Annotated in this window: 102 protein-coding genes, 1 tRNA gene, 1 pseudogene and 1 riboswitch (2 of these 105 only partly in view); of the genes and pseudogenes, 45 read left to right on the top strand and 59 right to left on the bottom strand. The window is 60.3% G+C overall.

From position 1 onward, the window contains the following. The 3 genes from ABX298_RS14280 to ABX298_RS14290 form a co-directional block, all read right to left on the bottom strand. On the bottom strand, positions 1-311 hold the 5' end (the start) of the coding sequence (locus ABX298_RS14280; RefSeq protein ID WP_367393249.1) for a TonB-dependent siderophore receptor. The gene continues 2158 nt to the left of window position 1, outside the view; the window shows 311 of its 2469 coding nt (coding positions 1-311); the start codon lies at positions 309-311; the stop codon falls past the left edge of the window. Positions 312-407: 96 nt separating this feature from the next. Then, entirely contained in the window at positions 408-1364 is a 957-nt protein-coding gene (locus ABX298_RS14285; RefSeq protein ID WP_367393250.1) for a FecR domain-containing protein, read from the bottom strand. Beyond that, positions 1351-1866 carry a sigma-70 family RNA polymerase sigma factor gene (locus ABX298_RS14290; protein ID WP_367393251.1) on the bottom strand — a complete coding sequence of 172 codons (516 nt, stop codon included), beginning with the start codon at positions 1864-1866 and terminating at the stop codon, positions 1351-1353. The genes ABX298_RS14285 and ABX298_RS14290 overlap by 14 nt, the downstream gene beginning before the upstream one ends. Before the next feature lie 172 nt (positions 1867-2038). Between ABX298_RS14290 and ABX298_RS14295 the strand changes: the two genes are divergently transcribed. From ABX298_RS14295 to ABX298_RS14305, 3 genes are all read left to right on the top strand, one after another. Further along, complete coding sequence (locus ABX298_RS14295; RefSeq protein ID WP_075043728.1) at positions 2039-2665, top strand: DNA-3-methyladenine glycosylase; 627 nt, start codon at positions 2039-2041, stop codon at positions 2663-2665. Between the two features lie 148 nt (positions 2666-2813). Further along, positions 2814-3878, top strand: a complete 1065-nt coding sequence (ada, locus tag ABX298_RS14300; RefSeq protein WP_075043729.1) for a bifunctional DNA-binding transcriptional regulator/O6-methylguanine-DNA methyltransferase Ada — start codon at positions 2814-2816, stop codon at positions 3876-3878. Between the two features lie 56 nt (positions 3879-3934). Next, positions 3935-6346, top strand: coding sequence for a DUF3772 domain-containing protein (locus ABX298_RS14305; RefSeq protein WP_367393252.1), 2412 nt, complete (start codon positions 3935-3937; stop codon positions 6344-6346). Between the two features lie 112 nt (positions 6347-6458). On the opposite strand, the gene ABX298_RS14310 is transcribed toward ABX298_RS14305, so the two are convergent. The 6 genes from ABX298_RS14310 to ABX298_RS14335 form a co-directional block, all read right to left on the bottom strand. Further along, positions 6459-7676, bottom strand: coding sequence for a DUF3422 domain-containing protein (locus ABX298_RS14310; RefSeq protein ID WP_137162964.1), 1218 nt, complete (start codon positions 7674-7676; stop codon positions 6459-6461). Between the two features lie 373 nt (positions 7677-8049). Further along, positions 8050-8286 (bottom strand): DUF6429 family protein, encoded by a 237-nt coding sequence (locus ABX298_RS14315; RefSeq protein WP_075043732.1) that lies wholly within the window; start codon positions 8284-8286, stop codon positions 8050-8052. A 346-nt stretch (positions 8287-8632) separates the two neighbouring features. After that, complete coding sequence (locus ABX298_RS14320) at positions 8633-8878, bottom strand: hypothetical protein (RefSeq protein WP_075043733.1); 246 nt, start codon at positions 8876-8878, stop codon at positions 8633-8635. Positions 8879-9298: 420 nt separating this feature from the next. Then, positions 9299-10729 carry an aldehyde dehydrogenase family protein gene (locus ABX298_RS14325; protein WP_367393253.1) on the bottom strand — a complete coding sequence of 477 codons (1431 nt, stop codon included), beginning with the start codon at positions 10727-10729 and terminating at the stop codon, positions 9299-9301. A gap of 13 nt (positions 10730-10742) precedes the next feature. Continuing rightward, positions 10743-12242, bottom strand: coding sequence for a cytosine permease (locus tag ABX298_RS14330; RefSeq protein WP_046616768.1), 1500 nt, complete (start codon positions 12240-12242; stop codon positions 10743-10745). A 94-nt stretch (positions 12243-12336) separates the two neighbouring features. Then, a complete protein-coding gene (locus tag ABX298_RS14335) occupies positions 12337-12726 on the bottom strand; it encodes a nuclear transport factor 2 family protein (RefSeq protein ID WP_286101016.1) in 390 nt (129 codons plus the stop codon). Between the two features lie 179 nt (positions 12727-12905). Here ABX298_RS14335 and ABX298_RS14340 point away from each other — a divergent pair, with 179 nt between their 5' ends. Together ABX298_RS14340 and ABX298_RS14345 are read left to right on the top strand one after the other, a co-directional pair. Beyond that, on the top strand, positions 12906-13907 hold the full coding sequence (locus ABX298_RS14340; RefSeq protein ID WP_286101017.1) for a Fic family protein: 1002 nt from the start codon (positions 12906-12908) through the stop codon (positions 13905-13907). Between the two features lie 306 nt (positions 13908-14213). Further along, positions 14214-15233: a transporter gene (locus tag ABX298_RS14345; protein ID WP_024086247.1), complete on the top strand. Its 1020-nt coding sequence runs from the start codon at positions 14214-14216 to the stop codon at positions 15231-15233. Positions 15234-15248: 15 nt separating this feature from the next. Here ABX298_RS14345 and ehuA read toward each other — a convergent pair whose 3' ends face one another. From ehuA to ehuB, 4 genes are all read right to left on the bottom strand, one after another. Further along, the gene (gene ehuA, locus ABX298_RS14350; protein ID WP_367393254.1) at positions 15249-16103 is read right to left on the bottom strand and encodes an ectoine/hydroxyectoine ABC transporter ATP-binding protein EhuA; all 855 of its coding nucleotides are present in this window, start codon (positions 16101-16103) and stop codon (positions 15249-15251) included. Continuing rightward, the gene (ehuD, locus tag ABX298_RS14355; RefSeq protein WP_003256382.1) at positions 16103-16759 is read right to left on the bottom strand and encodes an ectoine/hydroxyectoine ABC transporter permease subunit EhuD; all 657 of its coding nucleotides are present in this window, start codon (positions 16757-16759) and stop codon (positions 16103-16105) included. The genes ehuA and ehuD overlap by 1 nt, the downstream gene beginning before the upstream one ends. Then, on the bottom strand, positions 16756-17415 hold the full coding sequence (gene ehuC, locus ABX298_RS14360; RefSeq protein ID WP_015268921.1) for an ectoine/hydroxyectoine ABC transporter permease subunit EhuC: 660 nt from the start codon (positions 17413-17415) through the stop codon (positions 16756-16758). Before ehuC ends, ehuD begins: the two co-directional genes overlap by 4 nt. Positions 17416-17477: 62 nt before the next feature. Further along, positions 17478-18332 carry an ectoine/hydroxyectoine ABC transporter substrate-binding protein EhuB gene (ehuB, locus tag ABX298_RS14365; protein WP_367393255.1) on the bottom strand — a complete coding sequence of 285 codons (855 nt, stop codon included), beginning with the start codon at positions 18330-18332 and terminating at the stop codon, positions 17478-17480. A gap of 239 nt (positions 18333-18571) precedes the next feature. On the opposite strand from ehuB, the gene ABX298_RS14370 reads away from it, so the two are divergent. From ABX298_RS14370 to ABX298_RS14435, 14 genes are all read left to right on the top strand, one after another. Further along, complete coding sequence (locus ABX298_RS14370) at positions 18572-19966, top strand: PLP-dependent aminotransferase family protein (RefSeq protein ID WP_025337665.1); 1395 nt, start codon at positions 18572-18574, stop codon at positions 19964-19966. A gap of 214 nt (positions 19967-20180) precedes the next feature. Then, a complete protein-coding gene (gene eutB / locus ABX298_RS14375; protein WP_085593268.1) occupies positions 20181-21152 on the top strand; it encodes a hydroxyectoine utilization dehydratase EutB in 972 nt (323 codons plus the stop codon). Between the two features lie 31 nt (positions 21153-21183). Continuing rightward, entirely contained in the window at positions 21184-22176 is a 993-nt protein-coding gene (gene eutC, locus ABX298_RS14380) for an ectoine utilization protein EutC (protein ID WP_367393256.1), read from the top strand. A 36-nt stretch (positions 22177-22212) separates the two neighbouring features. Then, complete coding sequence (doeA, locus tag ABX298_RS14385; RefSeq protein ID WP_367393257.1) at positions 22213-23403, top strand: ectoine hydrolase DoeA; 1191 nt, start codon at positions 22213-22215, stop codon at positions 23401-23403. A gap of 3 nt (positions 23404-23406) precedes the next feature. Continuing rightward, positions 23407-24426 (top strand): N(2)-acetyl-L-2,4-diaminobutanoate deacetylase DoeB, encoded by a 1020-nt coding sequence (gene doeB, locus ABX298_RS14390; RefSeq protein WP_025337669.1) that lies wholly within the window; start codon positions 23407-23409, stop codon positions 24424-24426. 36 nt (positions 24427-24462) lie between these two features. Beyond that, entirely contained in the window at positions 24463-25929 is a 1467-nt protein-coding gene (locus ABX298_RS14395; protein WP_025337670.1) for an NAD-dependent succinate-semialdehyde dehydrogenase, read from the top strand. 12 nt (positions 25930-25941) lie between these two features. Continuing rightward, entirely contained in the window at positions 25942-27327 is a 1386-nt protein-coding gene (locus tag ABX298_RS14400; RefSeq protein WP_025337671.1) for an aspartate aminotransferase family protein, read from the top strand. Positions 27328-27451: 124 nt separating this feature from the next. Further along, entirely contained in the window at positions 27452-28072 is a 621-nt protein-coding gene (ycaC, locus tag ABX298_RS14405; RefSeq protein ID WP_010951959.1) for an isochorismate family cysteine hydrolase YcaC, read from the top strand. 230 nt (positions 28073-28302) lie between these two features. Beyond that, a complete protein-coding gene (gene ppk2, locus ABX298_RS14410) occupies positions 28303-29121 on the top strand; it encodes a polyphosphate kinase 2 (protein WP_367393258.1) in 819 nt (272 codons plus the stop codon). Between the two features lie 35 nt (positions 29122-29156). Then, positions 29157-30353, top strand: coding sequence for a monovalent cation:proton antiporter-2 (CPA2) family protein (locus ABX298_RS14415; protein ID WP_025337673.1), 1197 nt, complete (start codon positions 29157-29159; stop codon positions 30351-30353). A gap of 39 nt (positions 30354-30392) precedes the next feature. Then, the gene (locus ABX298_RS14420) at positions 30393-31490 is read left to right on the top strand and encodes an AI-2E family transporter (RefSeq protein ID WP_367393259.1); all 1098 of its coding nucleotides are present in this window, start codon (positions 30393-30395) and stop codon (positions 31488-31490) included. Between the two features lie 13 nt (positions 31491-31503). Beyond that, a complete protein-coding gene (locus tag ABX298_RS14425; RefSeq protein WP_367393260.1) occupies positions 31504-33024 on the top strand; it encodes an efflux transporter outer membrane subunit in 1521 nt (506 codons plus the stop codon). Then, positions 33021-34118, top strand: a complete 1098-nt coding sequence (locus tag ABX298_RS14430) for an HlyD family secretion protein (protein ID WP_085617347.1) — start codon at positions 33021-33023, stop codon at positions 34116-34118. Before ABX298_RS14425 ends, ABX298_RS14430 begins: the two co-directional genes overlap by 4 nt. After that, positions 34108-35118 (top strand): DUF2955 domain-containing protein, encoded by a 1011-nt coding sequence (locus ABX298_RS14435; RefSeq protein WP_367393261.1) that lies wholly within the window; start codon positions 34108-34110, stop codon positions 35116-35118. The genes ABX298_RS14430 and ABX298_RS14435 overlap by 11 nt, the downstream gene beginning before the upstream one ends. A gap of 57 nt (positions 35119-35175) precedes the next feature. Here ABX298_RS14435 and ABX298_RS14440 read toward each other — a convergent pair whose 3' ends face one another. Further along, positions 35176-36888, bottom strand: a complete 1713-nt coding sequence (locus tag ABX298_RS14440) for a SulP family inorganic anion transporter (RefSeq protein WP_075043751.1) — start codon at positions 36886-36888, stop codon at positions 35176-35178. A 990-nt stretch (positions 36889-37878) separates the two neighbouring features. Between ABX298_RS14440 and ABX298_RS14445 the strand changes: the two genes are divergently transcribed. Continuing rightward, positions 37879-40353 (top strand): DEAD/DEAH box helicase family protein, encoded by a 2475-nt coding sequence (locus tag ABX298_RS14445; protein WP_367393262.1) that lies wholly within the window; start codon positions 37879-37881, stop codon positions 40351-40353. A 240-nt stretch (positions 40354-40593) separates the two neighbouring features. Here ABX298_RS14445 and ABX298_RS14450 read toward each other — a convergent pair whose 3' ends face one another. Next, positions 40594-41052, bottom strand: coding sequence for a lipocalin-like domain-containing protein (locus ABX298_RS14450; protein ID WP_367393263.1), 459 nt, complete (start codon positions 41050-41052; stop codon positions 40594-40596). A gap of 9 nt (positions 41053-41061) precedes the next feature. Further along, on the bottom strand, positions 41062-41826 hold the full coding sequence (locus ABX298_RS14455) for an SDR family oxidoreductase (RefSeq protein WP_367393264.1): 765 nt from the start codon (positions 41824-41826) through the stop codon (positions 41062-41064). 102 nt (positions 41827-41928) lie between these two features. Here ABX298_RS14455 and ABX298_RS14460 point away from each other — a divergent pair, with 102 nt between their 5' ends. The 3 genes from ABX298_RS14460 to ABX298_RS14470 all read left to right on the top strand — a co-directional run bounded on the left by ABX298_RS14460 (position 41929) and on the right by ABX298_RS14470 (position 45233). Then, on the top strand, positions 41929-42864 hold the full coding sequence (locus ABX298_RS14460; RefSeq protein ID WP_367393265.1) for a LysR family transcriptional regulator: 936 nt from the start codon (positions 41929-41931) through the stop codon (positions 42862-42864). A gap of 148 nt (positions 42865-43012) precedes the next feature. After that, positions 43013-44122: an alcohol dehydrogenase catalytic domain-containing protein gene (locus ABX298_RS14465; protein WP_367393266.1), complete on the top strand. Its 1110-nt coding sequence runs from the start codon at positions 43013-43015 to the stop codon at positions 44120-44122. Positions 44123-44228: 106 nt separating this feature from the next. Then, positions 44229-45233 carry an AraC family transcriptional regulator gene (locus ABX298_RS14470; RefSeq protein WP_367393267.1) on the top strand — a complete coding sequence of 335 codons (1005 nt, stop codon included), beginning with the start codon at positions 44229-44231 and terminating at the stop codon, positions 45231-45233. Between the two features lie 67 nt (positions 45234-45300). Here ABX298_RS14470 and ABX298_RS14475 read toward each other — a convergent pair whose 3' ends face one another. The 10 genes from ABX298_RS14475 to mhpB all read right to left on the bottom strand — a co-directional run bounded on the left by ABX298_RS14475 (position 45301) and on the right by mhpB (position 58954). After that, positions 45301-47412: a methyl-accepting chemotaxis protein gene (locus ABX298_RS14475; protein WP_367393268.1), complete on the bottom strand. Its 2112-nt coding sequence runs from the start codon at positions 47410-47412 to the stop codon at positions 45301-45303. A 139-nt stretch (positions 47413-47551) separates the two neighbouring features. Beyond that, positions 47552-49195 carry an acetolactate synthase large subunit gene (locus ABX298_RS14480; RefSeq protein WP_367393269.1) on the bottom strand — a complete coding sequence of 548 codons (1644 nt, stop codon included), beginning with the start codon at positions 49193-49195 and terminating at the stop codon, positions 47552-47554. A 197-nt stretch (positions 49196-49392) separates the two neighbouring features. After that, entirely contained in the window at positions 49393-51141 is a 1749-nt protein-coding gene (locus ABX298_RS14485) for an FAD-dependent monooxygenase (RefSeq protein ID WP_367393270.1), read from the bottom strand. Positions 51142-51553: 412 nt separating this feature from the next. Then, the gene (locus ABX298_RS14490; RefSeq protein WP_367393271.1) at positions 51554-52822 is read right to left on the bottom strand and encodes an OprD family porin; all 1269 of its coding nucleotides are present in this window, start codon (positions 52820-52822) and stop codon (positions 51554-51556) included. A gap of 41 nt (positions 52823-52863) precedes the next feature. After that, the gene (gene mhpT / locus ABX298_RS14495; RefSeq protein ID WP_367393272.1) at positions 52864-54081 is read right to left on the bottom strand and encodes a 3-(3-hydroxy-phenyl)propionate transporter MhpT; all 1218 of its coding nucleotides are present in this window, start codon (positions 54079-54081) and stop codon (positions 52864-52866) included. Positions 54082-54348: 267 nt separating this feature from the next. Beyond that, positions 54349-55359 (bottom strand): 4-hydroxy-2-oxovalerate aldolase, encoded by a 1011-nt coding sequence (gene mhpE, locus ABX298_RS14500; protein WP_367393273.1) that lies wholly within the window; start codon positions 55357-55359, stop codon positions 54349-54351. An 11-nt stretch (positions 55360-55370) separates the two neighbouring features. Continuing rightward, entirely contained in the window at positions 55371-56309 is a 939-nt protein-coding gene (locus ABX298_RS14505) for an acetaldehyde dehydrogenase (acetylating) (protein WP_367393274.1), read from the bottom strand. A gap of 13 nt (positions 56310-56322) precedes the next feature. Further along, complete coding sequence (mhpD, locus tag ABX298_RS14510) at positions 56323-57117, bottom strand: 2-keto-4-pentenoate hydratase (protein WP_367393275.1); 795 nt, start codon at positions 57115-57117, stop codon at positions 56323-56325. Positions 57118-57128: 11 nt separating this feature from the next. Then, the gene (locus ABX298_RS14515) at positions 57129-57986 is read right to left on the bottom strand and encodes an alpha/beta fold hydrolase (RefSeq protein WP_367393276.1); all 858 of its coding nucleotides are present in this window, start codon (positions 57984-57986) and stop codon (positions 57129-57131) included. Positions 57987-58009: 23 nt separating this feature from the next. Next, positions 58010-58954 (bottom strand): 3-carboxyethylcatechol 2,3-dioxygenase, encoded by a 945-nt coding sequence (gene mhpB, locus ABX298_RS14520; protein ID WP_367393277.1) that lies wholly within the window; start codon positions 58952-58954, stop codon positions 58010-58012. A gap of 322 nt (positions 58955-59276) precedes the next feature. Here mhpB and ABX298_RS14525 point away from each other — a divergent pair, with 322 nt between their 5' ends. Further along, entirely contained in the window at positions 59277-59942 is a 666-nt protein-coding gene (locus tag ABX298_RS14525; protein ID WP_367393278.1) for a GntR family transcriptional regulator, read from the top strand. Here the strand turns inward: ABX298_RS14525 and ABX298_RS14530 are convergent. The 8 genes from ABX298_RS14530 to ABX298_RS14565 all read right to left on the bottom strand — a co-directional run bounded on the left by ABX298_RS14530 (position 59937) and on the right by ABX298_RS14565 (position 70803). After that, positions 59937-60854 carry a transporter gene (locus tag ABX298_RS14530; protein WP_367393279.1) on the bottom strand — a complete coding sequence of 306 codons (918 nt, stop codon included), beginning with the start codon at positions 60852-60854 and terminating at the stop codon, positions 59937-59939. The genes ABX298_RS14525 and ABX298_RS14530 overlap by 6 nt on opposite strands. Positions 60855-60874: 20 nt before the next feature. Next, positions 60875-61414: a cupin domain-containing protein gene (locus ABX298_RS14535; protein ID WP_367393280.1), complete on the bottom strand. Its 540-nt coding sequence runs from the start codon at positions 61412-61414 to the stop codon at positions 60875-60877. 45 nt (positions 61415-61459) lie between these two features. Further along, positions 61460-62575 carry an alcohol dehydrogenase catalytic domain-containing protein gene (locus ABX298_RS14540; protein WP_367393281.1) on the bottom strand — a complete coding sequence of 372 codons (1116 nt, stop codon included), beginning with the start codon at positions 62573-62575 and terminating at the stop codon, positions 61460-61462. 726 nt (positions 62576-63301) lie between these two features. Continuing rightward, complete coding sequence (locus tag ABX298_RS14545; protein WP_367393282.1) at positions 63302-64180, bottom strand: S8 family serine peptidase; 879 nt, start codon at positions 64178-64180, stop codon at positions 63302-63304. A 355-nt stretch (positions 64181-64535) separates the two neighbouring features. Beyond that, entirely contained in the window at positions 64536-66746 is a 2211-nt protein-coding gene (locus tag ABX298_RS14550) for a S8 family peptidase (RefSeq protein ID WP_367393283.1), read from the bottom strand. Beyond that, on the bottom strand, positions 66743-67915 hold the full coding sequence (locus tag ABX298_RS14555) for an AAA family ATPase (RefSeq protein WP_367393284.1): 1173 nt from the start codon (positions 67913-67915) through the stop codon (positions 66743-66745). Before ABX298_RS14555 ends, ABX298_RS14550 begins: the two co-directional genes overlap by 4 nt. A 936-nt stretch (positions 67916-68851) precedes the next feature. Next, positions 68852-70237 carry a DEAD/DEAH box helicase gene (locus ABX298_RS14560; protein ID WP_367393285.1) on the bottom strand — a complete coding sequence of 462 codons (1386 nt, stop codon included), beginning with the start codon at positions 70235-70237 and terminating at the stop codon, positions 68852-68854. Further along, a complete protein-coding gene (locus ABX298_RS14565; protein ID WP_367393286.1) occupies positions 70234-70803 on the bottom strand; it encodes a hypothetical protein in 570 nt (189 codons plus the stop codon). Before ABX298_RS14565 ends, ABX298_RS14560 begins: the two co-directional genes overlap by 4 nt. 103 nt (positions 70804-70906) lie before the next feature. Here ABX298_RS14565 and ABX298_RS14570 point away from each other — a divergent pair, with 103 nt between their 5' ends. Then, on the top strand, positions 70907-71125 hold the full coding sequence (locus ABX298_RS14570) for a helix-turn-helix domain-containing protein (protein WP_367393287.1): 219 nt from the start codon (positions 70907-70909) through the stop codon (positions 71123-71125). A gap of 596 nt (positions 71126-71721) precedes the next feature. Here the strand turns inward: ABX298_RS14570 and ABX298_RS14575 are convergent. The 11 genes from ABX298_RS14575 to ABX298_RS14625 form a co-directional block, all read right to left on the bottom strand. Beyond that, complete coding sequence (locus tag ABX298_RS14575; RefSeq protein ID WP_367393288.1) at positions 71722-73578, bottom strand: hypothetical protein; 1857 nt, start codon at positions 73576-73578, stop codon at positions 71722-71724. 179 nt (positions 73579-73757) lie between these two features. Continuing rightward, entirely contained in the window at positions 73758-75530 is a 1773-nt protein-coding gene (locus tag ABX298_RS14580) for a site-specific integrase (RefSeq protein WP_367393289.1), read from the bottom strand. Continuing rightward, a complete protein-coding gene (locus tag ABX298_RS14585; RefSeq protein WP_367393290.1) occupies positions 75478-76368 on the bottom strand; it encodes a tyrosine-type recombinase/integrase in 891 nt (296 codons plus the stop codon). Before ABX298_RS14585 ends, ABX298_RS14580 begins: the two co-directional genes overlap by 53 nt. Before the next feature lie 493 nt (positions 76369-76861). Further along, positions 76862-77962: a redox-regulated ATPase YchF gene (gene ychF / locus ABX298_RS14590; protein ID WP_013970895.1), complete on the bottom strand. Its 1101-nt coding sequence runs from the start codon at positions 77960-77962 to the stop codon at positions 76862-76864. 24 nt (positions 77963-77986) lie between these two features. Beyond that, positions 77987-78571, bottom strand: coding sequence for an aminoacyl-tRNA hydrolase (gene pth / locus ABX298_RS14595; RefSeq protein ID WP_008099045.1), 585 nt, complete (start codon positions 78569-78571; stop codon positions 77987-77989). A 79-nt stretch (positions 78572-78650) separates the two neighbouring features. Continuing rightward, positions 78651-79244 (bottom strand): 50S ribosomal protein L25/general stress protein Ctc, encoded by a 594-nt coding sequence (locus tag ABX298_RS14600; RefSeq protein ID WP_013970896.1) that lies wholly within the window; start codon positions 79242-79244, stop codon positions 78651-78653. A gap of 121 nt (positions 79245-79365) precedes the next feature. Beyond that, positions 79366-80307, bottom strand: a complete 942-nt coding sequence (locus ABX298_RS14605) for a ribose-phosphate pyrophosphokinase (protein WP_003247410.1) — start codon at positions 80305-80307, stop codon at positions 79366-79368. Positions 80308-80354: 47 nt separating this feature from the next. Further along, positions 80355-80429, bottom strand: a tRNA-Gln gene (locus ABX298_RS14610). A gap of 20 nt (positions 80430-80449) precedes the next feature. Then, a complete protein-coding gene (gene ispE, locus ABX298_RS14615; protein WP_075043753.1) occupies positions 80450-81310 on the bottom strand; it encodes a 4-(cytidine 5'-diphospho)-2-C-methyl-D-erythritol kinase in 861 nt (286 codons plus the stop codon). A 3-nt stretch (positions 81311-81313) separates the two neighbouring features. After that, complete coding sequence (gene lolB / locus ABX298_RS14620; RefSeq protein ID WP_075043754.1) at positions 81314-81931, bottom strand: lipoprotein insertase outer membrane protein LolB; 618 nt, start codon at positions 81929-81931, stop codon at positions 81314-81316. Between the two features lie 4 nt (positions 81932-81935). Continuing rightward, positions 81936-83657 carry a tetratricopeptide repeat protein gene (locus ABX298_RS14625; RefSeq protein ID WP_085617357.1) on the bottom strand — a complete coding sequence of 574 codons (1722 nt, stop codon included), beginning with the start codon at positions 83655-83657 and terminating at the stop codon, positions 81936-81938. Positions 83658-84381: 724 nt separating this feature from the next. Here ABX298_RS14625 and ABX298_RS14630 point away from each other — a divergent pair. The 7 genes and pseudogenes from ABX298_RS14630 (at position 84382) to ABX298_RS14660 (ending at position 91294) form a co-directional block, all read left to right on the top strand. Beyond that, positions 84382-85557, top strand: a pseudogene (locus ABX298_RS14630) (integrase core domain-containing protein). Positions 85558-85948: 391 nt separating this feature from the next. Next, positions 85949-87226: a glutamyl-tRNA reductase gene (gene hemA / locus ABX298_RS14635; protein ID WP_025337683.1), complete on the top strand. Its 1278-nt coding sequence runs from the start codon at positions 85949-85951 to the stop codon at positions 87224-87226. Then, entirely contained in the window at positions 87223-88305 is a 1083-nt protein-coding gene (prfA, locus tag ABX298_RS14640) for a peptide chain release factor 1 (protein ID WP_013970909.1), read from the top strand. Before hemA ends, prfA begins: the two co-directional genes overlap by 4 nt. Beyond that, positions 88305-89135 (top strand): peptide chain release factor N(5)-glutamine methyltransferase, encoded by an 831-nt coding sequence (gene prmC, locus ABX298_RS14645; RefSeq protein WP_137162982.1) that lies wholly within the window; start codon positions 88305-88307, stop codon positions 89133-89135. The genes prfA and prmC overlap by 1 nt, the downstream gene beginning before the upstream one ends. Further along, positions 89129-89884 carry a molybdopterin-synthase adenylyltransferase MoeB gene (locus tag ABX298_RS14650; protein ID WP_025337684.1) on the top strand — a complete coding sequence of 252 codons (756 nt, stop codon included), beginning with the start codon at positions 89129-89131 and terminating at the stop codon, positions 89882-89884. Before prmC ends, ABX298_RS14650 begins: the two co-directional genes overlap by 7 nt. After that, on the top strand, positions 89877-90674 hold the full coding sequence (murI, locus tag ABX298_RS14655) for a glutamate racemase (RefSeq protein ID WP_025337685.1): 798 nt from the start codon (positions 89877-89879) through the stop codon (positions 90672-90674). Before ABX298_RS14650 ends, murI begins: the two co-directional genes overlap by 8 nt. Positions 90675-90775: 101 nt before the next feature. Further along, entirely contained in the window at positions 90776-91294 is a 519-nt protein-coding gene (locus ABX298_RS14660; RefSeq protein WP_025337686.1) for an acyloxyacyl hydrolase, read from the top strand. Between the two features lie 302 nt (positions 91295-91596). On the opposite strand, the gene ABX298_RS14665 is transcribed toward ABX298_RS14660, so the two are convergent. From ABX298_RS14665 to ABX298_RS14685, 5 genes are all read right to left on the bottom strand, one after another. Continuing rightward, positions 91597-92298: an SDR family oxidoreductase gene (locus ABX298_RS14665; RefSeq protein ID WP_286101032.1), complete on the bottom strand. Its 702-nt coding sequence runs from the start codon at positions 92296-92298 to the stop codon at positions 91597-91599. Beyond that, positions 92295-93737, bottom strand: a complete 1443-nt coding sequence (gene phrB, locus ABX298_RS14670; RefSeq protein ID WP_367393291.1) for a deoxyribodipyrimidine photo-lyase — start codon at positions 93735-93737, stop codon at positions 92295-92297. The genes ABX298_RS14665 and phrB overlap by 4 nt, the downstream gene beginning before the upstream one ends. Then, positions 93728-94627 (bottom strand): MerR family transcriptional regulator, encoded by a 900-nt coding sequence (locus ABX298_RS14675; protein ID WP_317408957.1) that lies wholly within the window; start codon positions 94625-94627, stop codon positions 93728-93730. The genes phrB and ABX298_RS14675 overlap by 10 nt, the downstream gene beginning before the upstream one ends. Beyond that, complete coding sequence (locus ABX298_RS14680; RefSeq protein WP_025337690.1) at positions 94617-95585, bottom strand: DUF523 and DUF1722 domain-containing protein; 969 nt, start codon at positions 95583-95585, stop codon at positions 94617-94619. Before ABX298_RS14680 ends, ABX298_RS14675 begins: the two co-directional genes overlap by 11 nt. A gap of 100 nt (positions 95586-95685) precedes the next feature. Further along, positions 95686-96672, bottom strand: coding sequence for an NAD(P)/FAD-dependent oxidoreductase (locus tag ABX298_RS14685; protein WP_075043761.1), 987 nt, complete (start codon positions 96670-96672; stop codon positions 95686-95688). Positions 96673-96859: 187 nt separating this feature from the next. Here ABX298_RS14685 and ABX298_RS14690 point away from each other — a divergent pair, with 187 nt between their 5' ends. Together ABX298_RS14690 and hemH are read left to right on the top strand one after the other, a co-directional pair. Then, entirely contained in the window at positions 96860-97765 is a 906-nt protein-coding gene (locus ABX298_RS14690; protein WP_317408958.1) for a TIGR01777 family oxidoreductase, read from the top strand. A 13-nt stretch (positions 97766-97778) separates the two neighbouring features. Next, entirely contained in the window at positions 97779-98792 is a 1014-nt protein-coding gene (hemH, locus tag ABX298_RS14695; protein WP_075043762.1) for a ferrochelatase, read from the top strand. Positions 98793-98924: 132 nt separating this feature from the next. Here hemH and ABX298_RS14700 read toward each other — a convergent pair whose 3' ends face one another. Next, complete coding sequence (locus ABX298_RS14700) at positions 98925-100199, bottom strand: uracil-xanthine permease family protein (RefSeq protein ID WP_025337694.1); 1275 nt, start codon at positions 100197-100199, stop codon at positions 98925-98927. Positions 100200-100201: 2 nt separating this feature from the next. Further along, positions 100202-100840 carry a uracil phosphoribosyltransferase gene (gene upp, locus ABX298_RS14705; RefSeq protein ID WP_011532223.1) on the bottom strand — a complete coding sequence of 213 codons (639 nt, stop codon included), beginning with the start codon at positions 100838-100840 and terminating at the stop codon, positions 100202-100204. Between the two features lie 162 nt (positions 100841-101002). On the opposite strand from upp, the gene ABX298_RS14710 reads away from it, so the two are divergent. The 4 genes from ABX298_RS14710 to ABX298_RS14725 all read left to right on the top strand — a co-directional run bounded on the left by ABX298_RS14710 (position 101003) and on the right by ABX298_RS14725 (position 103008). Beyond that, complete coding sequence (locus ABX298_RS14710; RefSeq protein WP_003256346.1) at positions 101003-101560, top strand: hypoxanthine-guanine phosphoribosyltransferase; 558 nt, start codon at positions 101003-101005, stop codon at positions 101558-101560. Between the two features lie 2 nt (positions 101561-101562). Continuing rightward, on the top strand, positions 101563-102036 hold the full coding sequence (locus ABX298_RS14715) for a WbuC family cupin fold metalloprotein (RefSeq protein WP_367393292.1): 474 nt from the start codon (positions 101563-101565) through the stop codon (positions 102034-102036). 142 nt (positions 102037-102178) lie between these two features. Then, positions 102179-102649, top strand: a complete 471-nt coding sequence (locus ABX298_RS14720) for a hypothetical protein (RefSeq protein ID WP_013970925.1) — start codon at positions 102179-102181, stop codon at positions 102647-102649. Positions 102650-102717: 68 nt separating this feature from the next. Then, complete coding sequence (locus ABX298_RS14725) at positions 102718-103008, top strand: PA4642 family protein (protein ID WP_084785037.1); 291 nt, start codon at positions 102718-102720, stop codon at positions 103006-103008. Between the two features lie 234 nt (positions 103009-103242). Here the strand turns inward: ABX298_RS14725 and ABX298_RS14730 are convergent, their stop codons facing one another. The 3 genes from ABX298_RS14730 to ABX298_RS14740 form a co-directional block, all read right to left on the bottom strand. Continuing rightward, entirely contained in the window at positions 103243-104193 is a 951-nt protein-coding gene (locus ABX298_RS14730) for a transposase (RefSeq protein WP_075043887.1), read from the bottom strand. A gap of 304 nt (positions 104194-104497) precedes the next feature. Next, on the bottom strand, positions 104498-106006 hold the full coding sequence (gene mqo / locus ABX298_RS14735; protein ID WP_025337698.1) for a malate dehydrogenase (quinone): 1509 nt from the start codon (positions 106004-106006) through the stop codon (positions 104498-104500). Positions 106007-106606: 600 nt separating this feature from the next. Continuing rightward, positions 106607-106840 carry a hypothetical protein gene (locus tag ABX298_RS14740; protein ID WP_025337699.1) on the bottom strand — a complete coding sequence of 78 codons (234 nt, stop codon included), beginning with the start codon at positions 106838-106840 and terminating at the stop codon, positions 106607-106609. Positions 106841-106985: 145 nt separating this feature from the next. Between ABX298_RS14740 and ABX298_RS14745 the strand changes: the two genes are divergently transcribed. Both ABX298_RS14745 and ABX298_RS14750 read left to right on the top strand, forming a co-directional pair. Continuing rightward, positions 106986-107570, top strand: coding sequence for a YajG family lipoprotein (locus ABX298_RS14745; RefSeq protein ID WP_013970929.1), 585 nt, complete (start codon positions 106986-106988; stop codon positions 107568-107570). Positions 107571-107767: 197 nt separating this feature from the next. Further along, positions 107768-108028: a hypothetical protein gene (locus ABX298_RS14750; RefSeq protein ID WP_046616028.1), complete on the top strand. Its 261-nt coding sequence runs from the start codon at positions 107768-107770 to the stop codon at positions 108026-108028. A 130-nt stretch (positions 108029-108158) separates the two neighbouring features. Here the strand turns inward: ABX298_RS14750 and ABX298_RS14755 are convergent, their stop codons facing one another. After that, complete coding sequence (locus tag ABX298_RS14755; protein WP_025337700.1) at positions 108159-109325, bottom strand: 1-acyl-sn-glycerol-3-phosphate acyltransferase; 1167 nt, start codon at positions 109323-109325, stop codon at positions 108159-108161. Positions 109326-109450: 125 nt separating this feature from the next. Between ABX298_RS14755 and ABX298_RS14760 the strand changes: the two genes are divergently transcribed. The 4 genes from ABX298_RS14760 (at position 109451) to ABX298_RS14775 (ending at position 111524) form a co-directional block, all read left to right on the top strand. Beyond that, positions 109451-109633, top strand: coding sequence for a CPXCG motif-containing cysteine-rich protein (locus tag ABX298_RS14760; protein WP_012270508.1), 183 nt, complete (start codon positions 109451-109453; stop codon positions 109631-109633). Then, positions 109633-109893: a DUF2007 domain-containing protein gene (locus ABX298_RS14765; protein ID WP_025337701.1), complete on the top strand. Its 261-nt coding sequence runs from the start codon at positions 109633-109635 to the stop codon at positions 109891-109893. Before ABX298_RS14760 ends, ABX298_RS14765 begins: the two co-directional genes overlap by 1 nt. A gap of 15 nt (positions 109894-109908) precedes the next feature. After that, positions 109909-110529: an SOS response-associated peptidase gene (locus ABX298_RS14770; RefSeq protein WP_286101036.1), complete on the top strand. Its 621-nt coding sequence runs from the start codon at positions 109909-109911 to the stop codon at positions 110527-110529. A 179-nt stretch (positions 110530-110708) separates the two neighbouring features. Further along, complete coding sequence (locus ABX298_RS14775; RefSeq protein WP_025337703.1) at positions 110709-111524, top strand: M48 family metallopeptidase; 816 nt, start codon at positions 110709-110711, stop codon at positions 111522-111524. Between the two features lie 138 nt (positions 111525-111662). Here ABX298_RS14775 and ABX298_RS14780 read toward each other — a convergent pair whose 3' ends face one another. From ABX298_RS14780 to ABX298_RS14790, 3 genes are all read right to left on the bottom strand, one after another. Then, positions 111663-112247: a TMEM165/GDT1 family protein gene (locus tag ABX298_RS14780; protein ID WP_013970934.1), complete on the bottom strand. Its 585-nt coding sequence runs from the start codon at positions 112245-112247 to the stop codon at positions 111663-111665. 88 nt (positions 112248-112335) lie between these two features. Then, positions 112336-112475, bottom strand: a riboswitch (yybP-ykoY riboswitch). Positions 112476-112514: 39 nt separating this feature from the next. Then, positions 112515-113513: a class I SAM-dependent methyltransferase gene (locus ABX298_RS14785; protein WP_286101037.1), complete on the bottom strand. Its 999-nt coding sequence runs from the start codon at positions 113511-113513 to the stop codon at positions 112515-112517. Between the two features lie 54 nt (positions 113514-113567). Further along, entirely contained in the window at positions 113568-114533 is a 966-nt protein-coding gene (locus ABX298_RS14790; protein ID WP_317408960.1) for a 2-hydroxyacid dehydrogenase, read from the bottom strand. Positions 114534-114845: 312 nt separating this feature from the next. Here ABX298_RS14790 and ABX298_RS14795 point away from each other — a divergent pair, with 312 nt between their 5' ends. Next, positions 114846-115343, top strand: the start of a protein-coding gene (locus tag ABX298_RS14795; protein ID WP_075043772.1) for a fatty acid--CoA ligase. Its footprint extends 1185 nt past the window's final position; only the first 498 of its 1683 coding nucleotides appear in the window; it begins with the start codon at positions 114846-114848; its stop codon lies off the right edge, out of view.

A 115343-nucleotide genomic window follows, 5' to 3' on the forward strand; every position in this document is an offset into this window, starting at 1 on the left:
ACGTTGCTGCCCTGCAACAGGATCGACAGCGCCCCCGCACTGTCATGCCGGCCCTGCACGCCGCGGGTGGTCTTGCCCTGCAGGCTGTTCGCGTCGAACGACAGGCTCAGGCCGCCCTGGCGGGCCAACTGGTCCAGCGCCGGGGCCAGCGGGCCGGCCGGGATGTTCCAGTCGGTCTGCTGGCTCTGGCTGGCCGCTGCAGCCTGGGCCATGGCCGGGAAGGCACCGCCAGTTGCCAGGCCAAGGCCGAACACGGCCGCGCGCACGGCACGGCGCAGCCTGTCGTTGCGAGGGGAACACGGGGCAATCATGAAGCGCTCCTGAAGGTTGTGAAGACCACTTTTCGGGTTTTGTTCCTTCAGGCCGGACGAGAATGAGATTCCACCTCATTTATTTTCAGAAATTTTTCAGGCCGCACCGATGCTTACCCAATAACGCGTGCGGTAGTCGACCCGCACCGGCAGGCTGCGGGTGAGCAGCTGCAGGATCTGCGCGGTGTCAGCCAGCTGGTAGGTACCGGACACCTTCAGGTCTGCCACTTCCGGGGCACAGCGCAGCAGGCCCGGGCGGTAACGCGCCAGCTCGGCGATGAACTCGCCCAGCGGCATCTGCTGCACGCTGAGCACGCCGTCGGTCCAGCCCCAGGGGTCGCTGTGCAGCGTCACCGCCTGGAAGCTGCCGCTGGCCCACACCTGCAAGGTTTCGCCTGGCAGCACCCGACGAGGCGAGGCAGAGGTGGGGAACAGCGTGACCTCGCCCCGGCGTACCGCCAGCAACAGGCCTTGGTCGTTCTCGCGCAGCAGCAGTTGGCCGTCGAGGGTGGCCAGTTGGCCAACGCGGGTGTCGATGCGGAACGGGCGGTTATCGTTGGGGTTGCTGTCCAGGCTCACCTCGCCACGCACCAGTTGCAGCCGGCGCTGCTCGGCGCTGTAACGCAGGTCGATGGCGCTGGCGGTGTTGAGCTGGATGCGGCTGCCATCGCTGCCTTGCAGCTGGCGGCGTTCGCCGGTGGCAGTGCTGCTGTCGGCCAGCAGCTGGGGTATGCCCAGCGGTTCGCGCGCGGCCCAGCCCAGGCTGCCGCCCACGGCCAGCACGGTCAGCAGCTTGAGGTGGTCGCGGCGGCTGATGCGCTCGCGCTGGCTGCCATCCAGAGTGCGGCGGCTCAGGCCCTTGGGCAGCCCGGCCAGTTCGTCACTGAGGTGGCTGACCCGCTGCCAGGCCAAGGGGTTGTGCGGATGGCTGGCCAGCCAGTGCTGGAACTGCTGCTCGGTACGCGGGCAGGGGCTGTCGAAGCGCAGCTTCACCAGCCAGTCGATGGCCTGGTCGACCTGCGCCTGCGCGGGCGCGTTGTCAGGCGTCGGCATAGCGCAACCGGTAGCAGACGCCCAGGGCCTTGGCCAGGTCCCGCTCGACGGTGGCCCGCGACACACCCAGGCGCAGGGCGATCTGCATGATGCTCAAACCATCGAGCTGAGCCAGCAGGAAAGCCTGGCGGGCACGCGGTTTCAGCTGGTGCAGGGCACGGTCGAGGCGCGCCAGGGTATCCAGGATGACCAGTCGATCTTCTTCGCTGGGCACTTCGGCTTCGGGCAGGTGAGCCAGACTTTCCTGGTAGGCCCTCTCCAGCGCGCGGCGGCGGAACTGGTCGATCATCAGGCCACGGGCGATGCTGCTGAGGTAGGCGCGTGGCTCCTTCAGCGGCGAAAGCTGGCGGGCCCGCAACAGCCGCACGAAGGTATCCTGGGCCAGGTCGGCGGCGTGCTCGCTGCAACCTACCCGGCTGCGCAGCCAGCCGCTGAGCCAACGGTGGTGGGCCTGGTAGAGCAGAGCGACCTCGGTCGGCTTGAGCGTGTCGTTGATCTGCATCTTGGCGAAGGCCCGGTCCTGTGGATATATGCGATTGTGAATAGTTCTCAATTCTATGCGGGGACGATGGCGCGGAGCAATGGCACGCCAGGAATTAGCCGCGCAAGAACCGGCGTTTGCCCGATGAACGGCTGCACTAAGCTGGACCTGCAATCGACTTGATGGAGGTGCCATGATCCGGGCCGACCTTTCGCCTGACGCGTACCGCGAGGCCACCGAATACCTGGCGGCGCTCGACCCGGACTGGTCGCGGCATATCGCGGCGACCGGGCCTTGCCTGCACCAGGCTACGCCGGGGCGTGAGCCTTACGAAGTGCTGGTACGGGCGATTGCCTACCAGCAACTGCATGCCCGTGCTGCCGAGGCAATTCTTGGGCGCTTGCTGGCGTTGTTCCCGGAGGCTGCGTTCCCGGGGCCGGAGCAGTTGTTGGCGGTTACACCAGAAACCATGCGCGCCTGTGGTTTTTCCGCGAGCAAGATGGCGACGATCCAGGTTATTGCCCAGGGCCGGCTGGATGGCCTGGTGCCGAGCCGGGACGAGGCACTGGCCATGGCTGACGACGCGTTGATCGAACGGCTGGTGGCATTGCGCGGGGTAGGGCGGTGGACGGTGGAGATGTTGCTGATCTACAGCCTGGCGCGTTCGGACGTTCTGCCGGTCGACGATTTTGGCGTGCGCGAGGGGTATCGGCGGCTGAAGGGGCTGGACAAGGCGCCGACGCCGGCGCAAATGCGTTCGCTGGGTGGCGGCTGGCGGCCATACCGTACCGTGGCGGCCTGGTACCTGTGGCGGGCCTGAGGTCTTGCACCGCCTGTGCCGGCCTCTTCGCGGGTAAACCCGCTCCCACAGGTACTGCATAGACTTACAAAGCTGTGGAAGTGCCTGTGGGAGCGGGTTTACCCGCGAAGAGGCCGGCACAGGCAACAACCTATCTGGACATTTACCAATGAACCCCTACACCACCCCCGACCAACGCTGGCAAGCCGTAGAATCCCGCGAAACCGCCGCCACCGGCCACTTCGTCTACGCCGTGCGCACCACTGGCATCTACTGCCACCCCGGTTGCAAATCGCGCCTCGCCAAGCGAACCAACGTCGAGTTCTACGACACCCCAGCCGCCGCCGAAGCCGCCGGCTACCGCGCCTGTAAACGTTGCACTGCCACCACCAGCGCCAGCGCCTGCGCCACCCGCCACAGCCAGCTGGTCACCCGCGCCTGCCGGCTGATCGAAGCCAGCGACCCCGCGCCCAGCCTCGATCAACTCAGCGCCCAACTGGCCGTCAGCCCTTTCCACCTGCACCGCCTGTTCAAGGCCGAAACCGGCCTCACCCCCAAGGCCTACGCCACCGCTTTCCGTGCCCGGCGCCTGCGCGCGCACCTGGAAGATGGCCAGCGCTCTGTCACCGATGCCATCTATGACGCCGGCTACAACTCCAACAGCCGTTTCTACGAAAGCGCCGACCAGCGCCTGGGCATGCGCCCGCGGCAATACCGCGCCGGCGGCGCCGGGGCAACCATCCACTTCGCCCTCGGCCAGTGCTCTCTAGGCGCGATCCTGGTGGCCCAGAGCGAGAAGGGCATTTGCGCGATCCTGCTGGGCGACGACCCCGAGGCCCTGCTGCGCGACCTGCAGGACCAGTTCCCCAAGGCCCACCTGGTCGGTGGCGACAGTGCCTACGAACGGTTGGTCGCCGAGGTGGTGGGCTTCGTCGAAGCCCCGGCGCTGGGCCTGGCCTTGCCCCTGGATGTGCAAGGCACTGCGTTCCAGGAGCGGGTGTGGCAGGCCCTGCGCGAGGTGCCGGCCGGCAGCCGGGTCAGCTACACCGACATCGCCGAGCGCATCGGCGCGCCCAAGGCGGTGCGTGCGGTGGCCATGGCCTGCGCGGCCAACCACATCGCCGTGGCCATCCCTTGTCATCGGGTGGTGCGCCGCGACGGCGACATCAGCGGCTACCGCTGGGGCGTCGAGCGCAAACAGCAACTGCTCAAACGAGAAACGGCACTCTCCTGATTGCCTGAAGCCGCGTAGAATCCCCCGCCAAATCGAATTGTAAAGAGGAATATTCGATGAGGCGTGTCAGCCTTGCCCGTTTTTGCCCAGGCCTGATGGTTTTCATGGCCCTGATGCTGGCCATTGCCAGCCCGGCCTGGTCGGCCCCGGCCACGCCGTTGTCCAATCTGGCGGTTGCCGAAGCGAACGTGCTGGATGAAAACGCCAGCATCGAGCAGTTGAGCGATCGACTGGACCAGATCCGCCAGGGTGTCACCAGCGAGGCCAACGACGATCTGCTGTCGCAACTGCGCCTGGGCGCCATGCAGGTCCAGCGCCAGGCCGATGCGTTAAGTGCTTTGCGCACCACGGATGTGGAAAAAGTCGACGACAAACTCAAGGTCATCGGCCCGGTCCAGCCGGACGAGGCCGCCACCCTGACCCAGCAGCGCAAGGAGCTGGAGGCCGAGAAGAAGGCCTTGGTAGCCCAACGGGACCAGGCGACCAAGCTGACCCAGTCGGCCCGCGACCTGTCCACGCAAATCGTCAACCTGCGCCGCAGCCAGTTCAACTCGCAGATCACCAGCCGCGCGGCCTCACCGCTGAGCCCGGCGTTCTGGCAGAGCATCATTCGCCCCACCCAGGACGATGTGGCACGCCTGCGCGACCTGCGTGGCGAGACGGCCGATGCCATCGGTAGTGCCTTCAGCGCCGAAAATCGCTGGCTGTTCATTACCAGCCTGGTGGCGGCAATCCTGGTCTGGACCTTGGTGCGCCGCGTGCTCGAGCGCCTGCTGGCCGACGCCATGGTCAGCTGGCTACCCGAAGGCCGCCTGCGCCGCAGTGCGTTGGCGCTGGGCGTGAGCCTGGCAACCCTGGGTACCATCGCCGGTTCGGTCTCGCTGCTGCGATGGGGGCTGGAGAGTAGCGCCGAGCTGGGCGCCGATATTGCCAGCCTGGCCAACCATGTACTTGCCCTGGTGGTGTTCAGCGCCTTCATCACCGGCCTGGGCCGCGCCATGCTGATGCTGCAACGCCCGTCCTGGCGCCTGCCGCCGATTCACGACGAAGTGGCCAGCGCCCTGCGCTGGTTCCCCAAGGTGCTGGCGTTGGCGCTGATGGTCATGATGACCATGGAACGCATCAACAGCGTGATCGGTGCCAGCCTGGCGCTGACCGTGGCGGTCAACGGCCTGACCGCGCTGGTAGTGGCGGTCACCTTCGCCGGTGCGCTGCTGCGTTACCGCCGCACCCTGCGCAAGCATGACCTGGAGCGCCCAACGGGCCTGGCCGGGCTGATCCCGTTCGTGATGGTGATCTGGCTGACGCTGATCCTGCTGGCCCTGCTCGCCGGTTACCTGACACTCGCCTACTTCCTCACCGCCAAGCTGCTGTGGGTCAGCCTGGTGATCACCTGTGCCTACCTGCTGACCACGTTCTTTGGCGACCTCTGCGAAACCCTGCTGTCGCCCCGCCAACCCGGCGGCCTGGCGTTGGCCTCGACCCTTGGCCTGGCGCCACGTCACCAGGCCCAGGCCAGCACTATCCTGGCCGGCATCGGCCGCACCGTGGTGCTGTTCCTGGCGTTGTTGCTGGCACTGATGCCATCGGGCACCAGCCCCAGCGAGCTGCTGCTGAGCCTGGGTGATTGGGACGAGACCGGCGGCAAGCTGCTGGGCAACATGAACATTGTCCCCCAGGACATCCTGTTGGCAGTGGTGATGTTCCTCGGCGGCCTGTTCGCCATCCGCGTGGTCAAGCGCTGGCTGAGCGATCGCCTGCTGCCGGAAACCGACATGGACGCCGGCATGCGTGCCTCGCTGGTGACCCTGGTGGGTTACCTGGGCTTCATCTTCCTGGCCATGCTGGTGATGTCGACCCTGCGCATCAACCTCACCAGCCTGACTTGGGTGGTCAGTGCCCTGTCGGTGGGTATCGGTTTCGGCTTGCAGCAGATCGTGCAGAACTTCATTTCCGGCCTGATCCTGCTGACCGAGCGCCCGGTCAAGGTGGGCGACTGGGTCAGCCTGGCGGGCGTCGAGGGCGACATTCGCCGTATCAACGTGCGCGCCACCGAGATCCAGATGTCTGACCGCTCGACGGTTATCGTGCCCAACTCGCAGTTCATCTCGCAGAACGTGCGCAACGTGACCATGGGCAATGCCCTTGGCGTGGTCGGCATTACCCTGACCATGCCGCTGGAGACCGATGCCAACCGCGTGCGTGAACTGCTGCTGGCGGCTTACCAGGAGCACGAGGCGATTCTGGATGCGCCGGCCACCTCGGTCACCTTCAAGGACCTGACCAGCAGCGGCATGGTGATAGGTGTGAGTGGTTACGTGGCGGGGCCGCGGCAGGTGTCCGGTACGCGCAGCGACCTGTTGTTCACCATTCTTGGGCGCCTGCGTGATGAAGGTATTGCCCTGTCGTCGCCGCAGAGCATGGTGTTGGTGCAGGAGGGCGCTCGCTCGGCTGACGAGTCGGTGTGAAGCCAATCGCCGGCAAGCCGGCTCCCACAGGTACTGCGTATGGCTTGAAGTCGACGCGGTCCTTGTGGGAGCTGGCTTGCCGGCGATTGGGCTGCAAAGCAGCCCCCAACCTTCAATGCTGCTTGGCCTGCCTGATCCTCAGCAAAATCACCAGCAACACCAACAGCACCGGCGGCGCCATGGCCAACAGCCCATCCCGCGCCGTCAGCCCCAACCCCAGCACATTCAGCCCGCCATACAGCAGCTTGAACAGGTTCAGCAGGTAGTAGGTGATGGCAATGATCGACAGCCCCTCCACCGCCCGCTGGATCTTCACCTGGGCATCGGCCCGGGCATTGAGGCTGCGCAGGATCTCGGCGTTCTGTTCTTCCATCTCCACCTGTACCCGTGCCTGCAACAGGTCGCCCAGGTTGGCCACATTCTTCGCCAACTGCTCCAGGCGCTGCTCGGTGGCCGCGCAGTAGCGCACGGTCGGTTTGAACCGGCGTTCGATGAACACCCCCAGGCGCTGGCAGTCGCCCACATGACTTTCCCGCAGCTCGCCCAGGCGCTCGAACACCAGTTGCGCATAGGCTTGTGTGGCGCCGAAGCGGTGGCGGGTTTTCACCGTGCGGCTGACCACCTGGCGTGACAGGTGGGCAATGGCCTCCAGCAACCCTTTGGAATCATGGCCATCGACCCCGGCACTGCGCTCCGAGAGGCTGACCAGGGTCTTGTCGAAGGCATCCAGTTCCTGGCTCAGGTCCTTGGCCGTGGTCAAGGTCAGCGAGGCCATCATGCGGTAGGTCTCGATCTCCAGCAGACGGCGGATCATGCGGCCCTGGCGGTAGGCATTGAGGCGACGGTTGATGAACAGGAAGCGGTTGGTGCCGTCTTCGGTCAGGCGAAAATCGCTCCACACCACCGCATCGCCACCGCCGACGCAGGAGCCGCACGGGTCCTTGAAACCGTAGTGGGGCAGGTCCAGTTCCTGTTCGTCACGGACCAGCACCTGCACCGCGTTGATCACCTGCGCCGCTTGCGGGGCGATAGCCTCGGCCAGCACCGGCGGCAGCGTTTGCCACTCGGTGTCGGCGGCAGTGCAGGGCACCACCAGGGTCAGGGTGAAGAACTCGGTGTGCCGTTCCCACTTGAACGGATGGCCATCCAGGCGGGTGATGCCTTGGGCGGCTGCGGTGTCCAGGGCATCCGGGCAGCAGCGTTGCAGTAGTGCCGCACACGCAGCATCGCCGCCGAGCAAGGCCAGGTGGAAGACATGCGCCGGGCCGTCGAAATACAGCGACGGGCGGGCGTGCAGTTCGTTGTGCAAGGCGGTGCGTTGAGGGTGCATGGGTGGTCCGGCCTGGTGTTGTGATTGTGGGGGTACCAGGAAGTGGGACTTTGCAGGGGGCGGGGAAAGTCACGCGGGCGCAGAGTTTTGTGTCGCCTGTACCGGCCTCTTCGCGGGCTTGCCCGCTCCCACAGGTACGGTGCTGCCCTTCAGGCTGCGCTATCCCTGTGGGAGCGGGAGCGCCCGCGAACACCGGCGGAGCCGGTGCCAGGCACCGCGTCGGATTCTTCGCGGGCACGCCCGCTCCCACACGGTACGCGGACCGCTTGCGCACTGAGTTCTCTGCGCGACAGCGCAGCCCAAAGGGCTGGGCAATCTCCCACAGGTAGCGCGCTGCCCTTCAGGCCTGCGCCGCAAAGAAGTCCCGCTATCATTACTGTTCGGGTTTTTCAGCGAACAGCTGATCTGCGATTTGCTTCCCTCGCTCCATGCCTTCAGGTGTCAACCGAACTGATTTCGCCTTGCCCCGCGGTTGAGTAATAAAGCCTTGCTCATGCAGATTGTTCATTACCTCGAAGTCAAAACCTTTCCAGGCACTGCCTCCGTTGAAGCTGAAGGTGGCTAACAGGGCAAGTACAGCTTCTTCGATCAACTTGTCGTCATAGGTCATGATCTCGGCCTCGTTCAGTGCTGCATCTATGTGTCGCTGGCAGCGACATGTTTACTAAACGTGTTCTCGAAATGGCTTTTTTGCGACATATCCTGTGAAGCCTGTGCCGGCCTCTTCGCGGACAAGCCCGCTCCCACAGGTACGGTGCTGCCCTTCAGGCTGCGCTATCCCTGTGGGAGCGGGCGCGCCCGCGAACACCGGCGGAGCCGGTGCCAGGCACCGCGTCGGATTCTTCGCGGGCACGCCCGCTCCCACAGGTACGGTGATGCCCTTCAGGCCTGCGCTATCCCTGTGGGAGCGGGTTTACCCGCGAAGGGGCCGGTGAGCCCGGCATCAATTCCAGGCCTTACTCGCGGTTCAACAGCAACTGGCTGAGCGCCCGGGTCATTTGCACGTTATGCACGGTATTGACCAACAACCCGATGCCCGGTTCGCCAGCGTTGGCGCAGATGTATTCGTCGAGGGTGTCCTCGATGCCAAGCAGCAACTGCGAGACGTATCGCAGTGCCTCGGGTGAGGGCAAGTCGTTGTTGATGGTGTAGAACGGGCGGGAGCCAGGTTTTACAGGTGGATCGGGCACAAGTTTATTCATTGCGTTTCCCTAGGTCGGTCAGGAGCTACCACCCCATTCCCTCTCACAGGATCGGGTGGCAGCCGTACGCGGGGTGAGAGACCGGAGACCTAGGAACCCGGCCAGGACCAAGCCTGCCCGCGCACAGCTACCGTTGAGGTTGCAACCAGATCAGCACGGGCTCTCACACCCGGTCGCCATTTTTGACGACCCGGGGAAATTAGCCCTGATGCTCCTGTTCAACAACAGAGAAACGGCTGCGGCGCGGGTAGGATAATTCCCAAGCTACTTCCAGCTGAAGCATTTGGTTTCAGGTTGAGAAAAGTCTTACATCTGAGGGGGCCAAGGCGAGGGCTTCGCCCTCGATCGCCGGCAAGCCAGCTCCCACAGGGATGGCACATGGCTTGCCGGCGAAAGGGCCGCAAAGCGGCCCCGGAAATCTCAACCCAGACAACGCGTCACATGCTTGACCGATTGGTAGGCCGACAACCCCCAAGGCCCCAGCTCACGCCCGATCCCGCTACCCTTGGTGCCACCCCACGAGGTCTCGACGAACACCGCCTGCACCGAGTTGATCCACACATGGCCAACCTCCAGCGCATCGGCCACCCGCTCGGCGCGCTCCAGGTCGGCGGAGCACACCGTAGCCACCAGCCCGAAGCGGCTATCGTTGGCCTCGGCAATCGCCTGTTCCTCGGTCGCAAAGCGACGCGCGCACAGCACTGGGCCAAAGATTTCCTCGGTCCACAGGCGGCTGTCTTTCGGCACATCGGCATACAGCGTCGGGCTGACGAACCAGCCATCACGGTCCAGCGCCTTGCCACCGGCCAGGCACTGCAGGCCTTCTTCCCGCGCCGTGGCAAAGTAGCCGGCCACCTTCAGCCACTGCGCCTGGCTGGTCAGCGGCCCCATTTCGACCTCTTCGGTCAATGGATTACCGACCCGTAGCTGTTCCAGTGCGGCCTGCAAACGCGGCAGCAATGCATCGGCAATGCCGTCCTGCACCAGCAGCCGCGAAGTGGCCGAGCACATCTGCCCGGCGTTCCAGGTGATGCCGGCGACGATCCATTCCACCGCCTGGCCCACGTCGCAATCATCGAACACCACGATCGCCGACTTGCCGCCCAGCTCCAGCGTCACCGGCCGGCACTGCGCCGAAGCGCTGCGCATTACCTGGCTGCCGACACTATTGCTGCCGGTGAACGACAGCTTGTCCAGGCCATTGTGGTTGCTCAGTGCAGCGCCGGTCTCGGCCTTGCCGTTGACGATGTTCAACACCCCGGCCGGCAGCCCCAGGGCATCGGCGATCTGGCCGTAGGCCTGTTCGATCAGCGGGGTGACTTCCGACGGCTTGAGCACCACGGTGCAACCGGCGGCCAGGGCCGGGGCGAGCTTCCAGGCGCTGGTCACCAGCGGGAAGTTCCACGGCACGATCAGGCCGACCACGCCCACCGGTTCCAGGCGGGTGCGAGCGCTGAAACCCGGCGCAGCCAACGGCACATCACGGTTCTTCGATGGCAGTTGCTCGGCCAGTTCGGCGTAGTAGCCGAAGGTGGCGATGGCGTCGTCCAGGTCGATTTCCGCCTCGTGACGTGGCTTGCCGTTGTTGCGCATCTGCAAGGCGATCAACGCTTCGCGGCGCTGCCCGAGCTGTTCGGCAAAGCCGCGCAGGTAGGCGGCGCGTTCGCTGGCGCTGGTGTTTTTCCAGGCGGGCAGGGCGCCACGGGCAGCGGTCACGGCCTGGTCTACCTGGGCGACGCTGGCAGCCATCAGTTCGGCAAACGGTTGCCCAAGGGCCGGGTCATTGACGCTGATGCAGTCGCTGCCCTGGCCTTCGACCCAGCGGCCGGCAATGTAGTGGGAAGTGGTCATGGTCGGTTTCCAGTCAGGCCATTTCGGCGGTGGTTACCGGCGTGTGCGCGGTGCTTTTGCAACGCACCCAACGCGGGCCCTGGGGGCCATACACGCCGGCAGGTTCGGGGAACAGATTGAGCAGCAGCAGGTACAGCACGCCGGCCAGCCCCAGGGTGACCGGCAGGCTCAGGTCGATGCCGCCGGCCAGGTCGCCCAGCGGGCCGACGAACTGCCCTGGCAGGTTGACGAAGCACAGGCCCACCGCCGCGCTGGGGATCCACGCCCCCATGCCGCGCCAGTTCCAGCCATGCAGGAACCAGTAGTGGCCGCCACGCTGGCCGCGGGTGAACACCTGCAGGTCGTCGGCATGGTAGAAGCCGCGACGGGTGATCAGGCCGAGGATCATGATCACCATCCACGGGCTGGTGCAGGTGATGATCAGCACGGCGAAGGTCGACACGCTCTGCACCAGGTTGAAGGTGAAGCGGCCGACGAAGATGAAGCCGATCGCCAGCACGCCGATCAGCAGTGTGGCGCCGGCACGGCTGAGCAGGCGTGGGAACACGCTGGACATGTCCAGGCCGGTGCCGTACAGCGCCGTGGTGCCGGTGGACATGCCGCCGATCACCGCAATCAGGCACACCGGCAGGAAGAACCAGCTTGGCGCCACCGCCAGCAGGCCACCGACGTAGTTGTTGGCGGCGATGTAGTCCGGCGCCTGGGTGGCCACCAGGGTGGCGGTGCACAGGCCGAACAGGAACGGGATCAGTGTCGCGCCCTGGGCCGCGATCACCGCCAGCATGATGCGCGCCTTGGGCGTTTCACGCGGGATGTAGCGCGACCAGTCGCCGAGGAACGCACCGAACGACACCGGGTTGCTCATGGCCAGGATCGCCGCACCGACGAATGCCGCCCAGAAGCCCGCCTGGCCGAGGTTTACGCTGCCCGCGTAACCGGCATCGAACGGCCCGGCAAAGGCAACGATGCCCAGCAGGAACAGCAGGCTCGAGGCCCACACGGCGATCTTGTTGACCCACAGCATGAAGCGGAAGCCGAAGATGCACACCACCAGCACCAGCACCGCGAACAGGCCATAGGCCAGGCCCAGGGTCAGGTCGGTTTCCGGCAGGCCGGCCAGGCGCTTGGCGCCGCCGACCAGGGCGTCGCCCGAGCTCCACACCGACAGCGAAAAGAACGCCACCGCGGTGAGCAGCGACAGGAACGAACCGACGATGCGCCCGTGCACGCCAAAGTGCGCCCCAGACGACACCGCGTTGTTGGTGCCGTTGAGCGCGCCGAACAGGCCCATGGGCGCGAGGATCAGCGCGCCCACGCCGACGCCGAGCAGGATCGCCCACACACCAGCCTGGAACGACAGCCCGAACAGCACCGGGAAGCTGCCCAGCACGGCCGTGGCGAAGGTATTGGCGCCGCCGAAGATCAGGCGGAACAGGTCCAGCGGGGAGGCGTCGCGTTGATCGTCGGGGATCTGTTCGACGCCGTTGGTCTCGATACCGGTCGAGTGGCTCATGGTGATGCTCCAGCGCGGTTGTTGTGGGCCGGCGCAATACGCGGGCCTTATTGTGGGTGCGATGGCAGGGCGGCAGGGCCGCGTAAATGGATGATCAGGCCGGCGATACGACCGACAGGTGCTCGTGGCAGGCCAGCCACCGTTCGCCGTGGCGGCGGAAGACGATGGTCTCGCGCTCGCTCAACTGGTGTTCTTCGCCGGCGATGTGGATGTGCGTGGCCACATCATGCATGAAGATCGCCACATCACCTTGCAGGCTCACCTGGGCATTGCCCGATTCGCAGGCGAGCACCGCAAACCCGTCGGCCTGCCACTGGGCCCAGAGTTGCTCGTAGGCATGGCGCGACAGCAGCGGTTGCGGCAGGGTGTGGAAAAGGAAGGTGGCGTCTTCGCTGAAGCAGGCGAAATAGCGAGCGGTGTCGTTGCTGGCGAACGCCGCAACGAGGTCGGCGGCGGCTTGCCGTACCTGGAGTGTCTGGTCCACGGGAGTGGCCTCACGGTTCTTGTGATTGTGGTGAAGCGATTCTGGTAGCGGTTGGCGAGGGGAAAAATCGCTGCGGGCAAATAATCAGTTCAGGAATTTGTGAAGTGATGGCTGCGCTTTCTTTACCCCCGCGTGATCTGTGGATTAAGGTGGCAGCTGATCCCCATGGGCTGTAGGCAATGAGCAATTACCAACCACCACTGACGGTGACCCCCCGCATTCTGGCTCTGGTTGCCGAAATCAGCGAGCAAGTGGGATTGTTGACTGCCTACCGTGATGGCGCGCTGACGCCACAGCTGCGCCGAGGCAACCGGATCCGCACCATCCAGGCATCGCTCGCCATCGAAAACAACACCCTGAGCGTGGAGCAGGTAACCGCTTTGCTGGATGGCAAGCGGGTTCTGGGCTTGCCACGTGAAATCCAGGAAGTCCGTAACGCGTTCGCGACCTACGATGCGATGCCTGGTTGGCGCGCTGAGTCCCAGGACGATCTGCTCACTGCGCACGGCATGCTGATGCATGGGCTTATAGATGACGCTGGCCGCTACCGGCGTGGAGGGGTGGGCATCTATCGCGGCACTCGCCTTCTGCATATGGCGCCACCGGCCAGTCGGGTGGCGACGCTGGTGCAGGATTTGTTGCACTGGCTCGCGAACAACGATTGGCATCCGCTGATTACCAGTTGTGTATTCCACTACGAGTTTGAATTCATCCACCCATTTGCTGACGGTAATGGGCGGATGGGACGGTTATGGCAGACCCTTCTCCTCAGCCAGTGGCGGCCGGTGTTGGCATACCTGCCGGTGGAAACCGTTATTCGTGAGCAGCAGGACGCTTACTACGCTGCCCTGGCCGCCGCCGACCAAGCTGCTGAAGCAACCCCATTTGTCGAGTTCATGCTCGAAGCCTTGTTGCGGGCGCTTATCGAAGCAGAAGACAGTGACCAAGTAACCGACCAAGTAACCGACCAAGTAACCGACCAAGTAGCGAGCCTCTTGAATGTGCTGCCTGCAGGCGTTGCTTTGAAGAGCAGCGAATTGATGCACCAGCTGGGCCTCTCGCACCGTGCCACATTCCGCAAGAGTTACTTGTACCCGGCACTCGCTGCCGGGTTGATCGAAATGACCGATCCCGAATCACCACGGAGCCCCAAACAGCAGTATCGGCGGGTTGCAAGGTAGGTTTCGCGCCGCGCACCTTGTGGGAGCGGGCGTGCCCGTACTCATAAGGCTGCACATAACTCATTGAATTAGCAGGGACCCTGTGGGAGCGGCTTTAGCCGCGAACACCGGCGCAGCCGGTGCCAGGCACCGCGTTGGATTCTTCGCGGCTAAAGCCGCTCCCACAGGGTATGCGGACCGCTTGCAAATTCGGCTCTCTACGCGACAGCGCAGCCCAAAGGGCTTTCCGCTATCCAGCTGTCATCTGACTGCAACGAATGTTCAGCAACCTTTCTGCCATCTCCCCGTGCCTCATTGCGAGTTCGAATGGGCCATCCCGCGCTGCATCTGCCACAGGACCACGACCTGTTCGGCCTGCTCTACGCCTTCGCCTTCCGTCCTGGCCAGCCGGGGCGCGAAATCGATTCGGCGCAGTTGTTGCGCACGCTTGGCCAGCCGCTGGAGCCTGGCGAGTTTCTGTGGGTACACCTGAACCTGGCCCATGCTGCCTGCGAGCGCTGGTTGCGCACCCACCTGCAGTTGCCCGAAGCCTTCTTCGAAACCCTGCGCGAAGGTTCGCGCTCGACCCGTATCGAACACGCCGACTCGGCGCTGCTGGCAGTGGTCAACGATGTGGTGTTCAACTTCGGCCTGGTGTCCTCGGACATCTCCACGCTGTGGGCCTGCGCCAGCAGCCAGTTGCTGGTGAGCGCTCGATTGCAGCCGTTGCATTCGGTGGACAAGCTGCGCTCGTCGGTCAAGCATGGCGAGCGCTTTCATTCGTCCATCGAGTTGCTGGTCCATCTGTTGCGCGACCAGGGTGATGTGCTGACCCAGATCGTGCGTGAAACCACCACCAGCGTCGACCGCATCGAAGACCAGTTGCTGTCTCAGCGCCTGAGCGACAACCGCGCCGAACTGGGCAGCATGCGCCGGGTGCTGGTGCGTCTGCAGCGCCTGCTGGCGCTGGAGCCGGGGGCGCTGCTGCGCCTGCTCAACCGGCCGCCCGACTGGCTGCAGGAACAGGACATACGCCAGCTGCGGGCGGCCACAGAAGAGTTCACCCTGGTGATCAGTGACCTCACCGCCCTGGGTGAGCGGATCAAGCTGCTGCAGGAAGAAATCGCCGCCAAGCTCAACGAACAGACCAACCGCACCCTGTTCACCCTGACCGTGGTGACCGTGCTGGCGCTGCCCATCAACATCATCGCCGGTTTCTTCGGCATGAACGTCGGGGGTGTGCCGCTGGCGGAAAACCCCCATGGTTTCTGGGTGCTGGTGGCCCTGGTGGCGACCTTCACCGTGCTGGTGGGGCGCTGGGCGTTTCGCAAGCGGCGCGAGTACTGAAGCGACAATCGTCGGTCAGTTCGCCTCCCGCACTGCACTGAGGAACGCCCGGGTCCGCTCCTGTTGCGGGTTTTCGTAGATCTGCGCCGGCGTCCCCTGTTCGTGGATCTGCCCCTTGTAGAAGAAGCACACCCGATCCGCGAACTCCCTGGCAAAGCCCATCTGATGCGTCACCATCAGCATGGTCAGGTTGTGCTCGCTGCCCAACCGGCGGATCACGTTCAGCACCTCGCCACACAGTTCCGGGTCCAGCGCCGAGGTCACTTCGTCGAACAGCATCACCTTGGGCCGCATCGCCAGCGCCCGGGCAATCGCCACGCGCTGTTGCTGGCCACCGGACAACTGCGACGGGTAATGCTCGAACTTGTTGCCCAGGCCAACCATCTCCAGCAGCTCGGCAGCCCGTTCGCGCGCCTCGGCCGGCTTCACGCCCAACACCTGGACCGGGGCCTCGATCACGTTCTGCAAGGCACTCATGTGCGGGAACAGGTTGAAGCTCTGGAACACCATGCCGATCTTCGCCCGCACTTTGCGCACATGGCGCTCGTTGGCGATGAGCTGCGCGCCGTTGCGCCCGGGCATGTGGGTGAGCGATTCGCCATCGACTTCGATCATGCCCTGGTCGATGCCCTCAAGCGTCATCAGTACCCGCAGCAACGTCGACTTGCCCGAGCCGCTGGGGCCGATGATCGCCACCTTTTCGCCGGGGGCGACATCGAGGTTGAGGCCGTCGAGCACGGTGAAGCTGCCGTAGCGTTTGGTCACGTCCTTGAAGCTGACGATCGGTTGGGCAATGGCCGGTGTGGGAATGTGGGTGTCCAGCGGCTGGGTGGCGGTAGCAGTGGCGAAGTGGGTCACAGGGGCGATCATCAGCGGAGCTCCAGGCGCACTTCAAGGCGCCGAACGAGGTAGGCCAGAGCGACGCTCAAGGCCAGGAAGAACAGACCGACCAGGGTGATCGGCTCGAGGTAGCGGAAGCTTTCGGAGCCGACGTTCTTGGCCTGCTGCATGATTTCCACCACGGTGATGGCCGACAGCACCGGGGTGTCCTTGAGCATGGCGATCAGGTAGTTGCCCAACGGCGGCAGGATCGGCCGAATCGCCTGGGGCAGGATGACTGCCCGGTAGGCGGTCCACGGCGCGAAGTTGAGGGCGACCACCGCTTCCCACTGGCTGCGCGCCACCGAGTCGAGGCCGCCGCGGTAAACCTCGGCCAGGTAACAGGCGTAGTGCACGCCGATACCGATGATGCCGGCCTGCATGGCCGTCATGTTGACCCCGTAGTTGGGCAGCACGTAGTAGAGGAAATACACCTGGATCAGCAGCGGCGTACTGCGGATGAACTCGATCAGCAATGCCACCGGCCACGACAGCCAGGCCTGGCGGCTGCGTCGGGCGATGGCCAGGAACAGGCCCAGCACCACTGCGATCAGGAAGCCAACCAAGGTGATGCCCAGGGTTTTCAGCGACGCCTGCAGCAAGTCGGGCAGGATTTGCGCGACGTAGTTCCAGTCCCAGAAATTCATGACAGGCTCCCCCGCAGGCGACCGCGGCTCAGGCGGCGTTCGACCCGACGCATGAGGAAGTTGATGACCTGCGCCAGGACGAAGTAGAGCAGCAGGGTGAGGCTGAAGATTTCCAGGGTCTGGAAGGTCGCCTGGTCCAGTTGACGGGCGCGGAAGCTAAGGTCCGACAGGGTGATCAGCGACACCAGCGAGGTGTTCTTCAGCAGTTCGATCAGCAGGTTGGTGCCAGGTGCGATGGCCGCCAGCAATGCCTGCGGCAGGATGATCCGCCGGAAGCGGGTGGTGGCGGGCATGTTCAGCGCGGTGCAGGCTTCGTACTGCCCCTTGGCCACCGAGCTGATCGCCCCGCGCATCACTTCGGCACCGTAGGCACCGATATGCAGCCCGAGGCCGACGATGGCCACGGTGTAGGCGCTGAGTTCGAGGTTGAACGGTGGCAGCGGCAATACGAAGAACAGCCAGAACAACTGCACCAGCAACGAGGTGCCGCGGAACAGTTCGATGTAGGCCACGCACAGCCAGCTCAATGGCCGCCATGACGAACGCCGGCCAAGGGCGGCGAGGATCGCGGCGACGATGGCTAGCAGCGAGCCGAAGAAGGTGACCTGGATGGTGATCCAGGCGCCTTGCAGTAACAACGGTATCAATTCACCCATGGTTCGACCTGAATAATCGGATTACACAGGGAATGGCACGGCAAGCGCCATGCCACCTCGATTCACTGCTGGGCACAGAGCTCGGCGGCGGTCTTGTCAGTCACGTTGCTGCGGTCGAAGCCGAACGGCGCGACGGTCTTCAGATGCTCCTCGCTGCCCAGCCACTTCTTCATCTCGGCGTTGACCGCGTCGCGCAGGGCTTTGTCCTCGGGGCGGAAGGCCAGGGCACCGTAGCCGGTGTGGGCCGGGTCATCGGTGAAGTCGCTGATCGCCTCGACCTTGTCGCCACCCTTTTTTGCCAGGCCCTTCATGGTCAGCTGGGTGCCCACGGCAGCATCGGCGCGGCCGGCGCGCACGGCCTGCAACTGGGCTGTGGTGTCCGGCACCTGAAGGATCTGCGCATCCGTGATGCCGGAGTCGCGGGCATAGGCGAGGTTGACCGTGCCGGCCATGATCGCCAGCTTCACGTCCGGGTTCCTGGCGATGTCGGCGTAGCTGTGCAGGTTCTTCGGATTGCCCTGTGCCACCAGCAGGGTGTCGGGCAGGGCGTACTGCGGGTCGGTGAAGATCACCTGCTTGCAGCGTGCCGGGGTGATGTACATGCCGGCGGCAATCACATCGAAGCGCCCGGCGCGCAAGCCCGGGATCAACGAACCCCACTCGGTGAGCACGCCATCGACCTGTTTGATGCCCATCTTTTCGAAGATGATCTTGGCGATTTCCGGTGACTCCCCGGTTACCCGGCCATCGGTCTCGGTGAAGGCGAACGGGGTTTCGTTGGCGTAGCCGATGCGGATGTGGCTGCTTTCCTTGATTTCGTCCAGGCTGGCGGCCTGGGCGCTGGCAAGCACACCGAAGGTGGCACAGGCCATCAGCATGCGCTGGAAGGGGCGTGGAACGTTGAAAGGCTGGCTCATCAATGAAGCTCCTGTTTGTTATAAAAACCGTCGTCGACGGCTCTGTGTTAGGAGGCAGTGGAGCAAAACAGCGAAAGCAGGTCGGTCTTTTGTTCGAAGCTGCCGGGCAGCGGGAGTTCGACCTTGGGCCGAGCATACAAAAGCTGAAACGGCCATTGCATTGCACTAGGACAATTGCCCGAAGCACTTGTACGGGGGATGCTGTGACCCTGGCCCCGGCAAGTGAAGCGAACATCATGATGCACAGTTGGAAGGCAGCCCTGGACGCCGCCCGCATCGGCGAGTCCAAATACAAGATCCTGGTCCAGGCCGTCACCGGCGAGATCGAGCGCGGCGTATTGGTACATGACCAGCGCCTGCCACCGCAGCGGCAGGTAGCCGATGCCCTGGGCATCAGCGTGCAGACCGTGACCAATGCCTACAAGGAACTGGAGCGCCAAGGCCTGGTGCGTTGCGAGATCGGCCGTGGCAGTTTCGTCAGCCGGCGCATGAGCGACCGTGTGTCGGATGACATCATCGACCTGCCCGAGCGAACCCTGGTCGACTTCTCCATCACCCGCATCCTGCACACCCAGGTGCATGAGCGCATCTGGCGCGACACCTGCGCCGAGCTGGCCGTGGAAGAGGAGCAGCCGTGGATCCATGCCTACCGCCCCATCGCCGGTTTCGAGAGCCACCGCGAGGCCGCGGTGCGCTGGCTTGCCGGCCTGGGCATGCAGGTCGAGCGTGACGATGTACTGGTCACCAACGGCGCCGCCCACGCCATCTTCCTGGCCCTGGCCTCGCTGGCCGGGCCGGATGATGTGGTGCTGTGCGAGGGGTTGACCGACCATGGCGTGATCGGCAATTCACAGGTGCTCGGTTTCACCCTCAAAGGCCTGGAGATGGACCGTGAGGGCATCAACCCGGAGCATTTCGAGGACATCTGCAGCAACGAGCGGGTGACCGCGCTGGTGTGCACACCCAACCTCAACAACCCGACCGTCAGCCTGATGCCCGACAGCCGGCGCCAGGAGATTGCCGAAATTGCCCGGCGCTTTGGTGTGCATATCATCGAAGATGACGTTTACGGGCCGCTACTGGGTGGCAGCCATGCCAGGCCGCTCAGTTCCTATGCGCCGGAGCTGTCGTTCTACTGCACCAGCATGACCAAGTCGGTGCTTACCGGCCTGCGCGTGGGCTACCTGGCCATGCCCAAGCGCCTGGCGCTGCGCACCGAGAGCATCTTGCGGGTCAACAGCTGGATGGCCACGCCCTTGGTGGCGGAAATTGCATCGCGCTGGATCAACGATGGGCGCGCGGCGCAGCTGGTGGCGCTGCAGCGCACCTTGCTGGGCGAGCGTCAGGCGTTGTTGCGTGAGTACCTGGGGGATTATGTGCGTGGTCAGCACGCGCATGCCCTGGGGGCGTGGCTGAACATTCCCGAACGCTGGGAAGTGGACAGCCTGGTGCGTGCCTTGCGCCGCCGGCAGATTGCGGTGACGCCGCCGGAGCCGTTCCTGGTGCGCGGTACACCGCGGCCACGGGCCGTGCGCTTGTGCGTGGGCGCCGAGTGTTCCGAGGCAAAGCTGCGCCAGGCCTTTGGCGATATGCGGGAGTTGTTCGGGCAGTATCCGCAGATCCACGAGCTTTGAGCGGCCTGTACCGGCCTCTTCGCGGGTAAACCCGCTCCCACAGGTTCCGTGCGAGGTTCAGGAAATGCGCGATTCCTGTGGGAGCGGGTTTACCCGCGAAGAGGACGCTGCAGGCAAAAACAAATTCCCCGGCAAATTGCCCTAGTACATTCATCACGACAATTTTCGCCTCATACACTCCGCCCAACATCAGCTCACTTGTTGGGTCCCGGTCATGTCAGCGCTCTCGCTTCACGATCTCTACCTCGCCCGCCAGCGTATCCACGGCCTGGTGCGCAGCACGCCGCTGGAGCTTTCCCCCAGCCTGTCGCGGCACCTGGGCACGCCGGTCTACCTGAAGCTCGAAGCCCTGCAGACCACCGGCAGCTTCAAGCTGCGCGGCGCCAGCAATGCCATCGCCGCACTCAGCGCTGAACAACGCGCTTGCGGCGTGGTTACGGCCTCCACCGGTAATCACGGACGGGCGGTGGCCCACGCTGCTGCGCAACTGGGCGTGAAGGCAACCGTGTTTCTTTCGCAACTGGTGCCAGCCAACAAGGTCCAGGCCATCCGCGACCTGGGCGCCGAAGTGTGCATCGTCGGCCACTCCCAGGACGATGCCCAGCAGGCCGCGCAACAACATGCCGAGCAACAGGGTGCAACGCTGATTCCACCTTTCGATCACCCTCAGGTCATCGCCGGCCAGGGCACGCTGGGCCTGGAAATCATCGAGCAGTTGCCCGAGGTGGAGCAGGTGCTGATTCCGCTCTCCGGTGGTGGCCTGTTCGCGGGTGTGGCGTTGGCCATGAAAAGCATCAAGCCGGCGATCACCACCCACGGCATCAGCATGCAGCGCGGTGCGGCGATGTACGCCAGCCTGCAGGCCGGCAGGCCAGTCGAGGTAGAGGAGCTGCCGACACTCGCCGACTCGCTTGGCGGCGGCATCGGCCTGGGCAACCAGCACACCTTGAGCATGACCCAGCGTCTGCTCGACCAACTCCACCTGCTGCCGGAAGCGTCGATCGCCAATGGCATGCGCCACGCCTACCAGCACGAACGGTTGGTACTCGAAGGTGCCGGCGCAGTCGGCATCGCCGCGCTGCTCGACGGCCTGGTGACGGCTCGCGGCCCGGTCGTGGTGGTGGTCAGCGGGCGCAACGTCGACAGCGCACAGCATCAGCGCGTCCTCAACGGCGGCGACGCCTGAAATTCACGTTTCCTTCACTGGAGGTATTCGAATGCCGGCCATCACCTTGCTCAGCGAAGCCGACCTGCGTAGCTGCATCACCCTCGACCGCAACGCGATCGATGCCATCGAACAGGCCTTTGCCCTGCTTGCCGCGGCCAAGGTGGCGATGCCGCCGATCCTGCGCCTGGATGTGCCCGAGCACAACGGCGAGGTGGACGTGAAAACCGCCTACCTGCCAGGGCTGGAGCGTTTCGCGATCAAGGTCAGCCCGGGCTTTTTCGACAACCCCAAGCTTGGCCTGCCCAGCCTCAACGGCATGATGATGCTGCTGTCGGCCCGCACTGGCCTGCTCGATGCCTTGCTCCTCGACAACGGCTACCTCACCGCCGTGCGCACCGCTGCAGCCGGTGCGGTAGCTGCACGCTGGCTGTCGCGGCAGGACAGCCGCAGCGTGGCCTTGATCGGCAGTGGCGAACAGGCACGCCTGCAGCTGCAGGCACTGCGCCTGGTGCGGCCGATCGAGCAGGTCAAGGTGTGGGGGCGCGATGCGCAGAGAACCGCAGCGTTATGTGATGACCTGGGGCGTGATGGGCAACTGCAGGTACAGGCCTGCGACAGTGTCGACCAGGCCATGCAGGCGGTCGATATCGCCATCACCTGCACCCCCAGCCGCGAGCCGCTGATCCAGCCGCATCACCTGCAACCGGGGCTGCACATCACTGCCATGGGCTCGGATGCCGAGCACAAGAACGAGATCGCGCCCACGGCCCTGGCCCGGCTCGACCGTTATGTCGCCGACCGCCTGAGCCAGACCCGCGTGCTGGGCGAACTGCACCACGCATTGCGCGCTGGCGCGGTCAGCGAGCAGGCCGTTCATTCCGAGCTGGGCCAGATCATCGCCGGCCTGCACCCGGGTCGTGTGCAGGCCGAAGAGGTCACCCTGTGCGACCTGACCGGCACCGGGGCCCAGGACACCGCCATCGCCAACCTTGCCTTCGAACGCGCAATCGCCGCCCACAAAGGCCTGGCGTTTCACAGCTGACAGTTTTCACAACCCACTCACAAGAAGGGCATCCGTATGTCACAGACAGTGGTCAACCTGCCGTTCGGTCGGCAGGAGTACGCCCAGCGCCTGGCCAAGACCCGAGCTGCCATGCAGGCACAGGGCCTGGAGCTTTTGCTGGTTACCGATCCATCGAACATGGCCTGGCTCACCGGCTATGACGGCTGGTCGTTCTACGTGCACCAGTGCGTGCTGCTGGCGCTCGATGGCGAGCCGATCTGGTTTGGCCGCGGCCAGGACGCCAATGGCGCAAGGCGCACGGTGTTCATGCAGCACGACAACATCGTCGGCTACCCGGACATCTATGTGCAGTCACGCGAGCGCCACCCGATGGACTACCTGTGCCAGGAGGTGATTCTGGCCAAGGGCTGGGGCGGCCTGAGCATCGGCGTGGAGATGGACAACTACTACTTCAGCGCGGCGGCCTACCAGGCGCTGTGCAAGCACCTGCCACAGGCGCGTTTCAGCGATGCCGCCGGGCTGGTCAACTGGCAGCGGGCGGTCAAGTCGCCGCAGGAAATCGAATACATGCGTATCGCTGCGCGCATCGTCGAACAGATGCACGGGTGCATCCTCGAACGCATCGAGCCCGGCATGCGCAAGAACGAGCTGGTGGCCGAGATCTACCGCAGCGGCATCCTCGGTGTCGATGGCCATGGCGGCGACTACCCGGCCATCGTGCCATTGTTGCCGACCGGCGCAGATGCCAGCGCGCCGCACCTTACCTGGGACGATTCACCGTTCACCCGCGGCGCCGGCACGTTCTTCGAGATTGCCGGCTGCTACAAGCGCTACCACTGCCCGCTGTCGCGCACCGTGTACCTGGGCAAGCCGCCGCAACACTTTCTCGATGGCGAAAAGGCGGTGGTCGAAGGTATCGCGGCCGGCCTCGATGCCGCGCGGCCAGGCAATACCACCGGTGACATCGCCAGGGCGTTTTTCCGCGTGCTGGAGAAGTTCGGCATATACAAGGACAGCCGCTGTGGTTACCCGATCGGTATCAGCTACCCGCCAGATTGGGGCGAGCGCACCATGAGCCTGCGCCCGAGCGACACCAGCGTGCTGCAACCGGGCATGACCTTCCACTTCATGCCGGGGCTGTGGATGGATGACTGGGGCCTGGAGATCACCGAAAGCATCCTCATCACCGAGACCGGGGTCGAGACCCTGTGCAACGTGCCGCGCCAGCTGTTCGTGAAGGACTGACCCATGAATGCGATCGCACAGGCCGCCGCCACGGTGGCCAACCCCATCACCTGTACCTTGGATTTCGAGCAGGACGGCGTGCAGCACGGCTTCCTCAAGCTGCCGTACTCGCGTGACGACTCGGCCTGGGGTGCGGTGATGATTCCGCTGACGGTGGTCAGGAACGGCAATGGCCCGACAGCCTTGCTCACGGGCGGCAATCACGGTGACGAATACGAAGGCCCGGTGGCGCTGAGCAAGCTGGCCCAGCAGCTGCAGGCCGGGCAGGTAAGCGGGCGGGTGATCATCGTGCCGTTCATGAACACACCGGCGTTCCAGGCGGGCACCCGCACCTCGCCGATCGACCGGGGCAACCTCAACCGCAGCTTCCCTGGCCGGCCTGATGGCAGCGTGACGGAAAAGATCGCCGACTATTTCCGCCGCACCTTGCTGCCGTTGGCCGATATCGTCCTGGACATCCACTCCGGTGGTCGCACCCTCGATTTCCTGCCGTTCGCTGCATGCCATGTGCTGCCCGACAAGGCCCAGCAGGCCCGTTGTGAAGCCGGCATGCAGGCCTTCGCCGCGCCCTACAGCATGCGCATGCTCGAACTGGATGCGCAGGCGATGTACGACACCGCGGCAGAAGAGCAGGGCAAGGTGTTCATCACCACCGAACTGGGCGGTGGTGGCACCTCTACGGCGAAAAGCGTGGCCCTGGCGGAGCGCGGCGTGCGCAATGTGCTGATCCACGCCGGCATCCTCGCCGGCGAAGTGGAGCAGGGCGAGACAACCCTGCTGGACATGCCCGATGGCGATTGCTTCATCGCCAGCGAGCACGACGGATTGCTGGAGATGTGCCGCGACCTGGGAGAAACGGTCAGCCAGGGTGAGGTGATCGCCCGTATCCATGACATCCGCCGCACCGGCAGCGCCCCGGTCGAGTACCGCGCTCGACGCAATGGCTTGCTCGCAGCCCGGCACTTTCCCGGCCTGGTGCAGTGCGGCGACACCCTGGCGGTGATCGCCGACGTACTGGCCTGAACCTGGCGCCACGACAACGAGGTATGGAGAACAGTCATGTCACACCACTACCCATTCAACAGCCTGTGCCACGTCGATGGCCAATGGCTGCACAGCCACAGTGGCAACAGCGTCGCCGTGCATGACCCGGCCAACCGCCAGGTCATCGGCCATGTGCCGCTGCTCGACCATGAGCAGATCGTCGCCGCGGTGGATGCCGCCCAGCGGGCTTTCCCGGCCTGGCGCCAGCAGAGCCTGGACAGCCGCGCTGCGCTGTTGCGGCGCTGGGCCGAATTGATGCTCGAGCACCAGGAGGCTCTGGCGCGCATTCTCAGCGAGGAGCAGGGCAAGCCGCTGGCCGAAGCACGCGGTGAAATCGCCTATGCGGCAAGCTTCATCCCCTGGTTTGCCGAGGAGGCCCGGCGCCTCAACGGGCAGACCATCCCCAGCCATATTCCGGGTGCCCAGCTGAGTACGCTGAAGGAGCCCGTCGGGGTCTGCGCGCTGCTCACCCCGTGGAACTTCCCCAGCGCCATGATCACCCGCAAGGCGGCTGCGGCGTTGGCGGCCGGCTGCACGGTGGTGGTCAAACCAGCCCACGAAACACCGTTCTCGGCGCTGGCCCTGGCCCAGCTGGCAGAGGACGCCGGCTTCCCGCCGGGGGTGTTCAACGTGGTGATCGGCGAGCCGCAGATGGCCATGGAAACCCTGGTGCGCGACAGCCGCGTGCGGGCGGTCAGCTTCACCGGCTCGACCCGGGTCGGCAAGCTGGTGCTGCAAGCCGCGGCTCAGGATGTGAAGAAAGTGGCGCTGGAGCTGGGCGGGAACGCGCCGTTCATCGTCTGCGCCGATGCCGACCTGGAGTTGGCCGTGCGGGTGGCCGTGGCCGCCAAGTTCCAGACGTCTGGCCAGGACTGCTGCGCGGCCAACCGGATCATGGTGCAGCGGCCGTTGTACGAAGCATTCCTGGCGCGCTTCGCCGAAGCGGTGCGGGCGCTGAAGGTTGGCCCGGCGATGGTCGATGGCGAGGAGACGGCGGCAGAGGTCGGCCCGCTGATGCACCAGGCCGCGTTCGATGCCACCCAGGCCCGGGTCGAGGACGCCCTGCAGCGTGGCGCCCGGCGCCTGGTCGGTGGCGAGGGCCATGCGCTGGGTGGCTGGTTCTTCCAGCCGACGGTGCTCGCCGATGTCACGCCGGCGATGCGCATCTACCAGGAAGAAAACTTCGCGCCGATTGCCGGGGTCATGCCGTTCGACACGCTGGAGCAGGCCATCACCATGGCCAATGACACCGAGTACGGCCTGGCTGCCTACATCGTCGGCAACCGCCTCGATGTCGTGCACCCGCTGGTGCGCCGGCTCGACCATGCGATGGTGGCGATCAACGGCGTCAAGTTCACCGGCCACCCCATCCCGTTCGGCGGCATGAAGGCCTCGGGCCTGGGCCGCGAAGGCGGCAGCGAGGGCTTCGAACCCTTCGTCGAAACCAAATACGTTTGCTTGCACCACCACGGTCAGTTCTAAGGAGTGTTTGCCATGAGCCAAGATTTCAGCCAGCTGTTCGAACAGGACCGCGCCCACTTCATGCACCCCTCGACCCACGCCCATGACCACGCCAGCGGCGCGCTCAAGGGCCGGATCATCACCGGTGCCGAGGGCATCCGCCTGCGTGACCATGAAGGCCGCGAACTGATCGATGCCTTCGCCGGCCTGTACTGCGTGAACATCGGTTACGGGCGTACCGAGGTCGCTGACGCCATCCATCGCCAGGCCAAGGAGCTGGCGTATTACCACACCTACGTCGGCCACTCGACCGAGGCGATCATCGAGCTTTCCAGCCGCATCATCGACTGGGCGCCGGCCGGGATGAAAAAGGTCTATTACGGCCTGTCGGGGTCCGATGCCAACGAGACCCAGGTCAAGCTGGTGCGCTACTACAACAACATCCTCGGTCGCCCACTCAAGAAGAAGATCATCTCTCGCGACCGCGGCTATCATGGCTCGGGCATCATGACCGGCAGCCTTACCGGCCTGCCCAGCTTCCACCAGCATTTCGACCTGCCGGTGGAAGGCGTCAAGCATACGGTCTGCCCGCACTGGTACCGCAAGGCACCGGCCGGCATGGATGAGCAGGCCTTCGTGCGCTATTGCGCCGACGAGCTGGAGCAACTGATCCTGGCCGAAGGGCCCGACACCGTCGCCGCGTTCATTGGCGAGCCGCTGATGGGCACCGGTGGCATCATCGTGCCGCCGAAGGGCTACTGGAAGGCGATCCAGGCTGTGCTCGACCGCTACGACGTGCTGTTGATCGCCGACGAAGTGGTGTGCGCCTTCGGCCGCCTGGGCTCGAAGATGGGCAGCCAGCGCTACGACATCCGCCCGGACCTGATCACCACGGCCAAGGGCCTGACCAGCGCCTATGCGCCGCTGTCGGCAGTGATCGTTGGTGAGAAGGTGTGGAACGTGATCGAAGAGGGCTCGCAGAAGGCCGGCCCGATGGGCCACGGCTGGACCTACTCCGGGCACCCGATCTGCGCGGCGGCGGCGCTGGCCAACCTGGATATTCTCGAGCGCGAGAACCTGACCGAGAATGCCGAAGTGGTGGGGGCATACCTGAACCGGCGCATGCGCGAAACCTTCGAAGGCCACCCGCTGGTAGGTGAAGTACGGGGTGACGGCATGCTTTGCGCGGTCGAGTTCATGGCCGATCGCGAGGCGCGCACGGCGTTCGACCCGGCGTTGAAAGTCGGGCCACAGGTGTCGGCAGCGTGCCTTGAGCGCGGGATGATCGCCCGGGCCATGCCGCATGGTGACATTCTCGGTTTTGCACCGCCGTTGGTGCTGAACCAGGAGGATGCTGAAAAGATCGTCGCCATCACCAAGGCGGCGGTCGATGAGGTGGCTGGCAAGGTGCTCGGCTGAGCATTGCAGGGGCCGTCATGCGGCCCCATCGCCGGCCTCGGCAGGCGAACCGACTGACGGTCCCACCCACCCCGCATCCTTGCCTACGCTGATATTCCAACCCGCTGAAGCAAGGAGAACCGTCATGGCCTTCCAATACAAGCGTCTGGACAAGAACAACGCCGCCGTGCTGCTGGTCGACCACCAGACCGGCCTGCTCTCGCTGGTAAGGGACATCGACCCCGACCGCTTCAAGAACAACGTCCTGGCCCTGTCGGACCTGGCCAAGTACTTCAAGCTGCCGACCATTCTCACCACCAGTTTCGAGACCGGCCCCAACGGCCCGCTGGTGCCCGAACTGAAAGAGCAGTTCCCCGACGCCCCGTACATCGCCCGGCCTGGCAACATCAACGCCTGGGACAACGAGGACTTCGTCAAGGCCGTCAAGGCCACCGGCAAGAAGCAGTTGCTGATTGCCGGCGTGGTGACCGAAGTGTGCGTGGCCTTCCCGGCACTGTCGGCGCTGGAGGAGGGCTTCGAGGTATTCGTCGTCACCGATGCCTCCGGCACCTTCAACGAACTGACCCGTGACTCGGCCTGGCGGCGCATGGAGGCCGCCGGGGCGCAACTGATGACCTGGTTCGGCGTGGCCTGCGAACTGCACCGTGACTGGCGCAACGACATCGAAGGGCTGGGGACCCTGTTCTCCAACCATATTCCGGACTACCGCAACCTGATGACCAGCTACAACAAACTGGCCAAGTAATCCGGCCTCGAAGGCACCCCCGTACCCTGTGGGAGCGGGTTCACCCGCGAATGCGTCGGTAGCTTCAATGACGCATTCGCGGGTAAACCCGCTCCCACACCCTCCCCGGAACACTCACCAGCATTTGCAGAATCAATGAGATAGAAGCAAGCCTGCGAAATCCACAAGCGAAGCGGCAAACTGCCATGGATCGACCATACTGACTCTTCATTCGCCCTCAGGAGAGTGCCATGTCGAAGTCGTCCAGGAAAAAAGACCTCAAGGACCAGCCGGAGAAACTGGGCGGCAAGGCGTACGAGAAGGCACTCAAGCAGCTGCATGTGGAGCTGGTGAAGCTGCAGGAATGGGTGGTGGCCAAGGGCCTGAAGGTGTGCATTGTCTTCGAGGGCCGCGATGGCGCCGGCAAGGGCGGTACCATCAAGGCCATTACCGAGCGCGTCAGCCCGCGAGTATTCCGCGTGGTGGCGCTGCCGGCACCGACCGAGCGGGAAAAGACCCAGATGTATGTGCAACGCTACCTGGGCCACCTGCCTGCCGCGGGCGAGGTAGTGATCTTCGACCGCAGCTGGTACAACCGCGCCGGTGTCGAGCGGGTGATGGGCTTCTGCAGCGAAGAACAGAGCAGCAAGTTTCTCACCGTGGTGCCGCTGTTCGAAAAGATGATGGTCGAGTCGGGGATCATCCTCATCAAGTACTGGCTGGAGGTCAGCGCCGAAGAGCAGACCCGCCGCCTGCAGGACCGCATCAACGATGGCCGCAAGCTGTGGAAGCTATCGCCGATGGACCTCAAGTCGTACACCCGCTGGGATGAATACACCCGGGCCCGCGACGACATGTTCGCCGCCTCCGATTCGTCCTGGGCACCATGGTTCATGGCCCATTCCAACGACAAGCGCCGTGCCCGGCTGAACATCATCAGCCATCTGCTGACGCGCATCCCCTACAAGGACATTGCCCGCGACGGGCTGGTGAAGTTGCCCAAGCGCGGCAAGATCGGCAAATACAAGGCCGTCAACTACCCGTTCAAAGTCGTCGAAGAGCGTTTCTGATCTCTCCCCACGGGGAGCAGCGAGGGTGCGAGCCTATGCCACATGATGGCAGCCTGTTGCAGGCGACGGTGGTGTTCCTGCTGGCGGTGGTGCTTCTGGTACCGCTGGCGCAGCGTTTGAAAATGGGGGCGGTGCCCGGCTATCTGCTGGCGGGCATCCTGATAGGGCCATCGGTATTTGGCTTGCTGAACAACCCGGATAACGTGGCACGCCTGTCGGAGATGGGTGTGGTGATGCTGCTGTTCGTCATCGGCCTGGAGCTGTCGCCGCGGCGTTTGTGGAGCATGCGCCGGGCGCTGTTTGGTGTCGGCTCGCTACAAGTGGGCCTGAGTGCTGTGGTGCTTGGCCTGCTGGCGTACTGGCTGTTCGGCCAGTCGAAGCCGGCTGCCATCGTGCTGGGCCTGGGCCTTGCGCTGTCGTCCACCGCGTTTGGCCTGCAGGTACTGGCCGAGCGCAAGGACCTGGGCAAGCCGCACGGCCGCCTGGCCGTGGCGATCCTGCTGTTCCAGGACATTGCCGCGATCCCGCTGATTGCCGTGGTACCGCTGCTCGGTGGTGATGTCAGCACCGCCGACGAAGGTGCCTGGCCGGTGCTGGCGGTGGTGGTTGGCATAGGTGTGCTGATCATCTTTGGCCGCTACCTGTTGACCCCTGTCTTCAAATGGACAGTCGGTTCGGGCCTGCCCGAGCTGTCGACCGCTACCGCCTTGCTGGTGGTGCTGGGCACCGCCTGGGTGATGGAGCACGTGGGCGTGTCCATGGCGCTGGGGGCATTTCTGGCGGGCGTGTTGATGGCCGAGTCGCCTTTCCGCCACGAACTGGAAACCCAGATCGAGCCCATCAAGGGTTTGCTGCTGGGGCTGTTCTTCGTTGGCGTGGGGATGAGCGCCGACCTGCGCCTGCTGTTCGGCATGCCGTTAATGGTGCTGGGGCTGACCCTGCTGCTGGTGGTCATCAAGCTGCCGCTGCTGTATGGCCTGGGCCGCACGGCGGGTGGGCTGAACCAGGCCCAGGCGCTGTGCCTGGGCGTGGTGCTGGCCTCTGGCGGCGAGTTTGCCTTCGTGGTGTTCAAGCTGGCGCTGGACCATCAGGTGCTGGCGCAGCAGGTGCATGACCTGCTGGTGCTGGCCATCACCTTGTCGATGGCGGTAGTGCCGTTGGTAATGATGGCCCTGGCGCGCCAGTTGCGTGACGACAGCCCGTCACAAGCAACCCCTGAAGCGGGCCACTGAATCGCGCCACACGGCGCACCTGGAATTCGGAGGTGAAGCATGCAACCGGGTCTCAAGCTGGACAGCCGCCTGTCGCGGGGCTTGCTCGATGTGCTCATCAAGGCCGGCCTGGTGGCTGCGCTGGTGATATTCGCCTTCCAGACGTTCCAGCCGTTCCTGGAGCTGATGCTGTGGTCGGTGATCCTGGCGGTGACCTTGTACCCGTTGTATTGCCGCATCCAGCGCCGCACAGGGCTCAAGGACGGGCTTTCGGCGACGCTGGTGGTTCTGCTGGTACTGGTCGTGCTGCTGGTGCCGATCTACCTGGTGGTGATGTCCATCGGCGAGTCGGTGGACAGCCTGGTGACGCTGCTGAAAAGCGGGGCCTGGAGCGTGCCGGCGCCTCCCGATTCGGTGGCGGCCTGGCCGCTGATCGGGCCGAAGGTGCATGCCCTGTGGCTGGCAGCCTCGGAAAACATGGCTGGTGTGCTGAACCAATGGATGCCCCAGCTCAAGGATGCCGGGCGCACGGTGCTGGGGGCTGCAGCCAGCGCGGGCGGCGCGTTCCTGTTGTTCATCGCGGCGATCATCGTCTCGGGCATCATCATGGCGTTCGGTGACCGCGGCGAAATCGCGGCGCAGCGCATAGCCATGCGGGTGTCGGGCGAGGAGCGCGGCAAGCCACTGGCCAAGCTGTGCACCGCCACCATTCGCGCGGTGGCCCAGGGCGTGATCGGCATTGCCTTCATCCAGATGCTGCTGATCGGTGTCGGCTTCGTCATCAAAGGGGTACCGGGGGCCGGGATGCTGGCCATCGTCATCCTCATGCTGGGGATTGCCCAGGCACCGGCCACGTTGATCACGGTGCCGGTGATCATCTACATCTTCAACGTCGAAGGCTTTACCGTGGCGACCATCATCTTCGCCATCTACAGCTTCGTCGCCGGGCTTGCCGACAACGTGCTCAAGCCGCTGCTGCTGGGGCGCGGGGTGGACGTACCGATGCCGGTGGTGCTGATCGGGGCATTGGGCGGCATGGTGGTCAAAGGCATCATCGGCCTGTTCATCGGCCCGGTGATCCTGGGCGTCACTTATGTACTGTTCTGGCAATGGGTGGCGCTGCAGGTGCCGGAAAACCCCGTCGAGCCGTCGGCGTGAGCCAAGGCCTGCCATGCCCGGACGCCTCTGTGGTTGTGCACTGAGCCTGGCTGCCACGTTGGTGGGCTGTACCCAGGTCGGCCCGGATTTCCAGCCGCCGCAGGACCCGTGGCTGAGCACCTGGAACACCCCGCTGCTGGAGCAAGCTGGGCAGCAGGCCGCGGCGCCCGACCTGCGCCAGTGGTGGGACGTGTTCGCCGACCCGGCCCTGGATGCCTTGATCGCCGAGGCCGATGCCAACAACAGCAACCTGCGCGTGGCCGGCTTGCGCATTGCCGAAGCCCGCGCCCAGTTGGCCATCGTGCAGACCGGGCGTTATCCACAGCTGCAGCAGCTGCGCGCCCAGAGCCTGTACCTGAAGCAGGACCAGTCCGGCACCGCCACCGCCCGCGATTCGGTGTTCTGGCAATCCAGCGCGGGCTTCGACATCGGCTGGGAAATCGACTTCTGGGGGCGCTTCAGCCGCGCCATTGAAAGCGCCGACGCCGTCTACTTCGCCTCCCAGGCTAATTACGCCGATGCCATGCTGCTGTTGCGTGCGCAGGTGGCCGACACCTACTTTGCCCTGCGCACCACCGAGGCGCGGCTGGATATCGCCGAAGAAAACGCCCGCCGCCAGGCGCGCAGCCTGGAGATAACCGAGCGGCTGTTCCGTCATGGCGAAAACGACGAACTCGACTGGCAACAGGCGCGCACCCAGTACCTGGCTACCCAGGCCACCATCCCCGAGTTTCAGAACCAGCTCAATGCCCTGCGCAACGTGCTGTGCTCGCTGCTGGGTCGGCCGCCCGGGCCGCTGCCACAGCTGGATGCCGGCCACGGCCAGTTGCCGTTGCCGGACCGTGCCGTGCTGCAGGGCGTGCCCGCCAGCCTGCTGCAGCGCCGCCCGGACATCCGCGCCGCCGAGCAGGCGGTGGCGGCGCAGTCGGCGCTGGTCGGGGTGGCCGAGGCCGACCTTTATCCACAGCTGAGCCTGCTGGGCAGCATCGGCTGGAGCTTCGTCACGGCCAATCACCTGCCCGATACCTTCGACATCGCCGCCGGGCCCAGCCTGATCTGGAACCCGTTCGACTACGGCCGGCGCAAGAACGCCGTGCGCGTGGAAGATGCCCGCTTGCAGCAGCTGATCGAGCTGTATAACCAGGGCGTGCGCGAAGCCGCCCGCGAGGCCGACGATGCCGCCAGCGGGCTGGTGCGCTCGCTGCAGAGCGCAAGCATCCGCGACCAGGCCTCCCAGGCCGCGCAGCGCTCGCTGAGCCTGGCCAGCTCGCAGTACCGCGAAGGCTTTGCCGACTTCCAGCGCGTGCTGGACGCCCAGCAACTGCTGCTGCAGCAACAGGACGGCTACCTGGTCAGCCGCGGCAATGCCGTCAGCAGCCTGGTGACGTTGTACAAGGCCCTGGGCGGCGGCTGGGACGCCAGCCGCGCACCGATCGACCCGGCCACCCGCCAGCAGATGCAGCAACGCACAGATTGGGGCGAACTGCTCGACGAGCCAGCCCCCAGCGCACATGCACAAGGTGAAACGAAATGAGCGACGCTACGCCGACGCCACCCCCGCCAGCCCCCGATCGCGGCATGCGCTGGGTGCTGCTGCTGATTGCCGTGAGCTTGCTGTGGTACCTGCTGGCCGACCGTTTCACGCCCTATACCCAGCAGGCCCGCCTGCAGGCCTACGTGGTGCCGGTGAGTGCCGAGGTGGCCGGGCAGGTGAAGCGTGTGGCGGTGGGCAACAACCAGGAAGTACGCAAGGGCGATGTGCTGTTCGAACTGGACCAGGAACAGTACCGCATCGCCTTGGCCCGCGCCGAAGCCGACCTGGACACGGTACGCCGGCAGATCGGTGCCCACACCGCTGGCATCGACTCGGCCCAGGCGGCGCTGGTGGCGGCCCAGGCCAACGAGCGCAAGGCGCGGCAGGACGCCGAGCGGCTCAAGCGCCTGATCGATGAAGACCCGGGCACGGTATCGGTGCGCCGCCTGGAGGGCGCCCAGGCCAACCGCGACCAGGCCATCAGCCAGGTCGCGGCAGCCCGTGCCGAAGTGGAGCGGGCCCGTGAGCAGCAGGGCGGGGCGCAGGACGACAACGCCCAACTGCGCAGCGCGGCGGCCAATGTGGAAAAAGCCCGGCTGGACCTGGCGCGTACCGTGGTACGCGCCGATGCAAACGGGCTGATCACCGACCTGCGCACCGACGTTGGCCACTATGTAGGCGCCGGCAGCCCGATGATGACCCTGATCGCCATCCATGACGTGTGGATAAGTGCCGACATGACCGAGAACAACCTCGGTCGGCTGCGCCCAGAAACTCCGGTGCTGGTAGTGCTCGATGCGCTGCCCGGCACGGTGTTGAAGGGGCGCATTCGCAGCATCGGCTACGGCGTGAGCGTGGGCCAGAGTACCCCGCCGGGCACGTTGCCGACCGTGCAGAACAGCCGCGAGTGGCTGCGCTCGGCGCAACGCTTCCCGGTGATCGTCGAACTGGAGCGTGACCAGTTGCAGGACAAGAGCGGTTTGCGGGTCGGCGGCCAGGCCGAAGTCATGGCCCTGCCAACCGAGGGCAACCCTTTGAACCTGCTGGGCCGGCTGTTCATGTGGCTGATGAGCTGGCTGTCGTATGCCTATTGAGCTGCGCCGCCTGCGCGCCCTGCGCCTGGCTTGGGGCGTGGCGCTGTGCCTGGCGGTGAGTTTCGGCATCGGCTTGCCGGTGCCGATCCTGGCGCCGGTGTTCGCGGTGCTGTTGCTGGCCATGCGCAGCCAGCCCTTGCCCCTGCGTGCGGCACCGGCCCTGGCGGTGCTGGTGCTGCTTGCCTGCGGCAGCGGGCTGCTGCTGATTCCGCTGCTGCGCCATGCCCCGATGAGTGGGGTGTTGCTGGTGGGGGTGGGGGTATTCCTGACCTTGTGTTATGCGCTGAAGGGCGGCAACGGCCTGCTGGCCAATTTGCTGGTGATCGGCCTGACCATGATCGCTGCTGCCGGCACCAGCGACTTCAGCTTGGCGCTGTCGGTGGTCGAAGCGCTGGCCAAAGGCATGCTGCTGGCGGTGCTGGGTACTGCGGCAGCGCATGTGCTGTTTCCAGAGCCGGCCGATGCGCCGGCGCAACCGGCACCGCCTCTGCTCGACAGTGACCAGGTGAGCTGGGTCGCCTTGCGTGCCACGCTGATCGTCATGCCGGCCTTCTTGCTGGCGCTGATCGCCCCGGACCAGTACATGCCGCTGATCATGAAGGCAGTGAGCCTGGGGCAGCAGGCCGGCGAAACCCGCGCGCGGCATGCCAGCCGCGAGCTGATCGGCTCGACCTTGCTTGCCGGGTTGCTGGCGATACTGACGTGGGGCGCGTTGAGCCTGTTCGTGCACCTGTGGATGTTTTTCCTGTGGGTGCTGCTGTTCGTCCTTTGGCAGGGGCGCAGGCTCTACCGTGCAGTGGATACCAGGCAAAGCCCGGCGTACTGGGTGAGTTGCCTGACGACCATGCTGATCTTGCTGGGGCAGTCGGTGCAGGACAGCGCGGGCGGGCAGGATGTGTACCGCGCCTTTGCCGTGCGCATGGCGCTGTTTCTGGCGGTGTCGGTGTATGCCAGTGCCATGCTCATATGGATTGATCGGCGGCGGGTTCGGACTGCTTAGTTCTTTTGTACTGGCCTTTTCGCGGGCACGCCCGCGAAGAGGCCAACCCAGGAAAACCTAGGGTTTCCAGTCAACCCCACTCTCTTCCAGGTAGGCATCCACCGCTGCCCCAACAGTGGGATGAAACGCCGACTCCCCCATATGCTCGAACAACTCGAACTGTCGCATCTTGTCCTTTACCGGGTCCTTCATCTCGGCAAACTGCAACTCCACCCCCCGCGCCTCCAGCGCCCGGTCCAGCTCGGCCAGCATGTCCGCCGAGGTGATATCGATGCTGGTCACCGGCTCTGCCGCAATCACCAGCCGTTGAACCGGGGTAGGCGATGCATCCACCGCCGCCATCACCGTGCTCTGGAACTGTTCGGCATTGGCAAAGAACAGCGGCGCATCCCAACGCAGCAGCACCAGCCCCGGAATGCGTCGGGCCTGTGGATAACGCTGCACATCATGGTAACCGCGGGTGCCATCCACCCGTCCCAGCACCGCATGATGCGGCCGCCAGCCGTCCCACAGGAACTCGATCACCGATATCGCCACGGCAATGCAGATGCCAGGAATGGCCCCGAATACCGCTACGCCGACGAAGCAGGTGAACGACAGCCAGAACTCCCATTGCTGCATGCGGAAGATGCGCTTGAGGTCGGCAAACTCGAACAGGCCCAACGCTGCGGCAATCACCACCGCCGCCAGGGCGCTGTTGGGCAGGTGTTGCATCAGGTTGGGCGCCACCAGCAGCAACAGCGTCACCGCCAGCGCGCCGATGATGCCGGTGAGCTGGGTCTGCGAGCCGGCCGCTTCGGCCACGGGGGTGCGTGACGAGCTGCTGCTGATAGGGATGCCCTGGAACAGCCCCGAGGCCAGGTTGGCCACGCCCAGGCCGAACATTTCCTGGTTGGGGTTGACCGGGGTCTTCATGCGCGCGGCATAGGAGCGTGACAGCACGCTGGTATCGGCGAACGACACCAGTGCCACCGCGATGCCGCCGAGCAGTACCTCCACCAGGTCGATATCGCTGACCCAGGGGAACACGAAGCTGGGTAGCCCCTGGGGCAGTTCGCCGAGCACTTTCACGCCTTGCTGGTCGAGCCCCAGCAGGCTCACCGCAAGCGTGGCCAGCACCACCGCAATGAGAATGCCCGGCAGGCGCTTGAACGGCTTGAGCAGCAGGATCAGCGCCAGGCTACCGCCACCGACCACGAAACTTGGCCAATGGCCCTGGCCGGCGAGCAAGGCCTGGATCAGGTTCCAGGTATCCCGCAGCGGGCCCTGGCTGTCGACCGACAGGCCGAACAGTTTGGGCAACTGGCTGATCAGCACCGTGAGGGCGATGCCGTTCATGTAGCCATAGCGGATCGGCTTGGACAGCAACTCTGTGATGAAGCCCAGGCGCAGCAGACCGGCGATCACGCAGAACGCCCCGGCCACAAGGGCCATCATGCTGGCGATGGCGATTGCCCGTTGCGGGTCGCTGGCGGCGTACTGCACCACCACCGCCAGAATCGGCGCGGCCAGTGCCGAGTCCGGGCCCAGCACCAGGATGCGGCTGGGGCCGAACACGGCATAGGCCAGCAGCGGGATGATGGTGGCGTACAGCCCGTAGATGCCGGGCACGCCAGACGCTTCGGCATAGGCGATGCCCACCGGCACCAGCATGGTGGTGAGCACCAGGCCGGCGGCGATGTCTTTGGGCAGCCAGGCGGGTTGGTAGTGGAGCAGGGTGACCAGGCCGGGTAACCAGCGTTGCCAGTCGAGGCGGGGTTTTTCAGGCATGGGGCGTGCGTCCAGGGGAGGGTGCTGAATCACAGCTTAGATGCTGAATTCCGGGGCCGCTCTGCGGCCCTTTCGCTTTGATGCGAGGTCCGGAAAATGCGCGGTACCTGTGGGAGCGGGCATGCCCGCGAACACCGGCGCAGCCGGTGCCATGCACCGCGTTGGATTCTTCGCGGCTAAAGCCGCTCCCACAATGGGCGCGTGCTGCTTGCCAGATGCCAGAAAAAACAAAACCCCTTGAGGCGTTGGCCTCAAGGGGTTCGTGGGTACTGCAGTCTGGCGCTTAGACGTTGTGGCTATACCCACCATTGGTCAGCTATGGACACTTTTGTAAATTCTTGTTTTGCATAGAAATTTTGTAATTGTTGTGAGTCCATGGAAATTTGTTTTTTCGAGTATGTGGAAAGCGTGAAGTCCATGCTTTGGGTTTCTTAGACATCTGTGACAGGCCGTGTCATCCACACCCGCCGATAGTCCTGCGTCAATGTACGTAAGCGAAATCGTGACTATATGGGTGCCGATTCAGGCAGTGAAATCTCCCCGCATACGCACGCAAAGCAGGCGATCTTTTGTGTCGTTTTTTAATTCTGGCACTCCGCTGCTCATAGGATGCTTGCTGGTTCGTGTCCTGAATCAACCGCCGAAGATGGGAAGCTGTTGGCGTTGCTGTCGGCTACGATGATCATCTTTAAACCGCTGATCGTACTCGTCATGTGAGCACCGTGAGGACACCGCCAAACCCTCTAATTAGGCTACACCACCATTTGTACGACTGCCCGGTGGACAGAAATTTTCATGGATTCGTGCTCGGAAGTCTTCATGCTGTGAGGCAGTGAACTCGGAAAAGACGTGTTCGGTTCGTGTTCACTAGCATTGACATTCCCCAAGCGCAAAGCCTGTGACCAGCGATGCTGGTTGCTCATCCACCTTGACTAGCAGAAGGCCATCATTAAAGATTCCGCCTTGGACTAAACACAAGCGAGGGATCAAATGTTCGACTTCACCAGTCTTACGTTAAAAACTAAATCGGAATGCCCACCGACTCTATTAGATCTGTTCGGTCAACTCGATAGGAAAGCAACCCATATCAGCTTGCGACCAGCGCAGGCAGCAGCGTTGCGAAAGTTAGACGAGCTATCAGCAGAAAGAGATATAGTCCTAAAACTTAGTACTGGTTCAGGTAAGACTGTAGTTGGATTGGTCTATGCTGAAATGATGCGCTGCCGTTACAAAGGCGATCCAATCATATATGTCTGCCCGACAAACCAACTGGTGGAGCAAGTCTTGCAATCTGCCCAGGCAATTGGGGTTCCCGCTTGTACATTCCCATCGTCGGGTCTACCGTACGATGCACTATCTGGAGATTCCATCCTTGTTTGCTCATACGATCGTATTTTCAATGCTATCAGTAGGCTCGAGTCAAATGGAGTGCGTCCGGCAGCGTTAGTCCTTGATGATGTACACGCAGGGGTGGAGCGCGTTAAAGCTTGCTATACGGTCAAGGTACCAGATGCCTGCTTTGAAAAGTTTAAGGCTATGATTCTTCCGCTTTGCGAAGCATCTGATCCGGCTACATGGAGAGGAATCAAAGCGTCTGCCTTCGATTCTCGATATGAAGTGCCTTATTGGGTGTGGAGCAATATTCATAATGAAGTGGTCGCGCTTTTAGAGGAATATAAGGATACAGATGAATTGCGTTTTCAATGGGGTAACGTAGCACGCTATTTTGACCAAGCTAGAGTGTGTATCTCAGGTTCGGCTGCAGAAATCTCGCTTTCTGTACCACCGGTGGAAGAGCGTGCTGTATATGCTAGTGCTAAGCACCGTCTGTTTATGTCAGCAAGCATCAAGGATGGTTCATCTTTTATAGGTGATCTCGACTGTGATCCTGATGCATTTAAGCGAGTCATTGAGCCTATTGAAGATGAAGGTGCCGGAGAAAGGATGATGTTGGCAACATCATTGATTTCTCCTGATGCTTCTAAGAAGGATATCGCTGCGGTTTGCTCAAATTTAGCGAAGCAAACCAACGTGGTTGTCCTGACTAGTTCTGAGGCTCAAGCCAAAATTTGGGTGGAGGCCGGCGCGCAGCTTTCGCAAGGAAAAGATTTTGAACCCGCCATTGATAAATTAAAATCTAGTAATCGAAACTTTATCGTATTTACGCAAAGGTTTGATGGGGTAGATCTTCCCGACGATGCGTGCCGGGTATTGGTAATTGACGGAGTTCCGTCCGGGGACCGTCTCAGTGATAAAGTAGATGCGCAGAGACAGAAAGATTCTCCTGCATTCGAGGTTCGAACAGTAAACAGGTTTGAGCAAGCACTCGGTCGAGCCGTTCGGTCCAGTGCCGACTACGCGGCAATTCTGTTAGTCGGGACGGATATCGCTACTTTCATTGGTAAACGAAGCGTAAGGGATTTACTTGAACCTCGTACTCTAGCTCAAGTCGATCTAGGGAAGGACTTGGTGAAGCTTGGCGGCGGGGCTACTTTGGTTACCGCGATCCAAGGAATGGTTCAAGCAGTGCTTTCTCGTAATGATCAATGGAAGGATGCACACCGCGCTAGAGTTAAACAGCCTGAAAGGTCCGTACGTCAGCAAAATCAGTTAACTCTTCACGAGACCATTGCTTTCACGGCGCGTACAAGTTGGAAGTTGGCTAAAGGAAACAACTACCAAGGTGCCGTTACAAATCTTAGGGAGGCGCGTAATATCCAGGGGCTTCACCCGATACAGCAAGCAGAGCTACTGTATAAAATGGGGGCGTATCTACATCATTTCGATCCTGCTACGGCTGCAGAGGTCTATCGAGCCGCTTTTGAAGCTAACTCTAACTTTCCGAGGCCAAATAAAGTAGCCGACAAGAAGTTCGCCCGGATGACAGATCAGAGCATTGCGGCGCGGGACTATCTGGGGCAGTTCGCACAAGTTAATGCTGCCATTGCAAGGCTTGACGAGATAGCTGCCAAACTCAGTTTTGCTATGCCGGCCGAGGTCGTTGAGCAAGGAATTATGGAGTTGGGTATTGTGCTGGGTGCTTCATCAAGTCGCCCGGAGAAAGAAACCGGCAGAGGGCCAGATAATCTGTGGCTGTTTGACGATGTTGCGCTTTGCATAGAGGCGAAGACGGAAAAACATGCTGACCTTTTTAAGGTCGAGGCGGCACAATTAGTTCTTAGCCTGGAATGGTGTAAAGAGCATATCGAAGCCCCGGACAGAGGCTTTACACCTGTATTTGTAACGAACTCGGCAAAAGCCGATAGAATTGAGGACGTGAGTTTCGGTCCGAAGCTTATGACCCAGGATCTCGTCTTCAGTTTGCTGAATGACCTCAGGCAGGCGGTGCTAAGTATTACTTTCGATGGTCCTTTATTTACAGATCCTTCATCGCTTGCTAAGGCGTATGCCGCTAATAACTTATCGGGAAAACAGATCTTGGCCAGGCTTGAGAAAATTCAATAATAAATTTAATCGACCTGCTTTAGGTGGCCGAATAGCGAGCAACCCCGTCGGCAGGAAAGCGATGCAGTTGGCCCAGCCGGCAAATGCCGGCTGGGCGTAATCTCCAATGGCTTGGCAATTAATAAGCTCTCGAGCGGCCAAGCAGCCAGACCTACCTATCTGCGTACATTAGTGGGAGCTGATCGGTCGATGGTAACCTTGTCGCCATTTTGACGGTGAGTCATCCCGCTCCATCAGTGGTCATTGGGCAGTTTGCGATTTCGCTCTACGCCAGCGAATTCGCGCGTTTACAGCCCTTCCGCTTGAGCGATATTGACTGGTATTGCCCAGCTCCAAGATATCATCTGCAAAATTCGCCGTTCGGGGCTGCGCCTGGCCTATCCAATTTGGGAACATCGAGACTGCGATGGTGTGGGTGAGCTCTCCCGAGTCCTCGTCCACATTGAAGGGGCCGCTGTAGGCGATGTACGACAGGCCTTGAGCGCGGTATTCCGCATCAGCGCCCCCAAACCAGTCACCTGAGGAAAACGATGCCCGATTTGCCGCGCTCAGCTGAGCCGACATATAGCCATCTGCCGTGTAGATTATGAAGCCTTCAGGATGTTCACCGAAGGGATGTGCAGGGGCAGATCCATCCACTGGGTATTCTGTGTAGGATTCGAGCACCCAAGTGCCAATCAATTTTTCACGAATGCTCATGGTCGTACCTCACATCGTCTGCTGCATGTCGTTGTCGATTGGCAAAAGCTGTCCAGAGATGGACTTGCCTGCGTCCGATGCTAGGAAGACTGCTAGTTCAGCAATGTCCTTCGGATCCACCAGGCGTCGGAGGGATTGAACCGAAAACGCCTTGCCACGTTCCTCCTCGACGGAGTTGCCGGAGAGTTTGGCCCTACCTTCGAGCACGTTCTCAAAGCGCTCCCCTTCGACAGCTCCGGGCAGAATGGCGTTAACACGAATGCCATACGCGCCGAGCTCACGTGAAAGGCTCTTGGTGAAGCCGATCAGTCCCCATTTACTGGTTGAGTAGGGGGAGCGATCTGGGTAGCCCAATCGTCCCGCAACAGAAGACATGTTAATGATTGAGGGGTGTGATGAGCGCTTAAGCGTAGGGACGGCCAAGCGCGTAACGTTGAAGGTCCCATTCAAATTTATCTGCATGACCTTGTCCCACTCATCGGGATCAAGTTGCTCAACGGGAGCGGTGGGGCCGGATATCCCGGCGTTGTTGACGAGCACATCTAAACCACCCATGGCTTCGATGATGACTGGAATACCGAGTTCAAGGGTGCGGCGATCAGATACATTGCATACTGCAGTGCGGATACCAGGATGCTCTAACTGAAGGCGGTTTAAGCCCTCGGTGTCGATGTCCAATACCGTGACGTCAGCGCCGCGGCCGCTGAAGGCCAGAGCTATCGCATACCCGATACCAGATGCTCCCGCCGTTATCAGTACTTTCTGCTTTGTCATGGTCATTCCTAATACCGTAGGTCTGCCAGAACATTAGAATTTCGCGAAGCTATCCATGAAATTGTTTATCGTTATGCGACCTATCACTGGGGTGGATTGGTTATGGACCTGTCGCGTATTGATCTCAACCTTTTGGTTTCGCTGGACACGCTTCTGGCTGAGTTGAACGTGACCAAGGCAGCTTCACGCCTTCACATCAGCCAGCCCGCGATGTCTGCACAGCTTTCACGCTTGCGCGAGCTGATGGGCGATCCGCTGTTGGTCCCGATTCAAAAAGGCCGGAGCATGACCCCCACCGCCCGGGCCTTAGCGCTGCGGGGGCCTCTACGCTCGGCATTGATGACTCTCGGTTCAGTCATTCAAAGTGAGTTGGGATTCGATCCTTGGAGCGACAAGAGAGTCTTCCGGATAGCCGCCTGTGATACCGCCTTAAGCACCGTCTGTGAGCCGTTGATTGCCTCGATCGCCAAGCACGCTGGTACTCAAATTCAGGTCTCTCTCAATGCCGTTGAGCCTGGGCTTATAGGAAGGCAAATGGAGGAAGGTGTTTTCGATTTGCTGATCGACTCTAGCCGCAGCGTTCCTCTGGGGATGAAATGCACAGCACTGGGGACCGATGAGTTCGTCATGGCGCAGCGCAAAGGGCACCCTCGTGGCGGCAAGCCTCTTACACTGGATGGGTACTGTGAACTGAATCATCTTGTCGTATCGCCGGAGCGGGAGAGCTTTAAGGGTTATATGGATGATTATTTACGCTCCGCGGGCATGAGCCGAAGGATTTACCTCACCGTGCCGACCGCCGGGATGGTTCCAGGGATTCTGATGTCGACGGACTTGGTCTGTACGATGCCTCGCATGCTTATTCAGTCCCAAAACGATGCCATCCAGACATTTGAGTTGCCATTTGAAAGCGAGCCTTTCCAACTCATGCTGGCTTGGCATCCGAGGGATGATGCTGATGCGGCTATTCTCTGGCTGCGTCAGTTGGCCCAAAATCTGGCCGCACCACCTCAAGCCTCACCGGGCAGCGCCAAATAATTTCGTAATTTGGATAGCGGCTACCGGACCTGGATAGCGATGTTCGAAGTCGAGCGGATAATTGAAGCAGTGGTCGATGTGTCGGCCACACTCTAATGGCTTCCAAGAGCCCCACAGCCCTGAGAACGAAAAAAAGAGGGTTTGCTTCATGCCAGGTACGATGTTGGCTGCTCGCCTCCACGAAGTTGGTGGCAATTTTACCGTGGACGAAATTCCGCTTCCTGAGGTTGGCGAGCATGACGTCCTGATCAAAACTGCCGCCTGTGGCGTTATTCCAAACCTACGTAACGTCGTTACAAATTTCCCTGAGTGGTACCCGTTTCTACCCTTGCCTGAGCTGCCTGCTGTGTTCGGGTTGGACGCCGCAGGTACCGTGGTATCGGTTGGCCGCTCTGTAAAGGAGTTCAAGGAAGGTGATCGGGTCTATGCCAATCCAGGACTGAGTTGCGGGGGCTGCAAACAGTGCCTGGCCGGCCTTCCGACGCGTTGCGCGAGCTACACATTCATGGGCTATTTCGGATTTAGCCCGTCTTCGAAAGAAGTATTCCGAAAATATCGCCATGCTGGGTACGCCCAATATCTCCGAGCGCCTGCGCGTAACCTGATCAATTTGGCCGATGATTTGCCGTTCGCAGTAGCCACGCGCCTTGGATACCTAGGTACTGCTTACTCTGCGTTGAAAAAGCTCGAGCTCACGCCAGGTAAGAGCTTGCTGGTACTGGGGGCTTCTGGAACCTTGGGTGTCGGTGCGACGCTTGCGGCAGTAGCGATGGGCGTGACAGATATCATTGTGGCTGCACGAGATGGAGCTGTACTCGAACGGCTTCGCCAATTGGCCCCAAAGCGCATTCGTACCCTGCAGATCACGAGTACCGATTTGCTCTCAAGTATTCGTGAAATGGCTCCGTTCGGAGTTGATGCAGTCGTTGATACGCTTGGTGCGAAGGCTCCTGCGGAGCTTTCCGTTTCGTCCATGAACGCCGTCACGTCGGGAGGAAAAATCGTACAGATCGGCGGTGTGAGCGGCCCTATTCCGATCGATCCACACCCATTCATGTGCACCCAACTTCAGTACATCGGCTCTCTATGGTTCACCACCGCAGAAGCGCAGGAACTGATGGCGTTAATCAGAGCGGGGTTGCTCGACACCAATCAGTGGGCACCTCGGCCTTACACATTGGACCAGCTCAACCAAGCCCTGGAAGACATCCAAACCGATGCCAGCGGCTTCTTGAACTACCACATCGTGCACGACTAATGGCGGACCATGGCGACGACACAGATCGTCGCCATGGCGTTGTTCTCAACTCCCTTTTGTTGCTAGGTTGCTCGTATAACTTATTGCCGTTTTTGAGGGCTTTCCCATGGCCTGGCCTAACGTCGCCCCGTTCATACCTTCTGATCAGGTCCTAGCGGATTTCAGCGTGTGCGAGTCGTCCGACTTGGAGGAGGCTGTGCTATGCGGTGAGCGGATGTTCTGCAAGAACCGGCTTGAGAAAAAGGGAGCCGACTTCAAGGCTCGATTTTTTCATCGATCGGCCGGGGAGGCTGGGGTTGCCAGAATGTCCTTTGGGGGAGAGGTCGCGATCAATCCAGGGAAGCTGGATGACATCGTGCTGGTCCAGTCGGTCCTCACTGGACATGAGCACGTAATCAGTGATCAGTTGAGCCTCAGCTGCAACCCGGGACATGCCTCTGTTTTCAACTATCATCGATACTCCTTCTTCAATCATTTCCCTGGCACTGACAAGCTGCTTGTCCGTATTGATCGAACGTTGCTGGAAACCATGCTTCAACGTCAGCTGGGGAGGAGTATCAAACAAGACATTTATTTTCAGCCTCACCTGCCCACGGATACGTCCGCTGGCCAGAACTGGCTACAGACACTGGGGTGGGCTTACAGCCAGCTATCGTCCAGTTCGTTACTTTCTTCGCATTTACAAATCCAAATTGGTGAGGTGCTGGCCTCTTCTTTGCTAGAATTCCATGAAAGTAACCACAGCCCGGCGCTGCGAGAGTCGGCCGAAAAGAAGGTAGTCCCTGCGGTTGTTCGCATGACTGAGGAGTTTATGGAAGAGCACGCTCAAGAGCCCCTTACGATCTCGCAGATTGCAAGGCACGCTGGCGTGACCGCTCGAACAGTTCAACTGAGCTTTCAACGTTTCCGTGGGCTATCACCGATGCAGTTCTTAAAGGAGATTCGCCTGCAGCGTGTTCGTGTAGACCTTGAAACTCAGCAGCATGCTGACGGTCAGGTCTCCTCAACGGCATTGAAATGGGGCTTTACGCATCTCGGTCGATTTTCTTCTGACTACAAACAGCGGTTTGGTGAGTCGCCCTCTACGACACTCAAGCGGCGACTCGGCTGAAGACACCTAATCACCACCAATGGGGCCACTCAAATAAGTGGTGCCCATTGATTATTGTCTTCTAGGCTTATCCGACCTTAAATAAATTGACCAATGCTTGTTGATTCTCGACTTGAGTTATAAGCTCATGACTGGCAGAAAATGACTCATCCGCCAAATTAGCGATATCACTGGCCGCGTTATCAATCTTCGTCATGCTGTATTGGACTTCACTTGCCACGATGGCTTGTTCTTCAGCAGCACTTGCAATCTGCGCACTCATGTCGTTAATTTTGATAACTGAGCTGGCAATATTGTTCAGCGCTTCGCTGACTCGCTCAGACTGAGTTACGCTGTCAGCAGCTTTGCCTTGACTTAATTCTATTGAGTCAACTGCCTCTTGAGTACCTATCTGGAGAAGTGTAATTAGGTTCTCGATTTCGGAAGTGGCTCGCTGAGTTTTCTGCGCGAGCGCTCTAACTTCGTCAGCGACAACAGCAAAGCCGCGGCCTTGCTCACCTGCTCTTGCTGCTTCAATGGCTGCGTTTAGCGCTAGCAGATTAGTTTGCTCAGCAATGCCGCGGATAACTTTTAAGATCTGGCTGATACTATTACTTTCGGACGCTAGTTTTCTAATTACTTCTGCAGCTCTGGAAATTTCAGTGGCTAACGATCTGACTGCATTGGCGCTCACGGCGACCACTTCAGCGCCTAAACCGGCCTGATCATTAGCGTAGCTCGCAGACTCGGATGCGTCACTCGCGCTACGGGCGATTTCTTGTGTGGTTGCAGCCATTTCATTAATAGCGGTAACCACAAGAGAAATTTCTCCTTTCTGGGAGTTAAGTCCATTTTTGGTTTGTTCAGCGTTTCCGGCCGATGCAATGGAAGAAAGCCTAACCTGGCGGACTGATATAATGATTTGCTTAACCATGGCCTGCAACTTTTCAAGAAACCCGTTAAGGTTGCTAGCTACTCCTCCTACTTCGTCATTTCTCTTTATTCTCAACCTTCCAGTCAAATCGCCCTCGCCAGCAGTTACTTCATAAAGCATTTGTCGAAGATCGAGTATTGGCGTAACGATCCTTAGGCTGAGCCATAACATAGTGGTTATCCCGAGCGCGCCTAAAAGCAGCCCAAAGATACCTAGTACAAAAATCGATTGATTACTGTTTTCTCGAAGGTCATTCTGAAGCTGCAATAATTCTGACTCTACGGCTTTCAGCGGAAGCCTGATCATGATTGTCCATTTGGTTTCGCTGCCAGCAACCGCGAACGGCATAAAAAGCTCAACAACCCCAAGAGCTCTATCCAGTTTGTAAGCGGGCTTTCGTTCTGATCGGCTGTATAACTCGGCTTCATTGCTGTTAATGATCTCGTTTATATTGCGAGTTATGAGATTGTTGTCTTTGCTGTAGGCGATGATTTTTCCATTTTTCCCAATGATCGCCACTTCTCCGGCGCCTGATAGGATTTTCTGGTTAGACAGTTCGACCAGACTTTGTATAAAGGAAATCGAAGGTGCATTGGTTGCGATGCCGACAAACTTGCCGGCGACAATTATTGGGCTAGAGAAGACTGGCAGTAAAAGCGGACCCTTATCGGTAGGATAGCTTCTGGGGTCAAGAACGCATAGCGCTCTCCTTTCTTTTGGGCACAGATAATACTCGCCCTTGCGGAAGCCTTCAGCAGCCAATTCAGGATTGCCCATGTCAGTCATTGATATCAGCATAGGTCCTGATGCTGTTCTTAACCAAGCAGGCAGAAAACGGCCTTGCTCGTCATGGCCAGGCTGTCCATGATAATTTGCATCGTTGGAATCAAGCCCCCCCGGCTCTAAGCCAATGCCGATGGTTAAAAGGTCTGGATTACTATCTATAAATCTTTTGAGCATATCTATCAGGGCTATTCGGCTTACACCTGTTAGCGAATTCTGCTCGGCTTGAGAGGACACGACATCTGCAAGAGACTTTGCTACCAATGCAGCGTTTGCTAGGCTTGCCGAAATTTTCTCGGCTTGTTGGCCTGCGGTTGCAAATAAATATTTTTCAATGCTTTTCTCTTGCAGCCTTTGAACGCTATGGCTTACTAGTTCAAAGGTTTCAGAATTGCTTTTGTAGACGGCAGTCAGAAAAGATAGCACTGCAACTAATAGAATGGTGCCGGAATATATGGCAATTGACGATCGTATAGACTTCATTTTTATTATGCCTTCGCGAAAACTGCGACGATAGTCACTGGAGTTAACTTTCAGCTATAGACGTCCGCTTTGCTGAGGCGAAAGAAAGGTAATCATCTACTTTCGCCTCACTCGAACGGTCTAATAGTAAGGGGATTTATTAAATTGCCAGTGCTCGCTCACGCAGCTCACTGTTAAGGATACGGTCGTTCTCGCTATAATCGACTGGGCAATCGATTACATGCACGCCGGGGTTGGCGATGCAGTGATCCAGCAGTGGCAGTAGTGCATCCGCGCTTTCCACTCGGTAACCATTGGCCCCGTAGGCTTCGGCGTATTTGACGAAGTCGGGGTTCCCGTAGTCCAGGCCGAAATCGGTGAAGCCCATGTTGGCTTGTTTCCAGCGAATCATACCGTAGCCATCGTCACGCAGGATTACCACGGTGATGTGCATGTTTAGACGGACTGCAGTTTCCAGTTCCTGACTGTTCATCATGAAGCCACCGTCACCGCATACCGAGATCACTGGACGGTCGGGGTGCACCAAGTGCGCCGCCATGGCCGACGGTAGGCCGGCACCCATGGTCGCCAGGGCATTGTCCAGCAGCACGGTATTGGGCTTGTGCGCCTTGTAATTGCGGGCAAACCAGATCTTGTAGATGCCGTTGTCCAGAGCAACGATGCCTTCGGACGGCAGTACCCGACGGATATCGGCGACCAGTCGCTGCGGATAGACCGGGAAACGGTCATCGTCGGTGCCTTCGGCGATTTGCGCTTCGTTGGCTTCACGAATGGCCATCAGGCGGGTGAAGTCCCAGTGCGCGGTATCTTTCAGCGCTTCGCTGATCTGCCACACAGCGTTGGCGATGTCGCCGATCACTTCCACTTGCGGGAAGTACACGGCATCGACTTCGGCGGAACGGAAACTGATGTGGATGACTTCGGTGCCGCCACGGACCATGAAGAATGGCGGCTTCTCGATCACGTCGTGACCGATGTTGATGATGAGGTCCGCTGCCTCAATGGCGCGGTGGACGAAATCACCCGACGATAGCGCAGCGTTGCCAAGGAAGCGCGGGTGACGCTCGTCGACCACACCTTTACCCATCTGAGTGGTAATGAATGGAATACCGGTCTTGTCGATCAGCTGCTTGAGGACTTTGGCGGTCATCTTGCGGTTGGCGCCGGCGCCGATCACCAGGATAGGGCTGCGTGCAGCTTGCAGCTTTTCGATAGCGGCTTCGATAGCCTTGTGCTCAGCCAGCGGACGCCGGTGCAGGCTTGGCGGGATCGGCAGAGCGTCGGTTTGCTCGGCAGCGATGTCTTCCGGCAGTTCCAGGTGCACGGCACCCGGCTTTTCTTCTTCAGCCAGGCGGAACGCTTCGCGCATGCGGGCCGGGATGTTGTCGGCCGAGGCGAACTGGTGGGTGTACTTGGTGATGGGGTCCATCATGCCGCACACGTCAATGATCTGGAAGCGGCCCTGCTTGGACTTCTTGATCGGCTTCTGGCCGGTGATCATCATCATCGGCATGCCGCCCAGGTAGGCGTAGGCACTGGCGGTTACCAGGTTGGTCGCGCCAGGGCCCAGGGTCGACAGGCTGACGCCGGTCTTGCCGGTCAGGCGGCCATAGGTGGCGGCCATGAAGCCCGCGGATTGCTCGTGGCGGGTCAGTACCAGCTTGATCTTCGACTTGCGCAGGGATTCCAGCAAGTCGAGGTTTTCCTCACCAGGAATGCCGAACACATACTCGACACCTTCGTTTTCCAGGCATTGCACAACGACATCAGCGGCCTTAGCCATATTTCACCCTCATCGCACTCAAGGCAGTTTGGGCCCATAGAGTGAGGCGTAGGAGCAGGTGCGCCACTCTACCCACGGACCTTTATCGGTTGGTTTTCTGTTTCTAGCGTTTGCAGCGCAAGGGCCGAGTGGGCTCCTACGCTGTTGAGGCAAATAAAAAGAAGGCCCGGTCTAGACCCGGGCCTTTGAGGAAATACTTAACCGAGGACGCTTTGGAGCGCCTGCTGCAGTTCTGCGGTGGCTTCGTCGGCAGACCAAACAGCATTGCTGTGCCGCCACGCGATATAGCCATCAGGCCGAACCAAAATGGCACCTGCCTCGTGAATTTCACGAATCGATTGCCAATCGCAGTAAAGGTCCGCAGTACCTTTTGCGCCTGTAACAACGGTTTTCAGGAATGGCTGATTCAAGCCTTCTGCAGCAGCCACCCAAGCCTGTCCGGCAAGGCCTGTGATAAGGGTCATTTGCCCTTTACCCACGACATCGAGTGTAGAAATTCGGTGCCCGTTCTCGTTAACCAGCCAGGCGTGAGGAAGCTTGGCACCTGGGCGAGTGGTGGCCTGTAGGTAAAGTTCTTTGTCCCGGGCCCAGAGTTCCACACCGTCTCTTGGGTCCGGCTTAACGGCAGAAGACACGTAACGCTGGTTCAGCTCGACGCCTTGAGCGTTAAACTCGCGACTCTTGATTTCCAGCGCTTTCTGCAGGTTCATGCGAACTTCTACACCCGTCGGGCTCGGGTCGCGCATGCGATCAAGCAGTTTGGCAATGGTGTCCACGCCATTGCCGAAGTTGAAGCACTCTTTCAGCAGGGCATAGTCCTTACGAGACTGGTTGGCACGAGCCACGATCTGCTTGCCCACAGGAGCGCGCTCAGCAGTGTAGCTTTCCAGTAGATTCGGGTCGGCGAATCCTTTGAGGACGTAAGCCAGTTTCCAGGCGAGGTTGAAACCGTCCTGCATGCAGGTGTTGGAGCCCAGGCCGCTGGATGGCGGGTGACGGTGCACAGCGTCGCCGGCACAGAACACGCGACCACGGGAGTATTCTGTGGCATGCGCCTGGTTTACATACCAGGTCGACATTCGCTCAACCTGGACTTCCAGCTTAGGATCGCCGACCAAGAGTCGGATCTTCTCCAAAACTGCTTCTGGGGACAGATCGGGGGCGCCTTTGGCCATGTCGAAGCCCCAGCCGGCAATCCACTGATCCCACGGGCGAATGGCGCGCAGCAAGCCCATCCCGATTTCGCCAAAACCAGCTTCTGGAGTTGCGATCCACTGCAGGATGCTCGGGCGGTGTTCGACGTACTTGCTCAGGTCTGCGTTGAAGATTACGTATGCGGTTCCGGCCCTGGCCATCTCGCCGACGATCGGCAGATCGATTTCTTTGGCTACTTTGGAGTTTGCTCCATCGGCGCCCACCAGGTACTTCGCTCGGACTTCGTACTCGACGCCGGTCAAAACGTCTTTCATGCGAGCAGTCACACCTTCGCTATCTTGCACATGGCTCAGATATTCAGTGTTGAAGCTCAATTGAGCACCGCGGATGGCGGCGTGCTTGAGAAGAATTGATTCCATCTCCGGCTGGATGAGATCCAGCATGGTGCATGGGCTCCCTTGGACATAGTCGCCCTTGCGCTTGTCGCCTGTACCCCAGGTGCGCATACGTGCGATTTCCTCACCTGCCAGGCTGGTGGTGAAAAGTGTATCGCCCATCTGATCCCAAGGTGTGGCCGCTCTCACAACCTCCTCTTCCAACCCAAGATCCCGCACGACCTCCATGGCACGCTGGTTCGTGATATGGGCTCGCGGCGAGTTCGCCAGCCAATTGAACATGGTGACCATTTTGACCCGCACACCGTAGGTGGCTAGCGCCAAGGCAGTAGTTGCACCGGCTGGGCCAGTGCCGATTACCAGTACGTCGGTATCGAAGCTAGTGGAGGTAGTCATTTCTTATTCTCCAGGCATTACATGTTGATGCTCTGAACTTGCACGCAAGCCCGGAACACGTCCGACAGATCCCAAAGCCAGCCAGCACGAAGCAGCACCGACCTGGCGTTCGAGACATTAAAAAATTAGGGGAGTGGCGGGCTCTACTTGGACCCGCGGCTCGGGCGAGCGATGCGAATGAAGGGGAAGAGATTCATGGTACCTCCTGATTTTGTATTTTTTTTCAGGCCATCAGAGTGTCTGATCCAGCGGTATTCGCAGGCAGGTGAGATCACTCAATTCGTACTTGCATGCTAGCATGCAAGAGTGGCGGTCGCAATCGTCTGGAAATGCCTTTCGTCACGCCAAAAAAAGCCACGAGGTGAGTTCGTGGCTAAGGGTGCAGCGCGTAGTGAGTGGAGCTACGTCGGCTTCACCAAAGGGCAAAGGTGTAATCAATGTTCACGCGAAGCTCATTGTCATCCCGGTGTGTAGCTCCAGGCCCGAAATCATTTCGGTACCAAGCGTGTCTGACCCGAAATGCCACGTCCTTGAACGTGCCGCTTTGGATCACATAGGAGAGCTCGACGTCTTTTTCCGACTCTTTGAGCTTGTTGCCGCCGAGGTTCGGAAGGTCAATGTTGTCGCCGCTGACGTAACGCAACATCCCCTTCAGGCCAGGAACACCAACGCCGACGAAGTCATAGTCGTATTTGACCTGCCAGCTTCTCTCCTTGGGGTTTAAAAACTCCGAGCTCAATGTGCCTTCCGTGATCACCAGCGGTTCGGTACCAAAGAGATAGGGCATTGCGGTATCGCCGGTCAGCTGCATGTAGCCAGCACCGAGACGATGGACGCCGAGCTGGTAGGTCAACATCAAGGCGGTATTGCGGTTATCAACCTTCCCTGCTTTTGCGGATCCATTGTCTTTGGAATCATAGAAGCGGAAGTCGGAAGTGAGCCGCCCTGGGCCCAGCTCACGGTTGTCCACGAAACCGAGGTAATTCTTGTCGTAGATGTCTTCAAGCTCAGCGTAGTAATACTTGAGCGTGAGGTTCTTCGACCAGGCGTAATCACCGCCAAGGAAATAAAACGCATCAGACTCGGCTGCGCCGTTGAAGCGTCCGTTTGGCGCTGAAACTCGCATTTTTTGGTAGTCAGTAGAATCCCGCAGGTTGATTCGGTCGAGCCACCCCGCGTGCAGAGATAGATCTGTGATGTCTTGCGAGCGCAGGTAGGTGCCGCGGAAGGTTTGTGGCAGCAGCCGTGTTGGACTTGCGAACGCGATTGGCAAGAACGTGCTCACGGTTCCGTACTGAAGCTCAGTTTTGGAAACCTTGACCTTCGCTGTCAGCCCTAACTCGGAGTAGTCCTTGGCTGGCTCCCTGGTGGAGGTAGAGAACGGCAATAGACCGGTGCCGACACGATCTGGCGAGGAGTCAAGGCGCAACCCCATCATGGCTTGAGCATCCAGCCCAAAGCCGACTACACCCTCGGTGAAGCCCGAATTGAAGTTGACGATGAAACCCTGGGCCCACTCTCTCGCTGCAGCTTGCGGAGTCTGGTTGATGTAGTTGCGATCGAAGTAGTAGTTGCGCAGTGTTACCTTGGCTTTCGAATCTTCCACGAAGCCGGCCGCTTGGAGTGAAGCAGCATGTGCAGCCAGCAGCCCTGCGAATGTAATTTTTGTTGATTTGCTCATGTCGTGTCTTCTTTCTTGTTTTTGTGATGACGCAAGGCTGGTCAAACCACTGAGGCACTCAGCTCAGGGCGTTTTTTTAGCGACGAGAGATAAAGCAGCGAGATAGCCGCCAGAACGATGCCCGGCGCCGACGCCAACATCACACCACCCGCACCGGCTCCCAGGACCATCATTTTTCCTACGACGAGTGGACCGGTCATGGCACCCACACGACCGACTGCGAGTGCTGCACCGGTCCCGGTAGCCCGGCCATTGGCGGGATAAAACTGAGGAGCAAGGGCGTAAAGCACGCACTGGCCACCCGTTGTGAAGATGCCGGCCAAGAATCCTGCACCGATCATGGTAGGGAGTGAGGCCGCCACGGTGAGGCAGGCCAAGGAAATCAGAATGCCCCCATAAACCAGCGCCGACATGGCCCAGATAGGAAGGCGATCCATGGCAACGCCAAGCATCAACGTACCCACGGCCGCGCCGAGCTGCATGGCCAACACGACGACGCTTGCCTCGCTCGGTTTGAATCCCTGTCCAATCAAGATGCTTGGCAGCCAGTTGATCAGGATGTAGGTGACCATTAGTGTGAAGAAGAAGCTGATCCACAGGAGCAGAGTTTTCTTCAGTGCGCCGCCTTCAACCAAAATGGCTTTGGTGGAGGGAACTTCGATCGTTGCGGTGGCTGCAATCGCTTGCTTGTACACGTCGGGCAGGAAGATAACCAGCAAGGGAACGATGACCAAAGGGACAACGCCGCCGACGTAGAAGACGAGCTTCCAACCCGCCCCGAAATCCAGCAGACCAATGGCGGCTGCCAACGCGGCCCCCAGCGGTACACCGCAATACATCAAGCTTACTGCCGTGCCTCGCATGCGCTCACCAGCGGCTTCAGAGGCAAGTGCGATCAGGTTGGGCAGCGATGCGCCCAGTCCCACGCCTGTCAGGAGTCGAGCGAACAGCAACGCGCTGAAGCTCCATGCAACCGTAGTGACGAGGGAGAAGATGCCGAATAGGGCAACGGAGACGATGAGTACTTTCTTCCGGCCATAGCGATCAGCAAGGCGGCCGCCAACGAAAGCGCCTGGGAGCATACCAAGGACGCCGACACTGAAGACCCATCCCATTTCCAGCTTATCCAAGCTGTAGTCGGCAGACATGCCGTGAGCAGCGATTCCTGGGGCTTGGAGATCCAAGCCTTCCATCAATGCAACAAGGAAACAAAGCGCGATTGTGATGAAAAGTTTGGTCTTATCAGTTTTTTCAGTCATAGCGACCCCCTCCAAAGACCTTTGAACGGTCTTCAGAAAACTCGTGATTGTGGTTTTAGTAACGCCAGTGATGTAGAGCTACGTCAGCACAGCCAATCACTCAAGAAAGAGTGAGTAGGTGGGCTGATCACTACGTGTTCGGAGGTGCTGCGAGTTGGGAATCTGCGAGGCATTCATGGTGGTGATCTCTCTTATTGTTGTGTCATAGACCCCCTCCCTTACGGGAGGGGATTGCTGCAGACAGCTTGCGTGGAGCTGTCTGCGAACTCAGCGCTTCAGTAAATCCAATGCGACGTCGACGATCATGTCTTCCTGGCCGCCAACCATGCGGCGTTTGCCCAGCTCGACCAAGATGTCTACTGCTTTGATGCCGTAGCGAGTAGCTGCAACTTCTGCATGGCGAAGGAAGCTCGAATAAACGCCGGCGTAACCGAGCGCGAGAGTCTCTCGGTCAACACGTACCGGGCGATCCTGGAGTGGGCGAACCAGGTCATCTGCTGCGTCCATCAGGGCGTACAGGTCAGTGCCGTGGTTCCAGCCCAGCTTGTCTGCAGCTGCAATGAAAACTTCCAGTGGTGCATTACCAGCACCGGCGCCCATGCCCGACAGACTCGCGTCGATGCGGTCACAGCCTTCCTCAACGGCGACGATCGAGTTGGCTACGCCGAGGCTCAGATTGTGGTGCGCGTGGATACCGGTATGAGTGGCTGGATCGAGCACCGCTTTCACTGCGCGGAAGCGCGCACGAATGTCATCCATATTCATTGCGCCGCCGGAGTCGACGACGTAAATGCAGGTGGCGCCGTAGCTTTCCATCAGTTTTGCCTGCTGCGCGAGCCCTTCGGGGGTCTGCATGTGGCTCATCATCAGGAAACCAACCGTGTCCATGCCGAGTTCACGGGCGTACTCGATGTGCTGCTTGGAAACGTCTGCCTCGGTGCAGTGGGTGGCGATACGGACGACGCGAGCGCCTGCGGTATAAGCCGCTTTGAGGTCGTGCAGAGTACCAATGCCGGGGAGCAGCAGCGTTGCAATCTTGGCGTGCTTCACCGCGTCAGCGGCAGCTTCGATCCACTCGATATCGGTATGCGCACCAAAACCGTAGTTGAAACTGGAGCCCTGGAGACCGTCCCCATGGGCGACCTCGATCGAATCTACCTTGGCGGCATCCAGGGCACGAGCGATCGCTTGGACCTGATCGAGTGAGTACTGGTGACGAATTGCGTGCATACCATCACGCAGGGTCACGTCGGAGATGTAGAGCTTTTTACCGTTCATATCTGCGCTCCTCAGGCCTGGCTCATCGACTGAGCCATGCGCTCGGCGGTAGCCAGCGCAGCGGAAGTCATGATGTCGAGATTGCCTGCGTACGCCGGCAAGTAATGGGCAGCCCCCTCGACCTCGAGGAAAACAGAGGTCTTCAGGCCACTGAATTTGCCTTGGCCAGGAATGTTCAGTGGGGCAGATTCAGGAATCACTTCAAACTGAACTTGTTGTTTGAGGCGGTAGCCAGGGACATATGCGTTCACTGCGGAGACCATTTCCTCAATGGAAGCCTCAACGTGCTCCTGGTCAACTGCTTCAGACAGCACATAGACGGTGTCCCGCATCATCAGAGGAGGCTCAGCCGGGTTCATGATGATGATGGCTTTACCTTTGGCTGCGCCGCCGACCACTTCGATGGCTTTCGAAGTGGTTTCGGTGAATTCGTCAATGTTCGCCCGCGTGCCAGGCCCCGCCGATTTGGATGCAATCGATGCGACGATCTCTGCGTAATGCACTTTGGCAACACGCGATACTGCAGCGACCATCGGAATAGTTGCCTGGCCACCGCACGTGACCATGTTCAGGTTCTGTGCATTAATGTGCTCTTCGAGGTTCACCACCGGCACACAATAAGGGCCGATAGCTGCCGGGGTGAGGTCGATTACTCGGATTCCCGGCTTGCACTCACGCAGCATGGCGTCGTTTTTGACGTGAGCACCAGCACTGGTTGCATCGAAGACGAAATCGATGTCGGCGAACTCTGGCATTTTGACCAAGCCGGCGACACCTTCGTGGGTGGTAGCCACGCCCATCCGGCCTGCGCGGGCCAGACCATCGGAGGCTGGGTCGATACCAACCATCACGGCCATTTCCAGGTGCTTGGAATTGCGCAGGATTTTGATCATCAAGTCGGTGCCGATGTTCCCGGAGCCGACGATGGCGACTTTGCGTTTTGTAGTCATTTCTAGATCTCCATCACTCGACACTGAACGACACGCCGACGCGGCCAAGGCCTTCGATTTCGGCTTCAAAGTGATCACCTGGGCTAACGCCAACCATCGGTCCTAGGGCGCCTGTGAGGATGATGTCGCCTGCTTTGAGAGGTTCACCAAACTCAGCCATGGTGCGAGCGAGCCAAACGGCTGCATTCAGCGGGTTCCCTAGGCATTCGGCACCACTACCGGAGCTCACGACCTCACCGTTTTTGGAGAGCCGCATCGTTGCGCCGCGCAGGTCTAGCCCATCAATTCGCTGTGCAGGTCCGCCGAGGACAAAGCACCCGCTTGATGCGTTGTCAGCCACGGTGTCGGCGAACTTAATGTTCCAGCCCTCAATGCGGCTGCCGACAATTTCAAGCGCCGGGAGAACCCAGCCGGTTGCAGCGATGACATCTGCAAAAGTTGTAGAAGCGCTAGGTAGGTCGCGTTCCAGAACCAGTGCAATTTCTGCCTCGATCTTGGGTTGCAGGACACGTTCGAAAGGAACCACTTCGTTGTCGCCGTACGCCATGTCGGCAAACAGGCAACCAAAGTCCGGCTGGTCTACGCCCAACTGGGCCTGGACCTTGGGATTGGTCAAACCGATCTTGCGGCCAACCAGGCGCTGTCCATTGGCGATGGCATAGGCTTGGTTCAAGCGTTGAATCGCGTATGCACTTTCCACGTTCGTGGCGCCGATCACGTCACGCAATGGTCCAACAGGCTCGCCCTTTCCTTCAGCTCTGCGCAGATCAGCCGCCAAGCGCTCAAGGGTCTCTTGTGTAATGTTCATCGTGACCTCGATCAGTGGGTGAGGAAGTCGAGAACCATGCGGTTGAACGTGTCCGCGTGTTCCCATTGGGCCCAGTGGCCGCATTTGTTGAAGACATGCAGTTGAGAGTTGGGAATGCCAGCAACCAGGCGCAAGCCTGTGTCCATCGGGACAAAGCGGTCATTACGACCCCAGACTACGAGGGTCTCGGCTTGAATCTCACCGAGGCGATGGCTGAAGTCAGGGAACTGCTTGAGGTTCGCAGCGAGACTCGCGGTGAAGTTCTCGAGGTGGTCTTTCCGAGCCAGCATGTTGTCCAGCCGTGCTTGGAACAGCTCTTCGGTGAGGTCGCTGGTGTCGTAGACGAAGATGTTCATCATCTTCTTGAGGTTTTCGATCGTCGGCTCGCGGTACAGCCCGTTGAGTAATTTGATGCCTTCAGTTGGCATGGATACGAATGGACTGACCCCACCGGTGCCACCGCCCATAAGTACGAGCTTACCTACGCGCTCAGGCCAGGTGAGAGTGAAAGCTACGGCGGTATGGCCACCCATGGAGTTGCCGAGCAGGTGCACTTTGTCCAAGTCCAGCTTGTCGACCAACCCTTTCAGAACACGGGCGTTGAGATCGGACCGAGAGCCGGTGCTGATGATCGAATCACTTTTGCTCCAGCCTGGGCAGTCCATGAGGATGACCCGGAAACCAGCTGCTACCAGTGGCTCGATGTTGCGATTGAAGTTGGCCCAGCCGCTAGCACCAGGGCCAGAACCGTGCAGCATGACAACCGTTTCTTTGCCTTCACCGCAGTCGTTGTAATGAATATTCAGATCCAGCTCACCGTCTTGGATGCGAACGAATTTGCTGGTGTCTTTTTCAGTAATTGCAGTCACGATTGATTCTCCGTGAAAGTGTGTTAGCGCTGAGATTGCGCACTGATTGAGCCGAAGCCTGCGATCCACTCAGGGATCTCTCGGTAATAGCGATCTGTCGCGGTGTATGCGCCGTGGGCAGCGAGCGCTGAGAAGGCTGCGACCCAGGCCTTGACCTCATGCGTGGATTTACCGGCCAATTCGGAGAGATGTGCGTTGGGGAGGTGATCCAGGTCGCTCAAAAGGTCCTGCTCAACAACGTCGAGGAAGTACTGATCCCACTCGGGATTCAGGGGATGTAGGGTGTTCTGGTCTTCGACAAATCGCTCAGCTGCGGTGACCACTCGTTGAGTGCGAGCGGTGCGCTCGTCTTCTGGCAGATTGCGGCCACTGCCCATGAGCCGGTCAGCCATTCGGGCATCAACTTTGGCCAGTTCTGGAACTGGCGGTTGATGTGAAAGGCCACCTGATCCCAGAAACAGCACGCGCTTGTTCAGGGTGCGGGTGAAACGACCGACCGCGTCCCCCATCAATCTGACCCGCTCGAAGGTTGGCAAAGGCGGTGCCACGCAGTTCACGAAGATCGGCAAGACCGGATGCTTGTCCAAACCGCCGAGGAGAAATTCGAGTGGTTGAGCGAAGCCGTGATCGACCTGCATGCGATATGAAACAGGCATATCGATGCCATTGCTCAGCAGAGATTCAGCACAAGCTTCAGCGATGGATTTGGGGACAGACAGGGTGCCGGCGAGCGAGCCGAAATCGCCGATGGCTTCAGCGGCCATGCCCAGACAGAAAGGGGGCATGACATCGTAGAAGAAGCCGTTGTAATGGTCTGGAGCGAAAAGCACCACGAGCTCAGGATCGAACGCGGCGATGCGTGCACGGGCAGCGCGGACCACCTCATCCACTTCATCGAGCACGTTCTTGGGCGGATCGAAATGCCCAATTAGGGGCGTGTGCGATAGGCAATGCAGGTAAGCGTTCATCGATACGAGACCTTCACGTCGTGCCCCAGTGCAGGCCGCCTCGCACTGGGACGGCATGAGCGCTTTCCTCAATGCCTAGGCAGAGAAGCAACGCCATGCAGGTAGATTTGTTTTTGTCTGCCTAATCATCATGCACGCTAGAATGCTAGCATGCAAGCTTGACGATGCCCGCTCATCGTCGAGCGTTTCCTCGCCTTCAGGATGGGGCGCGACGGATACTAAGCGATGGATGCAAAAATCTGGTTTACTATCCGAAATGCTAGTATGCAAGCCAGTTAGCGAAATGTTGAACCGCGCATTCAGTCCTAGGAAAACCACAACGATGCAAGTGGCAAACAAGAAGACCGCTATCTACCAGCACATTTTGGAACGCCTACTGAATCGTAGGTACGCGTTCGGTGAAAAGATTCTGGTAAAAGAAATTGGCGAAGAGACTGGAGTCAGTCGTCAGCCGATCATGACCGCACTGAACAGCCTGCAGGAAAGGGGCTTTGTTTTGATCACAGCCCAGGTTGGGTGTGAGGTTGTGCACCCTACACGTTTGGAAGTTGATGACTTCTACCAAATGTTTGCGAACAACGAAGCGCTTATCGCCGGGCTTGCTGCTGAACGTGGCTCCCCTGATGATGTACTGCGGATGTCTGAAATCAACGACAAAATTAGAAGCATCAACCCAGCTCACAGCGATGCTGCCGACAGCTATCGAACTTTAAACGTCGAATTCCATCGCCTGCTACACGCAATGGCAAAATCGCCAATACTCTCGGCACGTCAAGTAGCAAATTTTGAGCTGTCCGACTTTTTCATCGTGCAGACCTGTGGCTTTCAAGTGCATTTGGATGCTGCTACTGATGAGCACGATGAAATTCTTGCAGCGCTGAAAACCAGGAACAAAAAGGCCGCAGCCAATGCGGCTGCGAGCCATATTCACAGTGTGGCGAAGGACGTCGTGTCTAAAATGCCTGAGGACGCGAAGCTCGCCTCATAGCGGGAAGGCGAACTCAAGCCATACCGAGTCGCCTTTGGGGCCGTTTTTGACTGCGGTCTCACGCATCCATTTGAGGACGACTCCTGACTTCTGATCGAACGCATAGAAGATCTGGGGGCCAACGGCGAATTTACTCAGCCGGTTCCCATCATCGAGGTCACCATGGTCGTAGCGATCGTCGGTGACCTGCTTGGTGTAATAACCCACCAAGCCTAACTGAACCTTGGGATTCGACTGCAGCCTGTAGCCGAGCAGGTAGTCAACGTTGAACACGTTACCTGAGCGATAGTCGGTGTCGTCGTTCTTCGCATTGATAGTGAATGTCGGTGCAATCGACACCTCCCAGTTAGGATGTGGGAACCAGGTCAGGTCGAATTCTTGGGTATAGCTAGCATTGCCTGTAGGGCTATTCGCTAGCTTATTGCCGTCATAGTTTCCCAATGGTACGAAGGCGCTGAATCCCGTTAGCAAATGCAAGTTTTCGGAAGGCGAGTAGCCGACATACAGAGGGGTCAGATACAGTTGCCTGAAACCGGAGTCTGTATCGCTATTTCCGAATGCCTCAACCTTGATCTTGTTCGCTGAGCCGATAATTCCACTGCTGATGGTAACGCCGCTATCGAATTTCACGTCCCATGTATGCACTACTCGAATGGCTTGAACAAAGTTTTCCAAGCTGAATCCGGGTACAGACGATTTGCCGCTGTTATCTTTGAAGCTGTCCGCCTTGTAGTAGGCGGTATAGCTGTACAAAGAGGTTTCACCTGGGGGAGGCAAGATCGCTGGAAGAACGGTCTGTACACCTAACGGCCAAACGGTATCTCCATTTTCAGTTCCGTAACAGAGAGAAGAAACGAGCAAAGAGCATCCGAGCGCGCTGGCAACGCCAGCGCGTGTTACATAACTTTTCATTGTTATTATCCTATGTATTTTTACAGCTTGGCGTGGGCCCCAATAAGGACGAATATAACCAGCGCAGGTTCGGTGCCAGGGTTTCGCCAAGCATGGATATTGCCTTGCTGCACCACGATGTCTCCGCTCGCAAGCTCCCTTATCTGGCCGTCGTCCAGTTCTAGAACGAGAGGGCCTGTGACCACAATGCCGTAGTCAACTGTCGGAGAGGCGTGCATACCAGGTCGCTCAGGGTCGAAGCATTCATACAGTCCAAGCAGGTGACGTTGCTGCTCAGCATGAGCCTCCTCGGGACTGAAATCCGAGGACTGGAAGATTGAGTCAGGCGGGAAACTCACCGCCAGACACTTGGTTTCTCCAGGCTGAGGCAGCAGGGAAGAGGTGGCTTGAACTGGGTCGTCAAAGGCTTCAGGAAGGGTCGGTGATGCCACCGTTTGCCAGATTAAAGAGGTAGCGAATCCTGGAATTTTTTTGTACTCATAGGTCTGAGGCGCCAGACCGTCGGAAAGGAACACAGCTTTACCATTCTGCGTGCCTGCAACCACTCGTCTCACTTTCATGTTCGGTCTCCGATTGAGCGCCGCCCGATCGAGCGGCGCTGCGGTTCAGGTCAGGCTGGGATTGATTACAACGTTAGTGAAACCGCCTTTGCGGTCTGCTATTGCATCCATTGCCTCGTTGACCTGTTCGATGGCGAAGACCTCCTGGTCGAATACTGAAAGATCCAAGGTGCCGGCGGCAGCCATTTCGGCCATGTCCTGACCTTCTGCCACAGTGAACCAGAGAGAGCCAATCACACTGATCTGGAAGCACATGAGTTTGAACATCGGTACCGGCAGGTCCTCAGACATCCCCCCGATATCCACCATGCGGCCGCCGCGGCGCAGCGCACCAATCGCCTCAACGGTAAGCTCATGAGGAGCGCCTGGGCCAACCGCATCGATGAAAATGTCAGCGCCGAGCTCATCGGTGTGCTTCCGAACCCAATCCCCCAGTGGCTCATCGCCGACAGAAATTGTGGAGATCCGATCTGGGGCGAGAGCGCGAACTCGCTCCAGAAGTTGGCGGTTACGAGCCATCGCGAAGATTTTTGTAGCACCCATGGCCAGGGCAAGTAGGACGGCCCCAAGTCCGAGCGTCCCGGTGGCGCCACTGATCAGTACAGACTGACCAGAGCACGCGCCAGCTTTGCGAAGGGCCGAATAGGCGGTGCCGAGATAGCCAAAGCGGCACCCTTGCTCGAAGGTGATAGCTTCAGGGAGCTTGACCAAGCCCGACGCCGGTGCGGTCATGTATTGGCACAATCCGCCATAGGGGTAGTCTTCGAAGATTTCTTGGGAGCCTGGGCCAAACCCGAAATAGCCCTGGAAGGTGAATGCGGTGCAATTGATGTGCTGACCGCGCAGGCAGGCATGACAGGAACCGCAGCTACGGCCGGGGTTCACGTACACGCGGTCTCCGACTTTGATGCCGTGCACGCCTTCACCCACTTCTTTTACGATGCCGGCGGCGTCTAAACCGTAGACCGCCGGCAGCTTCGGAAGCGGGAGGTAGGGGAACCAGGTGGAGTAACTCTCGATGACATTGCGAAGGTTAGGTACCAAGTTGCAAGCTTTCACCTCTACAACCACGTCATGTGCACGTGGTCTAGGGACCTCGATCGAGTCGAGTTGGAAGGTCGGACCAACCTTATGAAGGCGGGCAGCTTTCATCATGCTCATTTCTATTTTCCTTATTTTCATTGGGCCAGGGGCCGTGGGCACTAAACAGAAGGAAACCCCTCTAGCTCGCGAGAGCAAAAGGATTTATCTGTCTGGAAAAACGTGTCGGAGAAGGTTGCCTCGATGGCAGCCATTGGAGGATCTCGTCACATGCCAGCGTGACGAAAAAGGCGAGGAGTCTTTGCACGCAATGCTGACCATGATGGGCACCGCTTGTTTGTAGTTATGAACACATCATGCATCACTGGAATGCTAGCATGCAAGATGTCTTTCGATAGACGGAGGGTGGCATGGCTGCTCATGGTCGGCGAGCGGATTTAGCCTCGATGGCGACCGAACTGTGTTGATGCGTCTCGCTGGAGTGGATTAGTTAGAGATCGAGTGCTGCCGATTGGATCGAAGGTGGGCTATTTCCCTGGCAGGGCTTGCTTACCTTGGGGTTCGATGGGTACGGCGCCATCAGTAAGCGCTTGGCGGAGGTTATCTGGGGCACAGGTTCTGTTAGCGCTTTCGCTCGCTGTGCTCGATAAAGCGGGTTCCATTTGTAAATGAAGCTCCTGCTACGAAACTGAATCTCGATTGATTGGATCCAGGCCGTTGGAGCATTCAAGGTGAAGCAGAAGTAAAAACAGCTTGGTCCGCTACTGGACGTAGCGAAGGCACGAAGGTCCGTTTTGCCAATCTCGGGGTTTCTAAAAGAAAGGCGCACTAATGTGCGCCTTTCTTTCATGCGGTCAGGGGCGCGGTTACCAAGCCGTGACCAAAGTCGCTCGAGTCGAAACCTAAGGTGAAGCAATCTCGACGCGCTTGTGCCGTAAGATGAGCAGACACTGCTTGAGCGAGCTGGGGGGCTCGAGCTTCGCGAAGCCGTTCCCACCATAGAGCAGCAACGCCGGCGACGTGAGGGCAAGCCATGCTCGTACCACCAATCGAATGAAGCGTCCCTCCGGGCCAGGCAGAAAGCACATCTACGCCTGGAGCGGTCACATGCGGAAAGCTGTTTGAGAAATCTGCGATGTCGTACAAAGGGCCAGAAACTCCAGCAGCACCTACGGAAATCACTCCGTCAGCCGCAGCTGGTAGCGACGCTGCAATTTTGTAATCACGATTTACAGAGCGGCGACTTTCGTTGCCTGCTGCTGCGATGACCAAGGGGGCAGCATTGAAGGCCGCCTGAGCCTTGAACATGGCCATGAGTGAGTCGAGCAGGCGGAGGTTTCCGCGGTAAATTTCCAGAGCTTGTGAGGTCGCTAGGTCTACGGGCCAACCGGCTTGAACCTTTCGTTCAACTTCGCCAGGAAAGTCGAAACCGAGTGACATGGAAATGATGTTCGCGCGCTCTTGGGCGGCCCACTGCAGGCCGCGGAACAAGATGTCGGAGTTCGCGTTGCGCTGGCCTATCACCTTACCGATCAACGCTTGGCTGACGCCTCTGGCTACTCCGATTCTTCGGCCATTTACGTCCTGGCCAAAAATGGTTCCAGCGCAATGAGTGCCATGACCGTCCAAGTCACCGTTACCTTCTCCGGTGAAATCATTTTCTATGACATTCATCCCTGCGAACGCCGGATGCGATCGATCAATCCCTGTATCCAGCACAGCCACTGTAACGCCCGCACCTGTGTACGGTGATTGATCAGCCTGGACCGATCCAATTCCCCAAGCGTCACCAGTTGACGGGGTCGGTGCCGAGCTTGGAACTGGACGGACTAAGGCGGTAGCCATGGGTTGGGTGACAGCTAAAACTTCGGGGTCCCGCCCCAGGTCAGCCACTGCGTGGACAGGCAGGCGTTCCACGGTAAGCATCGTGCCACTTAAAAGGTTCGCTGCCCGCTTTAGTGAGTTTGTCGAAGTCGGGGGACGTCTCAGGACAATGTAGTTTTCCATCCGCATATCCTTAAGCAAAAATCGAAAGCCGCCAGCCAACGCCCGGGCCTTTTAGCCCGGACGAGAGCAGCTGTCAGAGACGTACAGGCAGGGTGACTTGTGGCTGGATCTCCACAAGAGCGGAATACGCCTCAAGAATGTCAGTGAACAGATCAGGGTGCTTGGGTGCGTGAACAGTCACAATCAGCGCGTACCGAATCTTCTCAGCTTTGTCGGCTGTACCGCCCTTGGCCCTGGCGTTGTAGTGGATGTCGAAAGCTGCATCCTTCAAGCTAGACCCGTACATATTTTTTGAGTCATGGAGGACGGTTTCCCACTTGCCCGCGTCGGAGCGAAGCTCATCTTCGGTAGCGAATTTCTTCTTCTCGAAAAATGACTTCGTCTTGGCGTTCGCTTTGCCTTCTTTGACCCTGTCCTTGTTCGGTCTGAAGGTAACCTCGAGCCCGGCACGGGTGTAGGAGGCAGAGTCCTGAGGGTCCGTAGTCGAAGCGAAAGAAAAGGTAGCCGTTACCTTCACCTTCCCTGTCAGCTGAGCCTCAGGAAGGGGAATGGGGGCGCGGATGTATTTGCCGGGCTTGAGTTCACCTTGGTAAACGATGCGGGCTACACCCGATGGACACGTAATTACCTCAATTAGGTCTTCAGGGACCTTTCCCCAGCCCACATCTACCGATTCATGGCCATTCTGATCTGCTGAGTGGATAAGCAAAGCTTTGATTGCCAGAGGAGAGAGCTCCTGACCAAGGACTGCGCGTATACCCACTGCAGAGCGCAGCATGTTCGGCGCTGCGAAGCTGGTACCCAGCAGCGGAGCTAGTGTCGGCTTTTTGCCCGGACTCAACGCATGGAAGTACTGTTTGCCTCCTCCAAATGCCATTAGGTCAGGTTTGATGACGCCAGGGCTCCGGCCTGGTCCGCGAGCGCTATATGAGGCACGCGCCCAGGCCTCACTCGTGCAGTTAGCTGCGCCAACGGTCACAGCGTTGACACAATCCGATGGAACCTGCACGCGGTCTAACTGAACAATCGAGTCCCTTGCGCCGTTGTTGCCGGCGGCGATCGTCATGAAGGTATTTCCATCACTGAGCAGATTGTCGATCACTGACGTCCATGCATGTACGTCATCATCCTCGATGGCCACATCCGGACCCACGCTGAGGTTGATGAACTCATACTGACGGGATAGCAGTACCTCTTCGATATGACCGAGCGTACGATAGAGCTCAAGAGGGTTTTCCAGGCTTGCACCTTCATCTAGAACACGGAGGTGATCGACAAAGGAGTACGGTCGAGCCGCTTGCCCCTCTGGCTCAATCGGGCCGAACAGAAAAGCCGAAGTAGCGGCCAAGCCGTGCTCTGGCCCTTCAGGGTCATCGCTAGCGTTCTCATCTAGCACCCGATAGCTACGCAGCCATTTTCCTATTGCGTGGTCTGCTGGGAGCCCGGCGTCGAGAATCGCTACCCGCGGATCTGAGGAGAGCGGAGGTTGCGTTGGCAAGGTGCATCCAACGGACGGGCCGCTCCGCTTAGTAGTCGGCAAGAGGCCACGCATTTTGGGGACGGGCCGGATGACGCGAACGAAAACAAACTCCGAAAGCTCGAGCGCGGCTTGTTGCGCCCCTTCTACGGGGACGAACCAGAGATTACCGACCTCAAAGCCAAGCTCGGTATGGACGGTTAGCTCTCGTGCTTTCGCAAAACCTATGAAAGCATTCTGGATGAAGCTGCTGTCCTGATCGGGGAGCATGTGGATGCCGCATTCGAAGTACCTGTCGTGCTCTGTGCCAGGGTTGACTACTCGCTCACTTGGTTCGAATGCAGAGATATTCTCAATGCGCGTCAGTTCAGTCGCTTCGTCCGAGTCAACCTCTACGCTGTTCATCCAATCGCTGAATGCCCTAAACGCTTTTCGTTTGCCTGCGACGAAAATTTCTGTGGTCGGAGTTTCTCTAGGAGCTACCTTGCGAGTCCAGCTCTCCGGAGTAACGCGTACCTTACGGCTCCCAATCGACTCTAGCCCAACTGAACGCAGCATATTGGCAGGGAAGAAAGACTTCGCGATGTAGCTGGGATTCAGTACGAGACGAACCACCCCGAAATCCTGAGGACACGCGGAGGAAGAGAGGCTATCCAGCGCAAAAGATGCGCTATCAGCCTGCTCCGTAAGACGCTCGCGCGCTTGCTCGAAGGTGTAGGCGTCAGCCTTTTCTATCTTCCTACCAACACCTTTGATGCTCTGGGTTAAAAGCTCGCCCCGACCGATCAGAAAATTCGTTTGGCTCATGCAGTAGTACTCTTCCGTGTTGATCGCTTAACAGCGTTTGGTGCTGCATTTCTGTGCTTGCGAATCGTGTCCCGACTCACGCCGGTAATATCGTGAATAGCTCGCTGAGACAGCGAAGTATCGCTGTCCAGCATTACCGCAAACTCGATTTGCTCAGCCCGCTCCAGGTGAGGGGTCCTTTGACGTACGAGCTCCTCGATCAATTTCTCCGAACCGGCGGTGCCCAGTGCGAGCGCTCGACGGAAGCGCTGCATCTCTCTCTCAATATCGCTGAAAGACTGATTCTGCAGTGCGTACGAAAGGACTCCAGTCCATTTCTCGAACGTAGGGAAATCTGGGCCGAGGAATCGCTTGATAGCGATCCCTACTGCTTCTGCGTCAGGTGCCTTGAACTCAACCATGAGGTCAAAGCGTCTCCATAGCGCAGGGTCGATGAGCTCTGGATGGTTGGTCGCAGCCAACAGCAGTCCAGTTGCAGGCCAATCATCTACCTCTTGGAGAATGACGGTGACCAAGCGCTTCAGTTCGCCTACGTCACTGTCGTCACTACGACGTTTAGCTATGGCATCGATCTCATCGAGGAAAAGCACCGACGGCACGCGCTTGGCATAGTCGAGTGCAGCCCTCAGGTTGGCGCCACTTTTGCCTAGCAGGCTACTCATCACAGCCGTCAGGTCTAGCACGAAGAGAGGTACGCCCAACTGCGCAGCGATCCAGCGAGCTGTGATTGTTTTTCCTACTCCAGGAGCGCCTACGAACACTGAGGATTTGGTTGGCTGTAACCCAAGCGCCGTCAGCTTCTTGGTCTGTTTTCTTTCTTTGATCAGTTGAGCGAGAGAGTGCTTGACCATGTCATCCAGCAACGGTGCGGGATAATCTGATCCGTCATCGAAAACCTTCAGAAGAGACAGTCGAGACTCGTTGTCGATCGGTAGGGTGGCCTCTTCAATTTTGGTTGGAGCTTCTCTGCGCATGTAGGGAGCCGCTCCGCCAGGAGCGATGGTCCTCAGGTACTTGTCGAGCTGCTCCGCTAGCTCGGGTTGCGTGCCTCGATATTGCCTAACAAGGCGTGCAACAAAGAGCCGGACGTCCTCTGTCTTCTCACTAAGGGCCAGTCTGGCGACCTGGACTAAATCTGATTTTACTTTGCTGAATTCGTCCATTGTCATGTAAACGCTATGATTCTAAAGGGCTTGAGCACACAGTGCAGTGGACTAGATCATAGCATGATGTTTTCGATTCGTCCGCTCGCAGGTGGGTAGGTTCCGAGCTTAGGAGTGCTGGCCGACCGGCGGTGAGAGAGGGGGCGCTGGTGTGGCCAGACACAGAACGGGATCAGATGCATCTCAATTTAGGTGGCATGCATCAGTGTCAGGAGCATCTGCAAACGGACGCCTCTCTGCCAATAGGAGCCAAGGTGCCGGCCGCTTCCATGGCGCCAACCGATGCTCAGCTCATCGGTCGAAGGGCTGAAGGGCTAATAGTCGTACCCCGACCACTGCAGTGATCCGCAACGCTATCCACGTTTGCCCACAAATCAGTCTTACCCCGCTTTCAGCATTGAAAGCGGTCGTCTAGGAATCCAGCGTTCAGTTAATGAGGCGAGAAGGTGTCACACTACTCGGGATCGTGAAAAGTCAAGGTGGTCTATCCGCTGTTGTTCTTAATAACAGCTTTCAATGGTCGCGTAACGGTATTCGTACGGTGAAAATCGACCTGCCCTACCGAATAGTAACAACGCTGTAAGGCACTCCGTGTACGCTAGAGCTTCCTTCTGAACGAAGCGCTCGTACAGCGCGCGTTGACCTTGAGGCACTTTAGCGCGATTTTCTAGACACTGCCTAACAAGTGGACTAAGCATGTACCCACGAACATCGTACCGGGCGTCAACCGCCTTGAGCACTGTTGCCCAGCATGAATATAAGATTGGTGGCGGATGGCTAGAGGACAGGAATTCTATTTTATCGATCATGCCTACCTCATGCTGAGATGCTGAAGAGGACGAGATCGCTTTGACTTGAAATTATAATAAATCAACCTAATCATCTATAGATACCACCCCGGACTAAATTCTGTAAGTATGTAGTTGCGTACTCGACCGTGCGTTAGTAGACGGACAGAATTTCTGTTCGGAATCCGGCAGAAAGCTCCATTCGGAACATGCTCTCTTCTGACAAAGCCCCCTGAATCACTTCATCTGAAGCCGCAGAGGTCTTGAGCACCTGGATATCAAGCAGGCCATTCATTGGCTGCTCCACAAAATCCTCATGAAGAGTGGAGCCAGCATCATCAAACCGGAGCAGCTGCGCATAATCCAATACAGCCAGGTCGTCCGGTAAGTCTTCAGCCACTCGCTGTGAGAACTGGAGCAAAGAAGGTTCCGCGAGAACGTAGAGCCAGGCCTCGTGGTCCTTGCTTCCTGTTCGCCTCAGCACTCTGCCCAGCACTTGGCGATAATGAAGTTCGGTTCGAATGCGGCTCAGGTAGCAGCACACCTGCAAGCGAGGAATATCTGTACCTTCGCTGATCATACCGACCGCGACAATCCATTTACCTTTCCCGCCTCGAAAGTCATCTATCAGCTGTTGTGCTCCTGGGGTGCGCGTTGTAACCACCAGGCAATCCTCGCCTCGTGATTTAAGTACCCCGGCGACCTGGTTGGCATGCCTAATGTTTGTGGAAACTACCAGGCCACCCGCATCTGGAATCCTGCAACGCACCTCATCCAAGCGGCTACGCCCAAGATCAATGACCTTCTCGACCATGTCGCGATGGGTGAGCAGGTCCTCAAATGTTACAGGGGACTCGTTCAGTAGTTGAGCGATGCTCGGATAAACTGTCACGATCGGTGAGTCGTCAACTAGCTCGGTTAGCTTCACCGCACCATTATCGATGACCACTATTCTTGGGGAACGGCAGACGTTGTCTGCGACGGCCTCCTTCAGACCGTATCGAAAATCACAAACGAGGCGACCTTCAGGGTCGGAATATCGAGCCATAGCAATCGCTCTTTCATCCGAGCGCCAAGGAGTTCCGGAAAGGGCGAGAGTGAAAGCCGCTTGGTCCTGCAACCGTTGTAGGATGATCTGGCCCCACGCATTGCTTAAAAGCGGGTCGTGCCCAGCGCAGTGGTGGATCTCGTCGAATACTGCAAAAACACGATAGTCGTCGAGCAGTTGCCAAAAAGAAGCTGACTGATGACCCATTGCTTGATAGGTATTGGCGACTCCCACTGACCCCAAGCGGCCGTCAAACGGTCGGCCCATTACGTGAGCGAATGTCTGCTCCAATCCTGCAACCACTTGACAAGATGGTGCAAAGCAGAGAACCAGATCAATCGCCCCGGATTGTAATAATCGCTTCGCGACTTCTGCAGCCATCCGGCTTTTGCCCGAGCCAGGTGTAGCTTGGCAAAAGAAATGTGATGAGTGTCTATATCGCTCCAGCGCCGCAGTAACACAAGCGCTCTGCCATACACGCAGATCCTTCATACAGTGACCAGCAGCTTCAACGTATTTTCGATTGCACGAAGGTGTCCCAAAAGCTTCGAGCTGCGATCTCGCGCGTCAATGTAGTCATCTTCAACTCGGACCTTGAGTGCCGGCATTTCAGTAAAAAGCTGCTTATAGCGCTCGGCCTCGCCTAGGGCCGTGAGCATGTCCAGCCGGATTTCCTTCGCTAGTGACTCGAGCCTTTGTGTAGGGCAGTCATTCTGCCGCTGCTGTAACTGCGGTTGGGGGGTTACCACGCTTGGGGTTTCACTCTGGTCATTTGGGAAACGATGGTCCACCAGTAGGAGGGTGATGGCTTCAGGCATGTCCATCACATGAAAAATCTGGTCGCGCTTACGTCTGATCGGATCGTGCTTGACCCATCCCACGCGTTTGAGGCGTTGAACCTGGTCGTAGATGTATCGCCACAGCTCAACGTCGTTAATCGGGACATCCAAGAGGCTGGCATAGCCAAGTCTCATCGAGCGGATCGAAAATTGTTTGAAATCGCCATCCTTGAGCAGCTTGAAGACATGCCTGTCCAGCTTAAATGTTGCAGGTTTCATGCAGGCACCCATACAGCCGAATCGGGCGAAAATGCGGATTATAGTCCGTCGCCTGCTGTCAGGTAAACGACCGATAGTGCCGCCTTGGTCAATCGAGGCGGTTATGCAAGGGCTGGCGAAGGATCTCGGACAGAAAATCCGTGAGAGGAGGTTATTGATAGGGTTGTCGCAGGACGCTCTCGCATTTGCCTGTGCGATAGATCGTAGCTACATGGGTAGGATCGAGAGAGGTGAGGTCAACCTCACCATTGAGAAGCTTTACAAAATAGCCGTTCAACTCAAGTGCCAACCTCATACCCTACTGCCGCGGTTACCCCGCTAAGCGTCTGATTGGCGTGACGACTCAGTTTAGGGTCGCTCAGTTAAACATCCTACACTCACAATGCTGGGACGGCTAAATTGTTGACCCACAACGACAGGGGGCTTCCTCTCAAGCTGTGGATACTCGCCGTCTAAAAGCTTTGGAGGCGAGTAGCACGCCCTGTCGAGTGTCCCAAGGGCCGCTACTCCTATCGCTTCAATTTCGAAAGCGATTGAAATGTACCCAACTGTTCTTTGACTGATTGCAACTCTAAGGTTAGTTCAACCACCCTCCGTTGTGCACTAATCAGCTGTGATTGAGCAATGTCTCGCTGCGCTATAACTTCTTCCAGACGCTTCCTCATATCTGCCCGCAGGCCACGTTGGCGAAGAAGCTCTTTCCTCTTGGAAGGGCGTTCCTGATTGTTAATTTCAACGTAAGCCTGAATCTCTCGGATTAAGGACGGAAACCTGGACTTTCGTAGTGCGCTAGGATCGCAGTCAGCCTCCTTCGCAACATTGTTCTGCGATACAGGGGTACCAGGCTTTAGAGTAGTCGGTTTATTGGCCTTCAGGCGTTCAAAAGCTAGGCGGAAGCGTTGTTCAGCGGTTAGGTATTCAGCTTCTGACGACATTCAAATAATTCTCCAAGCCTGTGCGCTCAGCCAGAAGCGCCTGGTAACGAGGGCTATTGACGGGCGTAATTACCAGTTCTTGATCAATTAACCGCAGTTCTTTTTCGACGTGCGGCGCTTTGTCACGGTCGTAAAGTGCGTCAGCACAAGGTGCGTTGCCGTCGCCGCCAGTGCAACGTGAAATCGATTCGACTCCTCCATAAGGGCAGGTGCCTCGGTGGGTGCAAGCACCAACGCGCATCTCTCGGAAAAATATTTGACCACGACGCCCTGCAGCGGCTAGCGCACTGGCATCCTTGTCGCTGACCAAATTGACCAAGATCGTCTGTTTTCGCTCACATCCGATTGGAGACACAAACCGATCTCCAACAGCATCTAGGATCTTATTTGCCATGGCCTCATACATAGCTCCGACTATCGTGGCCTCAACCTCTTCATTGAGCAGTAGCTTTGTGTAGCCGCGTCCGTAATACAACGGCATGAGTCTTGATGCGTGCTTCATCTGAAATTGCAGGCTGGAGTCAGAAAGCAAGCCGCTGGCGAACATATTCACTGCTCCAGTACGTCGTAACTGGTGCCAGGCTAAAGGCCAGACGCGCCCTACAGAAAAACTCTCGCTGAGGTTAGGTGTCAGCATCTTGGCGATTCGTAAGTCTGCTTCGGTTATGCAAATTAGGTTCTCGTCGAACAGCCGCTCGAAGCGCTTATGAAGTGCGCTATATGAAAGGACGTGTGTTCGTACAGAGTATGGTTTGGATCTGCTGCTGCTGCTAGAAGAACTCCACGGTTCGCTTGCTTTACCAAAGAGGTAGGGGTTTTTTATGTCCGCCTCTGTTGGGCATGAGTATGGATCAGCCGCTGCACATCTCATCCTCAGGTGAGCGACTGAGCTCATTGCTTTCACAGCTACTTCAACGCTTGGGGTTGTTGGCCATCTAGCATCGCTATCCGCATCTGTTTTAGTAGTTTCGCCGCAGATTATTGGTATACGACCAAGTTTTTCGTCCAGCTCCCAAATTAAGCAGTCAGCACGTAACGATGACGCTTCGGTAGTTCGCTGAAGGGTGAAATTTGTAATATAGGCAAGTCCAGCATTTTGGACCAGGGACATGTAGGCGGATAAATTTCTAATCTCCATTCCGGTGGATGGGATGGAAACCCATTTTTCAATTAACTCTGCAATTCCGAATCTTTCGGCAGTTAAAGAAAAGGGCCCATGATACACATATCCTGCCTTTGAGCCTCTGCCAGGGCGCTTTGGTGACCAAAACGGCAAGCTATTGCGCTTGCGCACCGTAAAAGCGGCTTCCAGAGAGCCCGAGTTTTTAATATAGGCGTCAACACAAAAGTGAAAACAATCTTCGATTTTTTCCTGGTGAGCAAGATAATCGTCCAGGCATGCTCTCAGCCGCTCAACCTGATAATTCCATATGCGGGGCGGGATATACGCAGTTTGTTCGATCTCGTATATTGGGCTTGCGGCCGCAAGCCGCTTAATCCCTTCAGGGTCTACGATGTAAAAACCCAAGTATTCGCGTGCGTCCCACAGCCGATGGAGTTCTAGTATGGTTATTTTATGCTCGCTTGTTGGAATGATGCCAGGAAACTGCTCAAACACCTTAGGAAAACGCATTAAGTCAGTCGCTACGATGCCATTGTCACTACATAGGGAGATTAAGCGGCGGACTGCCAGGAACACCGCCTTCATTCCATTTGCTGAGTTGCAGGACTTTATACCCCACATGCGCCACGTGGTTATGACACGAAGCAAGTCTGCGTTAGCTACGTCTAGCTTCTTGGCTTTGCGATTTTGGCGGTCGTCGCCAAAATCAAGAATCATCGACTTCCCAGCCCACGGAGATATATCCCAAATTGTATCACCCCAACGCGAAAGAATTTTCCCGTCGCGATCTTCGCTGACAACCCACTCCCGTGGTGGTGGCCAGCTAGGAGGTCGATAAGATCGGCTATTCGAAGTCAGCCAGTCGCAACTGAATCCGAAGATTTCTAGCGAGACTTTCAAAAGGCGTCCTCCATAACCAGAATTCTTCGTTCCCATTCTGGGTGATAAAACCCTTCTTCGACACGAGCTAATACTTCTTCCAGCCAAGCCTTGCGTTCTTTGTTGGATTCGCTGAACCAGCGAAGTTTTTCCGATATCCGGTTAATAACGAGTTGCGCAGGATGAGTTTCTTTTTGGCGCTGCGGAGGTGCCCATCTGGAAACCTCTATAATCTTGAGATGTCGAAAACATGCTAAGGACCAAAGATAGTCCATCGTATCGATGTCGCGGTGATGCTCACACCACATGCAACCTGACGGTCGTATACAATCTGGTGTTGGAGCATCTTTAGGTGCGGACGCGAACGGAACTGATGCACCGTCGCATTGACCGGGCCCAACAGGTGTGGTGCGAATAACTGTCGGATCGTGCTCAGACCAAAACCGAATGATCTCGCCCATTGCTCGTTGCTGACTAGGGCGTTCATAGGTGGTAAGAAGAGTTTCTTTATGGTGTTGCGCCATAGACGCTGTGAGGTCTGCGTCACCAGAACGGCGAAGAAGCCAATTTACGCGAGTATTTCGTAACCTCTGAGGCGGGACGAAGCGGAGCCCTATTTTTTTGCAGGCGGCTCTGAGATAAAATTGTGGGTGTTTTTGGAAGTCTCGGCCGCCACTTCGAATGAAAGGAAAAATGGAGTCTGAGCCAGGAAATAGCAGCCGGCGCCATTCGAGGTACCTTTCGAAATGTGGCTTGTACTCTTTAAATATTTCGAAAAGTACTTCGCCATGTCTGCGTGCCTTTCTATCTCGTACTTGATATCCATTGAGATGGCTAGAGTAAGTAAATTGGCGTAGCTTTAATTTATGCGCCTGGGCGAAATTCATGCCTGTCTGCGCAATGAACATCAACAACTCTGCTTCAATTCTTCGATTGGCTAACGGGTAACGAGTACGAAGAGTACCATCCGCTTCCCAAGCCCGAAAATACCTAAGCGCAATTTCTCGGTCGGAAGTGGGGAGGCTATGCTTATAAGCCTCCAAGTGCAGTTCAGCGAGCGCTGGATTGTTAAAGCCCGACCATTCAATCAATTCTTTGCCGAAGCGTAGGGGTATACGAATGGGAAGAGGAGATTTCAAAACCACCTCAGCCGATAGCCAATCGCAGATGTCCTGAAGAAAATGCCCAAATACAAACGTGTCTTCGAGGTTCTGCTTTTCTGCATTTACACCCTCTGCTGTTTTTCGCTGATTTGGCAGGCGTAGGCGGCTCATTGAAAATAGAGGGATTTCTCGGTCCAAGACAGCGTCAAGTAAATTTCCCGCACCTATGCCTATTGTGTAAGCTGAAACTGGACTCATATCTTTGATTATCTGGTGCCTGTGTACCAGTGAGTCTGTCCAATCCAAATAGGTTTTCTGAATCGACTCAATGTCGAGCGAGTATCCTTTATCTTCAGCCCAAATAAACATATTCCTAATGTGGCGAATTTCGTTCTGGGCAGTATAAACGCTTCCACCCTCTATCAACTTTGCATTGATTGCCTCGTGTATCTTTTCTACGAGAACCAACCGATTGCGGAGAGGTTGTCCGAGTACTCCATCTGCTATCATCTGGTTAACTCGCCAAGTCGTGGCTTTTGCCCCGCCATAATACAGAAGATAGGTAAGGTCCCATGGAGTTTCCCGAGTGCCTATAGTGACGCTGGGGAACGACAAATTTGGTAAGCGAATAGTTTCATGCATTGAAATCGTCCCAGCTTCGGCTTCGGAGACCGGTAAACGCTTCATGAAACGCTTGTGCTACCTCTTGTTTCCCCTTTGTGCTTTCAAGAAATTTTACGTACTTGAAAGTCGTCGATTCGTGTTTGTGAAGCATTGCGTTCTTAACAAACTCAATCGCAGCCGCAGTCGTTGTCACACTGAGGGCCAATTTCATCAGCCATGTTCCGTAGGTAGCTCGCGTTTGGTGGAACTTGAAGCGACCTATGAACTGCAGGTTTGCACGCCGGGCCTTGTATCGCAAGCCCGTCATTAAAGTGCCTATGGTATTATTGCTGTACGGTTTTCCCCGTGAAGTTAGGAAGAGCACCGATTTGTAAGGAGTAGCGGCTTTCGCTTCTCTCTTAAGTCGCGCTGTTGAATATGCGTATCGCTTCAGTTCATCGAGAAGGGGTTTTGGGAAATTAAGATAACCCTCAACATTGAACTTGGTGGAAACCTGGGTCCCAGGGCCAACCCTGACCAAGAAAAGACCATTAATGTAAGGATCGGGTTGGGCCTGCTCCAAGTTTTCAATTCGCAGCGTGGAAATGGTGCGAAGACGTGCTCCGGTAAAGCAGCCGATTGTTAGCATCAGATGGAGCTCTTCGGTCTCCTCATTCGCTGTGAACTTAAGGAGCTCTGTCATATGCGTATCGCTTAGGGGGAGCAGACCATCTTCTAGGCGGTCTCCTGGCGCTCGGCGATTCGGGATAGCGAGATCCGTCGACATGCGGGTGAGCGCACGTCTGAAACCATGCGTGTCGTGGTAACGGATTACAACGGGGCGTTCACGCCACAACGGCGTGTCCGTACTGATAAAATCTTGTTCGGCCGCGAAACGATAAAACTGCACGACCGCATTCATACGTGCTCGCGCAGTGCTTGACGCTAAGATCCCTGTTTCAATTTGGTGGACTAGATGGCCACGGAAGCGAATAACAGCGCGTTCAGACCTGCGAAGCGGAAAGTGCCGCCAATCAAGTTCGTTGTTCTCAAGGAAGCACGCATATGACCGCAAGTGCTTCATTAAGCTTTTCACGGTCTCAATGTCGCGGTTGTGATTGGTAAGCGTATCTAGGGCCCAAAGATTTACTTCGGCCCAGCCTGGTCCGCTCTCCCAAAAGATTTGCGGTAGACGCAGAATTCTTCGCGCGAGCCTATCGTGCTCCCACTCTAGCGCCCCACCTACGTGGGCTTCGCGCCAGGGCTTGAAGTCCACGTGCTCTAGGTATGCCATTGACACCCCCATCTCGCGGTTGAGCAAAGGCGCTTGCAGCCCTAGCCCTGCGTGAGCAAATCACAACCTCATTGTATGTCCATAGGCTGGCACACAAAGGGTGGATGTCAATGGGTTCGTACTAGACGTTAAAGCGGAAGTGCATCACGTCACCGTCCTTGACGATGTAGTCCTTGCCTTCCAAACGCCATTTACCGGCTTCCTTGGCACCGCTCTCACCCTTGAACTGGATGAAGTCGTCATAGGCCACCACTTCAGCGCGGATGAAGCCTTTTTCGAAGTCGGTGTGGATCACGCCAGCGGCTTGTGGTGCAGTGGCACCGACGCGCACGGTCCAGGCACGTACTTCCTGCACGCCGGCAGTGAAGTAGGTCTGCAGGTTCAGCAGCTCGTAACCGGCGCGGATAACGCGGTTCAGGCCAGGTTCTTCCAGGCCCAGGGCCTCGAGGAACATGTCCTTCTCTTCACCGTCTTCCAGCTCGGCGATTTCCGCTTCGATCTTGTTGCACACCGGCACCACTACCGCGCCTTCTTCCTCGGCGATGGCCTTGACCACGTCCAGGTGCGGGTTGTTGTCGAAGCCGTCTTCGGCCACGTTGGCGATGTACATGACCGGCTTGCTGGTCAGCAGGTGGAAGCCGCGGATGACCGCCTTGTCTTCGGCGCTCATGTTCTTCATCAGGCTGCGCGCAGGCTTGCCTTCGGTGAAGTGCGGGATCAGCTGTTCGAGGATGGCCTTCTGCGCCAGGGCTTCCTTGTCGCCGCCCTTGGCGTTGCGGGCAACCTTCTGCAGTTGCTTCTCGCAGCTGTCGAGGTCGGCGAAGATCAGCTCGAGGTCGATGATCTCGATGTCACGCTTGGGGTCGACGCTGTTGGAAACGTGGATCACGTTCTCGTCTTCGAAGCAGCGCACCACGTGGGCAATGGCGTCGGTCTCGCGGATGTTGGCGAGGAACTTGTTGCCCAGGCCTTCGCCTTTCGAGGCACCAGCCACCAGGCCGGCGATGTCGACGAACTCCATGGTGGTCGGCAGGATGCGGTTTGGCTTGACGATCTCAGCCAAGGCATTCAAGCGCGCATCGGGCATCGGCACGATGCCGCTGTTAGGCTCGATGGTGCAGAAGGGGAAGTTCTCCGCCGCGATGCCAGACTTGGTCAGGGCGTTGAACAGGGTGGACTTGCCGACGTTGGGCAGGCCGACGATGCCGCAATTGAAACCCATGGGTATTCCCCTCTCTAAAGGAAATCAGGCCTTCTGGCTGTGCAGCTCGCGCATCGCCTTGGCGAAGTCGCCGGCAAGCACGTCCGGCAGCACGCCGAGGGCAAAATCGATGCTGGCGTCGAGCTTCTCCTGCTCGGCGCGCGGCGCGCGGCCCAGGACGAAGTTGGAGACCAGTTTGGCGTCGCCCGGGTGGCCGATGCCAAGCCGCAGGCGGTGGAAGTCGTTCTGGTTGCCGAGCTGCGCGATGATGTCGCGCAGGCCGTTGTGCCCACCATGGCCACCGCCGCGCTTGAGCTTGGCGACGCCCGGGGGCAGGTCGAGTTCGTCATGCGCCACCAGGATCGCTTCCGGCTTGATGCGGAAGAAATTGGCCAAGGCCGCCACGGACTGGCCGCTACGGTTCATGTAGGTGGTGGGGATGAGCAGACGAACGTCGTTGCCCTGATGGCTGAACTTAGCCGTCAGGCCGAAATATTTGCGGTCAGCGGTCAACGAGACGCGCTGGGCGCTGGCAATGCGTTCAACGAAAAGAGCCCCTGCGTTATGCCGGGTCTGTTCGTATTCGGGGCCGGGGTTACCCAGGCCGACGATCAACTGGATGGCGGTCACGTCAGGGGCTCTTCCTTGGAGTTGGTGGGTTACAGGGCGCGCGGCACTGTAACCCGATCAACGCCGGCGCGCGAGTGGATTACTCGGCAGCGCCTTCTGCTTCTGGAGCAACGCGTGGAGCGTGAACGTTGGCAACAGCTTTGTCATCACCGTGGGCCAGAGCTACGAACTCTACGCCTTTCGGAGCTTTCAGGTCCGACAGGTGGATGATGGTGCCGATTTCAGCGTTGGCCAGGTCGACTTCGATGAACTCAGGCAGGTCTTTGGCTTCGCAGGAAACTTCGATCTCGGCTTCTACGTGGGAGATCTCGCCGCCTTTCTTGACCGGGGCTTCTTCGTTGATGAAGTGAACCGGTACCTTGGCGGTCAGTTTCTGGCCAGCAACGACGCGAACGAAGTCGGCGTGCATGATGAAACCTTTGGCCGGGTGGCGCTGCAGAGCCTTGACCACGACGTTTTGCTTGGCGCCGTCGACGTTCAGTTCCAGAACGTGGCTGAAGGCAGCCTCGTTTTCGAACAGCTTGGTGATTTCCTTGGCCAGGATGGTCAGGGACTGGGCGTCCTGGTTACCACCGTAGACAACGGCTGGGATGTTCGCGGAGTGACGCAGGCGGCGGCTCGCACCTTTCCCCAGGTCAGTACGCGCTTGGGCGTTCAGAGTGAATTCGGTCATTTTGTTTCTCCAAAATAGCCCCCCGAGGGCGTTTGCGACCAGCGCCAACGGGGATGGCAAAAAAGCCCCGCCCCAACAACCAGTGTTGGGGCGGGGCGCTTTTCGTCAGCGTGTGTTCCGCTTAGCGGAACATCGCGCTGATCGATTCTTCGTTGCTGATGCGGCGGACCGCTTCAGCGACAACCGGTGCGATATCCAGCTGGCGGATACGGTCACAGGCTTGAGCAGCGGCGGACAGCGGAACGGTGTTGGTCACCACCAGCTCGTCCAGTACCGACTTCTCGATGTTCTCGATCGCGCGGCCCGACAGGACAGGGTGCGTGCAGTAGGCGTAAACCTTGGCAGCGCCGTGTTCTTTCAGGGCTTTGGCCGCGTGGCACAGGGTGCCGGCGGTGTCGACCATGTCGTCTACCAGGATGCAGGTGCGCCCTTCGACGTCGCCGATGATGTGCATCACCTCGGAGTGGTTAGCCTTCTCGCGGCGTTTGTCGATGATACCCAGGTCGACGCCCAGGGACTTGGCGACGGCACGTGCGCGCACGACACCACCGATGTCCGGGGAGACGATCATCAGGTTCTCGAAACGCTGGTCCTCGATATCGTCGACCAGTACGGGCGAGCCGTAGATGTTGTCGACCGGGATATCGAAGAAACCCTGGATCTGGTCAGCGTGCAGGTCGACGGTGAGTACACGGTCGATACCTACGACAGTGAGCATGTCAGCGACGACTTTGGCGCTGATGGCTACACGTGCCGAACGCGGACGGCGGTCCTGGCGGGCGTATCCGAAGTAAGGAATCACGGCGGTGATTCGGGATGCTGAGGAGCGGCGGAAGGCGTCGGCCATCACTACCAGTTCCATCAGGTTATCGTTGGTCGGGGCACAGGTCGGCTGAATAATGAAGACGTCTTTACCGCGGACATTTTCATTGATCTCAGTGCTGATCTCGCCGTCGGAGAACTTACCGACAGAGACGTCACCGAGAGGGATATGCAGCTGACGTACGACACGCCGAGCCAGATCGGGGTTGGCATTCCCCGTAAAGACCATCATCTTGGACACGCGCAGTACCTGAAGGCTGAGGGTAACCTGGATGAGTATAAGGAAAATGGCAGGGGCGGCTGGATTCGAACCAACGCATGGCAGGATCAAAACCTGCTGCCTTACCGCTTGGCGACGCCCCTGTATCTGTTGCTGCGAACGCTTATGCGCTCGACTTCTTGACCAGACTTTGCAGCTTGCGATGCAACATCGAAACGTTGCTTCCTTTCGCCACAAACCCTGTTTGGGTCGCTGAAAGAAGGGCCAGAACTTTATCAGCTTCGGCTTTGCTTGGGAAGGCCCCAAACACACAACTTCCAGTACCGGTCAGTCGAGCCTCAGTGAATTTACCCAGTGAATTCAACGCATTGCGAACTTCCGGGTAACTCTGCTCTACCACCGGTTGGCAGTCATTTCGACTGTTTCCCTCGGGAACGGGGCGCATCTTAAGGGGGAGTGAATCACGTGTCAACTGTGGATGTGAAAAAATTTCTACTGTGCTGACAGACACTTGCGGCACCAGCACGACATACCACGGCTCTTCCGGGTCGACCGGGGTCAGTTGTTCACCCACGCCCTGGGCGAACGCCGCGTGGCCGCGCACGAATACCGGTACGTCGGCGCCCAGGCTCAGGCCCAGTGCGGCCAGGCGGTCTTCGTCCCAGTCCAGTTGCCACAGGTGGGCGAGGGCCAACAGGGTAGTGGCGGCATCCGAGCTGCCACCGCCGATGCCGCCGCCCATGGGCAGCACCTTGCTCAGCCAGATGTCGGCGCCCATCGTCGTGCCGGATTGTTCCTGCAGCTTGCGCGCGGCACGCACGATCAGGTTGCTGTCGTGCGGCACCGCCTCGATCTCGGTATGCAGGCGGATCACACCGTCGTCACGCACGGCGAAGCTCAGTTCGTCGCCGTGATCGAGAAACTGGAACACGGTTTCCAGCTCGTGATAGCCGTCCGCGCGGCGGCCGATGATGTGCAGCCACAGGTTGAGCTTGGCCGGGGCGGGCAGGGTGAGGGTTTGCATGTATCAGTGCCCCAGCTGGCGCGGCTGCCAGTCCTTGACCACCAGGGTCACGTCGAGGTTTTTGCCGTGCAGCTTCAGGCGCTCGGGCAGCCAGTAGCCGTTCTGCTCGGTGTAGCTCAGGTACTGCACCTGCCAGCCATCCTGGTCGAGGCTGGCCAGGCGGCTGTCGCCGTCCAGGGTCAGCTTGCTCTTGCTGTCGGGGGCGGGCAGGCCGCGTACCCACCAGACCAGGTGTGAGACCGGCAACTGCCAGCCCAGTTGTTCTTCCAGCAGCGCTTCGGGGCTGGGGGCCTCGTAGCGGCCCTGGTTGGCCACTTCCAGTACCACGCCGCCGGGGCGGCCGGTCAGGCGTGCGGCACCACGGCCCAGCGGGCCGGCCAGGCGAATGTCGTAGTAGTCCTGGCGTTGCAGCCAGAACAGCGTGCCGCTGCCCGAGTCGCGCGGGGCACGGATGCCGACCTTGCCGTTGATCTGCCAGCCATCGAGGCTGCTCAGCTGCTCTTTATGGGCGCGCCACTGCTGCGGGTCGCCGTGGCCCTGCAGGGCCTCGCGGCTACCGAAGCCGGCACAGCCGGCCAGCAGGGCGATCAGGGTGAAGGTAATGCAATGGCGCAGGAACATGGCGTTAGAGAGTCTCGGATCCGGTCAGGCGCAGGATGGTCTTGCGCAGGATGGGGCTGTCGGCCTGGGCTTCGAAGCCTTTGGCCCAGACCTGGCGGGCTTCGCGGCGCTTGCCGTTGGCCCATAGCACTTCGCCCAGGTGGGCGGCCACTTCGTGGTCGGGGAAGCTGGCAAAGGCCTTGCGCAGGTAGGTTTCAGCCTCGTCGAGGTTGCCCAGGCGGTAATTGACCCAGCCCAGGCTGTCGAGCACCGCCGGGTCGTCCGGGGTCAGCTGGTGGGCCTTGTCGATCAGCGCCTTGGCTTCGCTGTAGCGGGTGGTGCGGTCGGCCAGGGTGTAGCCGAGGGCGTTCAGGGCCATGGCGTTTTCCGGTTCGCGGGCGATGATGGCGCGCAGGTCTTTTTCCATCTGCGGCAGGTCGTCACGCTTTTCGGCCAGCATGGCACGGGTGTACAGCAGGTTGAGGTCGTCCGGGTAGCGCTGGATGGCTTGCTGCAGCACCTGGCTGGCCTGGGCGTCCTTGTTGTTGTTGCTGTAGCTTTCCGATTCGATCAGGAACAGCTGGATGGCGTAGTCCGGCTGGGCTTCGCGGGCATCGGCGAGCAGGCGTGAGGCTTCGGTACCACGGCCGTTGGCGATCAGGATGTCGGCCTGGCGCAGTTGCGCCGGCAGGTAGTCGGGGCCCGGGCCGACCAGGGCGTATTCACGCAGGGCGCCTGCAGGGTCGTGGCGCTCCTCGCGGATGCGGCCCAGGTTCAGGTGCGCGGCGTCGACGTTGCTGTCGCGTTCGATCAGCTCCTGCAGGTAGCCTTCGGCTTCATCCCAGTCCTTGTTCTCCAGGCACACCAGGGCCAGCGAATAGCGCAGCTCGTCGTCCTCGGGGTATTGCTGGACCAGGCTGAGGAACTCGCCCTTGGCATCGGCGATGCGGTCCTGTTCGACCAGGGTGCGGGCGTAGGTCAGGCGCAGGCGCTTGTCGTCCGGGTTGTCGCGAATCGCCCCGCGCAGCAGTGGCAGTGCTTCGGGGCCGCGGTCCAGGGCCTGGAGCAGGCGGGCGCGCAGCAGGATCGGGGCGATTTCGCCGTTTTGCGGCGGGTGCGACTCGAGCAGTTCCAAGGCTTCTTCGGCCTTGCCGTCCTGGTTCAGCAACAGGGCCTTGCCGAACACCAGTTGACCGTTGTCCGGGTACTTCACCAGCAGGCGTTCGAAGCTTTGCAGCAGGCCGTCGCGGGTGCTCTGGTCGGTTTCGGCGGCGGACAGGGCGAGGAAATCGAAATGGGTGTCGCCCTGGCCCTGCAGGACCTTTTCCATGTACGTCATGGAGTCGTCATAGCGGCCGGCGCGAGCCAGCTGGATGGCGGCGGCGCGCTGGGCGTCGAGGTTCTGCGGGTCGTTGCGGGCCCAGACCAGGGCGTTGTCCAGTGCCGGTTCGTCGGCGCCGAGGTATTCGGCAATGCGGTAGGCGCGCTCGGAAACCCCGGGGTCCTGGGTTTTCGCGGCCTGGTCGGTGTAGTTGGCCAGGGCGATGTCGAAGCGGTTGCGCTGGCCGGCCAGCTCCGCCACCAGCAGGCTATAGAGCGTGTCCTGCTTGAACGAGCCATACACCACGGGCTTTTCCGCCTCGCTCTTGCCGGCCTCGGCGACGGGGGGCTCGGCCTTTTGCGGGGCCAGGCTCTGGCAGCCCTGGAGCAGGGCGAAGGCAAGCAGCAATGCGTATGGTTTGTTCATAGAAGGCTTTAAGAGGACTCACCGGCGGTCGGAGCATGATGACACAAGCGCGGGGGCAAACCCACCTGCGAAGGTATGAAGCTGCGCTTCGCTTATGCAGACCGCGCTGTGCCCGCGGGGTTCGCCGCAGAGCCTGCCACGGCGCCCAGAACACAGAATTCTTGCTCTTGCTCTTGCTTCTAAGCGCGCGATAGTTCAGGCGCCGCAAATTGCGACTTCAGGAGGCCGAGCGAAGGGACTGCGGAGGGAGGTGACGGGCATGGATGCCCGTCAAGCGCTGAGGCCCCATGGATGGGGCCTGCAGCGCGTACTCCCGGGAGCAGGCCCGTAGCGAGGGGACCCCGAAGCGAAGCGTAGGGGCCGGATGATGGGAGCTGACGGTTTTTGGTTCCTTTTTGCCACGACAAAAAGGGACCCGCCGTAAGGGCGGAAAGGTGACTTTGCGCCGCCGTCGCGAATGAATGCCTGCTCGATGTGAATGCCCACATCCAAAAAGCCAAAAAGCCAAAAAGTTTAAGCGACGGTTTTGATATGGCGAACAGTCCGTTTGCGATGGCGACGCTGACTCACCTTTTCGCCCTTACGGCGAGTCACTTTTTGCCAAACGCGGCAAAAAGTAACCAAAAAACGCTGCGGGTATGACTCACCCAGATGGGTTACAAATCAGTTCACGCACATAGGTAACAGTCTTTAACTGGCATGGTCGGTTTTCGAGGATCTGACCATGCGGTGGCGAGAGCTAACACCTATGGACCTGAAAATGCTTTTCATCGCGGACTACCTGCAGGGGCCGCCTAGCTTCAGCGCCCTGTGTGAGGCCTACGAGATCAGTCGAAAGACCGGCTACAAATGGGTCGAGCGATACGAGAAAGAGGGCCCGGCAGGCTTGGAGGAGCGCAGCCGACGCCGGTTGACCCAGGACTGGGTTGTACCCGTCGCGGTCCGCGAGGCCATTGTGGAACTGCGCGGTCAGGGGGAAACGGTGCCTGGGCCCAAAAAAATCCAGGCAGCGTTGCAGGAGCGCTTTCCTGATCAGGCGCCCCCCTCAAAGACCGCGATCTACAACATCCTCAAGAAGGCCGAACTGATCAAGCCGCGGCGTCTACGTTAACGTGTGGCCATCTATCCCAAGCCACTGGAAAAAGCGGAGTCGCCCAATCAGCTGTTCAGTGCAGACTACAAGGGCCAGTTCCTCACAGGGGCCGGCGTCTGGTGCTATCCGTTGACGATCATGGATCACGCCAGTCGCTTCTTGCTTGCCTGTCACAGCATGGCAAACACGAACTTCCTGGAAACGCAGGCGGTATTCACTGATGTATTCCGTGAAAATGGGCTGCCTGAGCGTATCCGAACCGACAACGGCGTACCGTTCGCCAGCAAAGGACGCGCAGGTCTTTCCCAACTGTCGATCTGGTGGCTGCGTCTGGGCATCATTCCCGAGCGCATCGCACCTGGCAGACCTGAGCAGAATGGCCGGCATGAACGCATGCATCGGACACTCAAGAGCACGCTCCCATCGCCACCGGCAATGGCATGGGAGGCTCAACAACGGCACTTTGATCGGTTTCGGCAGCATTACAATTACGAACGGTTGCACGAAGCCTTGGAACAAAGAACGCCGGCGTCCTGTTATCAACCTTCGCCGCGCCCATTCCCTGAAAAGCTGCCTGAAATGATTTATCCCAGCCATATCGAGAGCTTGCCAATTGACGGTTGCGGCATCGTCAGCCGCCGAGGCTTGAGGATCTACGTAGGTTACGTACTGAAGCACCAGACCATTGGGCTGGAGCAAGTTGGAGACGGGCTCTGGGATGTTATTTTCGGTCCAATCGTCCTCGGTAGGATCGATGTGCGTGATGCCATTGAGGGCTATGTGACGCTCAAGGTGTCACCTATGTGAGTGAACTTTTATGTAACCCATGTGGGTGACCCGTACATGCGCTCCCATCATCCGGCCCCTACGCTGCGCTCCGGGGTTCCCTCACTCCGGCCTTGCTCCCGGGAGTACGCGCTGCAGGCCCCATCCATGGGGCCTCAGCGCTTGACGGGCATCCATGCCCGTCACCTCCCTCCGCAAGGCCTGCGTTCGGCCTCCTGAAGTCGCGAAGATCAAGATCAAGATCAAGATCAAAAGCCAGATCAAAAGCGGGGGAGTGAGCTGAAGTTGCCGCTGATGCTGGCCTGGAGTCGGCGATAGCCGCAGCGCTATCAGCGCAATAGCGAACGGTGGTTGTCCTGAAACCTGCGAAAGAGGACAATTATCGGCTTCCCGTCACAACCAGCGACCTTGCATGGCCTTTCTTGCACTTGGTATCAACCATAAGACTGCCTCGGTAGACGTACGCGAGCGCGTGGCGTTTACCCCAGAGCAGCTGGTAGACGCCCTGCAGCAGCTCTGCCGGCTGACATCCAGCCGCGAAGCGGCGATTCTGTCGACCTGCAACCGTAGCGAGCTCTATATCGAGCAGGACCACCTGTCCGCCGATGTGGTGCTGCAATGGCTCGCCGACTACCACCGCCTCAGCCTGGACGAGCTGCGCGCCAGCGCCTACGTGCACGAAGAGCACGAGGCGGTGAAGCACATGATGCGGGTGGCCTCCGGCCTGGACTCGCTGGTGCTCGGCGAGCCGCAGATCCTCGGCCAGATGAAGTCCGCCTACGCCGTGGCGCGTGAGGCTGGCACCGTCGGCCCGTTGCTCGGGCGCCTGTTCCAGGCCACTTTCAGCGCCGCCAAGCAGGTGCGCACCGACACTGCCATCGGCGAAAACCCGGTGTCGGTGGCGTTTGCCGCGGTCAGCCTGGCCAAGCAGATCTTCAGCGACCTGGGCCGCAGCCAGGCCCTGCTGATCGGCGCCGGCGAAACCATCACACTGGTCGCCCGCCACCTGCATGAGCAGGGCGTGCGCCGCATCGTCGTGGCCAACCGTACCCTTGAGCGGGCCAGCATCCTGGCCGAGCAGTTCGGTGCGCACGCCGTTCTGCTGGCCGACATCCCCCAGGAACTGGCCAACAGCGACATCGTCATCAGCTCCACCGCCAGCCAGTTGCCGATCCTCGGCAAGGGCGCGGTCGAGAGCGCGCTGAAACAGCGCCGGCACAAGCCGATTTTCATGGTCGACATTGCTGTACCGCGCGATATCGAAACCGAAGTCGGCGAACTCGACGACGTCTACCTGTACACTGTCGATGACCTGCACGATGTGGTGGCGGAAAACCTCAAGAGTCGCCAGGGCGCGGCCCAGGCCGCCGAAGAGCTGGTGTCGGTGGGGGCCGAAGACTTCATGCTGCGCCTGCGCGAGCTGGCCGCGGTGGACGTGCTCAAGGCCTATCGCCAGCAAAGCGAGCGCCTGCGCGACGAAGAACTGCAAAAGGCCCAGCGACTGCTGGCCAACGGCGGCAACCCCGAAGACGTACTGGCCCAACTGGCCCGGGGGCTGACCAACAAACTCCTGCACGCACCCAGCGTGCAATTGAAAAGGCTCTCGGCCGAGGGCCGCCTCGATGCGCTGGCCATGGCCCAGGAACTCTTTGCCCTCAACGAGGGCTCGACGGACAAATCCCCGCAATGAAAGCGTCGCTGCTGAACAAACTGGAAATCCTCCAGGACCGCTTCGAAGAACTCACCGCACTGCTCGGTGATGCCGAGGTCATTTCCGACCAGACGCGCTTTCGCGCCTATTCCCGTGAATACGCCGAAGTCGAGCCGGTCTACGCTGCTTATAAAGAGTGGCGCAAAGTCCAGGACGACCTCGAAGGTGCCCAGGCGCTGCTCAAGGACAGTGACCCGGACCTGCGCGAAATGGCCGTGGAAGAAGTGCGTGAAGCCAAGGAACAACTGCTGACGCTGGAGTCGCAGCTGCAACGCATGCTGTTGCCCAAGGACCCCAACGACGGCCGCAACGTGTTCCTCGAAATCCGTGCCGGCACCGGTGGCGACGAGGCGGCGATCTTCTCCGGCGACCTGTTCCGCATGTATTCGCGCTACGCCGAAAAGCGTGGCTGGCGCCTGGAAATCCTCTCCGAGAACGAAGGCGAGCACGGCGGCTACAAGGAAATCATCGCCCGCGTCGAGGGTGAGAGCGTGTACGGCAAGCTCAAGTTCGAGTCCGGCGCGCACCGCGTACAGCGCGTGCCCGAAACCGAATCCCAGGGCCGTATCCACACCTCCGCGTGCACCGTGGCAGTACTGCCCGAGCCGGACGAGCAAGCGGCCATCGAGATCAACCCGGCCGACCTGCGCGTGGACACCTACCGCGCATCCGGTGCCGGCGGCCAGCACGTCAACAAGACCGACTCGGCGATCCGTATCACCCACTTGCCCACCGGTATCGTGGTCGAGTGCCAGGAAGAGCGCTCGCAGCACAAGAACCGTGCTCGCGCCATGTCCTGGCTGTCGGCCAAGCTCAACGACATGCAGACCAGCGCCGCGCAGAACGCCATCGCCACCGAGCGCAAGCTGCTGGTCGGCTCGGGTGACCGTTCCGAGCGCATCCGTACGTACAATTATCCACAGGGCCGGGTGACCGACCACCGCATCAACCTGACCCTGTACTCGCTGGACGACATCCTCGCCGGCGGCGTGGAGGCGGTGATCGAACCACTGCTGGCCGAATACCAGGCCGATCAACTGGCCGCCCTGGGGGACTGATGACCATCATCGCCAGCCTGCTGCGCAACGCGCAGTTGCCAGAATCGCCCACCGAGCGGCTGGATGCCGAGCTGCTGTTGGCTGCGGCCATCGGCAAGTCGCGCAGCTACCTGCACACCTGGCCCGAGCGAATCGTCAGCAGCGAAGATGCCGAGACCTATGCCGCCTACCTGCAGCGCCGCCGTGGCGGCGAACCGGTCGCCTACATTCTCGGGCTGCAGGGCTTCTGGAAGATCGACCTGGAGGTGGCGCCGCATACCCTGATCCCGCGGCCGGATACCGAGCTGCTGGTCGAAGCCGCGCTTGAACTGCAACCCGCCACGCCGGCCAAGGTCCTCGACCTTGGCACCGGCACCGGCGCGATTGCCCTGGCCCTGGCCAGCGACCGCCCGGCCTGGCAGGTAACTGCAGTTGACCGGGTGGAGGAGGCCGCCGCCCTGGCCGAGCGCAACCGCCAGCGCCTGGGCCTGGCGAACGCCCAGGTACGGCTCAGCCACTGGTTCGACAGCCTGGCCGGCGAGCGTTTCGACCTGATTGTCAGCAACCCGCCCTACATCGCCGCCGCAGACCCGCACCTGGTCGCCGGTGATGTACGCTTCGAACCCAGCAGCGCGCTGGTGGCCGGCGCCGATGGCCTGGACGACTTGCGCGTGATCGCTGCCCAGGCCCCCGCGCACCTGGTACCGGGTGGCTGGTTGCTGCTGGAACACGGCTACGATCAGGCAGCGGCGGTGCGCGCCCTGCTGGCTGAACAAGGCTTCATCGAGGTCGCCAGCCGCACGGACCTGGGCGGCCATGAACGCATTACCCTGGGGCGCCTGCCATGCTGAGTGATCAGGAACTGCTGCGTTACAGCCGGCAGGTATTGCTGGCCCAGATCGACATCGACGGCCAGTTGCGGCTCAAGCAGAGCAAGGCGCTGATCGTCGGGCTCGGTGGCCTTGGCTCGCCAGTCGCCTTGTACCTGGCCGCTGCCGGGGTGGGTGAGCTGCACCTGGCCGACTTCGACACCGTCGACCTGACCAACCTGCAACGGCAGGTGATCCACGACAGTGCCAGCGTCGGCATGAGCAAGGTCGATTCGGCCTTGCAGCGCTTGCAGGCGATCAACCCTGAAATCAGCCTGGTTGCCCATCGCCAGGCTCTGGACGAGGACTCGCTGGCGGCAGCGGTGGCAGCGGTGGACCTGGTGCTGGACTGCTCTGACAATTTCGGTACCCGCGAGGCGGTCAACGTCGCCTGTGTCGCGGCTGGCAAGCCGCTGGTCAGCGGTGCGGCGATCCGCCTGGAAGGGCAGTTGTCGGTATTCGACCCACGGCGTGACTACAGCCCTTGCTACCACTGCCTGTACGGCCATGGCAGCGAAGCCGAACTGACCTGCAGCGAAGCCGGTGTGATCGGCCCGCTGGTGGGCCTGGTGGGCAGCCTGCAGGCGCTGGAGGCGATGAAGCTGCTGGCCGGGTTCGGCGAGCCGCTGGTCGGCCGCCTGCTGCTGATCGATGCTCTAGGCACTCGTATCCGCGAACTGCGGGTCAAGCGCGACCCGGCCTGTGCGGTCTGCGGCAAGCGCGATGGCTGAGCGCTCGGCGCCGGTCGGCGTGATGGATTCCGGAGTCGGCGGCTTGTCGGTGCTCGCAGAGATCCAGCGCCTGCTGCCCAACGAGACGCTGCTTTACGTGGCCGATTGCGGGCACATACCCTACGGCGAGAAGTCGCCGGACTATATCCGTGAGCGTCTCCGACGCATTGCTGCGTTCTTCCATGAGCAGGGCGCCAAGGCCATGGTACTGGCCTGCAATACCGCCACGGTGGCGGCGGTGGCCGACCTGCGCGAGTTGTACCCGACCTGGCCGCTGGTGGGCATGGAGCCGGCGGTGAAGCCCGCTGCCGCCGCCACGCGCTCGGGCGTGGTCGGTGTGCTGGCCACCACCGGTACCCTGCAGAGCGCCAAGTTCGCCGCCTTGCTCGACCGCTTTGCCAATGACGTGCAGGTCATCACCCAACCTTGCCCGGGCCTGGTCGAGCTGATCGAGACCGGCGACCTGGCCAGCCCGGCGCTGCGACAGCTGCTGCAAGGTTATGTGCAGCCGTTGCTGGCCGCTGGCTGCGACACGTTGATCCTCGGCTGCACCCATTACCCCTTCCTGCGCCCGTTGCTGGCCGGCATGGTGCCAGCCGACGTGGCCATCATCGACACCGGTGCCGCAGTGGCGCGCCAACTGCAGCGGCTGCTGGGCGCGGATGACCTGCTGGCCGATGGGCCAGCCCGGGATACCCGCTTCTGGACCAGTGCCGATCCGCAATCACTCAGACAAATCCTACCTTTGCTGTGGCATAAGTCCGACAGTGTGCAAAGCTTTTCATTGTGAAAAAAATGTGAAAAGAAGCTGAACTATCGTACCACTGCCGTTTTCTATCGCTTTGCCTGACATGAGGCGGATACCAATAACAGCAAAGAAGGATGTTGCTCATGAAGAAGCTGCTTGGCTTGGCGGCGGCTGCCGTCTTCACCCTGGGGCACTCACTGGCGGCGCAGGCTGCCGACGTTTCGTTTTCGGTGGGGCAGACCGGTGACTCGACCATGGTCTATCGGTTGGGGCTGCAATCGAATTGGGACGCTAGCTGGTGGCAGACCAGCGTCGGGCGCCTGACGGGGTACTGGGATGGGGCCTACACCTATTGGGATGGTGACGAGACCGCGAGCAACCATAGCCTGTCGTTCGCGCCGGTGTTCGTCTACGAGTTTGCCGGGGAGTCGGTGAAGCCTTATATAGAGGCGGGGATTGGCGTGGCGGCATTCTCCAGCACCGAGCTGGAAGACAACGAGCTGGGCTCGGCATTCCAGTTCGAGGACCGTATCGGCTTTGGATTGCGCTTTGCCGGTGGGCATGAGATTGGCGTGCGGGCTATTCACTATTCCAACGCAGGCATCAAGCAGCCCAACGATGGGGTGGAGAGCTATAGCCTGCATTACCGCATGGCGCTCTGAGCTCTCCTGTGCCGGCCTCTTCGCGGGTGAACCCGCTCCCACAGGGGGGGCTTACATAGCTTGAGATCTATGAGCTACCTGGGGGAGCAACTGTCTTGCTCCATTACTCAGGCTACCTCATCACCTTGGAGGAGCAGCCTTGTGCTGCGAAGAAGCCATTGCTGCAGAAGAACATCTGCTGCCCTACTGCCCTCTTCGCAGCACAAGGCTGCTCCTACAGGTTATGCGCATGACTTCAAGCCGATGCGGTCGAGGTGGGAGCCGGCTTGCCGGCGATAGGGCCGGAACGGTCACCACATCGATTACTTGAGTGGCAAAGGCCACAGGCTAGTCAGATCCAAAGCCTCCAGCACAAGCTCGGGCTCCCTCTGCGGCCACCGCCGCAGCAGCTCTTCTGCCGCATTCTGCGGCGTCCACGCCTCCGGTATCGCCTGCGCCGGTGTCACAGGTGTCTTCAACGACTGCGGCGCCACCACGGTCAGCTCAACCCCCTGCGCCTTCAACGCCTGACGCTGCTCGCGCATCCACTGCGGCATGTTGTTCCAGCCCGCAGGCGCCTGCGTCGGTGCATGCAGCTGCAGCGCCGAATAACGGTTGAACACCGCCATCACCTGGGGTGAGTCACCCTTCGCCAGCAAAGGCAGCGCTTTGGCCAGGCAATGCTCGCCGGCCAACTGGTTGTCAGTGACGATCGCCTCGAACAACTCGCTGTCCGCCACATCGTCCGCCAGGTAATCGCTGGTACCGGCATTGATGATCAAACCGTCCAGCGCGCACCAGGCATGGCATATCTGCTGGCTGGCCTGGGCCGCCTGGTGTTCTTCGTGCAACTGCCACGGCAAGCGCAACAGCTGGCTGCCATAGCGTGCGGCCAAGGCATCCAGTGCCTCGCCATGCCTGCCGCTTGCAGCTACCCGGTGCCCTTGCTCGAGTAACCCTTCCACTAACGCCAGGCCTAGTCCATTGCCTGCTCCCGTCACCCAGATACTGCGTGCGTTGTTCAAGATGCTGCCCTCTGATCCTGCCGGCGCGGGAGGTTCTTGAATGCCTCCAGTGCGCGCTGACGACTGCTGTCGAGATCGACAATTGGACTGTGATAGGAATATCTAGCAAAAAGATCGGCCGACTTCACAGGGAAATGAATGGCTTTTTCATCCAGCCCCTGCAATTCCGGCAGCCAGTGCCGAATGAAACGCCCCTGCGGGTCGAAACGCTGCGACTGTGAAACCGGGTTGAAGATGCGGAAATAGGGCACTGCGTCGGTGCCAGTGGACGCGCTCCACTGCCAGCCACCGTTGTTGGCGGCCAGGTCGCCGTCTATCAGGTGGCGCATGAAATGCCGCTCGCCCTTGCGCCAGTCGATCAACAGGTTCTTGCTGAGGAACATGGCCACGATCATGCGCAGGCGGTTGTGCATCCACCCGGTATCCAGCAGTTGGCGCATGGCGGCGTCGATGATCGGGAAGCCGGTCCGGCCCTGTTCCCAGGCTTCGAGGTCGGCCGGTGCATCACGCCAGGGCAGGGCTTCGGTCTGGGCGCGGAAGGCGCGGTGACGCGAGACCTGTGGATAACCGGTCAGGATGTGTTTGTAGAATTCGCGCCAGAGCAGCTCGTTGATCCAGGTTTGCACGCCGCTGCTACCGCTGTCGAACTCGCCGCGGTTGCTGGCCAGGGCGCCGTGCAGGCACTGGCGCGGCGAGATCACGCCTGCGGCCAGGTAGGCGGAGAGCTGGCTGGTGCCGGGCTTGGCAGGCAAGTCGCGCAGCTGTTGGTAGTCGTCGATGGTTTCGTCGAGAAAACGGGTCAGCCGCGCCTGCGCTTCAGCTTCGCCGGCCGGCCAGTGGTCGCGCAGTGCTTGCGCGGGTTTTTCGAAGCCGTCCACGTGCTGGGGGATCGGGTCGCTGCTGACCTGCAGCGGTGCCTGGCATTTCACCCGCTGGGCCAGGGCGGGGAGGCCGCGGTGCAGGTGCTCCAGGCAGTTCTTCTTGAACTGGCTGAACACCTGGAAGTAGTCGCCGCTGCGGGTAAGGATGGTGCCTGGGCGAAACAACAGCTGGTCGAGGTGGCTGTGGGCCTGGATGGACGACTTTTCCAGCAGTGCGCGGGTGGCGTCGTCGCGACGTTGCTCGTTGATGCCGTACTCTTCGTTCCAGTGCACGCTTTGCACCTGATGTTGGCGGCACACATCGAGTACGGCCTGTGGCGCCTGGTCCCAGGTGTCGATCCTGCGTATCAGCAGGGGGATGTTCAGGCGCTCCAGCGACTGGCGCAGGTCGCGCAGGTTGCGCAGCCAGAAGTCGACTTTGCAGGCGGCGTCGTCGTGGGCCAGCCATTGCCCGGGGCTGACCAGCCACAGGGCGAGGGCCGGGCCGCGTTCGCTGGCGGCGCTGAGCGCGGTGTTGTCATCGATGCGCAGGTCGCTGCGCAGCCAGGTCAGGTGCATGGTGCGGTCATCTCTCCAGGCTGGCGGTCATGGGCTTGCAGCAAACGCAATGCCGCCTGAGGGGTATCGAACAGGGCAAGGTTGGGCAGCCTGAGGGCACGCAGCCGGGCTTCGTGCAGCGCCAGCATCGGCCCGCCGGCAAGGGTCGGCACGGGCAGGTTGGACAGGGTGCGTTGCAGCGCCTTGTCATCGATGCGTGGCCCCAGGTGCAGCAGCACGGCGCGCGGCTTGAGCATGGTTACGGCGCGTTGCAGGTGCGCGCCGGCAATGGTGTGCTCCAGTACTTCGACTGGCAGGCCGTTGCTGGTGAACAGCCAGGCGCACAACCACAAATCGGGGCTGAAGGTGTGTTCGCTGTCTTCGGTCAGCAAGATGGCAGGGCCTTGCAGCAACTGGTTGTCGTGGTAGACCCGGGCGCCCAGCTTGCTGCGCAGCCAGCTGTGGAAAAACACCTGCTCCAGCCGTGCATTGAAATAGTTGCGCCAGCGCAGGTCGAGGAGGTCGAGCAGTGGCAACAGCAATTGCTCGCACAGGGTGACAGCCGGGTACAGGGCCATCGCCTGGTTGAGCTGCTGGTCGAGGGCGCGCTGCGACAGCGTGGCGATGGCCTCGACCAGTTGGAACTGCCGGGCTTGCCAGTCGCCTTTCGGTGGCGTGCTGGCCGGTTTGTCGAGCAGCTCGCGTACCTGGCCGACGGAGGCGCCGCGTTGCAGCCAGGCGAGGATCGCTTCGACGCGTTCGACCTGCTCCAGCGGATACAGGCGATGGCCCTTGGCGGTACGCTGGGGCTTGAGCAGGCCATAGCGGCGCTCCCAGGCGCGCAGGGTGACGGGATTGACGCCCGTGCGGCGAGCCAGCTCGCCGATGGGCAACAGGATTTCAGACGGCATTGCGCAGGCCCAGGCGCTCGGGGTGCGGCTGCAGGTAGGCCTGCTGCTGCAGATACGGGTCGGGGTGCTTGCGCAAATGGTGCTTGAGCAGGGTCAGCGGCACTACCAGAGGCACCACGCCTTGCTGGTATTGGCCGATGATGGCTTGCAGCTCGGCTTTGTCCTGCTGTGTGAGGGTGTCCTTGAAGTAGCCGCTCAGATGCTGCAGCACGTTGCAATGAGTGCCACGGCTGGCACAGCGACGCAGGGCCTGCATCAGCTGGCTGAAATAGCGCGGGCCGATGCTTTGCGGGTCATCATCCTTGCTCATGCTGCCGAGCAGGCGCCCGAGGCTGCGGTAGGCCTGCGGGTTGTTGGCCATCAGCAGGTACTTGTAGCGCGAGTGGAACCGCACCAGGGCGCCACGGCTCAGGCCTTCGGCCAGCAGGCGCTGCCAGTCGGCATAGGCGTACACACGGCTGATGAAGTTCTCGCGCAGCACAGGGTCGTGCAGGCGGCCTTCTTCTTCCACCGGCAGGTCCGGGCGCCGTGCGCAGAACGCCTGGGCATACACGCCCCGTCCACCGTGAAAGGCCGGGTGGCCATTGTCCTGGTACACCTTGACCCGCTCCAGGCCACAGGAAGGCGATTTCTGCATGAAGATGTAGCCGCAGATATCGTCGAGTTCGGCTGCCATTTGCTCGCCGTAGTTGCGCAGCGGGCCGGTCAGGTCCATGCCGGGGTTACGGGTGCCTACCACTTCCGGCTGCTCGGGGTTGCCGACCAGTCGGATCGGGTCGCGCGGCACGCCCAGGCCGATGGCCACCTCCGGGCACACCGGCAACCAGTCGAAATGTTCCTCGAGTTGCATACGGCACAGGTCGGAGGCCTTGTGGCCACCGTTATAGCGCACGCTGTGCCCGGTCAGGCAGGCGCTGATGGCGATACGCGGCTTGCTGTGGGCAAATGAGTCGTGCATGGGCTGCCTCCAAAAACCTGTACGAGACTAAAAAATTGTACAGGTTCATTCCAGCACAGCCCGGAAGTTATGCAAACCAGTTTTTTTGTATAACCCTACATCACTCGAGGTGTTCGAGCAGCCGACGCGCCGCTTCCTGGCCACTGAGCCAGGCGCCCTCGACACGGCCGGACAGGCACCAGTCGCCGCAGGCGTACAAGCCTTGGTCAGCATCGGCCAGTGCGCCCCATTCATGGTTGCTGCTCGGGCGGGCATAAAGCCAGCGGTGGGCCAAGGCAAAAGTAGGTGCCGGCACCACGCAGCCGACCAGTTCGGCGAACTCGCCCCACAGCTGTTCGATCACCTCTTCCTTGGGCAGGTCGATGTGTTGCCGGCTCCAGTCCGAGGTGGCGTGCAGTACCCAGGTGTCGAGCTGCTCGTCACGCCCGGGCTTGCTGCGGTTGCGCGCCAGCCAGTCGAGCGGGTTGTCCTGCACGAAGCAGCCTTGCATCGGGGTTTCCAGCGGGGTCTGGAAGGCCAGGGCGACGGCCCAGGTGGGCTCCATCTGCACACCGGCGGCCACGGCAGCGAGCTTCGGGGTAGCGGCCAGCAACGGCGTGGCCTGTGGTGCCGGCACGGCGATCACCACGCGGCTGTATGGGCCGTGGCTGCAGCCTTCGGTGTCCTGCAGGTGCCAGTACTGCTTGCCGCGGAACACTTCGGCGATGCGGCAGCCGAAATTGACCGTCACATCCTTGAGCAGGCCGCGGGTGATTGCACTCATGCGCGGCACGCCCACCCAGCGTGTCTGCTCGTCGGGTGAAGGGGTGAGTTCACCATCGCGGTAATTGTACAGCTGTGGCTTCCATTGCTCGGCCCAACCAGCGGCAACCCACTGCTGTACCTGCTCGACAAAGCGCCGGTCACGGGCGGTGAAATACTGGGCGCCGAGGTCCAGCGCGCCAGCTTCGCTGCGCTTGCTGGCCATGCGACCGCCACTGCCGTGGCCTTTGTCGAACAAATGCACGGATTGCCCGGCCTTCTGCAAGGCCTGGGCGGCTGACAGACCGGCGATACCGGCCCCGATGATGGCAATAGGTACTGTCATGATGGCCTCTTCAAACCTTGCTGTAAGCAGACTACGCTGTCAGGCAAACCTGTACAATGCTCAAATGTTGTATAAGGTTATTCCGTGTTGGCAGGCAGGTTGGCCTATGTTTATCCGAGAGCGTCGGGTCAAAAAAGTGCCTTGATGTTAAAAATAGACCACCGCCGCATTCTGCGAGGACACAGCCATGCATATATTGCTGACAGGCGGCACCGGGTTGATTGGCAAGCACCTGTGCCAGTACTGGCTCGGCCAGGGTCATCGCTTGACGGTGTGGAGTCGGCGACCTGAGCAGGTGCCGAAAATTTGTGGGAACGGCGTGCGTGGCATTGCCCGCCTGGAGCAACTGGAGGCGGATGATCACCTGGACGCAGTGATCAACCTGGCCGGTGCGCCGATTGCCGATCGGCCCTGGACGGCGGCCCGGCGCAACCTGCTGTGGGCCAGCCGCGTCACCCTCACCGAGCAGCTGCTCGCCTGGCTGGGCAGCCGCGAGCAGCGCCCGGAAGTGCTGATCTCCGGCTCTGCGGTGGGCTGGTATGGAGACGGTGGCGAACGCGAGCTGACCGAGGCTTCACCGCCGGTGCGCGAAGATTTTGCCAGCCAGCTGTGCATTGCCTGGGAAGAGACAGCGCTGCGTTCCCAGGCCCAGGGCATTCGCGTGGTGCTGGTGCGTACCGGGTTGGTGCTGGCCAGTGATGGCGGCTTTTTGTCGCGCCTGCGCCTGCCCTTCAAACTGGGGCTGGGCGGGCCTTTGGGCGACGGGCGGCAGTGGATGCCTTGGGTCCATATAGAAGACCAGGTCGCCCTGATTGATTTTCTCTTGCAGCACAAGGATGCCAGCGGTCCTTATAATGCCTGCGCCCCGGAGCCGGTGCGCAACCGCGAGTTCGCCAGGCGCCTTGGCCGCACCTTGCACCGGCCGGCGCTGCTGCCAGTGCCGGCACTGCTGCTCAAGGCCGGGCTGGGTGAGCTGTCGACCCTGCTGCTCGGCGGGCAGCGCGCCCGCCCGGTACGCTTGCTGGCGGCAGGCTTCACTTTCCGCTTCAACGATTTGCAATCGGCCCTGGACAACCTGTCCAGCCGCCTCTGACATAGGACGCTGCATGACCGATCACGCCCTGCTGCTGGTCAACCTGGGTTCCCCGGCCTCCACCTCGGTGGCCGATGTGCGCCGCTACCTCAACCAGTTCCTCATGGACCCGTACGTGATCGACCTGCCCTGGCCGGTGCGGCGCCTGCTGGTGTCGCTGATCCTGGTCAAGCGCCCGGAGCAGTCGGCGCACGCCTATGGCTCGATCTGGTGGGAGGAGGGCTCGCCGCTGGTGGTGCTGACCCGTCGCCTGCAGGCGGCGATGGTCGAGCACTGGCCCCATGGCCCGGTGGAGATTGCCATGCGCTATGGCCAGCCGGCCTTGCCCGAGGTGCTGGAGCGCCTGGTGGCACAGGGTGTGCGCAAGGTGACCCTGGCGCCGCTGTACCCGCAGTTCGCCGACAGCACGGTGACCACTGTGGTGGAACTGGCCAGGCAGACGGTCAATGAACGCCAGTTGCCGTTGCAGCTGCGCGTGCTGCAGCCATTCTACGAGCACCCGGACTACATCGAGGCATTGGTCGCCAGCGCCCGGCCTTACCTGGAGCAGGATTACGATCACCTGTTGCTGAGCTTCCATGGCTTGCCGGAGCGCCACTTGAAGAAACTGGACCCTACCGGCAAGCATGACTTCCAGGCGGCCGATTGCTGCAAGGATGCCAGTGCCGACATGCGCGCGGTCTGCTACCGCGGGCAGTGCCTGGCAACGGCCAGGGCCTTTGCACAGAAAATGGGCATACCCGATGGCAAATGGTCGGTGTCGTTCCAGTCACGGCTGGGGCGGGCCAAGTGGATCGAACCCTATACCGAGGCGCGGCTGGACGAGCTGGCCAAGGCCGGGGTGAAGAAGCTGCTGGTAATGTGCCCGGCGTTCGTGGCCGATTGCATCGAGACCCTGGAAGAGATCGGCATGCGCGGGAGCGAGCAGTTTGTCGAGGCCGGCGGGCAGGAGCTGGTGCTGGTGCCTTGCCTGAATGATCACCCGGCGTGGGTGAAGGCGCTGGCGGGGATGTGCGAAAAAGCCTGACTTTCAGGTTGCCTGTACCGGCCCTATCGCCGGCAAGCCGGCTCCCACAGGTATTCCACAGTTCTCGAAATCTGTGGGGTACCTGTGGGAGCTGGCTTGCCGGCGATAGGGCCAGATCAGGCTAAAGCCGGATCAAGGCAACTGATCATCCAGCTTCTTGTGCTTCCAGCCATCATTGCCCGGCAAGATCAGGTTCAGGGCGATTGCCACGATGGCGCACAGGGCGATGCCCTTCAGGCCCCAGTCATCCGGGCCATCACCGCTGCCGATCAGCACGCCGCCAATACCGAACACCAGGGTCACCGACACGATCACCAGGTTGCGCGCTTCGGCCAGGTCGATCTTGTGGCGGATCATGGTGTTCATGCCCACCGCCGCGATCGAGCCGAACAGCAGGCACAGGATGCCACCCATCACCGGTACCGGGATGCTTTGCAGCAGTGCGCCGAACTTGCCGATGAAGGCCAGGGTGATGGCGAAGACCGCCGCCCAGGTCATGATCTTCGGGTTGTAGTTCTTGGTCAGCATCACCGCGCCGGTCACTTCGGCATAGGTGGTGTTGGGCGGGCCGCCGAACAGGCCGGCTGCGGTGGTGGCCAGGCCATCGCCCAGCAGGGTGCGGTGCAGGCCGGGCTTCTTCAGGTAGTCGCGGCCGGTCACGCTGCCGACCGCGATCACGCCGCCGATGTGCTCGATCGCCGGTGCCAGGGCAACCGGGACGATGAACAGGATGGCCTGCCAGTTGAACGCTGGCGCGGTGAAGTTGGGCAGCTCCAGCCACGGTGCGGCGGCGATCTTGGCAGTGTCGACCACGCCAAAGGCGAACGACAGGGCAAAGCCTACCAGCACGCCGGCAATGATCGGCACCAGACGGAAGATGCCCTTGCCGAACACGGCGACGATCAGCGTTGTCAGCAGGGCCGGCATCGAGATCATCATGGCGGTCTTGTAGGGCAGCAGCACACTGCCGTCACCGGCCTTGCCCATCGCCATGTTGGCGGCGATCGGCGCCATGGCCAGGCCGATGGAGATGATCACCGGGCCGATCACCACCGGCGGCAGCATGCGGTCGATGAAACCGGTGCCTTTGATTTTCACCATCAGGCCCATGAAGGTGTACACGAAACCTGCGGCCATCACGCCGCCCATGGTCTCGGCCAGGCCGAACTGGCCCTTGGCGAGGATGATCGGGGTGATGAAGGCAAAGCTCGAGGCCAGGAACACGGGTACCTGGCGGCCGGTTACCAGCTGGAACAGCAGGGTGCCGATACCGGCGGTGAACAGCGCGACGTTCGGATCGAGGCCGGTGATCAGTGGCATCAGCACCAGCGCGCCAAATGCCACGAAGAGCATCTGCGCGCCCGAAACGACCTGGCGCCAGAGCGGGTCGTTGAAGCCGTCCTGCATGGTCAGGCGTCCTTTTGCTTGGTGCCGAAGATCTTGTCACCGGCATCGCCCAGGCCCGGCACGATGTAGCCGTGTTCGTTCAGGCGCTGGTCGATCGAGGCGGTGTAGATCTGCACGTCCGGGTGGGCTTTTTCCACCACTTCGATGCCTTCTGGCGCGGCGACCAGGACCATGGCGCGGATCTCTTTGCAACCGGCCTTCTTCAGCAGGTCGATGGTGGCGACCATCGAACCGCCGGTGGCCAGCATCGGGTCGATGATCAGGGCCAGGCGCTGGTTGATGTCCGGCGCGAGCTTTTCCAGGTAGGTGTGGGCTTCGAGGGTTTCCTCGTTGCGGGCAACGCCGACGGCGCTGACCTTGGCACCCGGGATCAGGCTGAGCACGCCGTCGAGCATGCCGATGCCGGCACGCAGGATCGGCACCACGGTAATCTTCTTGCCGGCGATTTTTTCAACTTGCACCTTGCCGCACCAGCCGTCGATCTCGTAGGTTTCGAGCGGCAGGTCCTGGGTGGCTTCGTAGGTCAGGAGCGCGCCGACTTCCTGGGCAAGTTCGCGAAAATTCTTGGTGCTGATATCGGCACGGCGCATCAGGCCGAGCTTGTGGCGGATCAGCGGATGGCGGATCTCACGAGTGGGCATAGGGGGGCTCCGAAAGGCGGGCAAAAAAACCGCGCTAGATTAATCTATTCAGCCTGTGCTGTCGTCTGGTCATTCTGGACGTTAGTCCATAAATGCTTGATCTGTGACGAGCGGATGCGTACCTTTGCCCGCTTTTCCAAAATGCACCCCCCGGAGAGCGCCATGTCCGCCGATCTCGAGCATATCCGTCAAGTCATGCGTGAAGCTGACTGCCTGTACACCGAAGCCGAAGTCGAAGCGGCCATCGCCAAAGTCGGCGAGCAGATCTGCAAGGACCTGCACGACAAGAACCCGGTGGTGTTCTGCGTGATGAATGGCGGCCTGATCTTCTCCGGCAAACTGCTGACCCACCTGCAGTTCCCACTGGAAGCCAGCTACCTGCACGCCACCCGCTACCGCAACCAGACCAGCGGCGGTGAACTGTTCTGGAAGGCCAAGCCCGAAGTGTCGTTCATCGACCGTGACGTACTGATCGTCGATGACATCCTCGACGAAGGCCACACCCTCAGCGCCATCATCGAGTTCTGCAAGCATGCCGGTGCGCGCTCGGTGCACACCGCGGTACTGATCGACAAGGACCATGACCGCAAGGCCAGCCCGGAGCTCAAGGCCAACTACGTGGGCCTGCCCTGCGTCGACCGCTACATCTTCGGTTACGGCATGGACTACAAAGGCTACTGGCGCAACGCCAACGGCATCTTCGCCGTAAAGGGGCTGTGATCATGCGCCAGCCTGCGTTCATCGACCAATCGCTGTTCGCCGGGCTGGCCGCACAGGCTGCCGCCAACCCGCGCGGGCGGCAGCATCACACCTTCCATGAGATGGAAGAACCCTGCCACCGCATGGCGGTCGGGCTGCAACCGAGCACCTATATCCCGCCGCATCGCCACCTGAGCGCCGACAAGGCTGAAACGCTGATTGCGCTCAAGGGGCGCTTAGGCCTGTTGCTCTTCGATGAGCAGGGGGCGGTGACCGACAAGCGAGTGCTGCAGGCGGGCGGCGACTGCCTGGGTGTGGACCTCGCGCCTGGTATTTACCATGGGCTGGTGGTGTTGGAGCCGGACAGCATCCTGTTCGAGTGCAAGGCCGGGCCGTATCGGCCGGTGGGTGAAGGCGAACATGCGCACTGGGCGCCGCGCGAAGGAGAAGAGGGCGTGGACGAGTACCAGGCCTGGATGCGCGCGCAGTTCGATTGATGTTGCCTGCACCGGCCCCATCGCCGGCAAGCCAGCTCCCACATGGATAGCGCGGTACCTGTGGGAGCTGGCTTGCCGGCGATAGGGCCGGTACAGCCCAGACACAGCATGCTAGAGTGCTCCTTCATTCAAGGAGCCTCACATGCGTGCGTTTCTTCCCCTCCTGCTGGCGGTCAGCCTGCCACTCGCCGCCGCACCGCTGCACAGCCAGTTCCTGCCACCTGACGACCAGTCCCTGCGCCAGGAAGCGCCGACCGGCCAGCAATTGCTGCAAGTGACCGACTACTCGGTGGTAGTGGGTACCCAGCGCCAGTCCGACCAGCAGCCGATCCCGATCACCTCGTCGTTGCAGGTGCGCCTCAAGGGCAAGCCGCTGAGCAAGGGCGCGACCATCGCCCAGGTGCTGCTGACCTTTGACGGTGAAGCGGCCAAAAGCCTGAAGAAACCCGTATATGACGAGAAAACCCGCACCCTGAGCCTGAATTACCCGCTCAGCGACTACCGCGTGATCATGGACCTGCTGCGCAACGAGACGCTGTATGTGCAGTTCCTCACGTACGGCAACGGCCACGTCTGGGCCGACCTGCACACCGGTACCGTACGTACGCGTTGAGGCGCCCGGCCTGCGGGGGGTACACTGCCGGCCTTCGAAATTTCGTGATGGTCCAGTTGGAGTCGGCAATGCGTAAAGACAAGAAACAGGTAATCGGTGACGAGATCAGCGACGACTACATCAAGTCGTTCCTTCAGTTCGAGCCGGCCGATGGCGTGACTTCGCCGTCGCTGCACAAGCTGGTCAAGGCCTACCGCGGCCTGCGCATCGACGATTTCGAGCGTTTTATCGGCTTCTTCGTCGAGGCTGGGCTGGACCTGGATGGCAAGGACGAGCACGGCAAGACTTTTGTCGAGCAGATTGCCGACCAGCGCAATGCGGCGGATTACATCGAGATCATCGCCAAGGCCCGTGGCTGATTTGTAAACCTGCTCCGGCCTCTTCGCGGGTAAACCCGCTCCCACAGGTACAGCACAGCCATTAGCTGTGGTGCGGTCCTTGTGGGAGCAACTGTCTTGCTCAATTTCAAAAAGCTGGCGCGATCCCTGTGGGAGCGGGCTTGCCCGCGAACACGGGCGAAGCCCGTGCCATCCACCACGGTGTTGGCTTCGCGGGCAAGCCCGCTTCCAGGCGGCTCACGCTGCGTTCTGGATTTACGTTGTACTTTCAGGCTGCGGTAGCACTAGATCGAGCCATGATGTACCCGTTCTGAGCATGGCGTTTAACCGCACGATGAACGTTCTCATGCAGGCCACGATAGCGACTTTGGGAAGTTTTCCGCGCTCCCGCAGTGACTGATAACGAGCCTTGAGTGCTGGGTTGTATTTCATCGCCACAAGGCATGCCATGTACAGCGATCGCCTGACCGCAAATCGCCCGCCAGAGATAGAGCGCTTGCCCATGAATTTCCCGCTGTCGTGGTTGAAGGGCGCCACCCCAACCAGGGAGGCAATTTCTCTGGATTCAACCCGACCTAGCTCCGGCAGCAGCGCTATTAGTTTGCCCGCTGTCACCATCCCAATGCCTTTCACTTTGATCAGCTGGGCAACCCGTTCGTCGTTCAGCATCGCGATTTGCTGTTCGATCTCACACTCAACCCGTTTGATCTGCGCCTTGAAGTGTTTCAGGTTGGCATTCAGGTAGTTAGCAACTGCAGTCGATTGCACCTGCTTCAGGCGCCGCAGGTCGTCATCTCGCTGTTGAACCATCCGATCACGTTGCTGAAGCAACTCTCGCAGAAGCGCTCGTTCGGGGCTGACTCGCAGAGAGGGTTGATCTGGAATGACTTCGGCATAGTGCGCCAGAACCTCGGCGTCGATGGCGTCAGTCTTGGCCTTGATGCCTAAAGAGTCAGCGAATGACCTGGCTCGCCTGGGATTGACGCGTATGACCTTGTAGCCAGCGTCCTGTAGAAAACGCATGACATCTCGCTCGTAACCACCCGTCGCCTCTAACAGGACGCGCTTGATACTGAGCCTGCGAAGGCTCTCCAGTAGCGCCTCAAACCCTGTTGGATCATTGCTTAAATGCATTTTGATGCCCTGTGGCCGCACCGCAGCATCAAGGGAGAGACTGGAAACATCGATACCCAAGAAGGAAGCCATCACCAAAACCTCCTAAACTCAACACAGTGAGAGGACTTTGGCTTGGCCCACGCTTGTGATTCGAGATCAGAGCCGCATCCAACTGTTCGGGCTCTCGCCAAAGTGGAACGGTGAATGGCAGCTTTTGCTCCCACACGTGCTCAAGGCACCTACGGCATTCAGCTTGCCATTCACCGCTCTCACTCCAAATTCTAATCCCCCATCAAGACACAAGCGGGTTTACCCGCGAAAGGGCCGGAACAGGCTTACTAGGATCCAGGCACAAAAAAACGCCCCGAGGGGCGTTTTTTCGTTACCGGCCGAATCAGGCGTAATGCTTGGCCGCCGGGCTGCTTTCCACCAGATCCAGCGCCACGTCGTTGTCGGCACTGATCTTGTGGTACAGGGCAGCATCGGTCGCCAGGGTCTTCTCGCGAGCCGGGAAGATTTCCTTGAGCTTGGCAGCCCAGGCACCTTTGGCCTGCTCGGGGAAGCAGCGCTCGATCAGTTCCAGCATGATCGACACGGTTACCGAAGCACCCGGCGATGCGCCGAGCAGTGCAGCCAGGCTGCCGTCCTGGGCCGAGACCAGCTCGGTACCGAACTGCAGAACGCCGCCTTTCTTCGGGTCTTTCTTGATGATCTGCACGCGCTGACCAGCCACTTCCAGGCGCCAATCTTCGGCCTTGGCCTGCGGGTAGAAGCGACGCAGGGCTTCCAGGCGCTGCTCCATCGACTGCATCACTTCGCTGACCAGGTACTTGGTCAGGTCCATGTTGTCACGAGCCACGGCCAGCATCGGGCCGATGTTGCCCATGCGCACCGACAGCGGCAGGTCCATCAGCGAACCGTGCTTGAGGAACTTGGTGGTGAAGCCGGCATATGGGCCGAACAGCAGCGATTTCTTGCCATCGACCACGCGGGTATCCAGGTGCGGTACCGACATCGGTGGGGCGCCGACCGCAGCCTGGCTGTAGACCTTGGCCTGGTGCTGCTTGACGATTTCCGGGTTGTCGCAACGCAGCCACTGGCCGCTGACCGGGAAGCCGCCGAAGCCTTTGCTTTCCGGGATGCCCGACAGCTGCAGCAGCGGCAGGGCCGCGCCACCGGCGCCGAGGAAGACGAAGCGGGCGTCCACTTCACGGCTGCCGCCGCTGTTGACGTCCTTGATGCTCACGGTCCAGCCCTTGCCGTTACGGCGCAGGCCGACGACCTTCTTGCTGTACTTGACCTGAGCGTCCTGCGAGTCGCCCAGCAGCTTCAGCAGCTTGTTGGTCAGGGCGCCGAAGTTGACGTCGGTGCCCTTGAGCACGCGGGTGGCGGCGATGTGCTGGTCGGCTGGGCGGCCTGGCATCATCAGCGGCATCCAGTCATTCATCACGGCCTTGTCTTCGGTGTATTCCATGTCCGCGAAGGCATGGTGCTGCTTGAGCAGCTCATAGCGCTTCTTGAGGAAGGAAACACCCTTGTCACCCTCGACGTAGCTCAGGTGCGGGACAGGGTTGATGAAGGCACGTGCCGAGCCGAAGTTGCCCTTTTTGCTCAGGTAGGCCCAGAACTGGCGCGAAACCTCGAACTGGGTGTTGATGTGCACGGCCTTCTTGATGTCGATGCTGCCATCGGCGGCCTGGGGCGTGTAGTTAAGCTCGCACAGGCCGGCGTGGCCGGTGCCTGCGTTGTTCCAGGGGTTGGAGCTTTCCGCGGCTCCGGAGTCCATCGCCTCCACGACCTCAAGCTTCAGGGTCGGGTCGAGCTCCTTGAGCAGTACGGCCAGGGTGGCACTCATGATGCCCGCGCCTACCAGTACCACATCAACCGATTCGTTCTGCGCCATTTAACGCGTCTCCACAATCTACAGCTACCTAATTGACAGCATAGGACCTGGGTTCGCCAGGGTCGCCATGTCCGACTTTTCGCAGTTCTTGCAACTTCCGCGGACACCGCCAATCAGTCTTCGGGTTCGCGTATTGAACGCGGTTTGCCACGGGTGCGGCAATTCGACTTATGGTCAAGGTGTCGTGCGTGCGTTATGGAACGGCTCAGACACTCATACGGGATGAGCGCATTTGCCGCCTGTTCAGGGCTGTTCGGGACACATCTGCCGCTTTTGCACATGCCAGACTGTTCATTTGCTCGCCACACTCTTGTGAAGTTGTGAAAACCGTTTTTTCACGCTCTTTTGGAGACGTGAACCTCAAAAGGGGACTGCGCGATGGCAACCCGCAGGTTCATGCAGTGTGAAGGGCCGGAAAAGCAGGCACGACAGCCGATGCAAGACCTGAGTGGAAGGCTCTCTGTGGGCGAAGCGTTGAAGTTGCCGGGGTCAATCGGCGAGTGCGGGGCCCGATCAGGAGACGTCCTTATAATCGGGGGGAGATTATAGCGATGTCGCGGGCAGAAATGTCGCCATTCGTGGTTTTTATTGCAGCGTTTGTCAGGCCGCGAGGATGCGCTGGTGCCAGCGGCGGCTTGCGCGGGCGCAAACCCGGGCACTGGCGGGCAGTTCACGGCCCAGCCAGGCGAGCTGGATTTCGCCGATCTGGACCCAGCCGCTGCCGCTGGGCGCCTGGCTGCATTGCTTGAAGGCCAGGCATTTGCCGTTCGCGTCGAGGCGGGCATAGGTGTTGTGGCGCGGGCGTTGGAAGAGCAGGGTCCAGAGCGAGGCCATGGCAGCGAGTCCTGTGCGTTAGGGCTTGGCGCAAGGATAAGGGCGCGGCGATGAAACGATTGTGACAAGCGGGCCAGGCCGATGACTGGTCGATGCGTGCCTAGGTATACTGTGGGCCTTCGCCGCTTTTTCTGGAGTAACGCGCATGTTGCAACGTCTGTTGTTCGGTTTGATCGCCGTGGCCAGCCTCAGCCTGGTCGGTTGTGCCCACAGCCCGCAACAACTCAATCCGCAACCCACGCTCAAGGCCCAGCTCGCCCCGGTCGGCCATGGCCAACCGGTAGTGGTCCGTGTGGTTGATGGCCGGGCCTCGCAGTCCCTGGGCACTCGCGGTGGCATGTACCCCGAGACCAGCACCATCAGCGTCAGCGGTAACGACATCGTGCCCAAGCTGCAGGCCCAGGCCGAAGCCGCCGTGCGCCTGCTCGGCTTCACCCCGACGCCGAACGCCTACAACGCGCCGCAGCTGACCGTGACCCTGGCGGAGCTGAAGTACCAGTCGCCGAAAGACAACCTGTACGTGACCGAGGCTACCATCGGCGCCACCTTCCGTGCCGACGTGTCTAACGGCGGCCGCCGCTACAGTGGCCGTTACGGCGCTTCGCTGGACCAGCGTTTCGGCATGGCGCCGAACCAGGAAACCAACACCCAGCTGGTGGGCGATGTGCTGAGCGATGCCCTGACCCGCATGTTCAAGGACCCGACCATCGGTCAAGTGCTGGGGCAGTAAGCCTTCAGCTGTAAAACAAAACCCGCTGCCTGTGTTCCAGGCAGCGGGTTTTTTGTTGTCTGTGCCCGCGAAGAGGCCGGCAAAGCTTCATGCCATGCCAGATGAAATTTGATGACACTTTGTCGCCTGGGCCGGGCGTCTGGGCATGACTTGGGTAGAATGCCGGCCTTTGCCGTCGCTCATACCGAGGTTGCGTGATGTCCTTGCAAGTGCTCTGGGGGTTCCTGGCCGCCCACCCGACCAAGCTGATCAATCTGCTGGCGCTGCTGCTGACCTGCCCGGGCGGGTTGCTGCTGCACAGTGCGCGGCGGCGCGAGGCCGAGACCCGCGAATACATGGCGGTGGACGACGGGGTGGTGGACGCGTTCGACCTGCGGGTACCGCGGTACTTCTACATTCTCGGTTTTTCGTGCCTGGCGATGGCGCTGCTGTTGTCCTGGTTCAGTACCTGGGTTTGAGATTCCGGGGCCGCTTTGCGGCCCATCGCCGGCAAGCCAGCTCCCACAGGATTACACAAGCCTGAGGGAAATGCGGTCTCTGTGGGAGCTGGCTTGCCGGCGATGGGCTGCAAGGCAGCCCTAGGATTGCTCAGGCAACCGGTGCCTGCTGCCTGACCTGGTATTGGTTGCGCACCGGCGTCGCATACTGCAACACCAGGTACGGCCGCTGCTCCTCAGGGCAGGCATCCAGGCGGCGTTGCCATTCTTCCTTGGCCCGGGCCAGTTCATCAGCCGGGAACACCTTCTCGGCGCTCGGCACCTGCAGCGCCTCATCCTTGCCATCCCACATCGCATAGGCCAGGTAGTGCACCGGGAACAGCCGGTAGCCACCGAGGATCTGCCGGTCGATTTCCACTGCCAGCTGCTTGGTGTCCTCGTGGTACTCGGTCACCGGCGGGGCAAAGTTGATGTGCACCCGGCCCTTGTAGCCGGTAATGCCCTTGGCGATGCTGTTGTCGTCCTCGCCCGGCGCCTTCTTGTAGGTGCCGGTGGTGGCGCGGATGTACAGCTCGCGGGCCTTGGCCTGGTCGCACGGGTCATATTCGTAGCTGATCGAAACCGGTGTCAGGTTAAGGCTCTGGATCACCGCGCCGAACGGCTCGTCCTTGCGGCTCATGTGGAACATCTTGAGGATCGCCGAATCGGTGCGGTCGTCACCGTCCTTGGCCCGGCCTTCGGCCTGGGCGATCCAGATCGACGTGGCGTCGTTGCGGATCGAATGGTTGATGTAGGCCGAGAGCAGCTGGTAGGCCGCCAGCTTTTCGCGGCGCCCACTGATCGAGCGGTGCACGATGAAGCTCTTGTTCAGGCGCATCATGTCGCTGACAAACGGCTTTTGCAGCAGGTTGTCGCCAATGGCGATGCGCGGCGTGGGCAGGCCGGCGTGGTACACCGCGTAGTTGACGAAGGCCGGGTCCATGACGATGTCACGGTGGTTGGCCAGGAACAGGTAGGCGGTGCCGGCCTTGAGCTGCTCCACGCCCGAATAGGTGACGCCGTCGGTGGCGCGGTCGATGGTCTGGTCGACGTAGTACTCGACTTTGTCCTGCAAGGTCGAGACACAGGTGACACCGGCGAATTCCTTGCGCAGGCGGCGGGCGATCAGCGGTTTGAGCAACCAGCCGAGAGCACCGGCCGCACGCGGGAAGCGGAAGTGGGTGAGGATATCGAGGAATGCCGGGTCGCTGAGCAGGCGTGCCAGAACGGCAGGGACCTCAGCGTCGTCGTACGGTCGGATGGCATCGAATTCGCCCATCATGCTCTCTTGTTGGAAACGGCTAGGGTAATAAGGTAGGGACGGGCTCCGAAAAACGGCTCGGACACACACAGGCCCTGTAAACAGACCGGCAATTATACGCATAAGTCACCCCGGAGGCCGCGATGCTGGAAACTGCTATCTACGATTGCCCTTATTGTGGCGAAGAAGTCGAAACCACGGTGGACCTGTCCGGTGGCGATCAGGAGTACATTGAGGACTGCCAGGTATGCTGCAAGCCTATCCGCTTCGTGCTGCAAGTTCATGGCGAGGAGTGGATGCTGGATGTATTCGGTGAGAATGACTGATGCAGCGCATCTACGAACCGGAAAGCCTGCTCGAGGCGGAAATGCTGGCGGGCATGCTCGCCAGCGAGGGGATCGAGGCGCACCTGGTTGGTCGTGACCTGGTCGGTGCCGCCGGTGAGCTGCCGATGCAGGGTTTGCTGGGGCTTGCCGTGGCTGATGAGCAGGCCGAGTACGCACGGCAGCTGATCGATGCGTACAATGACGCCCAGCCACTGGTTGGTGACGAACCGGAGAGTTTCCCCGGTACCTTGATCTGCTAGGTTCTGAATTCGCCCATGTGTGGACGTTACGCCCTGTTTCGCTGGCCCCAGGCTCTTGCCAGTCTGCCGGGCTTTCCCGTTGGCCAGCCCGCCCAATGGAACATCTCGCCCGGGGCTTCGGTGCTGATCCAGCGCCAGCTCGACGGCCAGCTGCAACTGACCAGGGCGCGCTGGGGGCTGACTCCGGCGTGGCTCACCGACCTGTCCCGTACCCCCGCCCATGCCCGCGCCGAAACCCTGGCCGAGCAGCCGATGTTTCGCGACGCGTTTCGCCAGCGCCGCTGCCTGATGCCGGCCAACGGCTTTTACGAATGGCGCGGTAGCGTGCGCAAGCGCCCGTACTGGCTGACCCCGGGGGAGGGCGCGTCGCTGTACTTCGCCGCCGTGTGGGAGGCCTACCCGGTGCAGGACCAGGTTTGGCTGAGTTGTGCGGTGGTGACCCAGGCGGCGATGAACCAGCGTCGGCCGCTGATACTGGACGAGGCAGGGCAGGCCGCCTGGCTTGACCCGGACACGCCGCTGGCCCGTCTGCATGAATTGCTGGCCAGCCCGCCGGCGACGCTGCGCGAGCGGGCCCTGGCGCATTTCGTCAATGACCCGAAGCTGGATGCGCCGGAGTGCCTGACCCCGGCCTGATGTATGGCTGTGCCGGCCTCTTCGCGGCTGAAGCCGCTCCTACAACGATCGCATTATCCCTGTAGGAGCGGGTTCACCCGCGAAGGGGCCGGCACAGGCGACGAAAATCTTCCCTGCGGCTATGGCGGCCCCAAGCGACTCGGCCTACGATACGGCGCATGTAAAAAGGGAGTGTTTTCATGCGTAAGTCTTTTGTCGTCAGCCTGTTGAGTGCTGGCATCCTGCTAGCCGGCTGCCAGGCGGTGAATACCACCAGCGGCGGTGCTGTCGGCGTCGAGCGCCAGCAGTACATGTTCAGCATGCTCTCGACCGATGAGGTCAACCAGATGTACGCCCAGTCGTACCAGCAGACCCTGGGTGAAGCATCGAACAAAGGCGTGCTCGACAAGTCCAGCGCTGTTGCCAAGCGTGTGCAGGTAATTGCCAACCGCCTGATCGCCCAGACCCCCAAGTTCCGCCCGGATGCCGCGCAATGGAACTGGGAAGTGAACGTGATCAAGAGCGACGAGCTCAACGCCAACTGCGGCCCTGGCGGCAAGATCATCGTCTACACCGGGCTGATCGATCAGCTCAAGCTCACCGATGCGGAAATTGCTGCGGTGGTGGGCCACGAGATCGCCCACGCCCTGCGTGAGCACAGCCGCGAGGCGATGTCCAAGGCGTATGGCGTGGAAATGGCGCGCCAGGGCGCCGGTGCCCTCTTTGGCCTCGGCCAGGGTAGCATGGCCATGGCCGATACCGTGGTGAACTATGCCATGACCCTGCCCAACAGCCGGGCCAACGAGAACGAAGCCGACCTGATCGGCCTGGAACTCTCGGCGCGTGCCGGTTACGACCCGAATGCCGCGATCACCCTGTGGAACAAGATGAGCCAGGCTTCCGAAGGCGCACCGCCTGAGTTCATGAGCACTCACCCAGCGTCCCAGAGCCGCATTGCTTCGTTGCAGGCGGCCATTCCGAAGGTGATGCCGCTGTATCAGGCGGCCAAGAAGTAAGACCGTAAGGGGCTGCTTTGCAGCCCAATCGCCGGCAAGCCAGCTCCCACAGGTATTGCACAGTCCTTGAGGCCGATAGAGCACCCTGTGGGAGCTGGCTTGCCGGCGATTGGGCCGCAGAGCGGCCCCCGTCAGCAGTTAGCCCACCCAGCCACTGGCTTTCATCGCCGAGTACACGGCCACGATCGCCAGCACGAAGAACGCCGTGGCCGCCAGGCGACGGATCAGCGTCAGCGGCAGTTTGTCCGCCGCGAAGTTACCCGCCAAAACCACCGGCACGTTGGCAATCAGCATGCCCAGGGTGGTACCGATAATGACCATGATCAGGTACGGATACTGTGCTGCCAGCATCACCGTGGCGACCTGGGTCTTGTCACCGATTTCAGCCAGGAAGAACGCGATCAGCGTGGTCAGGAACGGCCCGAAGCGGCGCGCCGGGTTCTCGTCGTCATCCATCTTGTCCGGAACCAGGGTCCACAGGGCAGTGGCGGTGAAGCTCGCAGCCAGGATCCAGTGCAGTGCCGAGTCGCTGAAGAAGCTGCCGACCCACGCGCCCACGGCACCAGCCGCAGCATGGTTGGCCAGGGTGGCGGCGATGATGCCGGCGATGATCGGCCAGGGCTTGCGGAAGCGGGCAGCGAGTATGAGCGCGAGCAGTTGCGTCTTGTCGCCAATTTCGGCGAGGGCAACGATGGCGGTGGGGACCAACAGAGATTCCAGCATCAGGATTCCTACGGGGGCGGGTCGACACGGCTATGACACGTACAGCCTCCCCGCCCCGGGTAAGGTGTGCGTGTCATAGGTCTTGTCAAACCCTGGATCCGTCTATGCGGATCTCGCCATGCAGGCTGGCATGGTGGGTCGCACGCGCCATGGTCTGTGGACCAAGTATGTTGACGCGTACCGGGCGAGCTGGGCGCTCGCGGGAGACTACTCCCCTAGGACGGTGCGGATTCTGCCTAGGCAAAACGCTTTCGGCAAGCGCTGTTTTTATCCGTGTGTTGCCTGGTAGATGCGGAAACCGTCCGCCTCGTCGCGTACCTGGCAGTTGCCCAGCGCCCCTTCGATCAGTGGCTGGTAGCGCAGGAAGCTGTTGGCAACCAGGCGCATTTCGCCACCTTTTCGCAGATGAAGGGCCGATTTTTTCAGCAAGTTTTCCGATGCCTGATAGTTGGTGTGCACCCCGGTGTGGAACGGCGGGTTGCTCAGGATCAAGCTCAGCTCGGTTGGCGCCGCGTCGATGCCGTCGCCGCTGATCACTTCGCCTTCCAGACCATTGGCGGCCAAGGTCAGGCGGCTGGCGGCCACGGCGAAGGCATCCACGTCCAGCAGGGTCACCCGGTTTTGTGGATAACGGCGCTTGACCGTGGCGCCCAGCACCCCGGCACCGCAGCCGAAGTCCAGCACATGCCCGCTCGGCAGGCCGTCGAGGTGCTTGAGCAGCAGGGCGGTACCGCGATCGAGGCGGCCATGGCTGAACACACCGGGCAGGCTGACCACTTGCAGTGGGCCGTCTTCCAGGCTGAGCTCGAAGCGTTCGGCCAGGCTTTCCAGGGGCTTGGCTTCTGGCGCGTGCTCGATGGTCACCTGCCACAGCTGGCAATGGCGGGCGCTGTCGAGCTTGCGTGGCTTGCCAAAGGCCTGCAGCTGCTTGGCCGCGCCCTCGATGCCACCACGTTTCTCGCCGACCAGGTACAGCTCGCGGCCAGCCAGGCGCGAGGCCAGGGCGTTGAGCAGGTAGGCGGCCAGTTCGCGGGACTTGGGCAGGAACAGCACGGCGCTATCGAAAGCCACTTCAGGGGGCTCCACTGCATAGTGGCTGCGCCCGGCGAAGCGGCTTTCGAGCAAGGCCTGGTCGCCCGCATGCCAGGTCCAGGCCCGGGCCTGGGGCAACTGGCCGAGCAGGCCGTCGGCGGGGGCGCCGGCGAGCAGCAGCGGGCCCTGGAACAGCTCTGCCTGGCGGAGCAACACTTCACTGCGCGGGTCCATGGACGACGCCTCCTGGAAAAAAGTGGCGCAGTGTAGCAGAGGCGGGCGTCGGGCTCAGCTGACCACGCGGCGTGGCTGCCCGGCGAAGAAGGCCTGGGCGTTCTCGCTGAGCTGGCCGACGATGCGCTGGCGCGATTCCACCGCGCCCCAGGCGCTGTGCGGGGTGATGATCAGGCGCGGGATGCCGGGTTCGAGCAGCGGGTTGCCATTGACCGGCGGTTCCACGCTCAGCACGTCGGTGGCGGCACCGCCCAGATGGCCACTGCGCAGGGCGTCGGCCAGCGCTTGCTCGTCGATCAGGCCGCCGCGGGCGGTGTTGACCACCAGCGCATTGGGCTTGAGCAGGGCCAGCTCGCGGGACCCGAGCATGTGTCGGGTGTGCTCGTTCAGCGGGCAGTGCAGGGTCAGGGCGTCGACTTGCGGCAGCAACTCGTCCAGTGGCAAACGGTCGGCGCGTTCCGGGCGGCCGGGGATCTGCCCGCTGAGTACGCGCATGCCGAAGGCTTCGGCCAGCCTCGCCACCGCGCCGCCCAGTTCACCGTGGCCGAGCAGGCCAAGGGTCTTGCCCTCCAGCTCGACGATGGGGAAGTCCAGCAGGCAGAACTGGCTGGCCTTGGCCCACTGGCCGTCGGCTACCGCCTGGTTGTAGTCGCACAGGCGGGTGGCCAGGGCCAGCAGCAGGGCGAGGGTGTGCTGGGCGACGGACGGTGTGCCATAGCCCTGGCAGTTGCACACGGTGATGCCCTGAGCGCGCGCGGCCGCCAGGTCGACATTGTTGGTGCCGGTGGCGGCCACCAGGATCAGCTTCAGTTGCGGGTTGGCGGCCAGGGTCGCGGCGTCGAGCATGACCTTGTTGCTGACTACTGCCACCGCGCCCTGCAGGCGTTCGGCGACCTGCTCCGGGCGGGTGGCGGCGAACAGTTCGAACTCTTCGAACTGCTGCTTCAGGGGCGAGAGGTCGAGATCGCCCAGGTCCAGGGACTGGTGATCGAGAAACACGGCGCGACGCGGGCTGGGCATGAAGTTCTCCGAGGCTGGGCGGGATTTCGGTGTCGCGGCCATTCGCGGGTAAACCCGCTCCCACAGGTACTGCACCAGCCTTTGCAATGGTGCAATACCTGTGGGAGCGGGTTTACCCGCGAATAGGCCATCAGCTTCACCACATGACCTGAAGCTGCCGCCGCAGTGTCTAGTTCAACCTTGCCGCCCGTCAACGCCCGCCACTCATACCTTCATCATGCAAATCATTCCTTCGGCTGATTTAGCCGTCACATTGGCGAACTACAGTAGTTCCCAGACTTGTCCGGCCCGCTTTTCAGAAAAGGGATACCCATGTTGCAGACCCGCATCATCAAGCCCGCCGAGGGCGCCTACGCCTACCCCCTGCTGATCAAGCGCCTGCTGATGTCTGGCAGCCGCTATGAAAAGACCCGCGAAATCGTCTACCGCGACCAGTTGCGGCTGACCTACCCACAACTCAACGAGCGTATCGCGCGCCTGGCCAACGTTCTGACCGAAGCCGGGGTAAAAGCCGGTGACACCGTGGCAGTGATGGACTGGGACAGCCACCGCTACCTGGAATGCATGTTCGCCATCCCGATGATCGGCGCGGTGGTGCACACGATCAACGTGCGCCTGTCGCCCGAGCAGATTCTCTACACCATGAACCACGCCGAAGACCGCGTGGTGCTGGTCAACAGCGACTTCGTCGGCCTGTACCAGGCCATCGCGGGGCAACTGACCACCGTCGACAAGACCGTGCTGCTGACCGACGGCCCGGACAAGACAGCCGAGCTGCCCAACCTGGTGGGCGAGTACGAGCAACTGCTG

The sequence above is a fragment of the Pseudomonas sp. X4 genome (assembly GCF_040784925.1).
GTDB classification, from domain to species: Bacteria; Pseudomonadota; Gammaproteobacteria; order Pseudomonadales; family Pseudomonadaceae; genus Aquipseudomonas; species Aquipseudomonas putida_Z.

Bases quoted from the DNA above. Each gene is read 5' to 3' on its own strand.
- ABX298_RS14455 (WP_367393264.1), bottom strand. From the start codon at position 41,826: ATGACAAAGCAGAAAGTACTGATAACGGCGGGAGCATCTGGTATCGGG.
- ehuD (WP_003256382.1), bottom strand. From the start codon at position 16,759: ATGAATTTCTGGGACTGGAACTACGTCGCGCAAATCCTGCCCGACTTG.
- ABX298_RS14720 (WP_013970925.1), top strand. From the start codon at position 102,179: ATGCGTGCGTTTCTTCCCCTCCTGCTGGCGGTCAGCCTGCCACTCGCC.
- ABX298_RS14340 (WP_286101017.1), top strand. From the start codon at position 12,906: ATGAGCAATTACCAACCACCACTGACGGTGACCCCCCGCATTCTGGCT.
- ABX298_RS14395 (WP_025337670.1), top strand. From the start codon at position 24,463: ATGTCACACCACTACCCATTCAACAGCCTGTGCCACGTCGATGGCCAA.
- ABX298_RS14750 (WP_046616028.1), top strand. From the start codon at position 107,768: ATGTCCTTGCAAGTGCTCTGGGGGTTCCTGGCCGCCCACCCGACCAAG.
- ABX298_RS14435 (WP_367393261.1), top strand. From the start codon at position 34,108: ATGCCTATTGAGCTGCGCCGCCTGCGCGCCCTGCGCCTGGCTTGGGGC.
- ispE (WP_075043753.1), bottom strand. From the start codon at position 81,310: ATGCAAACCCTCACCCTGCCCGCCCCGGCCAAGCTCAACCTGTGGCTG.
- ABX298_RS14580 (WP_367393289.1), bottom strand. From the start codon at position 75,530: ATGAAGCGTTTACCGGTCTCCGAAGCCGAAGCTGGGACGATTTCAATG.
- mhpB (WP_367393277.1), bottom strand. From the start codon at position 58,954: ATGAACGCTTACCTGCATTGCCTATCGCACACGCCCCTAATTGGGCAT.
- ychF (WP_013970895.1), bottom strand. From the start codon at position 77,962: ATGGGTTTCAATTGCGGCATCGTCGGCCTGCCCAACGTCGGCAAGTCC.
- ABX298_RS14470 (WP_367393267.1), top strand. From the start codon at position 44,229: ATGGCCTGGCCTAACGTCGCCCCGTTCATACCTTCTGATCAGGTCCTA.
- ABX298_RS14740 (WP_025337699.1), bottom strand. From the start codon at position 106,840: ATGGCCTCGCTCTGGACCCTGCTCTTCCAACGCCCGCGCCACAACACC.
- ABX298_RS14310 (WP_137162964.1), bottom strand. From the start codon at position 7,676: ATGCACCCTCAACGCACCGCCTTGCACAACGAACTGCACGCCCGCCCG.
- ABX298_RS14415 (WP_025337673.1), top strand. From the start codon at position 29,157: ATGCCACATGATGGCAGCCTGTTGCAGGCGACGGTGGTGTTCCTGCTG.
- lolB (WP_075043754.1), bottom strand. From the start codon at position 81,931: ATGTTCCTGCGCCATTGCATTACCTTCACCCTGATCGCCCTGCTGGCC.
- ABX298_RS14565 (WP_367393286.1), bottom strand. From the start codon at position 70,803: ATGAAACCTGCAACATTTAAGCTGGACAGGCATGTCTTCAAGCTGCTC.
- mhpE (WP_367393273.1), bottom strand. From the start codon at position 55,359: ATGAACGGTAAAAAGCTCTACATCTCCGACGTGACCCTGCGTGATGGT.
- ABX298_RS14690 (WP_317408958.1), top strand. From the start codon at position 96,860: ATGCATATATTGCTGACAGGCGGCACCGGGTTGATTGGCAAGCACCTG.
- hemH (WP_075043762.1), top strand. From the start codon at position 97,779: ATGACCGATCACGCCCTGCTGCTGGTCAACCTGGGTTCCCCGGCCTCC.
- ABX298_RS14555 (WP_367393284.1), bottom strand. From the start codon at position 67,915: ATGACAATGGACGAATTCAGCAAAGTAAAATCAGATTTAGTCCAGGTC.
- ABX298_RS14790 (WP_317408960.1), bottom strand. From the start codon at position 114,533: ATGCCCAGCCCGCGTCGCGCCGTGTTTCTCGATCACCAGTCCCTGGAC.
- eutB (WP_085593268.1), top strand. From the start codon at position 20,181: ATGTCAGCGCTCTCGCTTCACGATCTCTACCTCGCCCGCCAGCGTATC.
- ABX298_RS14485 (WP_367393270.1), bottom strand. From the start codon at position 51,141: ATGACTACCTCCACTAGCTTCGATACCGACGTACTGGTAATCGGCACT.
- ada (WP_075043729.1), top strand. From the start codon at position 2,814: ATGAACCCCTACACCACCCCCGACCAACGCTGGCAAGCCGTAGAATCC.
- ABX298_RS14660 (WP_025337686.1), top strand. From the start codon at position 90,776: ATGAAGAAGCTGCTTGGCTTGGCGGCGGCTGCCGTCTTCACCCTGGGG.
- ABX298_RS14770 (WP_286101036.1), top strand. From the start codon at position 109,909: ATGTGTGGACGTTACGCCCTGTTTCGCTGGCCCCAGGCTCTTGCCAGT.
- ABX298_RS14475 (WP_367393268.1), bottom strand. From the start codon at position 47,412: ATGAAGTCTATACGATCGTCAATTGCCATATATTCCGGCACCATTCTA.
- ABX298_RS14345 (WP_024086247.1), top strand. From the start codon at position 14,214: ATGGGCCATCCCGCGCTGCATCTGCCACAGGACCACGACCTGTTCGGC.
- ABX298_RS14775 (WP_025337703.1), top strand. From the start codon at position 110,709: ATGCGTAAGTCTTTTGTCGTCAGCCTGTTGAGTGCTGGCATCCTGCTA.
- ABX298_RS14650 (WP_025337684.1), top strand. From the start codon at position 89,129: ATGCTGAGTGATCAGGAACTGCTGCGTTACAGCCGGCAGGTATTGCTG.
- ABX298_RS14760 (WP_012270508.1), top strand. From the start codon at position 109,451: ATGCTGGAAACTGCTATCTACGATTGCCCTTATTGTGGCGAAGAAGTC.
- ABX298_RS14685 (WP_075043761.1), bottom strand. From the start codon at position 96,672: ATGACAGTACCTATTGCCATCATCGGGGCCGGTATCGCCGGTCTGTCA.
- ABX298_RS14530 (WP_367393279.1), bottom strand. From the start codon at position 60,854: ATGAAAAGTTATGTAACACGCGCTGGCGTTGCCAGCGCGCTCGGATGC.
- ABX298_RS14540 (WP_367393281.1), bottom strand. From the start codon at position 62,575: ATGAGCATGATGAAAGCTGCCCGCCTTCATAAGGTTGGTCCGACCTTC.
- ABX298_RS14625 (WP_085617357.1), bottom strand. From the start codon at position 83,657: ATGAACAAACCATACGCATTGCTGCTTGCCTTCGCCCTGCTCCAGGGC.
- ABX298_RS14505 (WP_367393274.1), bottom strand. From the start codon at position 56,309: ATGACTACAAAACGCAAAGTCGCCATCGTCGGCTCCGGGAACATCGGC.
- ABX298_RS14710 (WP_003256346.1), top strand. From the start codon at position 101,003: ATGTCCGCCGATCTCGAGCATATCCGTCAAGTCATGCGTGAAGCTGAC.
- ABX298_RS14535 (WP_367393280.1), bottom strand. From the start codon at position 61,414: ATGAAAGTGAGACGAGTGGTTGCAGGCACGCAGAATGGTAAAGCTGTG.
- ABX298_RS14425 (WP_367393260.1), top strand. From the start codon at position 31,504: ATGCCCGGACGCCTCTGTGGTTGTGCACTGAGCCTGGCTGCCACGTTG.
- ABX298_RS14680 (WP_025337690.1), bottom strand. From the start codon at position 95,585: ATGCACGACTCATTTGCCCACAGCAAGCCGCGTATCGCCATCAGCGCC.
- prmC (WP_137162982.1), top strand. From the start codon at position 88,305: ATGACCATCATCGCCAGCCTGCTGCGCAACGCGCAGTTGCCAGAATCG.
- ABX298_RS14785 (WP_286101037.1), bottom strand. From the start codon at position 113,513: ATGGACCCGCGCAGTGAAGTGTTGCTCCGCCAGGCAGAGCTGTTCCAG.
- ABX298_RS14780 (WP_013970934.1), bottom strand. From the start codon at position 112,247: ATGCTGGAATCTCTGTTGGTCCCCACCGCCATCGTTGCCCTCGCCGAA.
- doeB (WP_025337669.1), top strand. From the start codon at position 23,407: ATGAATGCGATCGCACAGGCCGCCGCCACGGTGGCCAACCCCATCACC.
- ABX298_RS14725 (WP_084785037.1), top strand. From the start codon at position 102,718: ATGCGTAAAGACAAGAAACAGGTAATCGGTGACGAGATCAGCGACGAC.
- ppk2 (WP_367393258.1), top strand. From the start codon at position 28,303: ATGTCGAAGTCGTCCAGGAAAAAAGACCTCAAGGACCAGCCGGAGAAA.
- ABX298_RS14330 (WP_046616768.1), bottom strand. From the start codon at position 12,242: ATGAGCCACTCGACCGGTATCGAGACCAACGGCGTCGAACAGATCCCC.
- ABX298_RS14480 (WP_367393269.1), bottom strand. From the start codon at position 49,195: ATGGCTAAGGCCGCTGATGTCGTTGTGCAATGCCTGGAAAACGAAGGT.
- ABX298_RS14295 (WP_075043728.1), top strand. From the start codon at position 2,039: ATGATCCGGGCCGACCTTTCGCCTGACGCGTACCGCGAGGCCACCGAA.
- ABX298_RS14370 (WP_025337665.1), top strand. From the start codon at position 18,572: ATGCACAGTTGGAAGGCAGCCCTGGACGCCGCCCGCATCGGCGAGTCC.
- hemA (WP_025337683.1), top strand. From the start codon at position 85,949: ATGGCCTTTCTTGCACTTGGTATCAACCATAAGACTGCCTCGGTAGAC.
- ABX298_RS14525 (WP_367393278.1), top strand. From the start codon at position 59,277: ATGCAAGTGGCAAACAAGAAGACCGCTATCTACCAGCACATTTTGGAA.
- ABX298_RS14320 (WP_075043733.1), bottom strand. From the start codon at position 8,878: ATGAATAAACTTGTGCCCGATCCACCTGTAAAACCTGGCTCCCGCCCG.
- ABX298_RS14450 (WP_367393263.1), bottom strand. From the start codon at position 41,052: ATGAGCATTCGTGAAAAATTGATTGGCACTTGGGTGCTCGAATCCTAC.
- ABX298_RS14755 (WP_025337700.1), bottom strand. From the start codon at position 109,325: ATGGGCGAATTCGATGCCATCCGACCGTACGACGACGCTGAGGTCCCT.
- ABX298_RS14460 (WP_367393265.1), top strand. From the start codon at position 41,929: ATGGACCTGTCGCGTATTGATCTCAACCTTTTGGTTTCGCTGGACACG.
- ABX298_RS14290 (WP_367393251.1), bottom strand. From the start codon at position 1,866: ATGCAGATCAACGACACGCTCAAGCCGACCGAGGTCGCTCTGCTCTAC.
- ABX298_RS14700 (WP_025337694.1), bottom strand. From the start codon at position 100,199: ATGCAGGACGGCTTCAACGACCCGCTCTGGCGCCAGGTCGTTTCGGGC.
- mhpD (WP_367393275.1), bottom strand. From the start codon at position 57,117: ATGAACATTACACAAGAGACCCTTGAGCGCTTGGCGGCTGATCTGCGC.
- ABX298_RS14315 (WP_075043732.1), bottom strand. From the start codon at position 8,286: ATGACCTATGACGACAAGTTGATCGAAGAAGCTGTACTTGCCCTGTTA.
- phrB (WP_367393291.1), bottom strand. From the start codon at position 93,737: ATGCACCTGACCTGGCTGCGCAGCGACCTGCGCATCGATGACAACACC.
- ABX298_RS14675 (WP_317408957.1), bottom strand. From the start codon at position 94,627: ATGCCGTCTGAAATCCTGTTGCCCATCGGCGAGCTGGCTCGCCGCACG.
- murI (WP_025337685.1), top strand. From the start codon at position 89,877: ATGGCTGAGCGCTCGGCGCCGGTCGGCGTGATGGATTCCGGAGTCGGC.
- ABX298_RS14465 (WP_367393266.1), top strand. From the start codon at position 43,013: ATGCCAGGTACGATGTTGGCTGCTCGCCTCCACGAAGTTGGTGGCAAT.
- ABX298_RS14285 (WP_367393250.1), bottom strand. From the start codon at position 1,364: ATGCCGACGCCTGACAACGCGCCCGCGCAGGCGCAGGTCGACCAGGCC.
- ABX298_RS14560 (WP_367393285.1), bottom strand. From the start codon at position 70,237: ATGAAGGATCTGCGTGTATGGCAGAGCGCTTGTGTTACTGCGGCGCTG.
- ABX298_RS14445 (WP_367393262.1), top strand. From the start codon at position 37,879: ATGTTCGACTTCACCAGTCTTACGTTAAAAACTAAATCGGAATGCCCA.
- ehuC (WP_015268921.1), bottom strand. From the start codon at position 17,415: ATGGGTGAATTGATACCGTTGTTACTGCAAGGCGCCTGGATCACCATC.
- upp (WP_011532223.1), bottom strand. From the start codon at position 100,840: ATGCCCACTCGTGAGATCCGCCATCCGCTGATCCGCCACAAGCTCGGC.
- ABX298_RS14430 (WP_085617347.1), top strand. From the start codon at position 33,021: ATGAGCGACGCTACGCCGACGCCACCCCCGCCAGCCCCCGATCGCGGC.
- ycaC (WP_010951959.1), top strand. From the start codon at position 27,452: ATGGCCTTCCAATACAAGCGTCTGGACAAGAACAACGCCGCCGTGCTG.
- ABX298_RS14585 (WP_367393290.1), bottom strand. From the start codon at position 76,368: ATGAATGCGGTCGTGCAGTTTTATCGTTTCGCGGCCGAACAAGATTTT.
- ehuA (WP_367393254.1), bottom strand. From the start codon at position 16,103: ATGATCGCCCCTGTGACCCACTTCGCCACTGCTACCGCCACCCAGCCG.
- ABX298_RS14490 (WP_367393271.1), bottom strand. From the start codon at position 52,822: ATGAGCAAATCAACAAAAATTACATTCGCAGGGCTGCTGGCTGCACAT.
- prfA (WP_013970909.1), top strand. From the start codon at position 87,223: ATGAAAGCGTCGCTGCTGAACAAACTGGAAATCCTCCAGGACCGCTTC.
- ABX298_RS14325 (WP_367393253.1), bottom strand. From the start codon at position 10,729: ATGACCACTTCCCACTACATTGCCGGCCGCTGGGTCGAAGGCCAGGGC.
- ABX298_RS14570 (WP_367393287.1), top strand. From the start codon at position 70,907: ATGCAAGGGCTGGCGAAGGATCTCGGACAGAAAATCCGTGAGAGGAGG.
- eutC (WP_367393256.1), top strand. From the start codon at position 21,184: ATGCCGGCCATCACCTTGCTCAGCGAAGCCGACCTGCGTAGCTGCATC.
- doeA (WP_367393257.1), top strand. From the start codon at position 22,213: ATGTCACAGACAGTGGTCAACCTGCCGTTCGGTCGGCAGGAGTACGCC.
- ABX298_RS14765 (WP_025337701.1), top strand. From the start codon at position 109,633: ATGCAGCGCATCTACGAACCGGAAAGCCTGCTCGAGGCGGAAATGCTG.
- ABX298_RS14420 (WP_367393259.1), top strand. From the start codon at position 30,393: ATGCAACCGGGTCTCAAGCTGGACAGCCGCCTGTCGCGGGGCTTGCTC.
- ABX298_RS14440 (WP_075043751.1), bottom strand. From the start codon at position 36,888: ATGCCTGAAAAACCCCGCCTCGACTGGCAACGCTGGTTACCCGGCCTG.
- mqo (WP_025337698.1), bottom strand. From the start codon at position 106,006: ATGGCGCAGAACGAATCGGTTGATGTGGTACTGGTAGGCGCGGGCATC.
- ABX298_RS14305 (WP_367393252.1), top strand. From the start codon at position 3,935: ATGAGGCGTGTCAGCCTTGCCCGTTTTTGCCCAGGCCTGATGGTTTTC.
- mhpT (WP_367393272.1), bottom strand. From the start codon at position 54,081: ATGACTGAAAAAACTGATAAGACCAAACTTTTCATCACAATCGCGCTT.
- ABX298_RS14730 (WP_075043887.1), bottom strand. From the start codon at position 104,193: ATGGCTTCCTTCTTGGGTATCGATGTTTCCAGTCTCTCCCTTGATGCT.
- ehuB (WP_367393255.1), bottom strand. From the start codon at position 18,332: ATGAGCCAGCCTTTCAACGTTCCACGCCCCTTCCAGCGCATGCTGATG.
- ABX298_RS14600 (WP_013970896.1), bottom strand. From the start codon at position 79,244: ATGACCGAATTCACTCTGAACGCCCAAGCGCGTACTGACCTGGGGAAA.
- ABX298_RS14400 (WP_025337671.1), top strand. From the start codon at position 25,942: ATGAGCCAAGATTTCAGCCAGCTGTTCGAACAGGACCGCGCCCACTTC.
- ABX298_RS14550 (WP_367393283.1), bottom strand. From the start codon at position 66,746: ATGAGCCAAACGAATTTTCTGATCGGTCGGGGCGAGCTTTTAACCCAG.
- ABX298_RS14745 (WP_013970929.1), top strand. From the start codon at position 106,986: ATGTTGCAACGTCTGTTGTTCGGTTTGATCGCCGTGGCCAGCCTCAGC.
- ABX298_RS14575 (WP_367393288.1), bottom strand. From the start codon at position 73,578: ATGATTCTTGATTTTGGCGACGACCGCCAAAATCGCAAAGCCAAGAAG.
- ABX298_RS14715 (WP_367393292.1), top strand. From the start codon at position 101,563: ATGCGCCAGCCTGCGTTCATCGACCAATCGCTGTTCGCCGGGCTGGCC.